At 73.0% G+C, this 109,399-nt stretch carries 125 protein-coding genes, 4 tRNA genes and 2 pseudogenes (2 of these 131 cut by a window edge); 91 read left to right on the top strand and 40 right to left on the bottom strand.

The window, feature by feature from the left end:
- Positions 1 to 849: the 3' portion of an amidase gene (locus ACVJO7_RS06510; protein ID WP_491672110.1), read on the top strand. Its footprint begins 636 nt before the window's first position; only the last 849 of its 1,485 coding nucleotides appear in the window; its start codon lies beyond the left edge, outside the window; the stop codon is at positions 847 to 849.
- On the opposite strand, the gene ACVJO7_RS06505 is transcribed toward ACVJO7_RS06510, so the two are convergent.
- The gene (locus ACVJO7_RS06505; protein WP_491672109.1) at positions 850 to 1,398 is read right to left on the bottom strand and encodes a TetR/AcrR family transcriptional regulator; all 549 of its coding nucleotides are present in this window, start codon (positions 1,396 to 1,398) and stop codon (positions 850 to 852) included.
- Positions 1,399 to 1,497: 99 nt separating this feature from the next.
- Between ACVJO7_RS06505 and ACVJO7_RS06500 the strand changes: the two genes are divergently transcribed.
- Complete coding sequence (locus tag ACVJO7_RS06500) at positions 1,498 to 2,241, top strand: CPBP family glutamic-type intramembrane protease (protein WP_491672108.1); 744 nt, start codon at positions 1,498 to 1,500, stop codon at positions 2,239 to 2,241.
- 42 nt (positions 2,242 to 2,283) lie between these two features.
- On the opposite strand, the gene ACVJO7_RS06495 is transcribed toward ACVJO7_RS06500, so the two are convergent.
- Positions 2,284 to 2,772 carry an OsmC family protein gene (locus tag ACVJO7_RS06495; RefSeq protein ID WP_491672107.1) on the bottom strand — a complete coding sequence of 163 codons (489 nt, stop codon included), beginning with the start codon at positions 2,770 to 2,772 and terminating at the stop codon, positions 2,284 to 2,286.
- A 117-nt stretch (positions 2,773 to 2,889) separates the two neighbouring features.
- Complete coding sequence (locus tag ACVJO7_RS06490) at positions 2,890 to 2,997, bottom strand: putative leader peptide (protein WP_491672106.1); 108 nt, start codon at positions 2,995 to 2,997, stop codon at positions 2,890 to 2,892.
- Positions 2,998 to 3,350: 353 nt separating this feature from the next.
- Between ACVJO7_RS06490 and ACVJO7_RS06485 the strand changes: the two genes are divergently transcribed.
- A complete protein-coding gene (locus ACVJO7_RS06485; RefSeq protein ID WP_491672105.1) occupies positions 3,351 to 4,277 on the top strand; it encodes a helix-turn-helix domain-containing protein in 927 nt (308 codons plus the stop codon).
- A 25-nt stretch (positions 4,278 to 4,302) separates the two neighbouring features.
- Here ACVJO7_RS06485 and ACVJO7_RS06480 read toward each other — a convergent pair whose 3' ends face one another.
- A complete protein-coding gene (locus ACVJO7_RS06480) occupies positions 4,303 to 4,794 on the bottom strand; it encodes a YajQ family cyclic di-GMP-binding protein (protein WP_491672104.1) in 492 nt (163 codons plus the stop codon).
- A 96-nt stretch (positions 4,795 to 4,890) separates the two neighbouring features.
- Here ACVJO7_RS06480 and ACVJO7_RS06475 point away from each other — a divergent pair.
- Positions 4,891 to 4,972: transfer RNA gene (locus ACVJO7_RS06475), tRNA-Tyr, on the top strand.
- Between the two features lie 99 nt (positions 4,973 to 5,071).
- Here ACVJO7_RS06475 and ACVJO7_RS06470 read toward each other — a convergent pair.
- From ACVJO7_RS06470 to ACVJO7_RS06450, 5 genes are all read right to left on the bottom strand, one after another.
- Positions 5,072 to 5,326: a hypothetical protein gene (locus tag ACVJO7_RS06470; RefSeq protein WP_491672103.1), complete on the bottom strand. Its 255-nt coding sequence runs from the start codon at positions 5,324 to 5,326 to the stop codon at positions 5,072 to 5,074.
- Between the two features lie 244 nt (positions 5,327 to 5,570).
- Positions 5,571 to 6,533 carry a helix-turn-helix domain-containing protein gene (locus ACVJO7_RS06465; protein WP_491672102.1) on the bottom strand — a complete coding sequence of 321 codons (963 nt, stop codon included), beginning with the start codon at positions 6,531 to 6,533 and terminating at the stop codon, positions 5,571 to 5,573.
- Between the two features lie 124 nt (positions 6,534 to 6,657).
- A complete protein-coding gene (locus ACVJO7_RS06460; protein WP_491672101.1) occupies positions 6,658 to 7,167 on the bottom strand; it encodes a phosphotransferase in 510 nt (169 codons plus the stop codon).
- Positions 7,168 to 7,213: 46 nt separating this feature from the next.
- On the bottom strand, positions 7,214 to 7,714 hold the full coding sequence (locus tag ACVJO7_RS06455) for a GNAT family N-acetyltransferase (protein ID WP_491672100.1): 501 nt from the start codon (positions 7,712 to 7,714) through the stop codon (positions 7,214 to 7,216).
- Between the two features lie 226 nt (positions 7,715 to 7,940).
- The gene (locus tag ACVJO7_RS06450; protein WP_491672099.1) at positions 7,941 to 8,714 is read right to left on the bottom strand and encodes an SDR family NAD(P)-dependent oxidoreductase; all 774 of its coding nucleotides are present in this window, start codon (positions 8,712 to 8,714) and stop codon (positions 7,941 to 7,943) included.
- A 245-nt stretch (positions 8,715 to 8,959) separates the two neighbouring features.
- Here ACVJO7_RS06450 and ACVJO7_RS06445 point away from each other — a divergent pair, with 245 nt between their 5' ends.
- Positions 8,960 to 10,528, top strand: coding sequence for a lyase family protein (locus ACVJO7_RS06445; RefSeq protein WP_491672098.1), 1,569 nt, complete (start codon positions 8,960 to 8,962; stop codon positions 10,526 to 10,528).
- A 42-nt stretch (positions 10,529 to 10,570) separates the two neighbouring features.
- A pseudogene (locus ACVJO7_RS06440) lies at positions 10,571 to 10,717 on the top strand (IS481 family transposase); the annotation flags it as partial.
- Positions 10,718 to 10,850: 133 nt separating this feature from the next.
- On the opposite strand, the gene ACVJO7_RS06435 reads toward ACVJO7_RS06440, so the two are convergent.
- The 6 genes from ACVJO7_RS06435 to ACVJO7_RS06410 form a co-directional block, all read right to left on the bottom strand.
- A complete protein-coding gene (locus ACVJO7_RS06435; protein ID WP_491672097.1) occupies positions 10,851 to 11,831 on the bottom strand; it encodes a methyltransferase domain-containing protein in 981 nt (326 codons plus the stop codon).
- A 191-nt stretch (positions 11,832 to 12,022) separates the two neighbouring features.
- Positions 12,023 to 12,781: an ASCH domain-containing protein gene (locus ACVJO7_RS06430; protein ID WP_491672096.1), complete on the bottom strand. Its 759-nt coding sequence runs from the start codon at positions 12,779 to 12,781 to the stop codon at positions 12,023 to 12,025.
- A gap of 152 nt (positions 12,782 to 12,933) precedes the next feature.
- The gene (locus ACVJO7_RS06425) at positions 12,934 to 13,332 is read right to left on the bottom strand and encodes a hypothetical protein (protein WP_491672095.1); all 399 of its coding nucleotides are present in this window, start codon (positions 13,330 to 13,332) and stop codon (positions 12,934 to 12,936) included.
- Positions 13,329 to 13,724 (bottom strand): AAA family ATPase, encoded by a 396-nt coding sequence (locus tag ACVJO7_RS06420; protein ID WP_491672094.1) that lies wholly within the window; start codon positions 13,722 to 13,724, stop codon positions 13,329 to 13,331. Before ACVJO7_RS06420 ends, ACVJO7_RS06425 begins: the two co-directional genes overlap by 4 nt.
- Positions 13,725 to 13,736: 12 nt before the next feature.
- On the bottom strand, positions 13,737 to 14,276 hold the full coding sequence (locus tag ACVJO7_RS06415; protein WP_491672093.1) for a putative immunity protein: 540 nt from the start codon (positions 14,274 to 14,276) through the stop codon (positions 13,737 to 13,739).
- A 19-nt stretch (positions 14,277 to 14,295) separates the two neighbouring features.
- Positions 14,296 to 15,825, bottom strand: a complete 1,530-nt coding sequence (locus ACVJO7_RS06410; RefSeq protein WP_491672092.1) for an AbgT family transporter — start codon at positions 15,823 to 15,825, stop codon at positions 14,296 to 14,298.
- Positions 15,826 to 15,875: 50 nt separating this feature from the next.
- Between ACVJO7_RS06410 and ACVJO7_RS06405 the strand changes: the two genes are divergently transcribed.
- Positions 15,876 to 16,568, top strand: coding sequence for a GyrI-like domain-containing protein (locus ACVJO7_RS06405; RefSeq protein ID WP_491672091.1), 693 nt, complete (start codon positions 15,876 to 15,878; stop codon positions 16,566 to 16,568).
- On the opposite strand, the gene eutC is transcribed toward ACVJO7_RS06405, so the two are convergent.
- The 3 genes from eutC to eat are packed head-to-tail and all read right to left on the bottom strand — an operon-like array spanning position 16,554 to position 20,043.
- On the bottom strand, positions 16,554 to 17,279 hold the full coding sequence (gene eutC / locus ACVJO7_RS06400; RefSeq protein WP_491672090.1) for an ethanolamine ammonia-lyase subunit EutC: 726 nt from the start codon (positions 17,277 to 17,279) through the stop codon (positions 16,554 to 16,556). The genes ACVJO7_RS06405 and eutC overlap by 15 nt on opposite strands.
- Positions 17,276 to 18,652 (bottom strand): ethanolamine ammonia-lyase subunit EutB, encoded by a 1,377-nt coding sequence (locus ACVJO7_RS06395; protein ID WP_491672089.1) that lies wholly within the window; start codon positions 18,650 to 18,652, stop codon positions 17,276 to 17,278. Before ACVJO7_RS06395 ends, eutC begins: the two co-directional genes overlap by 4 nt.
- The gene (eat, locus tag ACVJO7_RS06390) at positions 18,649 to 20,043 is read right to left on the bottom strand and encodes an ethanolamine permease (RefSeq protein WP_491672088.1); all 1,395 of its coding nucleotides are present in this window, start codon (positions 20,041 to 20,043) and stop codon (positions 18,649 to 18,651) included. Before eat ends, ACVJO7_RS06395 begins: the two co-directional genes overlap by 4 nt.
- Positions 20,044 to 20,480: 437 nt before the next feature.
- On the opposite strand from eat, the gene ACVJO7_RS06385 reads away from it, so the two are divergent.
- On the top strand, positions 20,481 to 20,846 hold the full coding sequence (locus ACVJO7_RS06385; RefSeq protein WP_344027926.1) for a hypothetical protein: 366 nt from the start codon (positions 20,481 to 20,483) through the stop codon (positions 20,844 to 20,846).
- A gap of 154 nt (positions 20,847 to 21,000) precedes the next feature.
- Here the strand turns inward: ACVJO7_RS06385 and ACVJO7_RS06380 are convergent, their stop codons facing one another.
- Positions 21,001 to 21,609, bottom strand: a complete 609-nt coding sequence (locus tag ACVJO7_RS06380; RefSeq protein ID WP_491672087.1) for a hypothetical protein — start codon at positions 21,607 to 21,609, stop codon at positions 21,001 to 21,003.
- 171 nt (positions 21,610 to 21,780) lie between these two features.
- On the opposite strand from ACVJO7_RS06380, the gene ACVJO7_RS06375 reads away from it, so the two are divergent.
- A complete protein-coding gene (locus tag ACVJO7_RS06375; protein WP_491672086.1) occupies positions 21,781 to 23,826 on the top strand; it encodes an ATP-binding protein in 2,046 nt (681 codons plus the stop codon).
- Here ACVJO7_RS06375 and ACVJO7_RS06370 read toward each other — a convergent pair.
- Together ACVJO7_RS06370 and ACVJO7_RS06365 are read right to left on the bottom strand one after the other, a co-directional pair.
- Complete coding sequence (locus ACVJO7_RS06370) at positions 23,802 to 24,473, bottom strand: response regulator transcription factor (RefSeq protein ID WP_344027934.1); 672 nt, start codon at positions 24,471 to 24,473, stop codon at positions 23,802 to 23,804. The genes ACVJO7_RS06375 and ACVJO7_RS06370 overlap by 25 nt on opposite strands.
- Positions 24,474 to 24,492: 19 nt before the next feature.
- A complete protein-coding gene (locus ACVJO7_RS06365; protein ID WP_344027936.1) occupies positions 24,493 to 26,148 on the bottom strand; it encodes a CocE/NonD family hydrolase in 1,656 nt (551 codons plus the stop codon).
- A gap of 375 nt (positions 26,149 to 26,523) precedes the next feature.
- Here ACVJO7_RS06365 and ACVJO7_RS06360 point away from each other — a divergent pair, with 375 nt between their 5' ends.
- The gene (locus ACVJO7_RS06360; protein WP_491672085.1) at positions 26,524 to 27,276 is read left to right on the top strand and encodes a GNAT family N-acetyltransferase; all 753 of its coding nucleotides are present in this window, start codon (positions 26,524 to 26,526) and stop codon (positions 27,274 to 27,276) included.
- 71 nt (positions 27,277 to 27,347) lie between these two features.
- Complete coding sequence (locus ACVJO7_RS06355) at positions 27,348 to 27,551, top strand: FDXHR family putative zinc-binding protein (RefSeq protein ID WP_344027942.1); 204 nt, start codon at positions 27,348 to 27,350, stop codon at positions 27,549 to 27,551.
- Between the two features lie 27 nt (positions 27,552 to 27,578).
- On the opposite strand, the gene ACVJO7_RS06350 is transcribed toward ACVJO7_RS06355, so the two are convergent.
- Together ACVJO7_RS06350 and ACVJO7_RS06345 are read right to left on the bottom strand one after the other, a co-directional pair.
- Positions 27,579 to 27,836 carry a hypothetical protein gene (locus ACVJO7_RS06350; protein ID WP_344027945.1) on the bottom strand — a complete coding sequence of 86 codons (258 nt, stop codon included), beginning with the start codon at positions 27,834 to 27,836 and terminating at the stop codon, positions 27,579 to 27,581.
- A gap of 75 nt (positions 27,837 to 27,911) precedes the next feature.
- Positions 27,912 to 28,886: a patatin-like phospholipase family protein gene (locus ACVJO7_RS06345; RefSeq protein ID WP_344027949.1), complete on the bottom strand. Its 975-nt coding sequence runs from the start codon at positions 28,884 to 28,886 to the stop codon at positions 27,912 to 27,914.
- A gap of 152 nt (positions 28,887 to 29,038) precedes the next feature.
- Between ACVJO7_RS06345 and ACVJO7_RS06340 the strand changes: the two genes are divergently transcribed.
- The 3 genes from ACVJO7_RS06340 (at position 29,039) to ACVJO7_RS06330 (ending at position 31,685) form a co-directional block, all read left to right on the top strand.
- The gene (locus tag ACVJO7_RS06340) at positions 29,039 to 29,842 is read left to right on the top strand and encodes a class I SAM-dependent methyltransferase (RefSeq protein ID WP_491672084.1); all 804 of its coding nucleotides are present in this window, start codon (positions 29,039 to 29,041) and stop codon (positions 29,840 to 29,842) included.
- 200 nt (positions 29,843 to 30,042) lie between these two features.
- Positions 30,043 to 31,281, top strand: a complete 1,239-nt coding sequence (locus tag ACVJO7_RS06335) for a serine hydrolase domain-containing protein (RefSeq protein WP_491672083.1) — start codon at positions 30,043 to 30,045, stop codon at positions 31,279 to 31,281.
- Positions 31,281 to 31,685, top strand: a complete 405-nt coding sequence (locus ACVJO7_RS06330) for a phage holin family protein (RefSeq protein WP_344027957.1) — start codon at positions 31,281 to 31,283, stop codon at positions 31,683 to 31,685. The genes ACVJO7_RS06335 and ACVJO7_RS06330 overlap by 1 nt, the downstream gene beginning before the upstream one ends.
- Before the next feature lie 41 nt (positions 31,686 to 31,726).
- Here the strand turns inward: ACVJO7_RS06330 and tenA are convergent, their stop codons facing one another.
- The gene (gene tenA, locus ACVJO7_RS06325; protein ID WP_344027961.1) at positions 31,727 to 32,395 is read right to left on the bottom strand and encodes a thiaminase II; all 669 of its coding nucleotides are present in this window, start codon (positions 32,393 to 32,395) and stop codon (positions 31,727 to 31,729) included.
- A gap of 249 nt (positions 32,396 to 32,644) precedes the next feature.
- Here tenA and ACVJO7_RS06320 point away from each other — a divergent pair, with 249 nt between their 5' ends.
- On the top strand, positions 32,645 to 32,866 hold the full coding sequence (locus tag ACVJO7_RS06320; protein WP_232021269.1) for a hypothetical protein: 222 nt from the start codon (positions 32,645 to 32,647) through the stop codon (positions 32,864 to 32,866).
- Between the two features lie 24 nt (positions 32,867 to 32,890).
- Here the strand turns inward: ACVJO7_RS06320 and ACVJO7_RS06315 are convergent, their stop codons facing one another.
- From ACVJO7_RS06315 to mrf, 4 genes are all read right to left on the bottom strand, one after another.
- A complete protein-coding gene (locus tag ACVJO7_RS06315) occupies positions 32,891 to 33,697 on the bottom strand; it encodes a hypothetical protein (RefSeq protein WP_491672082.1) in 807 nt (268 codons plus the stop codon).
- Positions 33,698 to 33,924: 227 nt separating this feature from the next.
- Entirely contained in the window at positions 33,925 to 34,614 is a 690-nt protein-coding gene (locus ACVJO7_RS06310) for an AAA family ATPase (protein ID WP_491672081.1), read from the bottom strand.
- Positions 34,615 to 34,946: 332 nt separating this feature from the next.
- Entirely contained in the window at positions 34,947 to 35,117 is a 171-nt protein-coding gene (gene rpmF, locus ACVJO7_RS06305) for a 50S ribosomal protein L32 (protein WP_344027975.1), read from the bottom strand.
- Positions 35,117 to 36,355: a ribosome hibernation factor-recruiting GTPase MRF gene (gene mrf, locus ACVJO7_RS06300; protein ID WP_491672080.1), complete on the bottom strand. Its 1,239-nt coding sequence runs from the start codon at positions 36,353 to 36,355 to the stop codon at positions 35,117 to 35,119. The genes rpmF and mrf overlap by 1 nt, the downstream gene beginning before the upstream one ends.
- An 82-nt stretch (positions 36,356 to 36,437) precedes the next feature.
- Here mrf and rpmG (ACVJO7_RS06295) point away from each other — a divergent pair, with 82 nt between their 5' ends.
- The 14 genes from rpmG (ACVJO7_RS06295) (at position 36,438) to rplA (ending at position 41,991) form a co-directional block, all read left to right on the top strand.
- Positions 36,438 to 36,605 carry a 50S ribosomal protein L33 gene (gene rpmG / locus ACVJO7_RS06295; protein ID WP_344027981.1) on the top strand — a complete coding sequence of 56 codons (168 nt, stop codon included), beginning with the start codon at positions 36,438 to 36,440 and terminating at the stop codon, positions 36,603 to 36,605.
- On the top strand, positions 36,606 to 36,878 hold the full coding sequence (rpsR, locus tag ACVJO7_RS06290) for a 30S ribosomal protein S18 (protein ID WP_425563673.1): 273 nt from the start codon (positions 36,606 to 36,608) through the stop codon (positions 36,876 to 36,878).
- A gap of 4 nt (positions 36,879 to 36,882) precedes the next feature.
- Entirely contained in the window at positions 36,883 to 37,119 is a 237-nt protein-coding gene (gene rpmB, locus ACVJO7_RS06285) for a 50S ribosomal protein L28 (protein WP_344027984.1), read from the top strand.
- Positions 37,119 to 37,424 (top strand): 30S ribosomal protein S14, encoded by a 306-nt coding sequence (gene rpsN / locus ACVJO7_RS06280; RefSeq protein ID WP_344027987.1) that lies wholly within the window; start codon positions 37,119 to 37,121, stop codon positions 37,422 to 37,424. The genes rpmB and rpsN overlap by 1 nt, the downstream gene beginning before the upstream one ends.
- Positions 37,425 to 37,548: 124 nt before the next feature.
- Positions 37,549 to 37,621 (top strand) — tRNA-Thr (locus ACVJO7_RS06275).
- A 41-nt stretch (positions 37,622 to 37,662) separates the two neighbouring features.
- Positions 37,663 to 37,735: transfer RNA gene (locus tag ACVJO7_RS06270), tRNA-Met, on the top strand.
- A 69-nt stretch (positions 37,736 to 37,804) separates the two neighbouring features.
- On the top strand, positions 37,805 to 37,972 hold the full coding sequence (rpmG, locus tag ACVJO7_RS06265) for a 50S ribosomal protein L33 (protein WP_020623293.1): 168 nt from the start codon (positions 37,805 to 37,807) through the stop codon (positions 37,970 to 37,972).
- A gap of 5 nt (positions 37,973 to 37,977) precedes the next feature.
- Positions 37,978 to 38,427 carry an FAS1-like dehydratase domain-containing protein gene (locus ACVJO7_RS06260; protein ID WP_491672079.1) on the top strand — a complete coding sequence of 150 codons (450 nt, stop codon included), beginning with the start codon at positions 37,978 to 37,980 and terminating at the stop codon, positions 38,425 to 38,427.
- Complete coding sequence (locus ACVJO7_RS06255; protein WP_491672078.1) at positions 38,424 to 38,870, top strand: MaoC/PaaZ C-terminal domain-containing protein; 447 nt, start codon at positions 38,424 to 38,426, stop codon at positions 38,868 to 38,870. Before ACVJO7_RS06260 ends, ACVJO7_RS06255 begins: the two co-directional genes overlap by 4 nt.
- A 112-nt stretch (positions 38,871 to 38,982) precedes the next feature.
- Positions 38,983 to 39,058: transfer RNA gene (locus tag ACVJO7_RS06250), tRNA-Trp, on the top strand.
- A 201-nt stretch (positions 39,059 to 39,259) separates the two neighbouring features.
- A complete protein-coding gene (secE, locus tag ACVJO7_RS06245) occupies positions 39,260 to 39,622 on the top strand; it encodes a preprotein translocase subunit SecE (RefSeq protein ID WP_491672077.1) in 363 nt (120 codons plus the stop codon).
- A gap of 60 nt (positions 39,623 to 39,682) precedes the next feature.
- Positions 39,683 to 40,639: a transcription termination/antitermination protein NusG gene (gene nusG / locus ACVJO7_RS06240; protein WP_491672076.1), complete on the top strand. Its 957-nt coding sequence runs from the start codon at positions 39,683 to 39,685 to the stop codon at positions 40,637 to 40,639.
- 71 nt (positions 40,640 to 40,710) lie between these two features.
- Entirely contained in the window at positions 40,711 to 41,145 is a 435-nt protein-coding gene (gene rplK / locus ACVJO7_RS06235) for a 50S ribosomal protein L11 (protein ID WP_344028001.1), read from the top strand.
- A 120-nt stretch (positions 41,146 to 41,265) separates the two neighbouring features.
- Positions 41,266 to 41,991, top strand: coding sequence for a 50S ribosomal protein L1 (gene rplA / locus ACVJO7_RS06230; protein WP_344028005.1), 726 nt, complete (start codon positions 41,266 to 41,268; stop codon positions 41,989 to 41,991).
- 71 nt (positions 41,992 to 42,062) lie between these two features.
- On the opposite strand, the gene ACVJO7_RS06225 is transcribed toward rplA, so the two are convergent.
- The 4 genes from ACVJO7_RS06225 to ACVJO7_RS06210 all read right to left on the bottom strand — a co-directional run bounded on the left by ACVJO7_RS06225 (position 42,063) and on the right by ACVJO7_RS06210 (position 44,831).
- Entirely contained in the window at positions 42,063 to 43,163 is a 1,101-nt protein-coding gene (locus ACVJO7_RS06225; RefSeq protein WP_491672075.1) for a CaiB/BaiF CoA transferase family protein, read from the bottom strand.
- 53 nt (positions 43,164 to 43,216) lie between these two features.
- Positions 43,217 to 43,507, bottom strand: a complete 291-nt coding sequence (locus tag ACVJO7_RS06220; protein ID WP_344028010.1) for a hypothetical protein — start codon at positions 43,505 to 43,507, stop codon at positions 43,217 to 43,219.
- Positions 43,508 to 43,641: 134 nt separating this feature from the next.
- The gene (locus ACVJO7_RS06215; RefSeq protein ID WP_344028013.1) at positions 43,642 to 44,052 is read right to left on the bottom strand and encodes a sterol carrier protein; all 411 of its coding nucleotides are present in this window, start codon (positions 44,050 to 44,052) and stop codon (positions 43,642 to 43,644) included.
- A gap of 131 nt (positions 44,053 to 44,183) precedes the next feature.
- The gene (locus tag ACVJO7_RS06210; protein ID WP_491672074.1) at positions 44,184 to 44,831 is read right to left on the bottom strand and encodes a response regulator; all 648 of its coding nucleotides are present in this window, start codon (positions 44,829 to 44,831) and stop codon (positions 44,184 to 44,186) included.
- A gap of 83 nt (positions 44,832 to 44,914) precedes the next feature.
- Here ACVJO7_RS06210 and ACVJO7_RS06205 point away from each other — a divergent pair, with 83 nt between their 5' ends.
- From ACVJO7_RS06205 to ACVJO7_RS06115, 19 genes and pseudogenes are all read left to right on the top strand, one after another.
- Positions 44,915 to 46,228, top strand: a complete 1,314-nt coding sequence (locus ACVJO7_RS06205) for a sensor histidine kinase (protein WP_491672073.1) — start codon at positions 44,915 to 44,917, stop codon at positions 46,226 to 46,228.
- Between the two features lie 80 nt (positions 46,229 to 46,308).
- Positions 46,309 to 47,418, top strand: coding sequence for an NDMA-dependent alcohol dehydrogenase (locus ACVJO7_RS06200; RefSeq protein ID WP_344028022.1), 1,110 nt, complete (start codon positions 46,309 to 46,311; stop codon positions 47,416 to 47,418).
- Between the two features lie 43 nt (positions 47,419 to 47,461).
- Positions 47,462 to 48,394 carry an oxygenase MpaB family protein gene (locus tag ACVJO7_RS06195; RefSeq protein WP_491672072.1) on the top strand — a complete coding sequence of 311 codons (933 nt, stop codon included), beginning with the start codon at positions 47,462 to 47,464 and terminating at the stop codon, positions 48,392 to 48,394.
- Positions 48,395 to 48,553: 159 nt separating this feature from the next.
- Entirely contained in the window at positions 48,554 to 49,144 is a 591-nt protein-coding gene (locus ACVJO7_RS06190) for a TetR/AcrR family transcriptional regulator (protein WP_344028029.1), read from the top strand.
- A 318-nt stretch (positions 49,145 to 49,462) separates the two neighbouring features.
- Positions 49,463 to 50,584, top strand: coding sequence for an ABC transporter ATP-binding protein (locus tag ACVJO7_RS06185; protein WP_491672071.1), 1,122 nt, complete (start codon positions 49,463 to 49,465; stop codon positions 50,582 to 50,584).
- Positions 50,581 to 51,360 (top strand): MlaE family ABC transporter permease, encoded by a 780-nt coding sequence (locus ACVJO7_RS06180; RefSeq protein WP_344028035.1) that lies wholly within the window; start codon positions 50,581 to 50,583, stop codon positions 51,358 to 51,360. The genes ACVJO7_RS06185 and ACVJO7_RS06180 overlap by 4 nt, the downstream gene beginning before the upstream one ends.
- Positions 51,361 to 51,363: 3 nt before the next feature.
- On the top strand, positions 51,364 to 52,209 hold the full coding sequence (locus ACVJO7_RS06175) for an MlaE family ABC transporter permease (RefSeq protein WP_344028038.1): 846 nt from the start codon (positions 51,364 to 51,366) through the stop codon (positions 52,207 to 52,209).
- Entirely contained in the window at positions 52,206 to 53,642 is a 1,437-nt protein-coding gene (locus tag ACVJO7_RS06170; protein WP_491672070.1) for an MCE family protein, read from the top strand. Before ACVJO7_RS06175 ends, ACVJO7_RS06170 begins: the two co-directional genes overlap by 4 nt.
- Positions 53,639 to 54,619 (top strand): annotated as a pseudogene (locus tag ACVJO7_RS06165) (MCE family protein); the annotation flags it as partial. The gene ACVJO7_RS06170 and the pseudogene ACVJO7_RS06165, both read left to right, overlap by 4 nt.
- 284 nt (positions 54,620 to 54,903) lie before the next feature.
- Positions 54,904 to 55,869: an MCE family protein gene (locus tag ACVJO7_RS06160; protein WP_358484897.1), complete on the top strand. Its 966-nt coding sequence runs from the start codon at positions 54,904 to 54,906 to the stop codon at positions 55,867 to 55,869.
- On the top strand, positions 55,869 to 57,266 hold the full coding sequence (locus ACVJO7_RS06155; protein ID WP_491672069.1) for an MCE family protein: 1,398 nt from the start codon (positions 55,869 to 55,871) through the stop codon (positions 57,264 to 57,266). The genes ACVJO7_RS06160 and ACVJO7_RS06155 overlap by 1 nt, the downstream gene beginning before the upstream one ends.
- Positions 57,266 to 58,573 (top strand): MCE family protein, encoded by a 1,308-nt coding sequence (locus ACVJO7_RS06150; protein ID WP_491672068.1) that lies wholly within the window; start codon positions 57,266 to 57,268, stop codon positions 58,571 to 58,573. The genes ACVJO7_RS06155 and ACVJO7_RS06150 overlap by 1 nt, the downstream gene beginning before the upstream one ends.
- Positions 58,570 to 59,865 (top strand): MCE family protein, encoded by a 1,296-nt coding sequence (locus tag ACVJO7_RS06145; RefSeq protein ID WP_344028054.1) that lies wholly within the window; start codon positions 58,570 to 58,572, stop codon positions 59,863 to 59,865. Before ACVJO7_RS06150 ends, ACVJO7_RS06145 begins: the two co-directional genes overlap by 4 nt.
- A 190-nt stretch (positions 59,866 to 60,055) precedes the next feature.
- The gene (locus ACVJO7_RS06140) at positions 60,056 to 60,652 is read left to right on the top strand and encodes an Rv1363c family protein (RefSeq protein WP_491672067.1); all 597 of its coding nucleotides are present in this window, start codon (positions 60,056 to 60,058) and stop codon (positions 60,650 to 60,652) included.
- 84 nt (positions 60,653 to 60,736) lie between these two features.
- Positions 60,737 to 61,648, top strand: a complete 912-nt coding sequence (locus tag ACVJO7_RS06135; protein ID WP_491672066.1) for a hypothetical protein — start codon at positions 60,737 to 60,739, stop codon at positions 61,646 to 61,648.
- A gap of 292 nt (positions 61,649 to 61,940) precedes the next feature.
- Positions 61,941 to 62,501: a 50S ribosomal protein L10 gene (gene rplJ / locus ACVJO7_RS06130; protein ID WP_358484908.1), complete on the top strand. Its 561-nt coding sequence runs from the start codon at positions 61,941 to 61,943 to the stop codon at positions 62,499 to 62,501.
- A gap of 41 nt (positions 62,502 to 62,542) precedes the next feature.
- Entirely contained in the window at positions 62,543 to 62,935 is a 393-nt protein-coding gene (gene rplL / locus ACVJO7_RS06125; protein ID WP_491672065.1) for a 50S ribosomal protein L7/L12, read from the top strand.
- 574 nt (positions 62,936 to 63,509) lie between these two features.
- Entirely contained in the window at positions 63,510 to 67,007 is a 3,498-nt protein-coding gene (gene rpoB / locus ACVJO7_RS06120) for a DNA-directed RNA polymerase subunit beta (RefSeq protein ID WP_491672064.1), read from the top strand.
- A 49-nt stretch (positions 67,008 to 67,056) separates the two neighbouring features.
- Entirely contained in the window at positions 67,057 to 70,968 is a 3,912-nt protein-coding gene (locus ACVJO7_RS06115) for a DNA-directed RNA polymerase subunit beta' (RefSeq protein WP_344028823.1), read from the top strand.
- A 181-nt stretch (positions 70,969 to 71,149) separates the two neighbouring features.
- On the opposite strand, the gene ACVJO7_RS06110 is transcribed toward ACVJO7_RS06115, so the two are convergent.
- The gene (locus tag ACVJO7_RS06110) at positions 71,150 to 72,046 is read right to left on the bottom strand and encodes an alpha/beta hydrolase (protein ID WP_344028826.1); all 897 of its coding nucleotides are present in this window, start codon (positions 72,044 to 72,046) and stop codon (positions 71,150 to 71,152) included.
- 622 nt (positions 72,047 to 72,668) lie between these two features.
- Between ACVJO7_RS06110 and rpsL the strand changes: the two genes are divergently transcribed.
- The 41 genes from rpsL to ACVJO7_RS05905 all read left to right on the top strand — a co-directional run bounded on the left by rpsL (position 72,669) and on the right by ACVJO7_RS05905 (position 99,155).
- A complete protein-coding gene (rpsL, locus tag ACVJO7_RS06105) occupies positions 72,669 to 73,043 on the top strand; it encodes a 30S ribosomal protein S12 (RefSeq protein ID WP_020622943.1) in 375 nt (124 codons plus the stop codon).
- Entirely contained in the window at positions 73,043 to 73,513 is a 471-nt protein-coding gene (gene rpsG, locus ACVJO7_RS06100) for a 30S ribosomal protein S7 (RefSeq protein WP_344028829.1), read from the top strand. Before rpsL ends, rpsG begins: the two co-directional genes overlap by 1 nt.
- A 47-nt stretch (positions 73,514 to 73,560) precedes the next feature.
- Complete coding sequence (gene fusA, locus ACVJO7_RS06095; protein ID WP_344028833.1) at positions 73,561 to 75,663, top strand: elongation factor G; 2,103 nt, start codon at positions 73,561 to 73,563, stop codon at positions 75,661 to 75,663.
- A 179-nt stretch (positions 75,664 to 75,842) separates the two neighbouring features.
- Positions 75,843 to 77,036 carry an elongation factor Tu gene (gene tuf / locus ACVJO7_RS06090; protein ID WP_344028836.1) on the top strand — a complete coding sequence of 398 codons (1,194 nt, stop codon included), beginning with the start codon at positions 75,843 to 75,845 and terminating at the stop codon, positions 77,034 to 77,036.
- A gap of 481 nt (positions 77,037 to 77,517) precedes the next feature.
- Complete coding sequence (gene rpsJ / locus ACVJO7_RS06085; protein WP_003938093.1) at positions 77,518 to 77,823, top strand: 30S ribosomal protein S10; 306 nt, start codon at positions 77,518 to 77,520, stop codon at positions 77,821 to 77,823.
- A gap of 17 nt (positions 77,824 to 77,840) precedes the next feature.
- Entirely contained in the window at positions 77,841 to 78,512 is a 672-nt protein-coding gene (gene rplC / locus ACVJO7_RS06080; protein WP_344028838.1) for a 50S ribosomal protein L3, read from the top strand.
- Positions 78,509 to 79,201: a 50S ribosomal protein L4 gene (gene rplD / locus ACVJO7_RS06075; protein ID WP_344028840.1), complete on the top strand. Its 693-nt coding sequence runs from the start codon at positions 78,509 to 78,511 to the stop codon at positions 79,199 to 79,201. Before rplC ends, rplD begins: the two co-directional genes overlap by 4 nt.
- Positions 79,198 to 79,497, top strand: a complete 300-nt coding sequence (gene rplW / locus ACVJO7_RS06070) for a 50S ribosomal protein L23 (RefSeq protein WP_344028843.1) — start codon at positions 79,198 to 79,200, stop codon at positions 79,495 to 79,497. Before rplD ends, rplW begins: the two co-directional genes overlap by 4 nt.
- A gap of 16 nt (positions 79,498 to 79,513) precedes the next feature.
- Positions 79,514 to 80,347 (top strand): 50S ribosomal protein L2, encoded by an 834-nt coding sequence (rplB, locus tag ACVJO7_RS06065; RefSeq protein ID WP_344028846.1) that lies wholly within the window; start codon positions 79,514 to 79,516, stop codon positions 80,345 to 80,347.
- A 14-nt stretch (positions 80,348 to 80,361) separates the two neighbouring features.
- Positions 80,362 to 80,643, top strand: coding sequence for a 30S ribosomal protein S19 (rpsS, locus tag ACVJO7_RS06060; RefSeq protein ID WP_020622935.1), 282 nt, complete (start codon positions 80,362 to 80,364; stop codon positions 80,641 to 80,643).
- A gap of 38 nt (positions 80,644 to 80,681) precedes the next feature.
- Positions 80,682 to 81,119: a 50S ribosomal protein L22 gene (gene rplV / locus ACVJO7_RS06055; protein WP_344028849.1), complete on the top strand. Its 438-nt coding sequence runs from the start codon at positions 80,682 to 80,684 to the stop codon at positions 81,117 to 81,119.
- Positions 81,119 to 81,955: a 30S ribosomal protein S3 gene (gene rpsC / locus ACVJO7_RS06050; protein WP_344028852.1), complete on the top strand. Its 837-nt coding sequence runs from the start codon at positions 81,119 to 81,121 to the stop codon at positions 81,953 to 81,955. The genes rplV and rpsC overlap by 1 nt, the downstream gene beginning before the upstream one ends.
- 2 nt (positions 81,956 to 81,957) lie before the next feature.
- Entirely contained in the window at positions 81,958 to 82,377 is a 420-nt protein-coding gene (rplP, locus tag ACVJO7_RS06045) for a 50S ribosomal protein L16 (protein ID WP_344028856.1), read from the top strand.
- Positions 82,377 to 82,622, top strand: coding sequence for a 50S ribosomal protein L29 (gene rpmC / locus ACVJO7_RS06040; RefSeq protein WP_020622931.1), 246 nt, complete (start codon positions 82,377 to 82,379; stop codon positions 82,620 to 82,622). The genes rplP and rpmC overlap by 1 nt, the downstream gene beginning before the upstream one ends.
- Positions 82,619 to 82,903 carry a 30S ribosomal protein S17 gene (gene rpsQ, locus ACVJO7_RS06035; RefSeq protein WP_491672063.1) on the top strand — a complete coding sequence of 95 codons (285 nt, stop codon included), beginning with the start codon at positions 82,619 to 82,621 and terminating at the stop codon, positions 82,901 to 82,903. The genes rpmC and rpsQ overlap by 4 nt, the downstream gene beginning before the upstream one ends.
- Positions 82,904 to 82,911: 8 nt before the next feature.
- Complete coding sequence (gene rplN / locus ACVJO7_RS06030; RefSeq protein WP_068797776.1) at positions 82,912 to 83,280, top strand: 50S ribosomal protein L14; 369 nt, start codon at positions 82,912 to 82,914, stop codon at positions 83,278 to 83,280.
- Between the two features lie 15 nt (positions 83,281 to 83,295).
- Positions 83,296 to 83,622, top strand: a complete 327-nt coding sequence (gene rplX / locus ACVJO7_RS06025) for a 50S ribosomal protein L24 (protein ID WP_344029796.1) — start codon at positions 83,296 to 83,298, stop codon at positions 83,620 to 83,622.
- Between the two features lies 1 nt (position 83,623).
- The gene (gene rplE, locus ACVJO7_RS06020; RefSeq protein ID WP_344028865.1) at positions 83,624 to 84,187 is read left to right on the top strand and encodes a 50S ribosomal protein L5; all 564 of its coding nucleotides are present in this window, start codon (positions 83,624 to 83,626) and stop codon (positions 84,185 to 84,187) included.
- 4 nt (positions 84,188 to 84,191) lie between these two features.
- Complete coding sequence (locus ACVJO7_RS06015; protein WP_068797778.1) at positions 84,192 to 84,377, top strand: type Z 30S ribosomal protein S14; 186 nt, start codon at positions 84,192 to 84,194, stop codon at positions 84,375 to 84,377.
- 124 nt (positions 84,378 to 84,501) lie between these two features.
- Positions 84,502 to 84,900, top strand: coding sequence for a 30S ribosomal protein S8 (gene rpsH / locus ACVJO7_RS06010; protein ID WP_491672062.1), 399 nt, complete (start codon positions 84,502 to 84,504; stop codon positions 84,898 to 84,900).
- 17 nt (positions 84,901 to 84,917) lie between these two features.
- Positions 84,918 to 85,457 (top strand): 50S ribosomal protein L6, encoded by a 540-nt coding sequence (gene rplF / locus ACVJO7_RS06005; protein ID WP_344028871.1) that lies wholly within the window; start codon positions 84,918 to 84,920, stop codon positions 85,455 to 85,457.
- A 41-nt stretch (positions 85,458 to 85,498) separates the two neighbouring features.
- Complete coding sequence (gene rplR / locus ACVJO7_RS06000) at positions 85,499 to 85,867, top strand: 50S ribosomal protein L18 (protein ID WP_425563691.1); 369 nt, start codon at positions 85,499 to 85,501, stop codon at positions 85,865 to 85,867.
- Positions 85,868 to 85,901: 34 nt separating this feature from the next.
- Positions 85,902 to 86,534: a 30S ribosomal protein S5 gene (gene rpsE / locus ACVJO7_RS05995; protein ID WP_085912602.1), complete on the top strand. Its 633-nt coding sequence runs from the start codon at positions 85,902 to 85,904 to the stop codon at positions 86,532 to 86,534.
- A gap of 5 nt (positions 86,535 to 86,539) precedes the next feature.
- Positions 86,540 to 86,725 (top strand): 50S ribosomal protein L30, encoded by a 186-nt coding sequence (rpmD, locus tag ACVJO7_RS05990; protein WP_344028880.1) that lies wholly within the window; start codon positions 86,540 to 86,542, stop codon positions 86,723 to 86,725.
- Positions 86,726 to 86,754: 29 nt separating this feature from the next.
- Entirely contained in the window at positions 86,755 to 87,195 is a 441-nt protein-coding gene (rplO, locus tag ACVJO7_RS05985) for a 50S ribosomal protein L15 (protein ID WP_358485069.1), read from the top strand.
- Positions 87,196 to 87,490: 295 nt separating this feature from the next.
- Positions 87,491 to 88,801, top strand: a complete 1,311-nt coding sequence (gene secY, locus ACVJO7_RS05980; RefSeq protein WP_491672061.1) for a preprotein translocase subunit SecY — start codon at positions 87,491 to 87,493, stop codon at positions 88,799 to 88,801.
- 128 nt (positions 88,802 to 88,929) lie between these two features.
- Positions 88,930 to 89,484: an adenylate kinase gene (locus ACVJO7_RS05975; protein WP_491672060.1), complete on the top strand. Its 555-nt coding sequence runs from the start codon at positions 88,930 to 88,932 to the stop codon at positions 89,482 to 89,484.
- Positions 89,485 to 89,532: 48 nt separating this feature from the next.
- Positions 89,533 to 90,378 (top strand): type I methionyl aminopeptidase, encoded by an 846-nt coding sequence (map, locus tag ACVJO7_RS05970; protein ID WP_491672059.1) that lies wholly within the window; start codon positions 89,533 to 89,535, stop codon positions 90,376 to 90,378.
- Positions 90,379 to 90,499: 121 nt separating this feature from the next.
- Positions 90,500 to 91,618 (top strand): Re/Si-specific NAD(P)(+) transhydrogenase subunit alpha, encoded by a 1,119-nt coding sequence (locus ACVJO7_RS05965; RefSeq protein WP_344028890.1) that lies wholly within the window; start codon positions 90,500 to 90,502, stop codon positions 91,616 to 91,618.
- Positions 91,618 to 91,950, top strand: a complete 333-nt coding sequence (locus tag ACVJO7_RS05960) for an NAD(P) transhydrogenase subunit alpha part 2 (RefSeq protein WP_344028893.1) — start codon at positions 91,618 to 91,620, stop codon at positions 91,948 to 91,950. The genes ACVJO7_RS05965 and ACVJO7_RS05960 overlap by 1 nt, the downstream gene beginning before the upstream one ends.
- Before the next feature lie 50 nt (positions 91,951 to 92,000).
- Positions 92,001 to 93,380: an NAD(P)(+) transhydrogenase (Re/Si-specific) subunit beta gene (locus tag ACVJO7_RS05955; protein WP_491672216.1), complete on the top strand. Its 1,380-nt coding sequence runs from the start codon at positions 92,001 to 92,003 to the stop codon at positions 93,378 to 93,380.
- 244 nt (positions 93,381 to 93,624) lie between these two features.
- Positions 93,625 to 93,846 (top strand): translation initiation factor IF-1, encoded by a 222-nt coding sequence (gene infA / locus ACVJO7_RS05950; protein WP_010228514.1) that lies wholly within the window; start codon positions 93,625 to 93,627, stop codon positions 93,844 to 93,846.
- Positions 93,847 to 93,907: 61 nt separating this feature from the next.
- Positions 93,908 to 94,021 carry a 50S ribosomal protein L36 gene (gene rpmJ / locus ACVJO7_RS05945; RefSeq protein ID WP_010228516.1) on the top strand — a complete coding sequence of 38 codons (114 nt, stop codon included), beginning with the start codon at positions 93,908 to 93,910 and terminating at the stop codon, positions 94,019 to 94,021.
- A 197-nt stretch (positions 94,022 to 94,218) separates the two neighbouring features.
- Complete coding sequence (rpsM, locus tag ACVJO7_RS05940) at positions 94,219 to 94,599, top strand: 30S ribosomal protein S13 (RefSeq protein WP_344028896.1); 381 nt, start codon at positions 94,219 to 94,221, stop codon at positions 94,597 to 94,599.
- The gene (rpsK, locus tag ACVJO7_RS05935) at positions 94,599 to 95,006 is read left to right on the top strand and encodes a 30S ribosomal protein S11 (RefSeq protein ID WP_344028899.1); all 408 of its coding nucleotides are present in this window, start codon (positions 94,599 to 94,601) and stop codon (positions 95,004 to 95,006) included. Before rpsM ends, rpsK begins: the two co-directional genes overlap by 1 nt.
- 17 nt (positions 95,007 to 95,023) lie before the next feature.
- Positions 95,024 to 95,629, top strand: coding sequence for a 30S ribosomal protein S4 (rpsD, locus tag ACVJO7_RS05930; protein WP_344028902.1), 606 nt, complete (start codon positions 95,024 to 95,026; stop codon positions 95,627 to 95,629).
- Positions 95,630 to 95,720: 91 nt separating this feature from the next.
- Entirely contained in the window at positions 95,721 to 96,773 is a 1,053-nt protein-coding gene (locus tag ACVJO7_RS05925) for a DNA-directed RNA polymerase subunit alpha (RefSeq protein ID WP_344028904.1), read from the top strand.
- A 2-nt stretch (positions 96,774 to 96,775) separates the two neighbouring features.
- Positions 96,776 to 97,492, top strand: coding sequence for a 50S ribosomal protein L17, sunset domain variant (rplQ, locus tag ACVJO7_RS05920; protein WP_491672058.1), 717 nt, complete (start codon positions 96,776 to 96,778; stop codon positions 97,490 to 97,492).
- Between the two features lie 74 nt (positions 97,493 to 97,566).
- Entirely contained in the window at positions 97,567 to 98,370 is an 804-nt protein-coding gene (gene truA, locus ACVJO7_RS05915) for a tRNA pseudouridine(38-40) synthase TruA (RefSeq protein WP_344028906.1), read from the top strand.
- Between the two features lie 26 nt (positions 98,371 to 98,396).
- A complete protein-coding gene (locus tag ACVJO7_RS05910; protein ID WP_344028909.1) occupies positions 98,397 to 98,843 on the top strand; it encodes a nucleoside deaminase in 447 nt (148 codons plus the stop codon).
- Positions 98,844 to 98,858: 15 nt separating this feature from the next.
- Entirely contained in the window at positions 98,859 to 99,155 is a 297-nt protein-coding gene (locus ACVJO7_RS05905) for a YciI family protein (protein ID WP_344028912.1), read from the top strand.
- Positions 99,156 to 99,157: 2 nt separating this feature from the next.
- On the opposite strand, the gene ACVJO7_RS05900 is transcribed toward ACVJO7_RS05905, so the two are convergent.
- Genes ACVJO7_RS05900 through ACVJO7_RS05880 form a run of 5 tightly spaced genes read right to left on the bottom strand, consistent with a single transcriptional unit; the run spans position 99,158 to position 104,285 of the window.
- On the bottom strand, positions 99,158 to 99,811 hold the full coding sequence (locus ACVJO7_RS05900; RefSeq protein WP_491672057.1) for an ABC transporter ATP-binding protein: 654 nt from the start codon (positions 99,809 to 99,811) through the stop codon (positions 99,158 to 99,160).
- Positions 99,808 to 100,764, bottom strand: coding sequence for an ABC transporter ATP-binding protein (locus ACVJO7_RS05895; RefSeq protein WP_491672056.1), 957 nt, complete (start codon positions 100,762 to 100,764; stop codon positions 99,808 to 99,810). Before ACVJO7_RS05895 ends, ACVJO7_RS05900 begins: the two co-directional genes overlap by 4 nt.
- The gene (locus ACVJO7_RS05890; RefSeq protein WP_491672055.1) at positions 100,761 to 101,690 is read right to left on the bottom strand and encodes an ABC transporter permease; all 930 of its coding nucleotides are present in this window, start codon (positions 101,688 to 101,690) and stop codon (positions 100,761 to 100,763) included. The genes ACVJO7_RS05895 and ACVJO7_RS05890 overlap by 4 nt, the downstream gene beginning before the upstream one ends.
- Positions 101,683 to 102,693, bottom strand: coding sequence for an ABC transporter permease (locus ACVJO7_RS05885; protein WP_491672054.1), 1,011 nt, complete (start codon positions 102,691 to 102,693; stop codon positions 101,683 to 101,685). Before ACVJO7_RS05885 ends, ACVJO7_RS05890 begins: the two co-directional genes overlap by 8 nt.
- Positions 102,690 to 104,285, bottom strand: a complete 1,596-nt coding sequence (locus tag ACVJO7_RS05880) for an ABC transporter substrate-binding protein (protein WP_491672053.1) — start codon at positions 104,283 to 104,285, stop codon at positions 102,690 to 102,692. Before ACVJO7_RS05880 ends, ACVJO7_RS05885 begins: the two co-directional genes overlap by 4 nt.
- Before the next feature lie 127 nt (positions 104,286 to 104,412).
- Here ACVJO7_RS05880 and eccB point away from each other — a divergent pair, with 127 nt between their 5' ends.
- Entirely contained in the window at positions 104,413 to 105,828 is a 1,416-nt protein-coding gene (gene eccB, locus ACVJO7_RS05875) for a type VII secretion protein EccB (protein WP_491672052.1), read from the top strand.
- On the opposite strand, the gene mycP is transcribed toward eccB, so the two are convergent.
- The gene (gene mycP / locus ACVJO7_RS05870) at positions 105,763 to 107,121 is read right to left on the bottom strand and encodes a type VII secretion-associated serine protease mycosin (RefSeq protein ID WP_491672051.1); all 1,359 of its coding nucleotides are present in this window, start codon (positions 107,119 to 107,121) and stop codon (positions 105,763 to 105,765) included. The genes eccB and mycP overlap by 66 nt on opposite strands.
- Positions 107,118 to 108,494: a type VII secretion integral membrane protein EccD gene (gene eccD / locus ACVJO7_RS05865; protein ID WP_491672050.1), complete on the bottom strand. Its 1,377-nt coding sequence runs from the start codon at positions 108,492 to 108,494 to the stop codon at positions 107,118 to 107,120. The genes mycP and eccD overlap by 4 nt, the downstream gene beginning before the upstream one ends.
- Before the next feature lie 121 nt (positions 108,495 to 108,615).
- On the opposite strand from eccD, the gene eccCa reads away from it, so the two are divergent.
- On the top strand, positions 108,616 to 109,399 hold the 5' end (the start) of the coding sequence (eccCa, locus tag ACVJO7_RS05860; protein WP_491672049.1) for a type VII secretion protein EccCa. 3,095 nt of this gene lie beyond the right edge of the window; the window shows 784 of its 3,879 coding nt (coding positions 1–784); it begins with the start codon at positions 108,616 to 108,618; its stop codon lies off the right edge, out of view.

Below are 109,399 nucleotides of genomic sequence, written 5' to 3'. Positions count from 1 at the left end.
GGCGTCGTGTCCCGGACCGTGCGCGACTCGGCGGCGATGCTCGACGTGCTGGCCGGACCCGCCCCGGACGGGCCGTACCGGGTGCAGCCACCGGAGCGCCGCTACGCCGACGCGGTGCGCGACGATCCGGCCCCGCTGCGGATCGGGCTGAGCACCGCGTCCCCGCTGGGCGGCCCGGTGGACCCGGAGGCGGTGGCCGCCGCGACCGGCGCGGCGGAGCTGCTCGGCTCGCTCGGGCACGTCGTCGAGGAGTCCGCCCCGGCCGTCGACGGCCGCAGGCTGGCGACCGACTTCCTCACCACCTGGTTCGGGATGATCGCCTCCCAGGTGGACGGGGCGCGGGCGCTCACCGGCTGCGGCGACGACGCGTTCGAGACCGAGACCCGGGTGATGGCCGCGATCGGGCGGGCCACCACGGCGCCGGAGTACCTCGCCGCGCAGGCCCGCTGGCAGCAGCACACCCGCGCGCTCGCGACCTTCCACGAGCGCTACGACCTGCTGCTCACCCCGACCCTGGCGCGCCCGCCGTGGCCGATCGGCGAGCTGGACCTGGCCGGTCCGGTGAAGCTGGTCGCGCGCGGCCTGCTGACGCTGCGCGTGGGCGGCCTGCTGGGCCGGATGAACCTGGTCGAGGGCCTGGTCGACGCCAACTTCGCCCCGGTGCCCTACACCCAGCTCGCGAACCTCACCGGCCGCCCGGCCGCGACGGTGCCGCTGCACACCACCGCCGGCGGTCTGCCGCTGGGCGTGCAGTTCGTCGGCCGCCCGGGTGCCGAGCCGCAGCTGCTGGCGCTGGCCGCGCAGCTGGAGCGGGCCCGCCCCTGGGCGGACCGGATGCCGATCCTGTAGTCAGTCCGCGACCAGCCGGAGCAGGTCCCGGATCCGGGCGCGCTGCCGCGCCGGATCGGCCGGGGCGTGGTGCAGCAGCCCGTCCACCGCGTGCACGACGGTGCGGGCGCGCTCCTGCGCGTCCGCCGCCGGGCCGGGCCCGCTGCCGGCGGGCAGCCGGGCGAGGTGGAACGCGACCTCGGCCACGCAGTCCGCGCGCAGCCGGTCCACCGCGGCGACCCCGGCGGCGGTCCGGGTCGCGAAGCCGGCGAACAGCGCGTGCAGGTGCGGATGGTCGGCGTGCAGGGCCACCGCTGTGTCGGCGATCCGGAGCACCGCCGCCACCGGCTCCGGCGGGTCGGCGCGCAGCGCGGCGAACTCGGCGTCCAGCGTGCACCGGGCGTGCGCGACGTGCCGGGCGACGAGCGCGTCGAGCAGCGCCTGCTTGTGCGGGAAGTACTGGTACAGCGAGCCGATCGAGACGCCGGCGCGCTCGGCGATCCGGTTCGTCGTCGCCGCGATGCCCTCGCGCCGGAAAACCTGAGCAGCCGCCGTCAAGATGATCTCCACGGTCTCCCGGGACCGGGTCTGACGTGGTGTTCTGCGCACGGCGCCACCCCCGTGTGGACGCGAGTTGTCGGCACCCATCCGACCACGAAGGCTGATCGTGTGACCAGCGTCCTGTTCGTCGACTACCCGCTCCGGCTGCTGCCCGGGCTGATCGTGCTCGCCGCGCTGTTCCTGGCGCTGGGCCGGTCGGCGCCGCTGCTGCGGATCGTCGTGCTGATCCTCGGGTTCGTCCTGGTGCGGGACGCGATGACGCCGCTGGGCATCTGGTCGATCGGCACCACCGGCGGCGCAACCTGGCTGCGGTTCCCGGCCGAGCCGCTGGTGCTGGTGACGCTCGGCGCGATCGGGGTGGGCGGCGCGCTCGCGATCGCGTACGGGCCACCGGACCTGCGTGGGCTCGTCGTGTGGGGTGACCTCGGGCCGCGGGCGCTGCTGACCGCGCTCGGCGCGGCCGCGGTGCTGCTCGTCCCGCTGACGGCGCTGCTGTGGACGGTGCCGCTGGAGCAGCGCGGCGGCGCGGTGGCGGTGACCCTGCTTCCCGCGCTGGCGGTGCTCGCGTTCGGCGGGAACCTGCTGGAGGAGGTGCTGTTCCGCGGCCTGCTGCAGGGCTACCTGGGCGGGCCGCTCGGTTACCCGCCGGCGCGCACGATCCTGCTGTCCGGGCTGTTCTTCGCCGCCGGGCACGTCTTCCTGGCGAGCACGGTCACCGGGCTCGGATGGCCGGTGCTCGTGTTCACCCTGGCCGAGGGGCTGCTGTGCGCCTGGGTGCGGCACCGGCACGGGGTGCTCGCCGCGACGGTGACGCACGGGACGGTGATCCTGGTGCTGGCGTCGGGCTGGTGAGGTGCCGGGCGAACCCGGCCGGAGGGGTCCGCCCGGCGACGCTCAGGAACGCACCAGCGCCTTGTTCGTCCAGTCGGCGGTGACGTCGACCCCGGACCGCACGAACAGCTGGGTCAGCGGGCAGCGGCGGTTGACCTCGGCGACGAAGCGCTCGAAGGCGGCGTCGTCGAGGGCGGTCTCGACCTCGACGGTCAGCTTCAGCGAGGAGAAGTTCGGGTTGCCCTCGGCGCCGAAGACGAGCACCGAGTTGTCGAGCTCCGCCTCGACCCGGCCGTGGAACTCGCCGATCTCGATCTCGATCTCGATCTCCTCGCCGAGCGCGACGATCCGCGCGGTGACCTGGTTGCAGGACACGACGGCGGCCAGCGCGTAGTCCAGCGGGCTGGGGGCGCTGTCCGTCCCGCCGAACGCGGGATGCCCCTCGGCGCGCACGGTGTGCTCGCTGCCGGCGATGGACACCTCCTGCAGGACGCCCCGGCCCTCGCCCTTCAGGTCGAACTCGAGGACGGATCCTCTGTCGTGCAACGGCATGTCTGTCCCCTTGAGGTTGGGGTGTGCAGAGGACGCCGTCGCCGCGCCGGGGATCCCCGGTCGGCGCGCGCCCGCTGTCGCGGAGCCGGCCCCGGGGAGCGTCCGCGTGGCGGGTCGCTAGACGGTGCGACGAGAGCCGGGGACGACGACGGCGGGGGAGCCGGCACAGTGCGCACCCGCGATGCGCTGCAGGTCGATGTGCAGGCGCCGGACAGCGACGAACATCGGCGATGCCACCTCCCTCCCGTCGGTCGAGCCGACGGCACGTCCGGCCGTGACGACCGTCGAGACGGTGAATCAGCAGGTGGGACGGGGTGTCGTCCGGTCCGGACAGGTCGGCTCGTGGGCCAGCGGGATTCCTGCCGGTCGGATGCGTCGCCGGCGTCGCGCAGCTCCGGCTGCGGCACGCCGAGGGCGGACGGCGCGCCCGCCGGGACGAGGCTCCTACGGCCAGGCCGTCCAGCAGCGATTGTGGACCGTCCCGAGGAGCTCACCGGGTGCGGTTCCCGGTCGCGATCACGGCCGGGTTGCGCAAGATTCGTCAACGCCGGGGGCGGGAGTGGTCGTAGGCTCGCGCCGTGCCGCTCTCCGCCGACCTGCTGCGGCTGCTGACCACGGTCAACGGCCGGACGAGGGAGGACGTGTCCCTCGCCGCCGTCGCCGCGCTCGCCCACCGCTCCCGGTTCGACCTGCACCGCCGGTTCCGCGCCGCCGTGGGCGAGACGCCCAGGACGTACACGTCCCGGGTGCGGCTCAGCCGGGCCGCAGCCGAGCTGCTCGGCGGCCGGCAGCCGATCGCCGCGCTGGCGCGGGCGCACGGCTTCGCGGCGCACGAGACGTTCACCCGCGCCTTCACCCGCAGGTTCGGACTCGCACCCCGGCACTACCGGGCCCGCGGGCTGCACCCCGGTGGGCACGCCGTCGCTGCGGTCCATGCAGAGGCGGTGACGCGATCCGCGCCCTGCATCGGGCTGTACCGCGCGACGACCTTTTCGACCGAGCCCCACGACGAGGAGCACCGTCACATGAACAGCACCGTCTCCGTGCGTGAGGAGCAGGCGGTACACGCACTCGTCGTCCGGCGGCGGGTCACCCGGGACGCCATCCCCGCCGCCCTCGCCGAGATCCTGCCGCGGGTGTTCGAGCACGCCCTCGGCAACGGACTGGCGATGAGCGGGCCGCCGTTCACCCGCTACGTCGAGATCGGCATGGGCACGGTCCTCATCGAGGGTGGTGTGCCGCTCGCGGCGCCGCCCACCGGTGACCTGCCGGAGGGCGTCACCGCGGTCACCCTTCCGGCGGGGCCTGCTGCGGTCGCGGTGCACGTGGGCCCCTACGAGACGCTGACCGAGACCTACGGCGTACTCGAGTCGTGGCTGGCCGCGGAGGGGCGCGTGGCGAGCGGGCCGCCGTGGGAGACCTACCTCACCGACCCCGGCGAGAACCCCGATCCGGCGACGTGGCGGACCGAGGTCGTCCAGCCCGTCGGGCCGCCCGCCGGGTGACGCGCGCACGGCCCGGGGCGGTCGGTCAGCGGTAGTTGGTGAACTGCAGGGCGATCCCGAAGTCCTTGGACTTCAGCAGCGCGATGACGCCCTGCAGGTCGTCCTTCTTCTTGCCCGAGACGCGCAGCTGGTCGCCCTGGATCTGCGCCTGCACGCCCTTGAGCTTCTCGTCCCGGATGGCCTTGCTGATCTCCTTGGCCTTGTCCTGCGCGATGCCCTGCAGGATCTTCCCGGAGGCCCGGTACACCTTGCCGGAGATCGCGGGCTCGTCCGCCTCGAACGCCTTCAGCGAGATGCTCCGCTTGATCAGCTTCTCCTTGAAGACCTCGATGCCGGCCCGCAGCCGCTCCTCGGTGTCGGACTCGAACACCACCGACTCCTCGCCCGACCAGGCGACCGTGGTGTTCGTACCACGGAAGTCGAACCGCTGCGACAGCTCCTTCGCGGTCTGGTTCAGGGCGTTGTCGACCTCCTGGCGGTCGACCTTGCTCACGACGTCGAACGACGGGTCGGCCATCTCTGGGTTCCTCCTCGGGGTGGGGCCCCCTCGACGGGGCTCCTCGCGTGGTGTCGTATCCTCGTTCACGCACTGAGAGAGATCGACGTGCACCCCGGCTGGTTGCCCGAGCGGCCAAAGGGAGCGGACTGTAAATCCGTCGGCGTAGCCTTCCCAGGTTCGAATCCTGGACCAGCCACAGCAGGTGAAAGAGACCCCCGACCAGCGGAAACGCTGGAACCGGGAGTCTCTTTCGTTGTCCGGGTGTGTCCGGCTCCGGACGGCTCGTGACGGGTGTTCACGGACCATGCACGGACTGATCTTGGTCGCGGAGGGCGTCCTCCACGCGACGGCGAACCGCGTCGTCCTGACCGGCGATGCACTTGGCGTAGACCCGCAGCAGGACATCCACGCTGTGTCCGGCCCAGGACGCGACCTGCGGGGCGGGGACACCGTCGTTGAGCCAGGTGGACACCGCGGCCTCGCCGGTGTCCCTCGTGTCGAACGCGTGCCGCGTCACCAGGGGCTTCGCGTGCTCGCCGAACCGGTCCATGTCGAGGCCTCACTGTCGAAGCGTCTCGCCAGGCGGGCGACCGTCGAGTTCCGGCGTGTGACGGAGAACCGGCGCGGCACCGGACCTGTGTCACGTCAGGTGGGCCACAGATCGGCCGCGAAACGAAGGGTCTGCGCACGAAACGCAGGAGAGCCGCTGTTCCGGGGTACGTGCCGTGGCCCGTTCGGCGGAGGTGATCAGCCCGGTGGCGGGTATCGGGGGCGTCGTCGCCGATGGCCGCCCGTCACCGGCGCAGGGTCTCCCCGGGGGTGCGGCCGTAGACCTGCCGGTACTGCACGGCGAAGCGCCCGGGATGGGTGAACCCCCAGCGGGCCGCGATCGCCGCGACCGTGTCACCGCGGGTCGGGTCGGCGGCCTGCAGATCGACGTGTGCACGGTCCAGCCGCACCAGCCGCAGGTGCTCCATCGGGGTGCTGTCCCGGTGGCGGCGGAACAGCAGCTGCAGGCCCCGCACACTGACCCGGGCCGCAGCGGCGATCTCCTCGACGCCGATGTCCTCGCCGGCGTGCTCGTCGACATGGGCCAGCGCGCGTCGCAGCGCGGCCGGTTCCACCCGGCCCGGGGACCCGCTCCGGTCCCACCGGGTCAGCCCGGTGTTCGGGAACGTCACCAGCGCGGCCGTCGCCACCGACCGGAGCGCCTCGGCCAGGACCAGCGGCGAACCGGCGATCTCGGCGTGTGACAGCACGTCCTGCCGGACGTGCGTCGTCACGGCGTGCCAGTAGCGGGCCGCCGAGCTCGAGACCGGCGTCATCGAGGTGAACGACAGCTCGTCCGGCCCGATCTCGAACACCGCGGCGGCGGCACGGGCGAGGACCACCGGATCCACCGCGACGGTCTCGATCGTCAGGTCCTCCATCACGCAGGACCAGTCGGCGTCCTGCAGGGTGGTCAGGACCGGCTGCCCGATCTCCGGACGCACCACGTCGCGGCCGGACACGAAGTCGATCGGCCCGCTCCGGCGGGTGGCCACCATGAACAGGTCCGGGTTCGCCTCGACAGTGGACCGGACCCCCATGCTGTAGCGGAGCTCGGCGAACGCGACGCCCGGAGCCACCATGCCGGTCTGCCGGAAAGCGAAGTCCTCGGCGTTCCCGAACACGTCGACGGTGAAGTCGGCATAGGTCTCCCGCAGCGCCTCGTGCGCCAGATCCGGGTCCGTGGTCCTGAGCTCGACCCGTGACACCGGAGGTGCCGGCTCCGTCATCGCCTGCCTCCCGCCCCCGACGACAGCGATCCCGACGAAATTCGTGAGCGTAGCCAGCCGGGCGGGTGCTGTCCTGTCCCGCCGCCGGCCCCCGCGGTCCGGGCTAGCCGCGTGGGCGACCGCGGTGCTCGTCGATCACCGCCGAGAGCCGTCCGGCGTCGGTGAGCAGGTTCCCGGCCGCGACGTCCCCGTGGAACCAGACCGGCTCCCCGGCCCACCGCGATCCGCGGGCGGCCTCCCACACGGCGACCGCGTCGGCCGGGATCCGGTCGCCGAGCAGATCGATCGAGTGGCGGGTCTGCTCGTCGTAGACGGCGAGGTCGGATCCGCGGTGGAAGCTCTGCGGCCCGGCGGCCGGCCCGTCGGCGGCGTCGATGCGCTGCAACGCCACGAGGAACCGGGCGAGATCCCCGGCGAACCGAGGATCGGTGCCCACCGCAGCCGCGTACGCCTCGGCGCTGGGGAGGCGGACGCTCAGCTCGGTGCCCAGCCGGAACGTGCGGTTGTCCCAGCCGCTCTCGGCCACCTCGGTCACCGGCAGCTGCGCCCACCGCGGGAACTGCTCCGCGACCAGGCGGGCGGCCAGGGAGGCGTCGATGTCGGCACGCTGCATCCGGCCCACCCTGCCCGTTCCGGGCGTGGCCGACGACCGTGTTCCGCTACCGGTCCGGGATCAGCTCGCGCTCGAACCAGGTGCCCGGCTCGCCGTCGAGGACGGACGGGTCGGCCGGGCCCACCGGGACGAACCCGGCCTTGACCAGCACCCTCCGGGACGCGATGTTCGCGCTGGAGGTGGCCGCCCTCAGCAGCCGCAGCCGGTGGTGGTTCGCCGCGAGCCGGCACAGCTCCCGCGTGGCCGACGTCGCCACACCGCGGCCGGCCACGTTCCGCGCGACCCGGTAGCCCAGGTCCGCTGCGCCGTTCCGGAGGTCGTACAGGTTGAACCTGCCGACGACCGAGCCGTCATCGGCGACGAGCAGGTAGAAGGCGCAGATCCCGGCGTCCTGCTCCGCGAGCAAGGCGGCGTACCGGGTGCTGAACCGGGCGAAGTAGTCGTCACCGCGGTCGGGGACCGTGGCGGCGAAGTAGCCGCGGTTCGCGAGCTCGAACGCCAGGACCGCCTCGGCGTCACCGGTGTGCAGCAGCCTCAGCTCCGGCATGTCCGCCGCTGACTGTCGAGGCTGGAGGAGGCCGGCATCCGACGATGCTAACGCCGCCCCCCGGGGGGCGTGACCCCCGCCGACGCGGTGCAGCCGTGACCCGGCCCGCCGCATCGAGCGCGACATCGGCACGGCCTCCTCGGCGATCGGTCCTGATCCCGCCGGTCCGACGTGCTCACGTCAGGGCGGACCGGGCCACCGCGCCGGACTCATCGGCGCCGGGCCGTCACCGCGACTCGGGATCCTGGCCGCGCGCGGCCCGGCCGCCGTCCACCGGCAGCACCACCCCGGTGACGAAACCGGCCGCGTCGGACAGCAGGTACGCGATCGTGGCCGCCACCTCCTCCGGCCGCCCGACCCGGCCCAGCGGGTGGATCTCGGCCATCTCCCGCCTGGTCCTGGCCGCGGCCTCGGCGCCCTGGTCGTCGAGGAACGCCTGGTAGCGATCGGTGGTGACCGAGCCCAGCGCGACCGCGTTGACCCGGATGCCGTCCGGGCCGTGGTCCACCGCGGCGGCCCGGGTCAGGCCCTCGACCGCCGCCTTGGCGGTCGCGTACGGGAGCGCGCCGCGGACGGCGCGTCCGGCCTGGTGGCTGGACACGTTCACGATCGAGCCGGGCGTGCCCTGGGCGCGGAAGCGACGCACCGCGACGGCCGTGCCGACGACGGCCGGGGCGAGGTTCGCGGTGATCAGCGCGACGATCTCGGCCGCGGGTGCGCTGTGCAGCGCGGCGTCGCGGAAGACGGCGGCGTTGTTCACCCAGCCCGCCAGCGGCCCCATGTCCTGGGCGAGATCGGCGGCGCGCCCGGCGACGGCCGGATCGTCGGCGGCCCCGGTGACGGCGGCGATCCGGGATCCGGCGGGATGGCTGCCGACCCACCCGAGCGCAGCCGGGTCGCGTTCCAGCACGACGACGGCGTCACCGCCGGCGAGCAGCTTCTCGGCGACGGCGCGCCCGATCCCGCGCCCGGCACCGGTGACGACGTGCGAACAGGCCATGCACGCCCCAATCCCAAGCGAGTCCCAAGAATTCCGCCGTCCGATGGAGCGAACCACCGGCCACCGGGATTCTCCCAGAGCGGGTCGTGACTCGGGGGGAACGAATCATGGGCACTGGACCGACGGGACCGGCGTATCGCGTTCCGCGGAACGCGTGCCGGACCTCCCCCTCCGCCGATCGCGCCCGGCGCCGGTAATCGGCCCCGTCTCCGCCGACACGACGAGAGGGATCTTCAGTGACGAGGATGTCCACCAGTTCCGCATGGGTCCGAACGCGATCGTTCGTCGTACCCGCGGCAGCGAGCCTGATTCTGTTCTCCACCGCTGCCGCCTCCGCGCCGGACCACGATCACCGCCCCGTCGGGCTGGTCGCCCAGCAGGAACAGGACGAGCCGGTCCGGGACGAGTTCTTCTGGCTCGCCGAGATCAACAAGGCGACCACGGTCGTCAACAGCGAGGAGGGGCTGCTGGACCCGGCGATGGTGCCGGGCATCGCCGCCGCCCTGCAGAAGGTGATCGACGACGGCGCCGCGCCGGGTGCCGAGCGCCCGTCGTCCGTCGTCGCCTTCGAGCCGCTGCTCATCGAGGCCGGGTCCACCGACGTGACGCTGCTGCACGCCGGCCGGTCCAGTCAGGACATGCACGCGACCTACCGCGCGGCGATCCTGCGGGAGAAGCTGCTCGAGCTCGCCGAGCAGCTGAACACGACGTCCCGGACGCTGGTGGAGCTCGCCGCGAACCACACCGCGACGATCGTGCCGAACTACACCAACGGTGTCGCCGCCCAGCCGAACAGCTACGCGCACCAGCTACTCGGTCACGCCGCCGGTTTCGACCGGGACGCCCAGCGGATCCGCGAGGCCTACGCCCGCGTCGACCGCTCCGCGATGGGGACGACGGTCCTCAACGGCACCGGCTGGCCGCTGGACCGGCAGCGGATGGCCGACTATCTCGGGTTCGGCGCGCTCGTCGACAACGCCTACGACGCCTCGCAGATCTCGTCGATGGAACACCCGGTGGAGGTCGGCTCGATCGTCACCGCGGTGGCGCTGCACAGCGGGAACTTCGTCGAGGACGTCCTCACCCAGTACGCGCAGACCCGGCCGTGGATCCTGCTCGAGGAGGGCGAGGGGAACACGTTCGTCTCCTCGGCGATGCCGCAGAAGCGCAATCCCGGCCTGCTGAACGACACCCGCAGCGACGCCTCGCAGGCCGTCGCGCTCGCCCAGGGGCCGGTCTTCCAGACCCACAACATCACGCCCGGCATGCCCGACCCGAAGGAGGTAGACAACAACACCGAGGTGGTCGACGCCGGCATCGCGGCACTCGCCGGTCTCGACGAGGTCCTGAAGGCACTCGTCGTCAACCCCGAGCGGGCCGTCGAAGAGATCAACAGCGACTGGACGGCGTCCCAGGAGATCGCCGACATCCTCATGCGCGACCACGGGCTGCCGTTCCGCGAGGGGCACCACGTCGCGTCGGAGATCGTCACCTTCGCGCGGTCCAAGAACATCGGCCCGCTGGAGTTCCCCTACGTCGACGCCCAGCGCATCTACGCCGAGGCGGTCGCCGGGACGGACAACCCGCCGGAGCTCCCGCTGACCGAGGCCGAGTTCCGGGCGGCGCTCGATCCGGTCGCGATCGTGAACAACCGGACGACGTCCGGCGGGTCGCAGCCTGCCGAGGTGGAGCGGATGATCGGCGAGGCGCGGGAGCGGCTGACCGCGCAGGACGAGTGGATCACCCAGCGCCGCGAGCACGTCGCCGCCGCGCTCGCCGAGCTCGACGAGGACTTCGCCGAGCTCCGTGGCTGACGGGGCGACTCGCCGTTGTCGTCCAGACTGGTCACGACTGGGCTGGCGCCACGCGCTGATGCCTCCTTGACCCCGCGTGCGCGTCGACGGCTCGACCGGCTAGTCGTCGATCACGGCCCGACCTACGCCGCGGCCGCCACGATGGTCATCGTCTCCCCGCACACCGCCAAGAAGTGGGCCGACCGCTATGGGGATCGGTTCCCGACCTCGCACTGGTCCGGACGGCACGAACTGACCGGCGGCGCATCCGGCCTGCGACACCGACAACCGAGGGCCCGGGGCGGACTCCCGCACGGAGGTCTCATAGGCCGGATGCGTCACCTCACCGGAGCGATCCCACTTCCGGGCTGTGGCGTCGCTTCGTTCGTGGCTGGAAGGCGTCGGGCAGGGCCGTCGAGGGGGTGTCGATCCAGTACTCGTGCTGCCCCTCGGCCGAGACCGTGACCCCGTACCGGTCGGTGTCGGGTGAGCCGAGCTGCTGCCAGATGCCGGCCAGTGTCTCGACGCGGTCCCACAACCGGCGGGGCCCGCCCTGGGTGACGGTGGCATCCGAGGCGTCCAGCGTCGCCCACGAGCCGTCACCAGCGTGCAGGGACCGGGCCCCGGCGGCCGGGATCTCCACGTCGGGCATGTCGATCCCCAGCAGGGTCCGCAGGCCGGGCCGACCCAGATCGTCCGCACCGAAAGTAACCCTGCGGACGGTGCTCTGCCCGCCGCGGGCCGGTGTCCGTTGCCGTGTGTCCGGTTCGAGCGCGGAATGCCGGGGATCGGGGCGCATCCACATGAAGTGGCCCGGGTGACCGACGAACCTCCCCGACACGTGCTCGGGGTCGGCCAGCCGGTCCCGGGCCGCTGCAGCGCCCCCCGGATGCGGCTCGACGGTCGTCACCTGCTGCGCGCCGACCCGCTGCGAGAGCAGGGCGGCGTTGTAGCCGGTGCCGGTACCGGTCTCCAGCACACGATGCCCGTCGCCGAGGTCGAGCAGTTCCAGCATCCGTGCCATGAGTGACGGCATCGTCGACGACGAGATCGGGATCGGGTAGCCGTCGAGGACGTCCGGCGTCGACAGCAACTCGGTGGCCAGGCTGCGATCCGAGTAGATCGCTTCCGCCCACCGCTCAGGAGCGGTCTGCTCGGAGACGATCTCCCACCCGCTCTGATCCGGGCTCTGCTCGTAGAACCGTGGGACGAACGCGTGCCGCGGGACGGCCTGCAGGACGTCGGCCCAGTGTCGATCGGTCAGCGTCCCGCCGTCGGTCAGGACCTCGACCAGCCGGGCCGCTCGCTGTTCCCGGTCGATCATCCGATGGGACTTCTCTCCGGTCCATGGGCCAACTCCTGCGCCAGGGCGTCGGCGATCGGGAGCCCGGTCTCGTGCTCGATCCATCCGTACCGGCCACACGTGTTGGCCTCGGGTTTTCCGATCGTCGCCGCGTCCGCAATGCCTCTGATCTGCGGTTTCACGTCGCGTGCATGCGCGTGGCGTAAGAGATGTCAGACGGTTCCGAAGCTGGGCCGAGAGGCAGGCGGGTCGACGAGTTCGATGCCGATCGCGACGACACCGAGAGCTTCGCGCTCGGGTGGGTAGATCTGTCGGATGTTCGCGAGCTGCTCTTCGCGGGTGGCGGTGGGGTTGACGCTGGTCGGGGATTCGTGGTCGAACATGGTGTCGAAGTCGGGGTAGCGGTTCAGGCGGGTGACGCGGGTGAGGACTTCGTCGTCGCGGCAGCGGAACCGGATGAGGCTGCCGACGGTGAGCTTGGCGCGGCTGGAGTCGTTGACGCGGATCTCGGTGGTCTTGGTGCCGGCGGCGATGAGGTCGTAGTAGCGCTTGTAGATGCCCATGTCGTGGGCGCGGGGGCGGTCGGCGAGGTCTGCGGGGCGGGCGGTCATGAGGCGGCCGAGTTCCTTGACGGTGAAGGAGCGGAAGAAGTGCTTGGGGTCGGCGAGCAGTTCTCCGACGAGCCAGAGCAGCGCGTCGACGCCTTCCATCATCACGTGCAGCGTGGTGGTGTCGCGGCCCAGCGCGCGTCCTTTGACCAGGTTCCGATAGAGCGTGGCCAGGTCGAGGTAGGGGTCCGGGGCGGCGGGATCGACGTGGACGGCGTAGCGACCGTGGTCGAGGCAGACCGCGGTGAAGGTGGCGCCGTCCTCGTCGAGGGAGACCAGCCGGGTGCGGTCACCGCGTTTCTCGGCCCAGCCGCAGTCGGGGCAGGGCAGTCGGATGTGGACGACGCCGTGGGAGGGCGCCATCCACCAGCGGATCTCCTCGAGCCGTTCCAGGCTGCGCAGGAACTCCGCGCGGAACCCGGGGCCGGCCTGTTGCGTGGTGTAGGTCTCGACGAGGTAGTCGGTGCCGGTGGCTTCGGACAGCGAGTCGAAGAACGCCCGGTAGTAGCGCTGGATCAGCGCGGTGATCCCGTCGGCGCCCAGCGCGTGGTAGTAGGTCTGCTGGTAGGCGGTGTGGGTCTCGGGTCGAGCACGACCTCGTGCGGGGCGTTGTCCAGGGCGCCGAACCGGACGCGGGTGTCGATGGAGAACTCGCGGCGGGCGATCTTGGCCAGCAGGAACGCTGCGGTCTGGACCAGGTTGGTGCCCAGGTGCGGGGCGCCGTTGATCTGGGTGCCGACGACGAACTCGATCCGCTCGGGGCGAGCAGCGTGGATCCGCGGGCGCAGCACGTCGATCGAGCGCAGCAGCGCGTTGGCCAGCACGCTGTTCGGTGAGGTCAGCAAGGCCGGCGCGGCCCCCGAGGACGTGGCGGCCGTGGACGCGTCGCTGCTGACCCGTGTGGTGGCGGTCATCGTCGCTCCCGGCTGGGTTTGGGCAGGCGGAGGTTGGCGCAGATGAAGTCGAGCCGGCCGGCGGCCGCGTCGGGGGCGACGAATACCGGTTCGTAGCCGGCGTCGTAGTAGCCCTGCACGATCAGCTCGTGGACTCGGCGGATCTCGCGGTCCTTGGCCCAGACGATGTCGTCGGGATCTTCGAAGGTGTCCAGCGGGTCGAGCACGAAGATCGCGTCGTAGCGGAACAGCCGCGACGCCTCCTCCAGCTGCGGGGTCGGGCCGAGGCCGAAGAAGCTGTCCCAGCCGTAGCCGTCGGGGATGCCGCGGTTGTAGAACCTGATCCCGGTCTTGTGTGCGGTGAATTCGGAGATGAACGCCTGCAGGACCTCCAGCGAGCCGGCGGGAGGCACGCGCCGCGGGTCTCAGCCGGCTCGCAATCCGTCGTCCAGCACCGTCATCAGCCGCGCGACCCGGCTCCGCCCGGCCGGGGCGGGCGGGTAGCGCCGCAGCACGTCGACGAGCGCCGCGGGCGCCCGCCGCCGGGCCCGCTCGACCTGCCGGTCACCCACCGCCGGATCGTCGCCCGCGGCGAGCTCCACCGCCCGGGCGGCGTGCGCGGCCGCCCGCAGGATGTGCCCGACCTGGGTCGCCCGGGCGATCGGGTGCAGGTAGGCGGCGGCGGTCGCGTCCCCCGCGGCGTGCGCGGCGTGCCGGGCGGGCCCGGGGCCGGCGTCCTTCGCGGCGCGGTGCGCGTCCAGCGCGGTGACCCGCTGCAGCCGGGACCGCTCGGCGCCGCCGACGAAGACCCGGGCCGCCTCGACGGCGGCGCGCGGGCGCGGATCGCCGGGCTCGGCGTCCTCGAACAGCGGGAGCACCTCCTCGGCGCTCCCCAGGGCGTAGCGGGCGACCACCCGCAGCTCGTCCATGGACAGCGCGACGTCACCCGGCCCGATCCGTGCCACCGGCCGAGTATCCGCCGGTTCACCGCACCGGGGCGCCGGGACCCAGCGGGATCCCCAGGCCCCACCACACGAAGAACAGCGCGGTCCACGCCGTCGTCATGGCGAAGGCCAGCGGCAGCGTGAACGACACCAGCGTGCCGATCCCGGCGTCGGCCCGGTAGCGCTGCAGGAAACCCAGCGCCAGCAGGAAGTACGGGCTCATCGGGCTGATCGAGGTGGACCCGGAGTCGGCGATCCGGAACACCGCCTGGGCGGTCTCCGGCGGCACGTCGAGCAGCATCAGCATCGGGACGACGACCGGTGCGGTGATCGCCCACATCGCCGCCCCGCTGGTGATCACCACGTTCAGCACCAGCAGGAACGCGAGCACGGTCAGCAGCACCAGCCAGGTCGGCGCGCCGATCCCGCGCAGCAGGTCCGAGGTGCCCACCGAGATCAGCGTGCCGACGTTCGTCCAGCTGAAGTAGGCCAGGAACTGGGAGATCGCGAAGAAGAACACCAGCACCGGGGCCACCGTGACGATGCCCTTCGCCATGATCGCGGGCACGTCGTCGAAGGTCCGGATCGCGCCGGTCCGGACGCCGTACGCGATGCCGCCGATCCCGAACACGAGGGCGATCAGGAACGCCACCCCGGCCAGCAACGGTGACCCGGCGGGCCCGCCGTCCCCGCGCAGCGGCGCCCCGGCCGGCGCGGTCAGCAGCAGCGTGACGGTCAGCAGGGTGAGCACCGCGAGGAACGCCCGGCGCAGGCCGGACCGCTCGGCGGCGGACAGTGCCAGGCCCGGGTCGTCGCCGCCGGTGCCCCGGTCCGGTTCGAGCCCGTCGCGCCGGGTCAGCAACAGCTCGGTGACCAGCGTGATCACCCCGGCGAGCAGCAGCGCCGAGGCGATGTTGAAGTACCAGTTGCCCAGCGGGGTCAGGACGGCGCCGGGATCGACGATCCGCGCCGCCGCGGTGGTGATGCCGGCGAAGACCACGTCGTTGGGCGCCGGGACCGGGTTGGCGTCGTAGCCGGACGCGATGGCGGTGTAGGCGACGACCACGCCCAGGATCGGCGAGCGCCCGACCGCCCGGAACGCGATCCCGCCGAGCGGGACGAGGATGACGTAGGCGGCCGCCGACGCCACCGTCGACACCGTCCCCAGGAAGGCCAGCACGAACACGACCAGCGACGCCGGCACGTTCGCGATCGACGCGCGCAGCGCCGCCGCGAGCAGCCCGGTCCGCTCGGCCAGCGCCACCCCCATGATCACCACCATGATCGTGACCAGCGGCGGGAAGCTGCGGTAGGAGTCGAGCGCCGCGCTCACCGCGAGCGCCAGGCCGTCGCCGCTGAGCAGGTTCCGGACCGGCACCCAGCCGTCGCCGCCCGGATCGACGGCCCCGGCCCCGGCCGCCGCCAGTCCCAGGCTCAGCACCCCGAGCAGCGCCGACAGCACCCAGAACAGCCAGAACGGGTGCGGCAACCGGTTGCCGAGCCGCTCGACCACGTCGAGCGCGCGGACCACGGCGGGCAGCCGCCCACCGGTCCCCGGTGCTGCGGGCATCGGCGCTCCCCCCGGAAATCCGTACTCGCTCCGGCGTGGATCCTGGCACGATGCCGGGCACTGCCGGGCACTGCCGGGCCGCATCGGGGGAGGCGGGTGTCGTGGCCGCGAAGGTCGACCTGAAGCGGGAGCTGCCCTGCTACACCGCCGAGCGCGACACCCCGCGCCTGATCGACGTCCCCGACCTGCGGTACCTGATGATCGACGGGCACGGCGACCCGAACACCGATGTGTACGCCGAGGCGGTCGGCACGCTCTACCCGCTCGCGTACGCGCTGAAGTTCGCCGGCCGGGCGCAGCTGGGGCGCGATCACGTGGTGATGCCGCTGGAGGCGCTCTGGTGGGCCGACGACATGGCGTCGTTCACCTCGGCCCGGGACAAGAGCCGGTGGAGCTGGACCCTGATGATCCTGGTCCCGGACTGGATCGGCGACGACCTGTTCGCGGCGGCGGTCGACAAGGTCCGCGTCCGCTCGGCTCCCGCCCGGCTCGGCGACGTCCGGTTCGCGACGCTGTCCGAGGGCCGCTGCGTGCAGGCCCTGCACATCGGCTCCTACGACGACGAGGCCGGGCTGCTGCGCCGGATGCACGAGGAGTTCATCCCCGGCCACGGCCTGACGATGACCGGCCGGCACCACGAGATCTACCTGAGCGACCCGCGGCGGGTCGCCCCGGAGAAGCTGCGGACCATCCTGCGGCAGCCGGTCGCGCCCGCCGGTCCCGGTCCGTCAGCCGGCCGGTAGCGCCGGGTCCGCCTTCAGCCCGACCCCGGACAGCTTCAGCCGCTTCGCCTCGCTCATCAGCATCGCCAGCGTCGTCGCCGCGGCCGCGTACCCGGTGCCGTGCGGCGGCCGGATGTTCGACAGGCAGTTGCGTTCGGAGTCCCGCCGGCCGCGCCGGGCGTCGTAGGTGAAGTAGACGCCGAGCGAGTCGACCGAGCTCATCCCGGGCCGCTCGCCGATCAGCACCACCGTGCTGCGCGCGCCGACCGCGGCCGCGATCTCGTCGCCCAGCGCCACCCGGGCCTGGGTGGCGACGACCACCGGCGCGACCCGCCAGCCGTCCAGCCGGTTTAGGATCTCGGCGAGCATCCCGGGCGCGTGCTCCTGCACCGCACGCGGCGAGAGCCCGTCGGCGACGACCAGCACGACGTCGTGCTCACCGGCCGGCAGCTCGGTGCCCGCGGCGAGCAGCCGGCCGAGATCGGGCCGGGTCAGGTACTCGGCGCGGTCCCGCGGGGCGCCCGCCGCGCGCAGCGTGTCCACCCCGAGCGCGGCGACGGCGCCGACCAGCGCGTCCACGTCCAGCGGCGAGTGCACCGCGTCCCGGGCGGCGGCGTGCGCGGCCCGCAGCTCCAGCAACCGGGCGGTGGGCAGCGCGTCCCCGGCCCGGCCGAGCGCGACCCGGGCCCGGGTGGAGGCGCGCAGCACGTCCAGCGGATCGGTGCCGGTCACCGGACGCCCGCGGTCAACGTGCGGATGGCCGAGCCGGGCAGCTCCCGCACCCGGCCGTCCGGGGCGAGCATGTCCATCGTGGTCAGCCATTCCTCGAACTCCGGCGCCGGGCGCAGCCCGAGCACCTGGCGGGCGTAGAGCGCGTCGTGGAACGACAGCGACTGGTAGTGCAGCATCACGTCGTCGCCGCCGGGCACGCAGATCACGAACGAGCAGCCGGCGGCGCCGAGCAGGGTGAGCAGCGCGTCGGTGTCGTCGGCGTCGGCCTCGGCGTGGTTGGTGTAGCAGACGTCGACGCCCATCGGGACGCCCAGCAGCTTCCCGCAGACGTGGTCCTCCAGCCCGGCCCGGGTGATCTGCTTGCCGTCCCGCAGGTACTCCGGCCCGATGAACCCGACGACGGTGTTCACCAGCAGCGGATCGAACGCCCGCGCGACCGCGTAGGCGCGGGTCTCCAGGGTCTGCTGGTCGACGCCGTGATGGGCGTCCGCGGACAGCGCGCTGCCCTGGCCGGTCTCGAAGTACATGCAGTTCGTGCCGACGGCGCCGCGGTTCAGCGACAGCGCCGCCTGGTGCGCCTCCGTCAGCAGGTCCAGGGTGACGCCGAACCCCTCGTTGGCGGCCTGCGTCCCGGCGATCGACTGGAACACCAGGTCCACCGGGGCGCCGCGCTCCATGATCTCGATCGACGTCGTGACGTGCGCGAGCACGCAGGACTGGGTCGGGATCGCGTAGCGGCTGCGGACGTCGTCGATCAGGTGCAGCAGCTCGGTGGTGCGCTGCGGCGAGTCGGTGGCCGGGTTGATCCCGATCACCGCGTCGCCGCAGCCGAGCAGCAGGCCGTCGACGATGGAGGCGGTCACCCCGGCCGGGTCGTCGGTGGGGTGGTTGGGCTGCAGCCGGGTCGCCATCGTCCCCGGGCGGCCGACGGTGGACCGGAACGCGGTCACCACCGGGGTGCGGCGGCCGACCGCGATCAGGTCCTGCAGCCGCATCAGCTTCGCGGTGGCCGCGACCATCTCCGGGGTCAGGCCCGGCGCCAGCGGCGTGATGTCGGTCGACGGCGCGAGCAGGTGCTCCCGGAACCCGCCGACGGTCATCGACGAGACCGGCGCGAACGCCTCCGCCGAGTGGGTGTCGACGATCAGCCGGGTGACGTCGTCGTCCTCGTAGGGGACGACGTGCTCGGTCAGGAAGGTCGACAGCGGCAGGTCGGCGAGGACGCCCTGGGCGGCGACCCGCTCCTGCTCCGACGACGCCGCGACGCCGGCGAGCACGTCCCCGGACCGTTCCGGTGTCGCCGCGGCGAGCAGGGCCGCCAGGTCCCCGAACTCGTAGGTGTGTCCGCCGAGCGTGGCCCTGCGCCGCGTCATGTCAGTTCTTCCTCCGCCTTCGCCAGCGCCGCGAACTCCTCGTCCGGTGCGGCCGCCACCAGGTGGTGCCGCGAGTAGAGGCCGAAGTACAGCATGAACAGGGCGAAGGCGCCCAGGGTCGCGCCGGCCGCGACCGGATCGACCAGGAACGTCGCGATCACCGCCAGCACCGCGATGACCAGCGCGAACCCGGTGGTGACGGTGCCGCCCGGGGTCCGGTACGGCCGCGGCATGCCCGGCTCGCGGCGGCGCAGCACGATGTGGCTGACCATCATCAGCACGTACGACAGCGCGGCCCCGAACACCGCCATGTTCAGCAGCACCTCGCCCTGCCCGGTCAGCGACAGGCAGAACCCGACCGCGCCGGGCACCACCAGCGCGAGCACCGGGGCCCGCCGCGAGTTGGTCACCGACAGGACCCGCGGCAGGTACCCGGCGCGGGACAGCGCGAAGGTCTGCCGGGAGTAGGCGTAGATGATCGAGAAGAAGCTGGCGACCAGCCCGGCGAGGCCGACGTAGTTGACGACGACGCCCGCCGTGGAGCCGCCGAGCGCCTCGACCAGCGGGTTGCCCGACGCCGACAGCGCCTCGGCGCCGATCGCGCCGGTCGCCAGGACCAGCACCGCGGCACCGGTCACCAGCAGCACCAGCATCGCCGCGACGATCCCGCGCGGCACGTTCCGGGCCGGGTCGCGGGCCTCCTCGGCGGCCAGCGGGACGCCCTCCACGGCCAGGAAGAACCAGATCGCGAACGGCACCGCGGCCCAGATGCCCAGCCAGCCGTGCGGCAGGAACGGCGAGGCGCCCGCGGCGTCGGTGGGGGCGATGTCCACCAGGTTCGCCGGGTCGAACAGCGGGATCGCGGCGACCGCGAACACCACCAGCCCGGCGAGCGCGATCGCGGTGATCACGAACATCGCCTTGAGCGCCTCGCCGACGCCCGCGATGTGGATGCCCACGAAGATCAGGTACGCGGCCAGGTAGACCCACCAGCCGTCGGTGATGCCGAACAGGCCCAGCGACTCGACGTAGGCGCCGATGAAGGTGGCGATCGCGGCCGGCGCGATGGCGTACTCGATGAGGATCGCCGTCCCGGTGGCGAAGCCGCCCCACGGGCCCAGCGCGCGGCGGGCGAACGTGTAGCCGCCGCCGGCCGCGGGCAGCGCCGACGACAGCTCCGCCATGCCCAGCACCATCGCCAGGTACATGGCGGCGATCACGATCCCGGCGATCAGCAGGCCGCCGAACCCGCCCTCGGCCAGGCCGAAGTTCCAGCCCGAGTAGTCGCCGGAGATGACGTAGCTGACGCCCAGCCCGGCCAGCAGGACCCAGCCGGCGGCACCGGTGCGCAGACGCCGTCGTTCCAGGTAGTTCTCGGTCGACCCGGTCATGGACACGTCTCCGCTCCTCGAGGTGAGCGGATCGTAGGTGTGACCCCCGGTCGTGCGGGATACGCCGATGTGACGATCTGTTGCGTCCCGCAGCGGCGCCGGCAGGGCCCGGTGTCGACGCGACGGGGTGACCCGGCGACCCGGTCGTGCCGGGCCCCGATCACGGTGCGTGTTCCGGGAAAAGGGTACGCGTCCGTTCGGGTCCCGGCCGGTGACGGTCCGTCGCGGAATGCCGCCGGAAGCGACGGAACCGCGAGCGGCGGGCTGCCGGAAGAGAGCAGTATCCTCGCGGAAAGTAATGCCTGTCGTCCGATAGTGGTAAGGAATTCGTTGGAACGAGGGTCGACCGGATAGCGTTCTGTGCATCGGCGGGGCTCCCGAACCCACGCCGAACACGCCGGTCCGAAACGGACCCCGTACACAACGGAGAACTAACTGTGCTGAAGAAGGCTGGAATCGTCACCGCCGGCGTCACCGCTGGGCTGCTCGCCGTCTCGCCGCTGGCGTTCGCCGGCGACGGTGGTTGGGACCACGGCCACAAGCACGGCGACAAGACCGTCGTCAACGCCGACCAGGTGAACAACATCGACCAGAACCGCAACTCCGCGCAGCGCGGCCTGGTCAACGTCGGCGACGTGAACGCCCTGAACAACGCCAACGTGCTGTCCTGCTCGCTGAACAGCGCCGACATCGCCGCCAGCGTCCTGGGCATCCTCGGTGGCCAGGCCACCAACGGTGCCGACGCGCCGAGCATCTCCGAGTGCTCCCCGGGCTCGACCTCGCAGACCAACATCCAGGACTGATCTGCGCCTGAGGTCCGAACCGTCCACGCCGATTCCGCGGGCCGTCTCCCGCGGAACCGGGGTGGCCCGGCCGGTCGTCCGAATTCCCCGCTCCTGCGAACCGGAGCGGGGAATTCGGCATTTCTGCGGTCACCCGGTCGGAAGCGACCACGAATTACGGTCGCCGGATCGGGGGCCGGCCGGTCGCGAGTCCGGCCCCGAGCGGCAGCAGTGCCGCGATCAGCGCCACGTCCGAGGCGAGCACGAGCGGGCCGATCGTGCCCGGGCGCCCGATCACGAACAGGATCCCGGCGGCGACGAGCAGCCCACCCGGCAGCCGGGCGCCGGCCCGCAGCAGCAGCCATCCGGTGAGCGCCAGGCCGAGCGGGGCGAACCAGCCCCAGGGCAGGAACGCCAGCAGCGCGAGTAGCGGCACGCCGTCGCCGACCCGGTCCAGCAGGACGATCCCGGTCGCCGCGCCGTACATCGCCTGGATGTTGAACGCCGCCCCGGCGACGAACCCGATCGTGGCGACCAGTGCCACCCGGGGGGCGGCCCGCGGTGCCACCGGCTCCAGCGCGCGCAGCACGCCGGGCACCGCGACCGCCAGCGCGAAGCAGGACCACATCCCGACGGTGCCGCCGAGCACGCCGTCGTTGATGCCGTTCTCCACGAACAGGAACAGCAGGCTGCTGGCCACCAGCAGCAGCGGGCCCAGCACGGCGGCCGTGCCGGCGATCCGGTCCGCCGTCGTCGGGACGGTGTGCGTGGTCGTGTCGGTCACGACGGGTCTCCTCCCTCCCGGGGCACCCGCCCCGGGACCGCCGTCCACACTCGACCTGTCCGGGACGCCGGCCCAGCGTGCGGCCCGACCGGCAGGGGTGCGGACGGCCGCACCGCGGCCGGCCGGTCCACCCCCTGTCCGCGCGCGGCCGGGCGTGGCGATACTCGGCCGATGACCCCGCACCGGCGGCTGCCGACCGTGCTCGCGGTCACCGGGACGGTCGTGGTGCTCGTCGCCCTCGCCACGCTGCTGGCCCGGGGCCGTGGCGCCGAGGTGCTCTACGGACTGTTCTTCTGGCACAACGGCCCGTCCGCGGTCGTGCTGCTCTGGACCGGCCGGTTCGTGCTGAGCAGGCGCCCCGGGCACGGCTCCGGCGTGGTGCTGATGACGATCGGGTGGATCCACGCGGTGCACACGGTGCTCGCCGCGGTCGCGGACGCCGCGCTGGTCCGGGCCGGGCTGAGCGAGCCGCTGACCGTGGCCCTGACCGACGGCATCCTGGCGGTGACCCTGCCGCTGTCCGCCACCGTGCCGCTGAACGCGATGAACTGGTTCTGGGTGCCCGCCGCGGTGCTCACCGCGGTCGCGCTGCCGGCGCTGTTCCCGGACGGCAGGCTCGCCGGCCGGACCGGCCGGGTGGCCGCGGTGGCCGGGACGCTCGGTGCCGGGCTGCTGGTCGCCGCGTCCGCCTGGGACGCCTGGCCCACCGCGACCTGGGCGGTGGCGGACCGGCCCGCCGGGATCGGCCTGCTCCTGGCGCTCGGCGGCGCCGCGGTGCTGGTCGGTGCCGCCGCGGCGCTGGCCGGGCTGGCCGGGCGGTGGCGGCGGGCGGATCCGGTGCAGCGCGGCCCGTACCGGGTGATCGGCGTCGTGCTGGTGCTGTTCGCGCTGGTGGGGGTCCTGACCCATCCGTGGCGGGCACTGTGGATCCCGGCGATGCTGGTGCTGATCAACCTGCTGGTCGTCTGCTACGGGGTGGCCGCGGCCCGCTACCGGCTGCACGAGATGGAGCCGGTGCTCGGCCGCACCGCCGTCGCGGTGGCGCTGTCCGCGCTGGTCGCGGTGGTCTACCTGGCCGTCGTGGTCGGGGGCGGCGGGCTGCTCGTCCGGCTCGGCGGCGCCGCGCCGGACGGGGCGCTGCCGGTGCTGGCCGGGGCGGCGCTGGTCGCCCTGCTGGTCGAGCCGGTCCGCCGGTACACCCGCCGGGTGACCGACCGGCTGCTGTACCGGCGCGACACCGACCGGCTCGGCGTGATGTCCCGGCTGGCGGCCCGGGCGTCCGGGACGGCGAGCCTGCCGGAGGTGCTGCACGACGTCGCGAACCTGCTGGTGCGCAGCACCGGGGCCGCCCGCGCGGAGGTGTGGCTGGACGGCGCGCGGGTCGCCGGATCGGGCACCGCACCGGCCCGGCCCGCCGAGCTGCGGGTGCCGATCGAGGCCGGTCACGAGCTGCTGGGCGAGCTGCGGCTGCTCGCCGTCGCCCGCGCCGACCTGGTGCGCGACGCCCCGTCGCTGCTCGACGACGTCGCCCGCGCACTCGGCCCGGTGGTGCGCACCGCGCGGCTGGCCGACGAGCTGCAGGAACGGCTCACCGAGCTCGCCGAGTCGCGCCGGCGCCTGGTGGAGGCGCACGACGCGGCCCGCCGCGGGATCGAGCGCGACCTGCACGACGGCGCGCAGGCCCGGCTGGTCGCACTGCGGATGCGGATCGGTGCGCTGCACGCCGGGACCGGCGATCCGCGGCTGGCCGAGCTGGGATCGGAGGTCGACGCGGTGGTGCGCAGCCTGCGTGATCTCGCCCGCGGCCTGCACCCGCCGCTGCTCGACGAGCTCGGCGTCGCCGCCGCGCTGCGCGCCGCGACCCGGACCCTGCCGGTGCCGGTCACCGTCGGCGGCACCGGCTTCGGCCGCCGGGCCCGGGCGGTGGAGACGGCGGTCTACTTCAGCTGCCTGGAGGCCGTGCACAACGCGGTGCGGCACGGGTCGCCGTCGCGGATCGGGATCGAGCTGACCGGCTTGCCGGACGGGCCCGCCTTCACCGTCACCGACGACGGCGGCGGGTTCGGCCCCGGCCCGGCCGGCCCGGGGACCGGGCTGACCAACATCGCCGACCGGGTCGCCGCGCTCGGCGGCCGGGTCCGGATCGACGGCGGCGCCGGCGCGGGCACCCGGGTCGAGGGCACCCTGCCCGATCAGCCGGAGGTCGCGGAGAGGTAGACCAGCACGGCCCGCACCCGGCGGTGCACGGCGTCGTCGTCGGGATCGAGGCCGAGCTTGGTGAACACGCTGGTGATGTGCTTCTCCACGGCGCGGTCGCCGAGCCGCAGCCGGTCGGCGACCGCGCCGTTCGACAGTCCCTCCGCGACCAGCCCCAGCACCTCCCGTTCCCGCCCGGTCAGCCCGGCCAGCGGCGACGCGGCCCGCCCGGACCGGGCCGCAACCAACGCCTCCACCACCTGCGGGTCCAGCACGGTGCCGCCCGCGGCGACCGTGCCGATCGCGTGCCGCAGCGTGTCCAGGTCACCGATCCGTTCCTTCAGCAGGTACGCCCGCCCGGCGGCGCCCGGGGTGAACAGCCGCAGCGCCCAGTCCGGCTCCACGTACTGGGAGAGCACGACCACCCCGGTCGACGGGTGCCCGGCGGCGAGCTCCTCGGCCGCCCGGATGCCCTCGTCGCGCAGCCCCGGCGGCATCCGGACGTCGGTCACCACCACGTCCGGCCGGTGCTCGGCGACCGCCCGTTGCAGCTCGGGCAGCGTCGGGACGCGGGCCACCAGGTCGAGATCGGGATCGGCGTGCAGCAGCGCGGCCAGCCCCTCCCGGATGAGGTAGCTGTCCTCGGCGGCGACCACCCGCAGGACCATGCCCGGAACCTAGCGGGGATCAGGGATGGTGCGGGAGCACCACGTGCGACGGGTGGTCCGGGCCGTGCAGCACCTCGTAGCGGATCCGGCGGCCGGTCACCGCGGTCGCCATCCGCTCGCCGGTGCCGTGGTTGCGGGCGAACCGCGGGAACGCGGCCCCGGCGATCTGCACCCGGATCCGGTGCCCGGCCCGCACCCGGTACCCGGTCGGGCTCAGCGCCAGCCGGACGACCGTGGTGCCGTCCGGCGCCGTCGCCTCCCGGCCGGGGACGAGCCGGTGCATCGCGTCGGTGACGTTCAGCGACGTCCCGTCCGGGGCGACGTCGCAGACCCGCACGAACACGTCGCCCTCGGCCGAGTCGGTGCCCTCGGCCGCGGTCCGCACGTACACCACCGCCGACACCTGGCCGAGCAGGTCGAGATCGGTCTCCTGCGGCGGTCCGGTGTAGACGAGCACGTCGTCGCGGGCCTCGACGTCGCGGTTGTCGTGCTGCTTGGACGGGGGCTGCAGCATCGGCCCGCCGACCGTCGGCGTCGGGTCCGCCGGGTCGTAGACGAACGAGTCGGCCGCCGCCCCGGCCGACGGCGACTCGGGCAGCAGGCGCCCGCCCGGCGCCAGGTACCACTCGCTGGGCTGGGCGTCCGGCGGCGGCCAGCACGGCAGGTCGGTCCACCGGTCGGCGTGCTGGACGTAGGCACGCACCGGGGCCCGGCCGTCGTGCGGCCCGCCGTGCAGGTGCACGCCGAGCCAGTGCACCGACTCGTGCGCGATCGTCGACACCGACCCGGCGTCGCCGTGGTTCCACGGGCCGATCGTGATCCGGGCGGTCGCGCCACCCCGCTGCAGCGCGGTGAAGTCGACCAGCTGCCGGTCGACGAACAGGTCCCACCAGCCGGTGACCATGCAGACCGGGGGCATCGCGGCGGCGTCGAAGCCGTCGTGCTCGGCCGGTGCCCAGAACTCGCGCGGCCGCTCGGCGTGCTCGACGAAGTCCCGCCAGAACATCACCGGGGCGCCGGTGAGTGCGACGTCGGCGGCCTGCAGCGGCAGCGAGCGGACGGCGCGGCGCTTGCGCCTGCTGAACACCGGCGTCGCCAGGACGCCGGTGACGGCGCCGATCCGCTCCTGGCGGCCGATCTGGTTCACCCAGCCGGCCAGGTTCAGCAGCCCGGGGGCACCGCCCGGGTAGAACGTGCTGGTGAACTCGGACGCCGTGATGTCGGCGTTCATCGAGCACAGGCCCGGATCGGCGTAGGGGGCGACCGCCCACTGGGTGTGCCCGACGTAGCTGGGGCCGACCATCGACACCCGGCCGTCGCACCACGGCTGCGCGCGGACCCAGTCCAGTGTGTCCAGCCCGTCCGCGCTCTCGTGCAGGAACGGCCGGAACTGGCCGCCGGAGCCGAAGGTGCCGCGGGTGCTCTGCACCAGCACCTGGAACCCGCGGCGGGCCAGCAGCGAACCCATCAGCGAGCCGAGGCCGTCGCGGCCGTAGGGAGTGCGCACCAGTACCGTCGGGCGCGGCTCGACCGGGCCGGGACGGCGGAAGTGGTCGGCGAGCAGCACGACCCCGTCGGACAGCGGGACGCGCAGGTCCCGCTCCCGTACGTAGGGCACTGGCGGGCCGGTGAAGCCCAGTCGCCGGTCGATCAGACGCTCCGCGAGCGCGGCCATCGCCACCTCCCCCCTCGGGCCCGCGTGGCTGCGGGGCCCCGGCCGATCGTAGGAGAACCCGGTTGCCCGCTCAGGTCGGCGGCCGGTATCCACGGCGGATGGCAGTTCCGCAGACCGTCCCGCCGGTGCTCACCGACGGCGTGGTGACCCTGCGCGGCTTCGTCGAGTCCGATGTGGCCGAGATCGCCGCGATCTACCGGGACCCCGAGGTCCGGCGCCGCACCACGCTCGGGGCGCACCTCGGCACCGCCGACGCCCGGGCCCGGGCGGAGCTGGTCGCGGCGAACTGGGCGACCGGCGACGGCTCCGGCTGGGCGATCGAGGCGGCCGGGCCGGACGGCCGCCGGCTGGGGGTTCACCGGGGCCGGGTTCGAGGTGCTGCACTGGGCGTGCCGGGCCGGGCACGTCGCGTCCTGGCGGGTGGCGCACGCCTGCGGGTTCGCCTTCGACGGCGTCCGCACCCGCGCGCTGCCCGGCCCCGGCGGGCTGGTCGACGCCTGGACGGCCGTGCTGCTGCCGGACCCGGCGGTCCCGCCGGCGTCCCGGGAGCCGCGCACCACCTGGTGGCCGGTCCCGGTCCTGGGGTGCGGCCGGATCCGGCTGCGCCCGCCGTCGGGATCCGATGTGGACCGGCACCTGGCGACCTGCAACGACCCGGAGAGCCGCTGGTGGGACGGCACCCGCTCGCACGAGGCCGACGCCCACCGGTGGCTGCTGCACGACACCGAGCTGGCCCGGTCCCTCGGCGCGGCGGTGACCTGGGTGATCGCCGACCGTGACGACGACCGCTACCTCGGCACGATCACCGTGTCCGGGATGGACCGGCCCTACGCCCCGGCCGGCGGCGAGATCGGCTACCGCGCCCATCCGGACGCCCGCGGCCGCGGCCACGTCGCGGCGGCGCTGCGGCGGGTCACCCGGCACGCCTTCACCCCGGTCGCCGACGGCGGGCTCGGCCGGAACCGGCTGGCGCTGGGCACCGCCGCCGGGAACGGCGCGAGCCGGCGGGTGGCCGAGCGGGCCGGTTTCCGGCAGGCCGCGGCGTTCCGCGCGGACGGCGTGTGCGGCCTCGACGGCGGGATCGTCTCCGACGGCGTCTGGTACGAGCTCCTCGCGGCCGACCGGTGATCGACACGTCCCCGGCGGGCCCGGGACCGTCGGTGGTCCCGCGTAGCCTCCGCCGGGTGCAGGTGCTGCGGATGACGTGTTGTGACCGGGAGTGGGTCGGGGCGGACCGGGCCCACTGCTGCGGCCGTTTCGGCGGCTGCGGTGCCGTGTTCGACGACGCGGAGCTGTGGGACACCCACCGCCCGCGCGGCGCCTGCGTCGCCGATCCCGGCGAGCTCGGGCTGATCGCCACCCGCAACGGGATCTGGCTGCGGCCGCTCGACGCGGCCGGCTGAGCGGGATCCGGCCGGGGCGGCCCCGGCTCAGCCGGTCGCGCGGGTGATCCCGCGGAACACCGCGTCCTGCTCGCCGGGATTGCACACCAGCACCAGGTCCAGGCCGGTGAACCAGAGCACCGATCCGGCGCCGAACCGCCTGCTGCCGCCCGCCGCGCAGCGCAGCTCGATCACCCCGGCGTCCACCACGACCAGGGCGCCCCGCCACTCGTCCTCGTGGTGCGGGCGGGAGCCACCCGGCGGCAGCCGCACGGTCCGGGTGCGGAACGACGGCGAACCCGGCATGGCCCAGCCCCTTCCGCCGTCGGCACCAACGGGGGAGACCGGCCGGACCGCCGGAAGTCATCGGTCCGGCCGTGCTCAGGCCGCGATCGGGGGCGCCAGCACCTCGCTCACCGTCCGGTAGCCGACCCGGGCGGCGGCGGTGACCTTCGCCCGGTCGGTGGTCAGCCCGCGGACCCCGGTCGAGCGGTGCGGGGTCAGCGTCAGCAGGTGCGCGCCGCGCCGGTCCGGATGTGCCGCGTCGGTCAGCAGCGACAGGCACTCGCCGTGCCGGGCGGAGTCCTGCGCCATCCGGCCGAGCCCGGGGGCGAGCCGGTCCAGCGACCGGGCCCACAGCGGGACGCGGGCGTCGGCGGGTGGTGCGGTCAGCTCGTCGGCGGTGCGGGTCATCAGGGCGAGCACGTGGGTGGCGCCGCCGCGCAGCGCCCTGGCCACCGGCAGCGGATCGCCGACCGAGCCGTCGATCCACTCGTCGTCGCCGATCCGGACGGGCGGCCCGGCGAGCAGCGGGATCGTCGCGGTGGCCCGCATCGCGGCCTTCCAGCCGGCGCCGTCGGGCAGGTCGGTGAGCACGTGCGGGGTCAGGTCGCCGGCCCGGGTGACCAGCACCCGCAACGGCACCGGGCTGGTCACCAGCGACGACCAGTCGGTGGGCCGGGACTCCACCAGGATGTGGTCGAGCAGGTGGTCCAGCGACACCATCGGCCGCCGGGTGCCGAACCGGCGCGGGTCGATGAACTCCCGGCACGCCATGTCGTCGCCGAAGATCCGGGCGGCGTCGGCGCCGTGGCCGAGCACCAGCGCGGTCCCGACGAACGCACCGGCCGAGCTGCCCCACACCTCGTCGAACAGGCCGGCGGCGCCGAGATCGGCCAGCGCGTGCACCATGCCGCCCGCGTAGGCGCCGCGCATGCCGCCGCCGCCGACGACCAGGGCCAGCCGGTGCCCGTCGTCGTGCCGGCCGGGACCGCGCCCGGCCGCCAGGCGGGCCGCGAGCAGCCGCAGCACCTCGGTGTCGCCGTGGGCCCCGGGGGAGACGGGGGAGTGGCTCATGGCGGCCATCCTCGTCCCCGCCGCAGCGGCGGGTCGCCCGGGCCGGGCCGGGACCGTTCACGTGCCACCGGTCGCGGCCCGCCCACCGCCCACCGCCCCGTGGAGGGGCCGGGGCGGGGCCCTAGTAGGTTCGCGCGACCAGGGGGTACATCGTGACGCAACGACGCCAGCCGCAGTTGGGGGCGATCGAGTCGACGTCGCTTCCGGCTGCGCACGCCCGGGCCCGCGACGCCCGCCGGCGCCGTCCGGTGGCGGCCGACCCGGCGGCCGCCGGCCTGGCCGATGATCTCGACCTGGGGGCCGCGCCGGGCCGCGCCGACGCGCTGTGCACGCTGCTGCGCGCCGCCGTGCTCGACCACTGGGTCCGGGAGTTCGTGGGCCGGAACCCGGCGGGGACGGTGGTCGAGCTCGGCCCGGGCCTGGACTCGCGGGCCGGCCGGCTCGGCACCGCCGGTCCGGCGCACTGGGTCGACGTCGAGCTGCCCGAGGTCGCCGACCTGCGCCGCGAGCTGCTGCCCTCGCCCGCGCACCTGGTGGCCGGGTCGGCGCTCGACGAGGACTGGCTGGAGCTGGCCGGTGAGCTGCCCGGCCCGTACCTGGTGGTGTCCGACCAGGTGCTGTCGCTGCTCCCGGAGCAGGGCGTGCAGCGGATCGTGTTCACCGCGGCCCGGATGCTGCCCGGCGCGGAGCTGGTCACCGACGTGCTGTCCCGGGCCGCCGCCGGGCGGCTGGGCACCGGCCCGCTGCGCGCGCTGGAGGTCGACTGGACCTGCGAGGACCCGCGCGAGCTGGAGCCGTGGGGACTGCACCTGCTCGACGCCTGCGGGGTGGGTGACCCGCCCGCCGCCGTCGCCGGGCGGCTGCCGCGGACCGCCCGGGCGCTCGCCGCCGCGCTGCGCGCCACCCCGGCGCTGCGCGGGCACCGGCTCGCCCACTACCGGATCCGGCCGGGCTGACCGGATCGCCGGGGCCCGTCGTGGCCGGACCCGGCTCCCCAGTCGGACCGGCCACGACGTGACGGCGACCCCCGGGGCCGCCCACCCCGGCGCGCTGCGCCGGGCACGACCGGTACGACGAGCCGGAGCGCCTCCGGTGACGGCACGCGCGGCCGGATCATCAGAAGTGGGGAGCGGGCCCCGTGGGTAGGCTCGGCACCGTGACCGTTCCGAAGATCGAGGCGGATCCGGCGGAGGTCGGGCTCGACGCGGCCCGGCTCGGCCGGATCGACACGCACTTCCGCCGCTACGTCGACGAGGGCAAGCTCCCCGGCTGGACGATCGCGGTGGCCAGGGGCGACCGGCTGGTGCACCTGTCGCACCACGGCCGGCGCGACGTGGAGGCCGGGCTCCCGGTCACCGACGACACGATCTGGCGCATCTACTCGATGACCAAGCCGATCACCTCTGTCGCCGCCCTGATGCTCTGGGAGCGCGGGGCGCTCGAGCTGACCGATCCGGTGTCCCGCTACATCCCGGCGTTCGCCGAGCAGCGGGTCTACCGCGGCGGCTCCGCGCTGAACCCGGGCACCGACGCCGCCCTGGAGCCGGTCCGGGTGCACCACCTGCTGACCCACACCGCCGGGCTCACCTACGGCTTCCACCACGCGCACCCGGTGGACGAGATGTACCGGTCCAAGGGCTACGAGTTCGGCGCCCCCGAGGGCGTCGACCTGGCGACGGCGGCCGACCAGTTCGCGTCGTTCCCGCTGCTGTTCCAGCCCGGCACCGAATGGAACTACTCGGTCGCGACCGACGTGCTCGGCCGGGTCGTCGAGGTCGCCTCCGGGCAGCGGCTCGACGAGTTCCTGCGCACCGAGATCCTCGATCCGCTCGGGATGACCGAGACCACGTTCTCGGTCGCGCCCGGCTCGCCGGAGGCCGAGCGGCTGGCCACCCTCTACAACGCCCGGCCCGGCGGCGGGCTGGTCGTCAACAAGGTGCTCGCGCGCGCGGCCACCCGCGAACCGACCTACCTGTCCGGCGGCGGCGGGCTGCTGTCCACGGCGGGCGACTACCTGCGGTTCGCCCGGATGCTCGCCCGCGGCGGTGAGCTCGACGGCGTCCGGATCCTCGGCCCGCGGACGCTGGCCCGCGCCACCCGCAACCACCTGCCCGGCGGCGGCGACCTGGAGACGGTCGGGCGGCCGATCTTCTCCGAGTCGGCGTTCACCGGCGTCGGGTTCGGCCTCGGCTTCTCGGTCGTGATCGACGGCCCGGCCGGCAAGCAGCTCGCCAACGAGGGCACGTTCTCCTGGGGCGGGCTCGCCTCGACCGCGTTCTGGGTGGACCCGGTCGACGACGTCGTGGCGCTGTTCTTCACCCAGCTGGTCCCGTCCAGCACCTACCCGATCCGTTCCCAGCTCCAGACGCTGGTCCAGCAGGCGGTGATCGACTGATGAAGCCGGCTTCCCCCGCGCTCGCCTTCGCCATCCAGACGGTGGTCGTCGCGGCCTCGCTCTGGGTCGCGACCGTGCTGGTGAGCGGGATCGACCTGGCCACCGGGACGACCGGCGCCCGGATCGGGACGCTGCTCGGCGTCGCGCTGCTGTTCGGCGTGGTGAACGCCGTGGTCAAGCCGATCGTGGCGACGATCGGCTGCCCGCTCTACATCCTCACCCTGGGCCTGTTCGGCCTGGTCGTGAACGCACTGATGTTCATGCTGACCGGCTGGCTGTCCGGGGTGCTGAACCTGCCGTTCGTGGTCGACGGGTTCTGGGCGGCCTTCTGGGGCGCCATCATCGTCGCGATCGTGTCGTTCTTCCTGAACCTGGTGGTCCCGGACCGCTTCGACCGGAGCTGACCCGGCGGGGGCGGGCGCCGGCGCCCGCCCCCGGCCGCGGGTCAGACCGGCCAGGTCTCCTGGCGGTACGCGCCGTCCCAGAACATCCACTCGTAGCGCGACGTCGTGGTGAAGTGCGCCCGCATCCGGTCCAGCTCGGTGTCGGAGACGGTGCCGCCGATCCGGTCGGTCGCGTCCAGCACGGCGTCGACGACGGCACGGAACTCCTCGCCCGCGTACATGTCGATCCAGCGCTGGTAGAGCGGGTCCGGCGAGCCGGTGCCGACCAGGTGCTCGCCGACCTTCGCGTAGATCCAGTAGCAGGGCAGCACGGCCGCGACGCCCTCGGCGTACGAGCCGCCGTGCGCCGCCGCGAGGATGTAGCTGACGTAGGCGCTGGTGGCCGGCGCGACCGGGGTCGCCCTGGCCTCCTCGGAGGTGAGGCCGAGGCCGCCGAGCAGGTCGGTGTGCAGCTCGCGCTCGGCGGCGATCGCGCCGGCCGCGTGCTCGGCGAACATGACGGTGTCGTCGTCGTCCGGGGCCTTCGCCGCGCACACGGTCAGGGCCTTCGCGTAGCCGCGCAGGTAGTGCGCGTCCTGGATGATGTAGTGCCGGAACGCGTCGTGCGGCAGCGATCCGTCGGTCAGCCCGGTGACGAACGGGTGAGCCAGGATCTTCTCGTGGATGGGTTCGACGTCCGACCAGAGCAGGTCACGTGTGCGGTGCGCCATGACCGTCACCGTAGTGGCGGTGCGCGGCGGGCATCGGTGCCGGCGCGGTGCGGCGACCTGCACCGCGAGTGACCGTGACGGCCCCGTAATGCCTGGTCGACACGGTGTCAACCGGGCGGTGACACGACAGTGAGACGCTGAGCACTTAGCAGCGGAGATGGGCGGTGGGGCCGTCACCATGGGACGAGGCGGGCGGCTCAGCGCGGAGGGCGCGCCGATGTCAAGTCCCCCTATCGCGGAGGTGAGGGCATGAGCGCACCGGCGCCCATGGAGCACCACGAGAAGATGCGGATGCGGGCCGCCGCGTTCCGGGCCACCCGGGTCTACCCGGGCCCGGTCGGCGAGCTGATCTCCCGGGAGCTGCTGTCCTGGGAGGACTTCGGGTACCGCCTCGGCGGGAACCGCCTGGTGATGGACCTCGTCGACGACGTGCTGAAGTCCCAGCCCGCGTCGCGCTCCGACGCGGCCTGATCCCGCGGTCCCGGCGGCGCGCGCTCAGCGCAGCGTGCTGCCGGAGACCTCGGACGCCGGACCGGTCGGCGGGTCGCCGTCGGCCAGCCCGGCGACGGCCGCGGCCAGCACCACCATCGCGGCCAGCGTGGTCAGGCTCCCCAGCCGCGCGACGATCGTGAAGACCCGTGCCGCGGTACCGCCGCGCCGGGCGGCCTCCCGGGCCGGGATGCGGTCCCCGTTCGCCGGCGGGCCGGGCGCCGGCCTGCGCTGCTCCGGGGCGGCCGGCCGCAGTCCGGCCGGCCGCAGTCCGGCGGGCCGCAGTCCGGCGGGCCGCTGTGCGGTGGGTCGCTGCTCGGTGGGTCGCAGGCCGGCCGGCTGGGGGCCCGCGGGGCGCGGACCGGCAGCTCGCTGTGCGGCGGGCCGCTCCCCGCCCGGCCGCCCGCCGGTCGGGAACGGCGGCTCCGGGTGCGCCGCGGGCCTGCGGGTGGCGGACCGCTGCGCGGGCGGGCCCTGGGTGGGGCCCTGGGTGGGGTGCGGGGTGGGGTGCTGCTGCCCGGGCGCGCGGTGGGCGGCCGACCGCTGTGCGGGCGGGCCCTGGGTGCCGTAGCGCTGCCCGGGGGTCCCGTCGGTGCCCGGCCGCTGGACGCGCGGATCCCGGGGGGTGGGCTGCTGCGCCGCCGGGCCCTGCTCGGCCGCTCGGGGCGTGCCGGGCCGCGGGGCGGGGACGCCCGGCCGGTGCGTGAGGTCCAGGTGGCGGACGTCCCCCTCGGGCAGGACGCTCCTCGGCGCCTGCTCGGCGGCGCCGACGGGCCGGCGCGGGCTCGGGATGCGGATGACGGGCGCGGACATGACGATCACCACGATCTCGGGGGAGTCGATACGGGGTCTTCGGGATCCGGTGCGCGCCGCCGGTTCCTGCTTCTGCCCGTCTTGTCGTGTCAGGTGCTCACCCTGTTATCCGGTGACGGGTTAGGCCAATCGTCGGAGTGACTGCTCCACCCGACAGATGGAACAAAACACCCGTACGTCATCCGTAAGATCACGCAGGGTTGCTGGATGTCACTCCGTTGCGCGGGTCACCTGGTCCGGGCCGGGAGCGGGCCCAGCTTCAGCCGGCGCACCGCGGGCAGCCGGACCAGCTCGGCCAGGGTGCGCCGGAGCGGATGCCTGCGGTGCAGGTCGTCCGACCGGTAGGTGGCCAGCACCAGCAGCCGCTGCGAGCCGAGCCGGGCCAGCAGGTAGCCGAGCAGCTCGCGGCTGGACCGGTCGGCCCAGTGCAGGTCCTCCAGGACCACCAGCAGCGGCGCCTGCGCCGCGCCGGCCCGCAGCGCGCCGGCCACCCCGTCGAACACGGCCAGCCGGTCCAGCTCCCGGTCGGCTGCGGCCCGCTCGGGCGCCGGGGTGCCGCCGGGGAGCAGCCCGCGCAGCGCCGGACGTTCGGCGAGCAGCTCCCGGTCGGTGGCCTGAAACCCGGCCAGCACCTCGGAGAACGGCAGGTAGGGCAGCGGTGCCGAGCCGGTGTCCAGGCACCGGCCGACGACGACCCGCGCGCCGGCCGCGGCCGCGGCGGACGCCAGCTCTCCGGCCAGCCGGGACTTGCCGATCCCGGCGTCCCCGGACAGCAGCACCGCGCCGGCCCGGCCGCCGACCGCACCGGCGAGTGCGGCGCGCAGCGCGGCGAGCTCGGTCGCCCGGCCGAGCAGCACCGGCCCGGGGTCCGGCAGTGCGTCGCCGGGCCCCTGCGGGAGTGTCACCGGCCCGGCCACCGGGTCATCGTGGCACGCGGGTCCGACGATCCCGGCCGGATTCCGCGGCCGGCCGGGCCGGTGTCATCCGGAGCAGCCGGCGCAGCCGGAACCGGCGGCGGGCCGGACGGACGGACCGGGCCAGCCGGTCGGCGTCCGCCTAGGCCCGCAGCTGGTCCTGCTGCTGCCGGGCGAGCGCGGCGTGCAGGTCGGTGGGGTAGCGGGCGGTGCGGTCGTGGTCCGCGTGGGGACGGGGCATGGCCACGACACTCGGCCTGAGGCCCGGCCCGGCACATCGGGCGGTCACGCACCGCCGATGGCCGCCGGCGCGGCCGTCCGGGGGTAAGGGGCCCTCAGGACGGCGGCGCCAGCAGCCCGCGGCGGTAGGCCGCGACCAGGTGGTGCGGGACCAGGTGCCGCCTGCCCTCCAGGGTGACCGGCACCAGGTCCGGTGCCTGTGCCTTCCACTGCGATCGGCGGTGCCGGGTGTTCGCGCGCGACATCCGGCGCTTGGGGACTGCCATCAGCTCTCTCCTTCTCGTTCGGTCCCGACGGTCGGGTCGTTCCGGACGGGATCGGCGCACGGCTCGTCGTGTGCCCAGCCGAACGGGTCCGGCAGTCCGGCCCAGGCGGCCTCGCCCGCCGCGATCTCGGCGTCGGACAGCAGCGCACCGTGCAGCGCGGCGTCGATCCCGTCCGGATCCGCGTCGTGGCAGAGCACGACGAGATCCTGTGCGCGGTCCCCCCAGCGTGGGTGCCAGGCCAGCGCGGCCATCGCCCGCCGCTGGTCGCCCGCCTCGGTCCAGGCCTGCTCGTCCGCGCCGTCCAGCCAGTCCCCGGCGTGCCCGATCCGCATCCCGCCGCCCGCGCTCTCCAGCCACAGCACGGCGTCCGGCCGGGTGGCGAGCCAGATCCGGCCGCGGGCGCGCACCACGCCGGCGAGCAGGGTGTCGATCGCGTCGTGCAGCCGGTCCGGGTGGAACGGCCGGCGGGCCGAGAACAGCAGCGTCCGGACGCCGTCGGCGGCGTCCAGCGGCGGCGTGCCGCGCAGCAGCGGATCGTGCACCCCGCCGGGAACTCCGCGGCGGGACTCCTCGGGGACGCCGTCGCAGAACAGCCGGTGGTCGCCGCGGGAGGGGAGCAGCCGCGGGGCGGTCGGGGCGAGCCGGTCGAGCACGGCCGCGGTGCGCCGGTCGGCGGGATCGTCGCCCTGCAGCGCCCGGCTGGTCACGATCACGTCCGCGAACTCGGCCTGGCCGACGGCGAGCTGGGCGACGGTGCGCTCGTCGTCGGGCAGCGTGCTCAGGCCGCGCTCGGGCAGCGTCGCGTCGCCGGTGGCGTCGTCGAGCCAGCTGTCCGGATCGAGCACCGTGACCACACCGCGCAGGTCGACCAGATCGGTGACCAGGCGGGGTTCGGCGTCGCCGGACTCGTACAGCACCGAGCCGAGCGCCCAGCAGACCGGCTCCGGCTCGAGCCGCGGGTCCAGGTGCAGGACGACCCGGGACACCGTCCCGGCCAGCTGCACCAGGGTGGGCAGCACGTCCTCCCGGATGGTGCAGCTCACGCAGCCGTGCGCCAGCTCCAGCACGGTGTGCTCGTCGCGGCCGCCGGACCGGAACCGCCGGTGCACCCGGCCCTGGGCGAGGTGCCGCAGGTCGTGGTGCAGCACCACCAGTCCCGGGTCGAGCTCCCGCATCCGCGCGATCGTCCGCTCCGTCCCGTCGTGCGACGTGCCGCACAACACCACCAGCTCGGTCATGCCTTCCTCCCGGAGTCGACGTGGTCGCGGTCAGGTGTAGCCTAAACGAAAACGATTCCCATTGTTGGAGAGGAGGGTCCCGATGGCCAAGACGACGGACGTCCGGCCGATCGTCAAGCTGCGCTCGACGGCCGGCACCGGCACGACGTACGTCACGCGCAAGAACCGCCGCAACGACCCGGACCGGCTGGTGCTGCGCAAGTACGACCCGAAGATCCGCAGGCACGTCGAGTTCAAGGAGGAGCGCTGAGTGAAGCTCGCGAAACGACCGACCGCACCGGCGTCCGGTCGCGGCAAGCCGCTGCGCGCGGCGCGGCGCAAGCCCAATCCGCTGCACGCCCGCGGCATCGAGCACGTGGACTGGAAGGACGCGGCGCTGCTGCGCACGTTCATCTCCGACCGCGGCAAGATCCGGGCCCGCCGGGTCACCGGCCTGACCGGGCAGCAGCAGCGCCGGGTCGCCGTCGCGATCCGCAACGCGCGGGAGATGGCCCTGCTGCCCTACCCGCACGCGGGGCGGTGAGCGCGTGTCCCGTCGCTGTGACCTGACCGGGCGCGAGCCCGGCTTCGGCAAGAACGTCTCGCACTCGCACCGCCGCACCAGCCGGCGGTTCGATCCCAACGTGCAGCAGAAGCGCTACTGGTACCCGGCGGGCGGCCGCTGGGTCCGGCTGCGGCTCTCCGCGAAGGGGATCAAGACGGTCGACCGGATCGGCGTCGACGCCGCGGTCGACCGGATCCGGGCGAACGGGGTGCGTGTCTGATGGCCACCACCGGGCAGATCGCCAAGAACGAGCGGCGCAAGCGGATCGTCGCGCGCTACGCCGAGCGCCGGGCCGAGCTGAAGGCCGTCCTCGCGCGGCCGTCGTCGAGCGAGGAGGAGCGGGCCGCCGCCGCGGCCGAGCTCCGACGTCAGCCACGGGACGCCAGTGCGACCCGGGTGCGCAACCGTGACTCGGTCGACGGGCGTCCGCGCGGGCACCTGCGCAAGTTCGGGGTCTCGCGGGTCCGGCTGCGCGAGCTGGCGCACGACGGCTCGCTCCCCGGCGTCCGCAAGTCGAGCTGGTAGACCGGCTCCCACCTGCACGGATCCGGTTCCGGGGCCCCCGCTGCGGGGCTCCGGAACCGGTGTGTAAAGTTGGTCGCGCCGGTGAGCGGACGGCGCAGGATTGCTCCGCGGACCGGCGGTGTCGGCCCCCTTAGCTCAGTCGGCAGAGCGTCTCCATGGTAAGGAGAAGGTCTACGGTTCGATTCCGTAAGGGGGCTCTGGAAGTGGCCTCGCCGCACGGCGGCGGGGCTTCTTGCATGACGGTGTAGCTCAGTCGGTAGAGCAAGCGGCTCATAATCGCTGTGTCGCCGGTTCGAGTCCGGCCATCGTCACAGTATCGTCACAGTGCTGACGGAACACGTCCGCACACGACACGGAACACCTGCTGGGAGGCACCCGCGATGGCCAAGGCCACGGACGTGCGGCCGAAGATCACTCTGGCCTGCGAGGAGTGCAAGCACCGCAACTACATCACCAAGAAGAACCGGCGGAACGACCCCGACCGGCTCGAGATCAAGAAGTTCTGCCCGAACTGCGGCACCCACCGGGCACACCGCGAGACCCGCTAGTACCGGTGGTCGACCAGTCCTGGGTCGGGCGCACGCTCGACCCGGTCGGGCCGTACCAGGTCGGCCGGGAGAAGATCCGCGAGTTCGCCGTCGCCATCGGTGACGGCGATCCGCTGTTCCACGACGTCGATGCCGCCCGCGCGGCCGGTCATCCGGATCTGCTCGCCCCGCCGACGTTCCCGGTCTGCTTCACGATGCCGGTCATCGAGGCCTTCCTCAAGGACCCGGCCCTCGGCTGGGACTACACCCGCATGGTGCACGGCGACCAGCGCATCTCCTTCCACCGGCCGGTCCGCGCCGGTGACGAGCTGACCACGGTCGTGCACGTCGACGAGCTCCGCACCCGGGCCGGCAACCACATGCTGACCCTGCGGTGCGAGGTGTCCGACGGAACGGGCGAGCCGGTCGTGACCACGCACTCGATGCTGGTCAGCCCGGCCGGGGACGACGCGTGAGCGCCCCGCTGACGCCGGAGTCCGCCGCCGCGGTGGCGAAGGGCGACGCGCTGCCCACCTTCGAGGTGCGGCTGACCCGGGGCGATCTGGTCCGCTACGCCGGCGCCTCCGGCGACCTGAACCCGATCCACTGGAGCGACCGGGTGGCCACCGTCGCCGGGCTCCCCGGCGTGATCGCGCACGGGATGCTGTCGATGGCGCTGGCCGGCCGGGTGCTGACGGCCTGGATCGGCGACCCGGCGGCGGTACGCAGCTACGGCACCCGGTTCACCCGGCCGGTCGTGGTGCCCGACGACGACGAGGGCGCCACCGTCGAGCTCGGCGGCACGGTGGCCGAGGTGCGCGAGGAGGACGGCGTGCGGACCGCGGTGGTCGATCTCAAGGCGGTCTTCGACGGCCGGACCGTGCTCGGGCGGGCCCGGGCCGAGGTGGTCCTGCCGTAGTAGGACCCGGGGTGCGGGCCGCCTGCGGGGGGTGCCGTACACTTGTACCAGCCGGGCGCGCCGGATGATCGGTCGCGCCCGTCCCGCCGCCCTCAGGGGCGGTTCGGGGCATAGGGGTGTAGCTCAATTGGCAGAGCAGCGGTCTCCAAAACCGCAGGTTGCAGGTTCAAGTCCTGTCACCCCTGCCACGACGCCGCAGATCGCCGGACCGTCCGGTGGTGCGGTCGACGGCACGGACGACGAAGCAGAGCAGGTTCTCTCACACGGAGGACGTGACCGGCGGCGGGCGGGAGCCCACCGCGTGCGGAGGGCGAAGACGTGAGCGAGCTGGCGGGCGAACCTCTCGGCGCGGCGCGGACGCGACCGGCGAGCGTGGGCGAGGAGGGCTCGTGACCGACGAGAACGAGCCGGGCCGGCCCGAGCGGGAGCGCCCGAGCAACGCCGCCGACCGTCGTGGACGGCGGGCGTCCGGTGGCTCCGGGGCGGAGGACACCCCCGCCAAGGGGCGCGCCACCCCGTCCCGCGCCGCGGCCGCGGCGACCAAGGAGAAGAAGGTCTCGCCGATCGGCCGGGTCATCCGGTTCCTGCGCGAGGTCGTCGCCGAGCTCCGCAAGGTCATCTGGCCCAACCGCTCCCAGATGGTCAAGTACACCATCGCCGTTCTGATCTTCGTGTCGTTCATGGTGGCCCTGGTGTTCCTGCTCGACTCGGCGTTCGCCGAGGGCGTCGCATTCCTGTTCGGCAGGGACTGACACGAGCGGTGGACCGGGCCGACCGGTGACGACCGACATCGATAAGGAAGCGAGAAGGACGTGACCTCCGACAGCAACGTGCACGACGAGACGGCCGACGAGGCCGTGCTCGACGCGGTCGCCGAGCAGGCGGCCGACGAGACGCTGCCCGAGCAGTCCGTCCAGGACGCCGACACCGAGGCGGCGCACGGCGACGACGCGGTCTCCGGCGACTACACCGCCGCCGACGACGACTCGACCCCCGGTGCGGCCGCCGAGTCGATCGACGGCGAGTCGGGCGACGGCGAGCCGGCGGCCGAGGAGCCGGCGGCTGACGGCGCTGACAGTGCAGATGGTGCCGATGGCGCAGACGGTGCTGAGGGCGCCGCCGACGAGCCGGCCGAGGACGTCGACCCGGCCGAGGAGCTGCGCGCCGCGCTGCGCCGGGCCCCCGGCGACTGGTACGTCGTGCACTCCTACGCCGGCTACGAGAACAAGGTGAAGTCGAACCTCGAGACCCGGGCGCAGACCCTGGACGTCGAGGACTACATCTTCCAGGTCGAGGTGCCCACCGAGGAGGTCACCGAGATCAAGAACGGGCAGCGCAAGAAGGTCCAGCGCAAGGTGCTGCCCGGCTACATCCTGGTCCGGATGGAGCTCAACGACCAGTCCTGGGGCGCGGTGCGGAACACCCCGGGCGTGACCGGCTTCGTCGGTGCCACGTCCAAGCCGTCGCCGCTGTCCATCAACGAGGTCGTGAAGTTCCTGCTGCCCAAGACCGAGGCCCCGGAGAAGAAGACGGAGACCGGCAAGGCCGGCGCCGCCTCCGGTGGCTCGTCGTCGGGCGGCGGGACCGCGACCGTCGAGGTCGACTTCGAGGTCGGCGAGTCGGTCACCGTCATGGACGGGCCGTTCGCGACGCTCCCCGCGAGCATCAGCGAGGTCAACGTCGACGCCCAGAAGCTCAAGGTGCTCGTCTCGATCTTCGGCCGGGAGACCCCGGTCGAGCTCGGGTTCAACCAGGTCTCCAAGATCTGACCGGGTACCTGCGAGAGACGCCCGCGGCAAGGCAGGGCCGCGGCGTGTACATCGATCACTGAGGAACGGACATGCCCCCCAAGAAGCGGAAGCTCTCCGCGATCATCAAGCTCCAGATCCAGGCCGGCGCAGCGACGCCCGCCCCGCCGGTCGGCCCTGCACTGGGTCAGCACGGCGTCAACATCATGGAGTTCTGCAAGGCCTACAACGCGGCCACCGAGGCCCAGCGCGGCAACGTCGTGCCGGTCGAGATCTCGGTGTTCGAGGACCGCTCGTTCACCTTCGAGCTGAAGACCCCGCCGGCGGCCCGGCTGCTGCTGAAGGCGGCGGGCGTCGACAAGGGTTCCGGCGAGCCGCACAAGACGAAGGTCGCGACCGTCACCCGGGCCCAGGTCCGGGAGATCGCCGAGACCAAGTTCCAGGACCTGAACGCCAACGACCTGGACCAGGCGACGAAGATCATCGCCGGGACCGCGCGGTCGATGGGCATCACGGTCGAGGACTGAGCGAGGCTCGCCGAGCGAGCATCGGGACTGAGCGAGGCTCCGTCCACACACTTTCCGTACGCGTGGGAGAGCCGGGCGCGGCTCGGACCACGACCTGACCTCACAAGGAGCAGAGGACAGATGGCAAAGCGCAGCAAGGCCTACCGCGAGGCCGCCGCGAAGATCGACGCGGACCGCCTCTACTCGCCGCTCGCCGCGGCGACCCTGGCCCAGGAGACGTCCAGCAAGAACACCGACTCGACCGTCGAGGTCGCGCTGCGGCTGGGCGTCGACCCCCGCAAGGCCGACCAGATGGTCCGCGGGACCGTGAACCTGCCGCACGGTACCGGCAAGACCGCCCGGGTGATCGTGTTCGCCACCGGTGACAAGGCCGCCGAGGCCGAGGCCGCCGGTGCGGACGCGGTGGGCTCCGAGGACCTGATCGAGCGCATCCAGGGTGGGTGGCTCGACTTCGACGCCGCCATCGCCACCCCGGACCAGATGGCCAAGGTCGGCCGGATCGCCCGCATCCTGGGCCCGCGTGGCCTGATGCCGAACCCGAAGACCGGCACCGTGACCCCGGACGTCACCAAGGCGATCAACGAGATCAAGGGTGGCAAGGTCAACTTCCGGGTCGACAAGCAGGCCAACCTGCACCTGGTGATCGGCAAGGCGTCGTTCGAGACCGAGAAGCTGGTCGAGAACTACGGCGCCGCGCTGGACGAGATCCTGCGGCTGAAGCCGTCCGCCGCCAAGGGCCGTTACGTCAAGAAGATCACCGTCTCGACGACGACCGGCCCGGGCATCCCGGTGGACCCGAACCGCACCCGGAACCTGCTGGCTCCGGACACCGACGAGCAGGACTGACCTGCCCCGTCCGCACCACGCCGACGCCCCCGACCCCGGATCCGGAGCCGGGGGCGTCGGCGTGTGTGGGGTCAGGACCAGTCGGCGAGGACGGCGTCGACGTCCTCCGGGCCGGACCCGCGGGTCGCGGTCGCGGTGCCGGTCCGCGAGAAGCGCGGCGCCGGCGCGGCCTGGCGGACACCGTCGGCGGTGACGATGGTGCTGCGCGCCGCCAGGTGCGGGTTGTCGGCCGCCTCGGTGAACGACAGCACCGGTGTGGTGCAGGCGTCGGTGTGCTCGAACACGGCGGCCCACTCGTCGCGCGGCTTGGACGCGAACACCTCGGTGAACCGGGCCCGCATCGCGGGCCAGCCCGCCTCGTCGTACTGCGGGCCGAGCGCGTCGGCGTCGAGTCCGAGGCCGGCGATCAGCTGGGCGTAGAACTGCGGCTCCAGCGCACCGACGGCCATGTGGCCGCCGTCGGCGCACTCGTAGACGTCGTAGAAGGGCGCGTGCCCGTCGAGCAGATTGGCGCCGCGCTCGTCGGTCCAGGCGCCCTGGGCGAGGAAGCCCCGGAACATCTGGCTCAGCATGCTCACGCCGTCCACCATCGCGGCGTCGACGACCTGGCCCTCGCCGGAGGCGCGGGCCTCCCAGAGCGCGGCCAGCACGCCGATGACCAGCAGCATCGAGCCGCCGCCGAAGTCGCCGACCAGGTTCAGCGGCGGCACCGGGCGCTCCCCGGCCCGGCCGATCGCGTGCAGCGCGCCGGTCAGCGAGATGTAGTTGATGTCGTGCCCGGCGCGCGGCGCCATCGGGCCGTCCTGGCCCCAGCCGGTCATCCGGCCGTAGACCAGGCGGGGATTGCGGGCGTGGCACTCGGCGGGGCCGACGCCGAGCCGTTCGGTGACGCCCGGCCGGTAGCCCTCCAGGAGCACGTCGGCCTTCTCCACCAGCCGCAGCACGGTCTCCCGGCCCGCCGGGTCCTTCAGGTCGGCGGTGACCGTGCGGCGGCCGCGGACGGTGGGATCGGGCACCGAGTCCGAGCCGATCTGCAACCCGCCCGAGGGGCGGTCGATCCGCACCACGTCGGCGCCGAGATCGCCGAGGATCATCGCCGCGTGCGGTCCCGGCCCGATCCCGGCCAGCTCGATCACCTTCAGTCCGGCCAGCGGACCCCTGCCCCGTGTCACCGGCGGCCTCCCGTTGCTCTGCGTGTACCGGGACGATAACCGGCGCGGGTCCGTTACTCGTAGTCCCAGACGTCCTTGCCGAGGTCGCGGACCGGATGGTCGGTGCCGTCCCGTTCCTGGATCGTGTAGGTGTAGCGGCCGTGCTGCCAGCCGTCGCGCCGGGCGACCTCCAGCAGGCAGGCCTCGGCCCAGCCGTGCCACTCGTCGAACCCCTCGGGCAGCGGGTCCGGGACGTCGCACTCGATCTCGGTGATCGGGTGCAGGACGCCGCGCAGCGGCTGCCACATCTGGACGTCCAGCCAGAGGCTCGCCGGGCCGGTGCCGTCGTGGGTGGCACTGCTCATGGGGGACCTCCGGGACCGGGTTCCGGCCACGCCGGCGGTGTGGCCGCCGATCATGGTGACCGGACCGGCAGTATCGGAGAGCGCGTCCCGAATAGCTCGTCAGGAGGTACGACGACCACCTGATCGGGTGATCGTCAGGCCTTCAGGAGGTCGTCCCGGCCGGCCGTCTCGAGCTTCTGGCGGTACGGGCCGAACAGCCGCTTCGCGGTGGGCAGCAGCTTGAGCAGCTTCGACACCGGTCCCTTCGCGCGGACCTCGCCCTTGGCCATCGCGACCGGGAGCACCACCTTGCCCAGCCAGAACCGGTTGCCGGTGTCGGCGGACATGAACAGCTCGATGTTCGGTGCCGGGCCGTTGCCCGCCCCGGTGTGGATCTCGGAGTTGGGCATGTCGACGGTGAGCACGGCGTCCGGGTCGGTGTAGGTGATGCGCAGGACGATCCCGGTCGGCGCCAGCTTGGCGACCAGGTCCGGGTCCTCGAGGCCGAGCCGGAAGACCCCGCCCAGGTACTCGTAGACCTCGGCCTCGTCGGCGAACACGGCCATCAGCGCCTCCTCGCGAGATGTTCGGCGGTCGGACCGCCGTACGGCGCGGGCGAGTCTGCCCGGTGATCGACCGGGCCCGCACCCCGCGACCGGGCCAGCGCTGGCCCACGCGGGCCGGTTCGCCGGTGCCGTCAGTCGAGCAGACCGCAGCGGCCGGCCAGCGCGGCCGCCTCGATCCGGTTCGACGCCCCCAGCTTGTGCAGCAGCGAGGCGATCATCCGCTTCGCGGTCCGCTCGCTGACCAGCAGCGGCCGCGCGATGTCGGCGGTCTCCAGGCCGCGGGCGAGCAGCGTCCACAGCTCGATGTCCCGCTCGCCGAGCCGGTCGAGCAGGCCGTCGCCGGTCCGGTCGGCGGCGGTGAGCAGTGCGTCGAGCAGTTCGGCGCGGAGCACCCGGACCCCGGCGGCGATCGCCAGCAGCGGCGCCACCAGCACCTCCGGATCGGCCGACTTGCCGAGGTAGCCCTCCGCCCCGGCGCGCATCGCGGCCGCCGCGAGATCGAGGTCCTCGGTGCCGGACAGCGCCAGCACCCGGGTCGCCGGGTAGGCGGCCTTGATCCGCCGGATCGTCTCCACCCCGCCCAGCGGGGGCAGGGCCAGGTCGACGATCGCGATCCCGGCGCCGTGCCGGCCGACCAGTGCGACGGCGTCCTCGCCCGCGGTGGTGGAGCCGGCCACCCGGAAGGTGCCACCGGCCCGGGACTCGAGCAGGAGCGCGAGCCCCTGGGAGAACAGGGCGTGGTCGTCCACGATGACGACGACGTGCGGCTCGGCGGGCACGGCGGCGAGCCTAGTGTGGGCGCCGCCGACCATCCCGGGTGGCGCCGGGGGACGACGTCTGCGGTAGGGAGCGGGCCGACCCGATGATCAGCCGAACCTCGCCGGACGGTCCGCCGGGGGACCTCGCCGCGGAGCTCCCGGAACGGACCGCGGAGGAGCGCACCGCCGTCGTGCTGCGGCTGTGCGTGGTGGTCGCCGCGGTGGCCCTGCTCGTCGTCCGGCCGGAGCTCGCCCGGGGCGGGACCGCGCTCGCCGCCGGCCTGATCGGGCTCGCCGCGGTGTACGCGCTCGCGCTCGCCGCCGCCGCGGTCCGGCGCGGCACGCTGCCGGTCCGGCCGGCCGTCCTGACCGGTGTGGACGGTGCACTCGCGGTGGTCGCCCTGGGGCTGACCGGCGGTGTGCAGAGCCCGATGGTCGCCGCGCTGCCGCTGGTGGTCATCGCGATCGCGCTGCGCGGCGGCCCCCGGGTCGGCCGGGTCGCGGCGCTGGTGCTCGGGCTCGCCGCCGGGCTGGCCGGGCTGCTCGGCTCGGACCCGGCGGTGCCGGTCACCGAACGGGTCTTCGACGGCCTGTGGTGGACCGGCTTCCTGTTCGCGACCGCGGTGCTGGTCGGCGTCCTGGTCCGGCTGCTGGAGCGCCAGGTCGCCGACATCGCGACCACCCGGGCCCGCGCGGAGAGCGAGCACGAGCGCTACCTGTCCGAGCGGGCGCTGCGCGACCGGCTGGTGTCGCAGAGCCGGGCCCGGCTGGACGGCGCCCGGGTGGTGCTGCACGAGTTCCGCACGCCGGTGGCGTCGCTGTCCGCGCTGTCCGCCGATCTGGCCGCCGAGCGCCTCACCGGCGACGCCCGCCGGACCGCGGCGCGGCTGCTCGCCGATCACGCGGTGCACCTGCAGGACATGCTGGACGGGCTGGCTGATCTCGCCGTCGCCGACGGCAGCCCGCTCGGCCGGGACCGGCCCCGGCGGGTCGCGCTGGCCGAGCTGGCCGACGGGGTGCTGGACGCGGCGGGGATCGCCGCGCACCGGCGCAGGCCGATCGTCGAGGCGCCCGGTGCCGCCGTGCACTGCGATCCGCAGCGGCTGCGCCGGCTGCTCACCAACCTGGCCGAGAACGCGGCCCGGCACAGCGGCGACGAGCCGGTCGAGCTGTACCTGGCGCACGACGGCGCCACCCTGACCGCCGAGGTCCGCGACCGCGGTCCCGGCCTGCCGGCCGGCCAGGAGGGGGTGGTGACGGCGAAGGGGGTGGCGCTGGGGGAGCGGCGCGGCACCGCGGGCCTGGGGCTGTGGATCGCCGAGGCGCTCGCGTCGGCGATGGACGGCGAGCTGAGCCTGTTCCCGCGCGAGGGCGGCGGCCTGACCGCCCGGCTCACCCTGCCGCTGCCGGCCGCCTGACCCGGTGTGGCACCCGGGGGCCACGGCTGGCGCGGACGGCGGGTGTGCCGGTGGGCCGGGGGCGGCCAGGATCGTCCGCCATGCGGACGACGGCAGCGGTGCTGTGGGAACCGGGCGGCAAGTGGGAGATCGAGGAGCTCGATCTGGACCCGCCGAACGCCGGTGAGGTGATGGTCGAGCTCACGGCGTCGGGCCTGTGCCACTCCGACGAGCACCTGGTGACCGGGGACCTGCCGGCCGTGCTGCCGATGGTCGGCGGCCACGAGGGTGCCGGCCGGGTGATCGAGGTCGGCCCCGGGGTCACCGAGGTCGCGGTCGGCGATCCGGTGGTGATGACCTTCCTGCCGTCCTGCGGCCGCTGCCCGTACTGCGCCAGGGGCCTGCCGAACCTGTGCAACGACGGCGCCGGCGCCACGCTCGGCCCGCAGCTGGACGGCAGCTACCGGTTCCGCAGCGCGGACGGCACCGAGATCGGCCAGATGTGCCTGCTCGGCACGTTCGCCCGGCACACCGTGGTCCCGGTGAAGTCCGTGGTGACGATCGACGAGGGATTCCCGCTGGACCTGGCGGCGCTGGTCGGCTGCGGGGTCACCACCGGCTTCGGCTCCGCGGTGCGCACCGCCGAGCTGCGGGCCGGCGACACGGCGGTGGTCGTCGGCGTCGGCGGGATCGGGGCGAACGCGGTGCAGGGCGCCCGGATCGCCGGCTGCCGGTACGTCGTCGCCGTCGACCCGGTCGGGTACAAGCGCGAGCGGGCACTGGAGCTCGGCGCCACGCACGTCGCGGCGAGCATCGACGAGGCGTGGGAGACGGTCAGCGAGCTGACCCGCGGGCAGCTCGCGGACGCCGCGATCCTCTGCACCGGGGTGGCGGCGGGCGCCGACCTGCAGCCCGCGCTGCAGCTGGTCGGCAAGCGCGGCCGGGTCGTCGTCACCGCGCTGGCGAACGCCGACGAGGAGACCGCCACGCTGTCCCTGCTCGACCTGACGCTCTACGAGAAGCAGATCCGCGGCGCGCTGTTCGGCAGCTCCGCCGCCCAGCACGACGTGCCGCGGCTGCTGGAGATGCACAACCTGGGCCAGCTCAAGCTGCGCGAGCTGATCACCCGCGAGTACTCCCTCGACCAGGTCAACGAGGGTTACGAGGACATGCGGGCAGGGCGCAACATCAGGGGTCTCATCCGGTACTGACCCGGTACCGGCAGCACCGCTCCGACGGCGAGGGGGCCGCACGTTGAGCATCACCAGCACACCGATCACCCGGATCCGCCCGGACCGCTACCACCGGCGCGACGCGCTGGCCGCGCTGGACCCGGCCACCGACCACGTCGAGATCTACCGGGCGCTGTCCGGGCTGGAGTTCCCGTGGGACATCCAGCAGGCACTGTCGCTGGCGCTGTTCCGCACCTACGCGGTCCCCTCGATCGGCCGGTTGCTGGCCGCGACCGGGGAGTTCACCGAGCGCACCCAGAAGCGCTACGACGACACCGGACTGATCCTGGAGACGGTGCTGGCGAACGGCTTCGAGCACCCCGAGGGGCGCGCGGCGGTCCGCCGGATGAACCAGATGCACCGCTCCTACGACATCTCCGACGACGACCTGCGCTACGTGCTGTGCACCTTCGTCGTGGTGCCGCTGCGCTGGGTGCAGCGCTGGGGCTGGCGCCGGCACACCGAGGTGGAGAAGGTCGCCACCGCGAACTACTACCGCGAGCTCGGCAGGCACATGGGCATCCGCGACATCCCGGCGACCTGGCAGGAGTTCGAGTCGCTGCTCGACGCCTACGAGGCCGAGCACTTCGGCTACGACCCGGGCGGGCGCGCCGTCGCGGACGCGACCCTGGACCTGGCGACGACCTTCCCGCCGAACGACCGGGTGCCGGCGGCACTGAGCCGGACGTTCCTGCTGGCACTGATGGACGAGCCGCTGCTCGACGCGCTCGGCTACCCGTTCCCGCCGCGACCGGTGCGGATCGCGGCCGACGCGGCGCTGCGCGCCCGGGCCGCGGTGGTGCGCCGGATGGCGGTCCGGACCGAGCCGTTCTCGCTGCAGCAGTCGCCGAGCATCCGCAGCTACCCGGACGGCTTCGACGTCCGTGAGCTGGGGACCTTCCCGGCCACCTGCCCGGTTCCGCACGACGCGCGCCGGGCCGGCCCGGCCGCCTGACATCCCGCCCGATCGGGCGTCGCGACACCACCGTTTCGACCTGTACATGACATAAGTTATGTTATGGTCGACGGATGGGGCTGACCCGACGGACAGGGTGCCGGATCCGCCTGCGTGGCACCCTTGTCCGCGCACGGCGGACGAGGGGGGCGGAGTCGGGTGGCCAGACGAGTCGGCGGCCAGGTCGCCGCCGAGCAGTACTACGAGGCCGCCATGTCGATCCTCGCCCGGGACGGCGCGGCCGGGCTCAAGATCGGCCCCCTGTGCCGCTCGCTCGGCGTGACCAGCGGCTCCTTCTACCACCACTTCGGGGGCTGGGCCGGCTTCGTGCGCGGGCTGCTGCAGCACTGGGAGGCCGAGCAGACCGGCCGGGTGGTCGAGCTGGCCCGCGCGCACGCCGATCCGGTCGAGCGGATGACGGTCGTCAAGCGGCTCACCGTGGAGCTGCGGCACGACGCCGAGGCGGCGATCCGGGCCTGGGCGCAGATCGACGGCGAGGTCGGCCGGGCCCAGGCCAGGGTGGACCTGCAGCGCCGGATCGCGCTGGAGCAGGTCGTCGCCGACGTGGTCGCCGACCGGGCCGACGCGCACCGGCTCGCGGTGTTCGGCATCTCGCTGATGGCCGGCTTCCAGCAGACCTGCGACCCGCGCGACCGCGACCTGCTCCGGGACCTGTTCGACGACTTCCAGCGGCTGATCCTCACGCACGCGCCCGAGTCGATGCGGGCCGTCACGCCGCCGATCGGGTGATCATGCGACCGGATGGCGCCCGTCCGGTCTCGATCCGGGAACGGTCACCGTCCGGCCGTTCGGCCCAGCGGACTGCCCGCTCGGGAGTAACTGTTACCCACGGTCCGCAACATTCCGGCCCGAACGTCGACGCTGGGTGACCATAACGTAGTTCATGGTACGGAACTGGTGCCGGACCGGCCCCATACCTCGAGTAACCCCTGCCCTCCCGCCTCGTTGTGCCGTTCAGCACCGTCGAGTGGCCCGTGCTCCCCGCGCTCCCCGCGCCTCCTGGGTCCCCGGTGTCACCGAACGGTCGATTGCGCAAGGAGGCGGCACGTGACCGGTGTCGAGGTGAAGGTCGAGGGACTGACGAAGTCCTTCGGTCGGGCCAACATCTGGTCGGACGTGTCGCTGACGCTGCCGCCGGGCGAGGTGTCCGTGCTGCTCGGTCCCTCGGGCACCGGGAAGTCGGTGTTCCTGAAGACCCTGATCGGGCTGCTGAAGCCCGAGCAGGGGTCGATCGTGATCAACGGTGTGGACCTGGTCCGGTGCTCGGAGTCCGAGCTCTACGAGATCCGCAAGCTGTTCGGCGTGCTGTTCCAGGACGGTGCGCTGTTCGGGTCGATGAACCTGGTCGACAACATCGCGTTCCCGCTGCGCGAGCACACGCGCAAGTCCGAGGCGCAGATCCGCGACATCGTCGCGGAGAAGATGGAGATGGTCGGGCTGCAGGGCGCCGAGGGCAAGCTGCCCGGCGAGATCTCCGGCGGTATGCGCAAGCGGGCCGGGCTGGCCAGGGCGCTGGTGCTGGACCCGGCGATCGTGCTGTTCGACGAGCCGGACTCCGGCCTGGACCCGGTGCGCACGGCGTACCTGAACCAGCTGATCATCGACCTCAACGCGCAGACCGACGCCACGTTCCTGATCGTCACCCACGACATCAACTCGGCGCAGACGGTGCCCGACAACATCGGCCTGCTGTACCGCAAGCACCTGGCGATGTTCGGTCCGCGGGAGGTGCTGCTGACCTCCGACGAGCCGGTGGTGGCGCAGTTCCTCAACGGCCGCCGCGAGGGCCCGATCGGGATGTCGGAGGAGAAGGACGCGGCGCAGGCCGCGCGGGAGATGGAGGAGGCCGGCGAGCTGCAGGGCCTGCCGCCGATGAAGCCGCAGCTGGAGGCGTCCACCGGGATGCCCGACCGGGCCGCGGTGCACCGCCGCCGGGAGCGGGTCGACGCGATGCTGCACGAGCTCCCGCCGGCCGCCCGGCAGGCGATCCTGGAGGCCCGCGGCGAGAACCCCACCGCGCAGTGGGCGCCGGCCGGCGACGGCAGCACCCGCGAGTACGCCCGGGACGCCGCCGACACCGACGACCGGCCCACCGACATCCACCCGCGGATCACCGACGACACCCCGCCACCGGCCGGCCGGCACCAGCTCTCGGAGGGCGACCGGTGACCGCGCCCAGCCCGGTCGTCCGGGCGCTCACCCCGGTCGGGAAGTTCATCGGCCTGGGCATCGAGATCGGCAGGCAGTCGCTGCGCAGGCCGTTCCAGTGGCGCGAGCTGATCGAGCAGATCTGGTTCGTCACCAAGGTCTCGGCGCTGCCGACCGCGCTGTTCACCATCCCGTTCGGCGCGACGATCGCACTGCTGCTCGGTGAGCTGACCCGGCAGTTCGGCGCCCAGTCCCAGACCGGCGCCGGCGCGGTGCTCGCGATCGTCCAGCAGGCCGCCCCGATCGTCACCGCGCTGCTCATCTCCGGCGCGGGTGGGAGCGCCGTCTGTGCCGATCTCGGCGCGCGGACCATCCGCGAGGAGATCGCCGCGATGGAGGTGCTCGGCATCTCGCCGATCCAGCGCCTGGTCGTGCCGCGAGTGCTCGCGATGGGCATCTGCGCGGTCGTGCTGAACGGGCTGGCCACCGTCGTCGGGGTGTCCGGCGGCTACTTCTTCAACGTGATCATCCAGGGCGGCTCGCCCGGCGCCTACATCTCCAGCTTCTCGGCGATCGCCCAGGTCTCCGACATCGTCGTCTCGGAGGTCAAGGCCTTCCTCTTCGGCATCGTCGCCGGCGTCGTCGCCGCCTACCGCGGCCTCAATCCGCCGCCCGGTGCCAAGGGCGTCGGCGACGCCGTGAACCAGGCCGTCGTCATCTCCTTCGTCCTGGTCTTCCTGATCAACCTGGTCCTCACCGCCCTGTACCTCGAGCTCGTCCCGCCGAAGGGCTTCTGACACATGGCCACCACCCCACTCGGCGCCCGGGCCCGCAGGGCCGCGCAGGCCCCGCTGAACCAGCTCGAGGAGCTGGGCGAGCAGCTCTCGCTCTACATCCGGTCCATCCTCTGGATCCCGAAGACCGTCACCCGGTACAAGAAGGAGATCGGCCGGCTGCTGGCCGAGGTCTCGTTCGGCTCCGGCGCCCTGATCGTCATCCTCGGCACCGTCGGCGTGATGGCGTCGCTCTCGCTGTTCGTCGGGTCGCTGGTCGGGCTGCAGGGCTTCCGGGCCCTGGACGCGCTCGGCGTCGAGGCGATGACCGGCTTCATCACCGCCTACTTCAACACCCGCTCGATCGCCCCGCTGGTCGCCGCCGCGGCCCTCACCGCGACGCTCGGCGCCGGCTTCACCGCCCAGCTCGGCGCGATGCGGATCTCCGAGGAGATCGACGCGCTGGAGGTCATGGCGGTGCCGTCGGTGCCCTACCTGGTGACCACCCGGGTGATCGCCGGGATCATCGCGATCGTCCCGATCTACACCCTGGGCCTGCTCGCCAGCTACGCGGCGGCCCGGCTGAACGTCACGCTGATCAACGGGTTGCCGGGCGGCACCTACGACCACTACTTCAACCTGTTCCTGCCGGTCAGCGACGTGCTGCTGTCGTACCTCAAAGTGATCATCTTCGCCACGGTGATCATCCTGATCCACTGCCACTACGGCTACTCGGCCAAGGGCGGACCGGCCGGCGTCGGCGTCGCGGTCGGCCGGGCGGTGCGGCTGTCGATCGTCAGCACCGCGATCATGGACTTCTTCCTGACGCTGGTGATGTTCGGTACCTCGACCTCGGTGCGGGTGGCCGGATGAGGTCCACGAAGAGAGTCCTGCAGGGCCTGGCGTTCGTCACCGTGATCGTGGTGCTGATCGGCCTGGCGATCGGCCAGTACGCCGGCCTGTTCTCGGCCGGCGTGCCGGTCACGCTGAACATCTCCCGGGTCGGCACCCAGATGCAGGAGCGCGCCGACGTCAAGGTGCGCGGGCTGATCGTCGGCCAGGTCGACGAGGTCACCACCGACGGCGAGACCACCAGCATCCGGATGTCGATGAACCCGGACATGATCGACCTGATCCCGGAGAACGTCGAGGCGCAGCTGCTGCCCAAGACGCTGTTCGGCGAGAAGTTCGTGTCGCTGGTCCCGCCCGCCGCGCCGTCCACCGCCCGGCTGGCCGCCGGCGCGACCGTCCCGGAGGACCGCAGCCAGGCGGCGATCGAGGTCGAGCGGGTGCTCGACGAGCTGCTGCCGCTGCTGCAGGCGGTGCGCCCGCAGGACCTGGCGACCACGCTCGGCTCGCTGTCCCAGGCGCTGCAGGGCCGCGGCGACCAGCTCGGCGAGACGCTGGTCGCGCTGAACACGCTGACCGAGGGGCTCAATCCGGCCGTCCCCGACCTGCAGGAGGACATCCGGCAGCTCGCGACGTTCGCCGACAACCTCGACGCCGCCGCACCCGACCTGCTCGACGCGGTGGACGACCTGGCCGTCACCAGCGCGACGATCGTCGAGAAGCGAGAGGGGCTGCGCAACCTCTACCGGTCGATCACCGGCGCCTCCGACGACCTGCGCGCCTTCCTCGACGCCAACGGCGAGAACCTGATCGGCGTCGCGTCCGCCAGCCGGCCGACGCTGGAGACGCTGGCCCGGTACTCGCCGGAGTTCCCGTGCCTGACCAGCCAGCTCGTCGATCTGGTCCCGAAGATCAACGACGCGATCCGGCCGGGCACCGACCGGGTCGGCGTCAACATCACGCTGGAGATCGTCGCGAACAAGGGCAAGTACCTGCCGAACCAGGACGAGCCCGAGTACGCCGACGACCGCGGCCCGCGCTGCTACCCGATCCCGACCCCGGACGGCACACAGTACCCGCCGGACGGCCCGTTCCGGGACGGCTCGGTGCCCGGCCCGCCGCCCGCCGGGCAGCCGATGGGCAATCCGGAGGACTTCGGCGTCGAGACGTTCGGGACCTACGACGGGACGAACAGCTGGGACCTGGTGCAGGACCAGAGCGCGGAGAACTCGGCGGGCCTGCTGCCGCCGCTGACCGGCGCGCTCGGGCAGCTCGGCATCGAGCCGGCGTCGCACCAGGGATCGGTGGACATGGGCGTCGCGAACTCGGCCGGTGAGCAGGAGGTCGTGGCGCAACTGCTGGCCGCCCAGCAGGGCGGCTCGCCGCAGGCCGTCCCGGCGTGGAGCAGCACGATGGTCGGACCGCTGCTGCGCGGTGCGGAGGTGACGCTGACATGAGCCGCTCCCCGCTCTCCCCGCTGATCAAGTTCCTGGTGTTCGCGGTGGTCACCGCGCTCGGCACGACCGTGCTCGGCCTGACGATCGCGAACGCCCGCGGCGGCGACACGGTCGAGTACACGGCCCGGTTCACCGACGCGAGCGGCCTGCTGCGCGGCGACGACGTGCGGATCGCCGGCGTCGTCGTCGGCTCGATCACCGACGTGCGGGTGGTCGACCAGCGGATCGCCGAGGTCGCGTTCAACGTGGACTCGACCACCCCGCTGCCCGCCTCGGTGGGCGCCGGGCTCAAGTACAAGAACCTGATCGGGCAGCGCTACCTGGCGCTGGAGCAGGGCCCGGGCCCGACCGGCGAGACGCTGCCGGCCGGCGGCCAGATCCCGCTCGACCGGACCCGGCCGGCGCTGAACCTGACCGTGCTGTTCAACGGCTTCCAGCCGCTGTTCCAGGGCCTCGACCCGGAGCAGATCAACCGGCTCTCGATGGAGATCGTGCAGGTGCTGCAGGGCGAGGGCGGCACCGTGCAGAGCCTGCTCGCGTCGACCTCGTCGCTGACCAACTCGATCGCCGACCGGGACCAGGTGATCGGCCAGGTGATCGACAACCTGAACGCCGTGCTGGCGACGGTGAACGAGAACGACGAGGGCCTCAACGAGCTGATCAGCTCGCTGCAGGCGCTGGTCTCCGGGCTGGCCCAGGACCGGGAGCCGATCGGCGAGGCGATCGAGTCGATCGGGACGCTGACCCAGGTCACCGGCTCGTTCCTGGAGGACGCGCGGCCGCCGCTGCGCGACGACATCCGCAACCTGGGCGACCTGGCCGCCGAGCTCGACGAGGGCCGCCCGACGATCGAGCGGTTCCTGGAGTACGCGCCGTTCAAGCTGAACCGGATCGCCCGGGTCGGCTCGCACGGCAGCTGGTTCAACTTCTACCTCTGCGGGCTGGACGGCCAGGTCGGGCTCTCCCCGATCATCCCGCCGACCTCGCTGGAGGACCTCGGCCTCGACGGGCTCGCGCAGAACCCGGAGCGCCGCTGCGGCCCGGACCCGTCCGGCATCGGCGCGGGCAACACCGTCCCGACCGACGGCTCGGCGCCCGGCGGCGAGCACGGCGACAACCGCGCCCAGCCGGAGTCGAACCCGCTGATGCGCGACCCGGGTACCGAGTCGGTCGGCACGCTCCTGGAGCCCGCCGCGCCGACCGGGCCGGGCGGCGTCGGCGACGGCGACCCGACCGCGCTGCTGGCGCCGGGAGGAAACTGATGGCACAGGCAGGGCAGAAGCGGCCCGTCCTGGTCGCCACGATCGGGCTGGTGACCGTCGTGGCGCTCACGCTGGCCGCGTTCAACTTCGAGACGCTGTTCTCCGGCGCGACCCGCTACACCGCGCAGTTCCCGGAGGCGGCCGGCCTGCAGGCGCAGGACCGGGTGACGATCGCCGGCGTCGAGGCGGGCCGGGTGCAGAGCGTCGAGCTGGCCGGCGATCACGTGCTCGTCGCGTTCACCGTCGACGACGCCTGGGTCGGCAACCGCACGACCGCCTCGATCGAGATCGCCACGCTGCTCGGCTCGAAGTTCCTCGCGCTGGACCCGCGCGGGGACGCCGAGCAGGACCCGGGCGAGCCGATCGGCCGGGACCGCACGAAGTCCCCGTTCGACGTCGTGGACGCCTTCAACGAGCTGTCCGGCACCATCGACCAGCTCGACACCGACCAGCTGGCGGCCAGCCTGGACACGCTCTCGGACACCTTCCGGGACACCCCGCCGGAGATCCGCGGGGCGCTGGACGGCCTGTCCCGGCTGTCCACCACGATCTCCAGTCGGGACGCCGAGCTCAAGCAACTGCTGGCCAACACCCGGCAGCTCTCGACGACGCTGGCCGACCGCCGCGGCGACGTCGTGAAGCTGGTCGAGGACGGCAACCTGCTGCTCGCCGAGCTGCAGCGCCGCAAGGACGCGATCTCCGCCCTGCTCGACGGCGTCCGGACGCTGTCGGTGCAGCTGCGCGGCCTGGTCGCGGACAACTCCGAGCAGCTGCGGCCGGCCCTGGAGACGCTGGACCGGGTGCTCGCCGTGCTGGAGGAGAACCGGGACAACCTCGGCGAGATCCTCGACAAGGAAGCGGTGTTCATCCGGGTGTTCGGCAACGCGCTCGGCAACGGCCGCTGGTTCGACAACTACCTGTGCGGGCTGCTCCCGCCGGCGATCCCGCTCGGGGGTGACTGCTGATGGCCTCCTGGGCCAACGACCGCCGCGCGATCCAGCTCGGCGCGCTGGTCGCCGTGGTCGCCGTGCTCGCGGCGACCGGCGTCTGGATGATCACCTCCGGCGGCGGCCGCCCGGTCACCGCCTACTTCACCAACGCCGCCGCGCTGTTCGAGGACAACGACGTCCGGGTGCTCGGCGTGCCGGTCGGCAAGATCGACCGGATCACCCCGGAGGGCGACCGGGTGCGGGTCGACATGACCATCACCGACGACGAAGTCCGGCTCCCCGCCGACGTCCGGGCCGCGGTGATCTCGCCGAGCCTGGTCACCGGCCGCTACGTGCAGCTGACCCCGGTCTGGACCGGCGGCCCGGAGTGGGACGGCTCGCCGATCCCGCTGGAGCGGACCGCGTTCCCGCTCGGGGTGGACGACCTGACCCGGACCGCGACCGAGCTGTCCCGCGCGCTGGGGCCGCAGGGCGCCAACGCCGACGGCTCGCTGAACGACGTGCTCGACGTCGCCGCGGAGAACCTGGACGGCAACGGGCGCGCCCTGAACGACACGATCCGCAACCTCGGCGGGCTCTCGGCGACGCTGAGCGGCTCCAGCGAGGACCTGTTCGGCACCATCACCGAGCTGCAGAAGTTCGTCGCCACCCTGCGCGAGAACGATCCCGGGGTGCGCGAGCTGAACGAGCGGCTCGCCGACGTCACCGGCTTCCTCGCGAGCCAGCGGGGCGAGCTGGGCGGGGCGCTGCACGAGCTGTCGTTCGCGCTCGGCGAGGTCTCCGACTTCGTCGAGGACAACCGCGGCACGCTGCGCTCCAACGTGGACAAGCTCGCCAACGTGACCCAGGAGGTCGTCGACCACCAGCGCGCGCTGGCCGAGATCGCCGACTCCGCGCCCGCCGCGCTGGGCAACCTGGCGAACATCTACAACGGCTCGTCGGAGACCCTGGACACCCGGGCGAACATCAACGAGCTGGCCTACCCGGCACCGGTGATCGTCTGCGAGCTGCTGCGGCGGACCGGCGCGACGATCCCCGGTGACCTGCTCGAGCCGGTCACCGGACTGTGCGGCGATCTCGCGCCGATCCTGGACGGGATCGTGCCGCTGCCCTCGCCGCAGGAGATCATCACCCAGCTCCAGCAGGGCGGCCCGGCGGCGAACCCGGCGGTGCCGCAGCTGATGCCCGGCTCGCCGCTGTCGCTGACCGATCCCGGCTCGCAGCTGCGCGACCCGGGCACCGCGCCGCCGCCGGCCCCCGGCCCGGCGCCGGCGGAGGCCCCGTCCGGGACCGCGCCCGCGAGCCCGACCCCGGCGCCGTCGTCGTCCCGGCAGGCGACGCCGACTCCGGTGCCCGAGCCGCAGGAGCGCAGCGGCGGCCTGTTCGGCGGCCTGTTCGGAGGTGGATCGTGATGGCCCGGACCGGCCGGACCGGCCGGGTGGCCGCACTGCTCACCGCGGTCGCGGTCACCGCGAGCGGCTGCGGCGTGATCAACGGCGGGCTCCGCGGGGTGCCGCTGCCCGGTGGTGCGAACCTCGGCGACGACCCCTATCCGGTGCGCATCGAGTTCCCGGACGTCGTCGATCTCGTGCCGCAGTCGATCGTGCGGGTCGGCGACGTGCCGGTCGGCGCGGTCGAGTCGGTGTCGGTCGAGCCGGAGCGCTGGAACGCCGTCGTCACCGTGCTGGTGAACGGCGACGTGCAGCTGCCCGCGAACGCCACCGCCCGGGTGCGCACCACCTCGCTGCTCGGCGAGAAGTTCGTCGAGCTCGCCTCGCCGGACGGCCCCGGGCAGGGCGATCTCGCCGAGAGCGGGCAGATCGCGCTGGCCGGCACCAGCCGGGCCGCCGAGGTGGAGGAGGTGCTCGGCGCGCTGTCGATGCTGCTCAACGGCGGCGGCGTCGCGCAGATCCGGACCATCGCCACCGAGCTGAACAACGCGCTGTCCGGCCGGGAGCCGGAGGTCCGCGCGCTGCTGGGCAACCTGGACCAGCTGGTCGGCTCGCTCGACGACAGCAAGGACGACATCAACCGCGCGCTGGACAGCGTGAACCGGCTGTCCGCGACGCTGGCCGAGCGCCGCGGCCAGATCCGCACCGCGCTCAACGACATCAGCCCGGGCCTGCGCGAGCTGGAGGCCCAGCGCGCCCAGCTGGTCGGCATGCTGCAGGCGCTCGACCGGCTCTCCGGTGTCGCGACCGACGTGGTCAACCGCTCCCGCGACGACCTGATCGCCGACCTGGAGGCGCTGCGGCCGATCCTGCGCAACCTGGCCGACTCCGGGCAGGACCTGCCGGACTCGCTGGAGCTGCTGCTCACCATCCCGTTCACCGACGCGGCGACCGACGCCGTGGCCGGTGACTACGCGAACCTCTACGTGACGCTCGATCTCGACCTGGGGTCGGTGCTGCGGAACATCCTGAACACCCGTCAGTCCGGCCTCCCGCTGGACCCGGGCCGGCTCGCCGAGCTCCCGCCGACCGCGCAGCTGCTCACCCCGCTGCTCGGCGGCGGGGCGCCGGCCGCGCCGCCCGTGCCGGGCGTCCCGCAGCTGCCGCTGCTCGGACCGGAGCAGCAGACGCCGGAGCCCGCCCCGGAGGGCGGCGCCGCGACGCCCGCGCCGCCCGGTTCGACCCCGCCGCCGACCCCGGCCCCGACCCCGGCTCCCGAGCCGGGACGCGGCGGCCTGCTCGGCGGACTCTTCGGAGGTGGATCGTGATCACCAGGACCGTCCGCTGGCAGCTGATCGCGCTGGCGATCGTCACGGTCGTCGGGGTCGGCTACGCCGGCTTCCGCTACGCCGGGCTGGACCGGATCTTCGGCGCGACGACCTACCCGGTCACCGTGCAGCTCGCCGAGTCCGGCGGGATCTTCACCGGCGCGAACGTGACCTACCGGGGCGTGACGGTCGGCCGGGTCGGCCCGCTGACGCTCTCCGACGCCGGCGTCGACGTCCAGCTGGACATCGACAACGGCGCGCCGGAGATCCCGGCCGACGCGACCGCCGTCGTCGGGAACCTGTCGCCGATCGGCGAGCAGTTCGTCGACCTGCAGCCGGTCGCCGACGGCGGCGAGACGCTCGCCGCGGGCACCGTCATCCCGCAGGAGCGCACCCGCACCCCGATCGAGATCAACACCTTCCTCACCGAGCTGGACCAGCTCGTGTCCACGGTGCCGCAGGACTCGCTGCGCACCGTCGTCGCCGAGCTCGGACAGGGCTTCCAGGACACCGCCCAGCCGCTGCAGCAGCTGCTCGACACCTCCGGCGAGTTCACCCGGGCCGCCACCGAGGCGCTGCCCCAGACGACCGCGCTGATCCGGGACGCCCGCCCGGTGCTGACCACCCAGAACGAGGTCGCGCCGCAGTTCCGCGAGTTCGCCGGCGGACTGCGCGAGATCGCCGAGCAGCTGCGCGAGTCCGATCCGGACATCCGCCGGATCATCGACGACGGCCCGCGCACCGGCGAGCAGGTCAGCGCGCTGCTCCGGGAGAGCGGGCCGGGCCTCGGCGAGTCCGTCGCGAACCTGCGCACGGTCGCCGAGCTGCTCGAGCCCCGGCAGGCCGGGCTCCGCCAGATCCTGGTCACCTACCCGGGGCTGGTCGCCATCGCGCCGAAGGTGGTGCCCGGCGACGGGACCGCGCACCTCGGCCTGGTGGTGAACCTGTTCGATCCGCCGGTGTGCACCCGCGGCTACGAGGGCACCGCCAACCGGGGCGCGCTCGACGTGAGCGAGACGCCGGTCAACGAGGAGGCCCGCTGCGCCGAGCCGCCCGGCAGCCCGACGTCGGTCCGCGGGATGCAGAACGCGCCCCGGCCGGAGCCGCTGGAGGTGCCGGACTACTCCGGGAACTCCGGGCACCCGAGCTTCGGCGGCGGACCGGTGGACCGGCCCCGTGACTTCGGGCCCGCGCCGCGGCCGAACGCCGGCTCGCTCGGCGACGACGCGGTCCGCCGGACGAGCGGGCCGGACCTGGTCACCGACGCCGCACAGATCCTGCTGGGCGGGTGAGCGCGGTGCGCACCGCACGCCGCCCCGCCCGCACCGCGGTCGCGTCCCGCACGGGACGCGGCAGCCAGCACGACCGCGGGAACCGCGGCCGTCCACCCGGACGGCCCGCCCCCCGGCCGGTCCACCGGTCGCCCTCCGGCGCGACCACCGAGCGGCTGTGCCCCCGCAGCCGGGAGGAGGAACGCTCCCCATGAACACCGAACTCGACGAACGCCCGGCCTCCGGTGCCGACTCCGGTGCCGACTCCGGTGCCGATCCCGGTGCCGGGGCGGCCGCGCCCGGCCGCTGGGCGCGCGCGCTGCCGCTCGCGGCGGTGGCCGCGGCCGTGGCGGCGCTGCTGCTCGGCGCGCTGTGGCTGTTCGCGCTGAACAGCGACGCGGTGCAGGTCGCGCAGGCCCGCGACGAGGCGCTGCGCGACGCCCGGCAGGCCGTGGTCAACCTCAACACGCTCGACCACGCCGACCCGCAGCGCGGGCTGGACCTGTGGATCCAGTCGTCGGCGGGATCGGTGCGCGACGAGTTCGTGCAGAACCGCGACGCCTACGCGCAGCTCGTCAGCGAGCAGGGCCGCACCACCTCGGCCGAGGTCACCGACGCCGCCGTCACCGAGGTCGATCCGCGGGCCGGTACCGCGCGGGTGCTCGCCGGCGTCGACGTGACCGTCACCGCGGAGGGCGGCGAGCCCGCCGTGACCCGCCAGCGCATCGAGCTCGGCATGTTCCGGACCGACGACGGCTGGAAGGTCGACGCCCTGGAACCGCTCGTCACGCCCGGCGCAGGCGGCTGACACCGCGCGCCCCCGGGCGTCCACCCACCGGCGGCCCGACCGGCCGCCCCCGCTCCCAGGTCGACCACCCCAGGAGGTCACCGCATGTCCACCCCCCGTCGCCGCCCCGCGGGTGGCATCCGCCGGCCGCAGGTCGCCGGGCGGCCGCGCACGGCCCGCCCCGGATCCGAGCACGACGAGCACGGCGAGCCCGGCGAGCACGGCGGTCTCGCCCTCGACGACCGCGCCGCCGATACCGCCCCGGCCGGCCCCGGCGCCGCCCCCACTGCGCCGGCCCGCCCCGCCGACACCGGCACCGGACCCGGCGGCCCCGGTGGCCGCGCCGCCGAGGGCAGCAGCGCCGCCGGGGACAGCAGCGCCGCCGGGGGCAGCAGCACCACCGGGGGCCCTGCCGGACCGGGCAGCACCGGCCCGGCCGACACCGCGGACGACCCGCCGGCCTCCCGGGCGCGCGGCCGGGCCGCCGCCCTGCTCACCGCCCCGGCGACCACCCGGGGCGCCGCGGCGCTGCTCGCGGTCACCGTGCTGCTGACCGCGGCGGCGGTGTTCTTCGGCGTCTCCTGGTACCGCACCGCCTTCACCGGCTCGGCCGGGAACACCGCACTCACCGACGTCGGTGCCACCGCCCAGGTCAGCGAGCAGGTCACCGAGGCCGTCACCAAGGTCTACTCGTTCGACCACGCCCGGCTCCAGCAGGCCGAGGACGACGCCCGCGCCGTCATCACGCCGGAGTTCCAGCCCGAGTTCGACCGGATCTTCGGCAGCGTCCGGGAGCTCGCGCCGCAGCAGAACGCCGTCGTCACCGCGACGATCCCGAAGTCAGCGGTCGCCCGCATCGACGGCGACGACGCGTCGGTCTACGTGTTCGTCAACCAGGTCATCCGCCGCGAGGACGACGCCGGCGTGCCCCAGGAGGGCGCCGCGGCCGCCCGGCTGCGGGTCGACGCCCAGTTCGTCGACGGCCGCTGGAAGATCTCCGCCATGAACCCGGCCTGAACCCGGCCCGGGCCCGTCCCACACCCCCGGTGCACGGGGGTGCGGGACGCAGGCGTACCGTTGTCGTCGATCCACCGAAGACCGCAGGTCTGCCCCCCGGACTCGTCCGGAGGCACGAAGGTCCCGGAGCACCGGGCGACCCGCGCAGGAGGACGAGGCGATGCAGGGCGCTCGGCGCCCGCACGATCTTCACGCCCCGTGCCCTGCGCACGGGGCGTTCGTCGTCTCTCGGGGTCCGGGCGGTGGCACACCGCAAGAGCACGAGGACCAACCACCCGAGAGGAGGGCAGCGATGGCACGACCCGACAAGGTCGCGGCGGTCGACGAGATCGCCAACCGGTTCCGCGAGTCATCCGCGTCGGTCGTCACCGAGTACCGCGGGCTCAGCGTCGCCAAGCTGACCCAGCTGCGCCGGGACCTGGGTGCGACCGCGAACTTCCGCGTCGCGAAGAACACCCTGGTCAAGCGTGCGGCAGCGGACGCCGGGGTGCAGGGTCTGGACGACCTGCTCGCCGGCCCGACCGCGATCGCGTTCATCCAGGGCGAGCCCGTCGACGCGGCGAAGGCGATCAAGACCTTCGCCAAGGAGAACCCGGGCCTGTCCATCAAGGGCGGGTACATGGACGGGCGCGCCCTGTCCACCGCCGAGGTGGAGCAGCTCGCGGACCTCGAGTCCCGCGAGGTGCTGCTCGGCAAGCTCGCCGGCGCGATGAAGGCCAACCTGTCGAAGGCGGCGACGCTGTTCAGCCAGCCGGCCTCGCAGGTCGCCCGGCTCGCCCAGGCGCTGGCCGACAAGAAGGCCGACGGCGAGCCCGCCCCGGCCGCGGCCGACGGCGACTCCGCCGAGAGCTGATCTCCACCACCCCCAGTCTGCTGTAGAGAAAGGACGCCATCATGGCGAAGCTGTCCACCGACGAGCTGCTCGACGCCTTCAAGGAGCTCACCCTGATCGAGCTCTCGGACTTCGTGAAGAAGTTCGAGGAGACCTTCGACGTCACCGCCGCCGCCCCGGTCGCCGTCGCGGCCGCCGGCCCGGCCGCCGGTGGCGCCGCTGCTCCCGTCGAGGAGGAGAAGGACGAGTTCGACGTCGTCCTCGAGAGCGCCGGCGACAAGAAGATCCAGGTCATCAAGGTCGTCCGCGAGGTCGTCTCCGGGCTGGGCCTCAAGGAGGCCAAGGACCTCGTCGAGTCCGCCCCGAAGGCGCTCCTGGAGGCCGTGGGCAAGGACGCCGCCGAGGCCGCCAAGACCAAGCTCGAGGAGGCCGGCGCGAAGGTCTCCCTCAAGTGACCTCACGCTGAGCCGGGCGTGCCGCGCACGCCCACTCGCCCGGAGGGGCGGGACCCGCACCGGGTCCCGCCCCTCCGTCGTTGCCGGGCCGTCCGCCCGGTCGGCGCCCGGCCGGTGGCGACGATCATGAAAATCGCCCGGAACGGGCGGGGGGCTACCGGTCGTCCCGGGCATTCGACCGCTCATCGACGGATCGGGGCTTGACTCGGTGCGCCGCGCAGGTCACTCTTGGACAACGATGGTTGCCTGAGTGCTGGAATCGGCGACCTGTCTCGACAGCTGCGTCCTGAGCAGCTATAGTCATTCTTTGCGCTGCCTGCGGCCAGGCTCTGCGCGCTTGCTACCGGGAAGTATCCGGGCCGGGACTGGTTCTGCCAGGCCGACCGCCGGAGAGGGTCCGGCGGAGCGCGTGTGGGGCCCGACCGCGTTCAGCAGTGCCTGACAACAGACGGCGTGCGACGTGGGCCCGCTATCGACCGTCGGTCCGGGGGAGACCCGATCGGACCGAGGGAGACGGTAGCGCTCGCCACCGGCGTACGCCAGACGAGAAGCGCAGTTCTCGGAAGGACGCATCTTGGCTGTCTCCCGCGCCGCCGCGACCACCTCGACCCTCTCCGCTTCGGCGAACCCGAACTACCCCGGCGCACCCACCCGGGTCAGCTTCGCGAAGATCGCCGAGCCGCTGGAGGTCCCGGACCTGCTCGACCTGCAGATCCAGTCCTACGAATGGCTGGTGGGCAGCGAGGCCTGGTTCCAGCGCCGGATCGAGGCCGGCGACGACCTTCCGGTCAGCGGTCTGGAGGAGATCCTCACCGAGATCTCCCCGATCGAGGACTTCTCCGGGTCGATGTCGCTGTCCTTCTCCGATCCCCGCTTCGACGAGGTCAAGGCCTCCGTCGAGGAGTGCCGGGACAAGGACATGACCTACGGGGCCCCGCTGTTCGTCACGGCGGAGTTCACCAACAACACCACCGGCGAGATCAAGTCCCAGACGGTCTTCATGGGCGAGTTCCCGGTGATGACCGGCAAGGGCACCTTCATCATCAACGGCACCGAGCGTGTCGTGGTGTCCCAGCTCGTCCGGTCGCCCGGCGTCTACTTCGACCACGCGATCGACAAGACGACCGAGAAGGACGTCTACTCCGTCAAGATCATCCCGAGCCGGGGTGCCTGGCTGGAGTTCGACGTCGACAAGCGCGACACCGTCGGCGTCCGGATCGACCGCAAGCGCCGGCAGCCGGTCACCGTGCTGCTCAAGGCCCTCGGCTGGACCGCCGAGCAGATCGGCGAGCGCTTCGGCTTCTCCGAGACGATCATGACCACGCTGGAGAAGGACAACACCGCGGGTCAGGACGAGGCGCTGCTCGACATCTACCGCAAGCTGCGCCCCGGCGAGCCGCCGACGCGGGAGAGCGCCCAGGCCCTCCTGGAGAACCTGTTCTTCAAGGACAAGCGCTACGACATGGCCAAGGTCGGGCGCTACAAGGCCAACAAGAAGCTCGGTCTGGACATCGACAACTCGGTCGGCACGCTGACCGAGGAGGACGTCGCGACGACCATCGAGTACCTCGTCCGGCTGCACGCCGGCGAGACCACGATGACCGTCGGGGAGAACGAGATCCCGGTCGAGACCGACGACATCGACCACTTCGGCAACCGGCGCCTGCGCACCGTCGGCGAGCTGATCCAGAACCAGGTGCGGGTCGGCCTGTCCCGGACCGAGCGGGTGGTCCGTGAGCGGATGACCACGCAGGACGTCGAGGCCATCACGCCGCAGACCCTGATCAACACCCGGCCCATCACGGCCGCGATCCGGGAGTTCTTCGGCACCTCGCAGCTGTCCCAGTTCATGGACCAGCACAACCCGCTCGCGGGCCTGACCCACAAGCGCCGGCTCTCGGCGCTCGGCCCGGGCGGTCTGTCCCGGGAGCGGGCCGGCATGGAGGTCCGCGACGTCCACCCGTCGCACTACGGCCGGATGTGCCCGATCGAGACCCCGGAGGGCCCGAACATCGGCCTGATCGGGTCGCTGTCGTCGTTCGCCAGGGTCAACCCGTTCGGCTTCATCGAGACGCCGTACCGCAAGGTCGTCGACGGCGTGGTCACCTCGCAGATCGACTACCTGACGGCCGACGAGGAGGACCGCTTCGTCGTCGCCCAGGCCAACGCCCGGCTCAACGACGACGGCTCCTTCGCCGAGGACCGGGTGCTCGTCCGCCGCAAGGGCGGCGAGGTCGACCTGATCTCGCCCTCGGGCGTCGACTACATCGACGTCTCGCCGCGCCAGATGGTGTCGGTCGCGACGGCGATGATCCCGTTCCTCGAGCACGACGACGCGAACCGCGCGCTGATGGGCGCGAACATGCAGCGCCAGTCCGTGCCGCTGCTCCGCTCCGAGTCGCCGCTGGTCGGCACCGGCATGGAGCTGCGCGCCGCGGTCGACGCCGGCGACGTCGTGGTGGCCGAGCAGGCCGGTGTGGTCGAGGAGCTGTGCGCCGACTACATCACCGTCATGGACGACGAGGGGCAGCGTCAGACCTACCGTCTGAACAAGTTCCGCCGCTCGAACCAGGGCACCTGCAACAACCAGAAGCCGATCGTCGACGAGGGCGCGCGGGTCGAGGTGGGCCAGGTGCTCGCCGACGGTCCGTGCACCGAGAACGGCGAGATGGCGCTGGGCAAGAACCTGCTCGTGGCGATCATGCCGTGGGAGGGCCACAACTACGAGGACGCGATCATCCTGTCGCAGCGCCTCGTGCAGGACGACGTCCTCACCTCGATCCACATCGAGGAGCACGAGGTCGACGCCCGGGACACCAAGCTGGGTGCCGAGGAGATCACGCGGGACATCCCGAACGTCTCCGAGGACGTGCTCGCCGATCTCGACGAGCGCGGCATCATCCGGATCGGTGCCGAGGTCCAGCCCGGCGACATCCTGGTCGGCAAGGTCACCCCGAAGGGCGAGACCGAGCTGACCCCGGAGGAGCGGCTGCTGCGCGCGATCTTCGGTGAGAAGGCGCGCGAGGTGCGCGACACCTCGCTGAAGGTGCCGCACGGCGAGAACGGCAAGGTCATCGGCATCCGGGTCTTCTCCCGCGACGACGACGACGAGCTGGCTCCCGGCGTCAACGAGCTGGTCCGCGTGTACGTGGCCCAGAAGCGCAAGATCTCCGACGGCGACAAGCTCGCCGGCCGGCACGGCAACAAGGGCGTCATCGGCAAGATCCTCCCGGTGGAGGACATGCCGTTCCTCGCGGACGGCACGCCGGTCGACATCATCCTGAACACCCACGGTGTGCCGCGCCGGATGAACATCGGCCAGATCCTGGAGACCCACCTCGGGTGGATCGCCAAGACCGGCTGGGAGATCGAGGGCACGCCCGAGTGGGCCTCCCGGATGCCCGAGGAGCTGTACTCGGTGCCCGCCGACACGAAGACCGCGACCCCGGTCTTCGACGGCGCCCGCGAGCACGAGATCACCGGCCTGCTGGGCAGCACGCTGCCCAACCGGGACGGCGAGCGGATGGTCGGGTCGGACGGCAAGGCGAACCTGCTGGACGGCCGCTCCGGCGAGCCGTACCCGTTCCCGGTCGCGGTCGGCTACATGTACATCCTGAAGCTGGCCCACCTGGTGGACGACAAGATCCACGCCCGGTCCACCGGCCCGTACTCGATGATCACCCAGCAGCCGCTGGGCGGTAAGGCGCAGTTCGGTGGCCAGCGCTTCGGTGAGATGGAGTGCTGGGCGATGCAGGCGTACGGCGCGGCGTACACCCTGCAGGAGCTGCTGACGATCAAGTCCGACGACGTCGTGGGCCGGGTCAAGGTCTACGAGGCGATCGTCAAGGGCGAGAACATCCCGGAGCCGGGGATCCCCGAGTCGTTCAAGGTGCTGCTGAAGGAGCTTCAGTCGCTCTGCCTGAACGTCGAGGTGCTCTCCAGCGACGGTGCGGCGATCGAGATGCGGGACGCCGACGACGAGGACCTCGAGCGCGCCGCGGCGAACCTGGGCATCAACCTGTCCAGCCGCCCCGGCTCGGAGTCGATGACCGTCGACGACGTCGTCAACTGACCCTGCCGTTCGACTAGCCGACCTTAAAACGAAGAAACAGAGGACTTACGTGCTCGACGTCAACTTCTTCGACGAACTGCGCATCGGCCTGGCCACCGCCGAAGGCATCCGCCAGTGGTCGCACGGTGAGGTCAAGAAGCCCGAGACCATCAACTACCGCACCCTGAAGCCGGAGAAGGACGGGCTCTTCTGCGAGAAGATCTTCGGTCCGACCCGGGACTGGGAGTGCTACTGCGGCAAGTACAAGCGCGTCCGGTTCAAGGGCATCATCTGCGAGCGCTGCGGCGTCGAGGTCACCCGCGCCAAGGTGCGGCGTGAGCGGATGGGCCACATCGAGCTGGCCGCGCCGGTCACCCACATCTGGTACTTCAAGGGCGTCCCGAGCCGGCTGGGCTACCTGCTCGACCTGGCTCCCAAGGACCTCGAGAAGATCATCTACTTCGCGGCGTACGTGATCACCTCGGTGAACACGGAGCTGCGGCACAACGACATGTCCACGCTCGAGAACGAGATGAGCGTGGAGCGCCGGCGGATCGAGCAGACCCGCGACGCCGACCTGGAGGCCCGGGCCCAGAAGCTCGAGGCCGACATCGCCGAGCTCGAGGCCGAGGGTGCCAAGGGCGACGTCCGGCGCAAGGTCAAGGACGGCGGCGAGCGGGAGATGCGCCAGCTCCGCGACCGGGCCCAGCGCGAGCTGGACCGGCTCGACGAGATCTGGACCACCTTCACCAAGCTGGACGTCCAGCAGCTGATCGCGGACGAGTCGATCTACCGCGAGCTGTACGACCGCTACGGCGACTACTTCACCGGTGCCATGGGTGCCGAGGCGATCCAGAAGCTGCTGGAGAACTTCGACATCGAGGCCGAGGCCGAGAAGCTGCGCGAGATCATCCGGTCCGGCAAGGGCCAGAAGAAGCTGCGCGCGCTCAAGCGGCTGAAGGTCGTCGCGGCGTTCCAGTCCACCGGCAACTCGCCGATGGGCATGGTGCTCGACTGCGTCCCGGTCATCCCGCCGGACCTGCGCCCGATGGTGCAGCTCGACGGTGGCCGCTTCGCGACGTCGGACCTGAACGACCTGTACCGCCGGGTCATCAACCGGAACAACCGCCTCAAGCGACTGATCGACCTCGGCGCGCCCGAGATCATCGTCAACAACGAGAAGCGGATGCTGCAGGAGGCCGTCGACGCGCTGTTCGACAACGGCCGCCGCGGCCGGCCGGTGACCGGGCCGGGCAACCGCCCGCTCAAGTCGCTGTCCGACCTGCTCAAGGGCAAGCAGGGCCGGTTCCGGCAGAACCTGCTCGGCAAGCGCGTCGACTACTCCGGCCGTTCGGTCATCGTCGTCGGCCCGCAGCTGAAGCTGCACCAGTGCGGCCTGCCCAAGCAGATGGCGCTGGAGCTGTTCAAGCCGTTCGTGATGAAGCGCCTGGTGGACCTCAACCACGCGCAGAACATCAAGTCGGCCAAGCGGATGGTCGAGCGCGGCCGCTCGCAGGTGTGGGACGTGCTGGAGGAGGTCATCTCCGAGCACCCGGTGCTGTTGAACCGGGCGCCCACGCTGCACCGCCTGGGCATCCAGGCCTTCGAGCCGCAGCTGGTGGAGGGCAAGGCCATCCAGCTGCACCCGCTGGTCTGCGAGGCGTTCAACGCGGACTTCGACGGTGACCAGATGGCGGTGCACCTGCCGCTGTCGGCCGAGGCGCAGTCCGAGGCCCGGGTGCTGATGTTGTCGTCGAACAACATCCTGTCCCCGGCGTCCGGCCGCCCGCTGGCGATGCCGCGCCTGGACATGGTGACGGGTCTGTTCCACCTGACCCGCCAGCGCGACGAGGCCGAGGGCGCCGGCAATCACTACGGCTCGTCGGCCGAGGCGATCATGGCCTACGACCGGAAGGTGCTGCACCTCCAGGCGCCGATCAAGATCCGGCTCCCGCAGGTCGTGCCCACCCCGGGTGCCGCTGCCGAGTCGGTCACCGAGGAGGGCGTCTGGACGGCGGAGACGACCCTGGGCCGGGTCCTGTTCAACGAGCTCCTGCCCGCGGACTACCCGTACGTCAACGAGCCGCTGCCCAAGAAGCGCCAGGCCGCGATCATCAACGACCTGGCCGAGCGCTACTCGATGACCGAGGTCGCGCAGGTCCTGGACCGGCTCAAGGACGCGGGCTTCTACTGGGCGACCCGCTCCGGCGTCACCCTCGCCATCGACGACGTCGTGGTCCCCCCGCGCAAGCAGGAGATCCTCGACTCGTACGAGGCGAAGGCCGACCAGATCAACAAGCGCTACCAGCGTGGTGCCCTGTCGCACCAGGAGCGCAACGACGAGATGGTCAAGATCTGGTCGCAGGCCTCCGAGGAGGTCGCGCGGGCGATGGAGGAGAACTTCCCCCAGGACAACCCGATCCCGACGATCGTGCAGTCCGGTGCCGCGGGCAACATGGCCCAGGTCCGCCAGCTGGCGGGCATGAAGGGCCTGGTGGCGAACCCCAAGGGCGAGTACATCCCGCGGCCGATCAAGTCGAACTTCCGCGAGGGCCTGTCCGTGCTGGAGTACTTCATCTCCACGCACGGCACCCGGAAGGGTCTGGCGGACACCGCGCTGCGGACCGCCGACTCGGGTTACCTGACCCGGCGGCTGGTCGACGTGTCGCAGGACGTCATCGTCCGCGAGGTCGACTGCGGCACCGAGCGCGCCATCCCGATGGCGGTCACCGAGGAGACCAGCGACGGGCGGCTCATCCCGCACCGTTACCTGCGCACCTCGGTCTACGCCCGGACCTCCGGCGAGGAGGTCACCGCGCCCGACGGCACGGTCATCGTCCGCAAGGGCGACGACCTCGGTGACCCCGCACTGGACGCGCTGGTCGAGGCCGGCGTGAAGACGATCCGGGTGCGGTCCGCGCTGACCTGCGCGTCGGCCACCGGCATCTGCGGCATGTGCTACGGCCGCTCGATGGCGACCGGCAAGCTGGTCGACGTCGGCGAGGCCGTCGGCATCGTCGCCGCCCAGTCGATCGGTGAGCCGGGCACGCAGCTGACGATGCGTACCTTCCACATCGGCGGCGTGGCCGGCGACGACATCACGACCGGTCTGCCGCGTGTCACCGAGCTCTTCGAGGCCCGGGTCCCGCGCGGCAAGGCGCCGATCGCCGACGTCGACGGCCGCATCCGCATCGAGGACGGCGACCGCTTCTGGAAGATCACGCTGATCCCGGACGACGGCGGCGAGGAGATCGTCTACGAGAAGCTGTCCAAGCGGCAGTGGCTCGGGATGACCTCGGTCGACGGCGTCGAGCGGCCGCTGGCCGACGGCGACCACGTGACGGTCGGCCAGCTGCTCCTCGAGGGCACGGCGGACCCGCACGAGGTGCTGCGCGTCATGGGCCCGCGCGAGGTGCAGCTGCACCTGGTGCGTGAGGTGCAGAAGGTGTACCGCACGCAGAGCGTGGACATCCACGACAAGCACATCGAGGTCATCGTCCGGCAGATGCTGCGCCGGGTCACGATCATCGACTCCGGTGCGACCGAGTTCCTGCCCGGCGCGCTCGCCGAGCGGGGCGAGTTCGAGTCGGAGAACCGGCGCGTGGTGGCCGAGGGCAACGAGCCGGCCTCCGGCCGTCCGGTCCTCATGGGCATCACCAAGGCCTCGCTGGCGACGGAGTCGTGGCTGTCCGCGGCCTCGTTCCAGGAGACCACCCGGATCCTCACCGATGCCGCGATCAACGGAAAGCGCGACAAGCTCGTCGGGCTCAAGGAGAACGTGATCATCGGCAAGCTGATCCCGGCCGGCACCGGCATCAACCGGTACCGCAACATCCAGGTCCAGCCGACCGAGGAGGCCCGCGCGGCCGCCTACGCGCTGCCGAGCTACGACGACGGCTTCTACAGCCCCGACGTGTTCGGCACGGGCACCGGTGCCGCGGTGCCGCTGGACGACTACGACTTCGGCCGCGACTACCGCTAGGTGGTCGCACGCCCCGGGCCCGCGACGGCGGGCCCGGGGCGCCGGAGAGGTCCCGGAGGGGGCCGGACACCGCTCTCCCGTGGTGGTGTCCGGCCCCGTTCGTGCGTCCGGGCCCCGGTGCATCCCGCCCGCGGCGCACCCCGGCACCAGGCGTGCGGCGCGGCGACGGGTGGGCGGCGGATCAGCGGGTGCAGTCGGCGCGCAGGGCGAGGCCGAGCGTGCGGAGCGCGTCGTCGGCCTCGGCGAGGAGGCCGGCGAGGACCGGGAAGGCGTGCCACATCCCGGCCACCCGGGAGTACGTCACAGGCGTGCCGGCGGCGCGGGCCCGCTCCACCAGCGCGTCCGCGTCGTCGACGAGCACCTCCTCGGCGCCGGCCACCACGTGCAGCGGCGGGAGCCCGGCGAGATCGGCGTCGAGCGGGCTGAGCTCGGGCGCCCCGGCGCGGCTGCCGGTGTAGTCGGCGACCGCCGACGCCAGCCACGACGGGTCCAGCATCGCGTCGCTGGACGCGTTGCGGGACAGCGCATCCGCGGTCAGGGTGAGGTCCAGCCACGGCGAGATGAGCCCGACCGCGCCGGGCAGCTCCTCGCCCTCGGCGCGCAGCCGCAGCAGCAGCGACACGGCCAGCCCGCCCCCCGCGGAATCACCGGCCACCGCGATGCGTTGTGCAGGGTGTCCGGCGGCACGCAGCGCGTGCCAGGCGGCCAGCGCGTCGTCCAGGGCGGCCGGGAACGGGTGCTCGGGCGCCAGCCGGTACGCGGGCACGTGCACCGGCGTCCCGGTGGCCCGGGCCAGGCCGGCCACCAGCGGCCGGTGCGAGGCGGGCGAGCCGACCAGATAGCCGCCGCCGTGCAGGTAGATCACCCGGTGCGGGCCGAACGGCCCGGCCGGCGCGATCACCTCGGTGCGGACACCACCGAGCTCGCCGTGCGCGCGGCGGGTGCCGCGGGGGAGGGGGAGCGAGGCGCCGACGAGGTCGAGTCCGGCACGCCGGACGGCTACCGGTAGGGTCGGCGACAGGAGCGGCGCGACGAGCGCACGCGTGGCGAATCGGTTGACGGCCGTCGGCAGATGCATACCGGACGGTAACCGGAGTCGCGGGCGGCCGAGAGGCGGCCCGCATCCGGTGCGGCACACCGATCGCCCATCTCCGGCCCGGACGCGCCGAGCGGCCGACGATCTGCGACGAGCGGGTGAGTCCGCTTGCCAGGGACCGTCGTGTACGGCAGGGTCCGGGTCAGCAGGTCTCCTCCGGAGCTCATCTCCGGTGGATCAGAGGTCTTCCGAAGCCCCCGGAGGACCCGGAGCGGTGTCCGTGAGGGACCCGCTTTGACCGCCTTCAAGAGGGCCGAGTATCCTCGTGTCTTGCGCTCGACTCCGGTCGGGCGAGTCCGCGTGCCCCGTGGCGTACAGGTCCGAGCCGGTTGTCCCGGCCGGGCCGGCACTGCGTCCCGGTGACGGGCACGGTGGACGTCCCGACAGCCTCCGCGGGGCCCTTCCGGCTCCGAGCGTGCCCGGGGCGACACGCCCGACCTCGGGGATCGGAGCGACGGGCGGCCCGCGAGCAGCGACTCGCCGGAGCCGCTCCGGCGCCCGCCCCCCGGGGCACCGGCAGGGCCGGCAGTGCGAACACAGATGCGAACACAGAACAGCGACGAGCGAGACAGTCGAGCCACCGACGGGAAGAAGCAGACGGTTCATGCCCACGATCCAGCAGCTGGTCCGAAAGGGCCGTGAGGACAAGGTCTCGAAGACCAAGACGGCCGCGCTGAAGGGGAGCCCCCAGCGCCGCGGCGTCTGCACGCGCGTCTACACGACCACTCCGAAGAAGCCGAACTCCGCGCTGCGCAAGGTCGCCCGCGTGCGCCTGTCGAGCGGCATCGAGGTCACCGCCTACATCCCCGGTGAGGGCCACAACCTGCAGGAGCACTCGATCGTGCTGGTGCGCGGCGGGCGAGTGAAGGACCTCCCGGGTGTGCGGTACAAGGTGATCCGCGGATCGCTGGACACCCAGGGCGTCAAGAACCGCAAGCAGTCCCGCAGCCGCTACGGCGCGAAGAAGGAGAAGAGCTGATGCCCCGCAAGGGCCCCGCCCCGAAGCGTCCGCTGGTCTCGGACCCGGTCTACGGCTCGCCGCTGGTCACCCAGCTGGTGAACAAGGTGCTCAAGGACGGCAAGCGTTCGCTGGCCGAGCGGATCGTCTACGCCGCCCTGGAGGGCACCCGCGACAAGACCGGCACCGACCCGGTCGTCACGCTCAAGCGCGCGCTGGACAACGTGAAGCCGGCCCTCGAGGTGCGCAGCCGCCGCGTCGGTGGCGCCACCTACCAGGTGCCGGTGGAGGTGCGCGCCTCCCGGCAGACCACCCTGGGTCTGCGCTGGCTGGTGACCTACTCGGCCCAGCGCCGCGAGAAGACCATGATCGAGCGGCTGATGAACGAGCTGCTCGATGCGAGCAACGGCCTCGGCGCCAGCGTCAAGCGGCGCGAGGACATGCACAAGATGGCGGAGTCGAACCGCGCCTTCGCCCACTACCGCTGGTGACCGGCCGACCGTCGGGCGCCAACTCGCGATCGAGGGAGAGCTGAGCAGTGGCAGCACAGGATGTGCTGACGGACCTCACGAAGGTCCGCAACATCGGCATCATGGCCCACATCGACGCCGGTAAGACCACCACCACCGAGCGGATCCTGTACTACACCGGGATCAACTACAAGCTCGGTGAGGTGCACGACGGCGCCGCCACCATGGACTGGATGGAGGAGGAGCAGAAGCGCGGCATCACGATCACGTCCGCCGCGACGACCTGCTTCTGGAAAGACCACCAGATCAACATCATCGACACCCCCGGGCACGTCGACTTCACCGTCGAGGTGGAGCGGTCCCTGCGGGTGCTCGACGGCGCCGTCGCGGTCTTCGACGGCAAGGAGGGCGTCGAGCCCCAGTCCGAGCAGGTCTGGCGCCAGGCGACCAAGTACGACGTCCCGCGGATCTGCTTCGTCAACAAGATGGACAAGCTGGGCGCGGACTTCTACTTCACCGTCCGCACCATCAAGGACCGGCTGAACGCGACCCCGCTGCCGCTGCAGATCCCGATCGGCTCGGAGAACGACTTCATCGGTGTCGTCGACCTGGTCCAGATGCGCGCGCTGACCTGGCGCGGCGAGGTGGCCAAGGGCGAGGACTACGCGGTCGAGGAGATCCCGGCCGACCTGCAGGAGCGGGCCGAGGAGTACCGCACCATGCTGGTCGAGGCGGTCGCCGAGACCGACGACGAGCTCATGGAGCTCTACCTCGGCGGCGAGGAGCTGACCACCGAGCAGATCAAGACCGGTATCCGGGCACTGGTGACCAACCGTGCCGCGTACCCGGTCCTGTGCGGCTCGGCGTTCAAGAACAAGGGCGTCCAGCCGATGCTGGACGCGGTCATCGACTACCTGCCGTCGCCGTACGACGTGCCGCCGGTCGAGGGCTTCCTGACCGACGGCGAGACCGCGGCGAGCCGCAAGCCGTCGAAGGACGAGCCGTTCTCGGCGCTCGCGTTCAAGATCGCCGCGCACCCGTTCTTCGGCAAGCTGACCTACGTCCGGGTGTACTCGGGCCGGGTCGCCGCCGGCGCGCAGATCATCAACTCGACCAAGGACCGCAAGGAGCGCATCGGGAAGCTCTTCCAGATGCACTCCAACAAGGAGAACCCGGTCGACGAGGCCATCGCGGGCCACATCTACGCGGTGATCGGCCTGAAGGACACGACCACCGGGGACACGCTCTGCGACCCGCAGAACCCGATCGTCCTCGAGTCGATGACCTTCCCGGACCCGGTCATCCAGGTGGCCGTCGAGCCGAAGTCGAAGGCGGACCAGGAGAAGCTCTCCCTGGCGATCCAGAAGCTGGCCGAGGAGGACCCGACGTTCCAGGTCTCCCTGGACGACGAGACCGGCCAGACGATCATCGCCGGCATGGGTGAGCTGCACCTCGAGGTGCTGGTCAACCGGATGAAGTCCGACTTCAAGGTCGAGGCGAACATCGGCAAGCCGCAGGTCGCCTACCGGGAGACCATCCGGCAGCCGGTCACCAAGTACGAGTACACGCACAAGAAGCAGACCGGTGGCTCGGGCCAGTTCGCCCGCGTCATCATCAGCCTCGAGCCGCTCACCGGCGGCGACGGTGCGCTGTACGAGTTCGAGAACAAGGTCACCGGTGGTCGCATCCCGCGGGAGTACATCCCGTCGGTCGACCAGGGTGTCCAGGACGCCATGCAGTACGGCATCCAGGCCGGCTACCCGGTGGTCGGCGTGAAGCTGACGCTGCTGGACGGGCAGTACCACGAGGTCGACTCCTCGGAGATGGCCTTCAAGGTCGCCGGTTCGATGGCGTTCAAGGAGGCGGCCCGCAAGGCGAGCCCCGCCATCCTCGAGCCGATGATGGCCGTCGAGGTCATGACGCCCGAGGACTACATGGGCGACGTCATCGGCGACCTCAACTCCCGCCGCGGCCAGGTCCAGGCCATGGAGGAGCGGGCAGGCGCCCGCGTCGTCAAGGCGCTCGTGCCGCTGTCCGAGATGTTCGGCTACGTCGGCGACCTGCGGTCGCGGACCCAGGGCCGGGCGAACTACACGATGGTCTTCGACTCCTACGCGGAGGTGCCGCAGAACGTGGCCAAGGAGATCATCGCGAAGGCGACGGGCGAGTAAGCATCGCAGCGAGCGCCAGCGAGCGAGGAACGCAGTAACGAGTTCCCCCGGGGCGGGCTCCGGCCCGACCTGCTCGGAGGGTGCGGTCCGCGGATCGGTAAGGTCCGCGGCCCGCACCTCACACCACCAGACCTGCCGTCAGCTCGGCGGAGAACAAGACAGTCCAGGAGGACCCAGCAGTGGCGAAGGCGAAGTTCGAGCGGACCAAGCCGCACGTCAACATCGGCACCATCGGTCACATCGACCACGGCAAGACCACGCTGACGGCGGCCATCACCAAGGTTCTGCACGACAAGTTCCCGAACCTCAACGAGGCTTCGGCGTTCGACATGATCGACAAGGCGCCCGAGGAGCGCCAGCGCGGTATCACGATCTCCATCGCGCACGTCGAGTACCAGACCGAGAAGCGGCACTACGCCCACGTGGACTGCCCCGGTCACGCCGACTACGTCAAGAACATGATCACCGGTGCCGCCCAGATGGACGGCGCGATCCTGGTGGTCGCGGCGACCGACGGCCCGATGCCGCAGACCCGTGAGCACGTGCTCCTGGCCCGCCAGGTCGGCGTGCCCTACATCGTCGTCGCGCTGAACAAGGCCGACATGGTCGACGACGAGGAGATCATGGAGCTCGTCGAGATGGAGGTCCGTGAGCTGCTGTCGGCTCAGGACTACCCGGGCGACGACCTCCCGATCGTCCGCGTCTCGGCGCTGAAGGCGCTCGAGGGCGACGACACCTGGGCCGAGGCCATCGTCCAGCTGATGGACGCGGTCGACGAGGCCATCCCGGAGCCGGAGCGGGACATCGAGAAGCCGTTCCTCATGCCGGTCGAGGACGTCTTCACGATCACCGGTCGCGGCACGGTCGTCACCGGCCGCATCGAGCGGGGCATCGTCAAGGTCAACGAGTCGGTCGACATCGTCGGCATCCGGCCCAACAAGACCTCGACCACCGTCACCGGTGTCGAGATGTTCCGCAAGATCCTCGACGAGGGCCGGGCCGGCGAGAACGTCGGTCTGCTCCTGCGCGGCATCAAGCGTGAGGACGTGGAGCGCGGCCAGGTCGTCGTGAAGCCGGGTTCGATCACCCCGCACACCGAGTTCGAGGGCCAGGTGTACATCCTGGGCAAGGACGAGGGCGGCCGTCACACTCCGTTCTTCAACAACTACCGTCCGCAGTTCTACTTCCGGACGACCGACGTGACCGGCGTCGTGACCCTCCCGCAGGGCACCGAGATGGTCATGCCGGGTGACAACACCACCATGAGCGTTCAGCTGATCCAGCCGATCGCCATGGAGGAGGGCCTGCAGTTCGCCATCCGTGAGGGTGGCCGGACCGTGGGTGCCGGACAGGTCACCAAGATCAACTCCTGAGGTGGCGGGGGCGGCCGGCCGGACCCGATCCGGCCGGCCGCCCTCCGATCCACCCCCGGTCGAGGGCGCTGCACGAGCGTGTGGCATCCTTGACGGGTTGCACGATGAGCATGGCGCGCGGAAGCGCCGCCCCTGTTCCCGGACCTCCGGTAGTCCAGGTGTCGCGCCCCACGCGCCATGTTCCTTGTGACCCCCCGGCCGCGAGGCCGGGATAACCGAGCGACATGCCCGCCCCAAGGGGGTGGGACGCGGTGACCCGGGCACGACCATGGGAACCGGGCGCGACACGCCCGACCTCGTGGACCGGAGAGCCCCGGCAGGAGCGAGGTCCCGGAGCACCGGGACCACTCCGGGCCGACAGACCTGAACAGAGCACGGGCCGTAGCCGGCCGCAGACGGTGGAGAGCTCGCGCCGTGCTGTCTCGAACGGGGCCGACACCGCGCAACCCCCGCGGCAGGAAGAAGAGGACGACCGACGACCATGGCGGGACAGAAGATCCGCATCAGGCTCAAGGCCTATGACCACGAGGCAATCGACGCGTCTGCTCGCAAGATCGTGGAGACCGTGACGCGTACCGGTGCCCGGGTCGTCGGCCCCGTGCCGTTGCCGACCGAGAAGAACGTGTACTGCGTCATCCGCTCGCCGCACAAGTACAAGGACTCGCGCGAGCACTTCGAGATGCGCACGCACAAGCGGCTGATCGACATCCTCGACCCGACGCCGAAGACCGTCGACGCGCTCATGCGCATCGACCTCCCGGCGAGCGTCGACGTCAACATCCAGTAGGCGTGGGGGCGAAGACGATGAAGACGACTGCGACCAAGCAGACGAAGAAGGTCACCGGGATCCTGGGCACCAAGCTCGGGATGACCCAGGTGTTCGACGAGAACAACCGCGTCGTGCCGGTCACCGTGGTTCAGGCCGAGCCGAACGTCGTGACCCAGGTGCGCTCCGAGGAGACCGACGGCTACACCGCCGTCCAGCTCGCCTACGGCGCCATCGACCCGCGCAAGGTGAACAAGCCGGAGACCGGCCACTTCGCCAAGGCGGGCGTCACGCCGCGCCGGCACCTGCTGGAGCTGCGCACCTCCGACGCCGCCGACTACACGCCGGGCCAGGAGGTCACCGTCGAGGCGTTCGCCGAGGTGGCCGAGGTCGACGTGGTCGGCGTGACCAAGGGCAAGGGCTTCGCCGGTGTCATGAAGCGTCACGGCTTCCACGGCCTGGGCGCCTCGCACGGCACCCAGCGCAAGCACCGTTCGCCGGGCTCCATCGGCGGCTGCGCCACCCCGGGCCGCGTGTTCAAGGGTGTGCGGATGGCCGGCCGGATGGGCTCGAACCGCCAGACCACGCAGAACCTGAAGGTTCACCGGGTGGACGCCGAGCGCGGCCTGCTGCTCATCAAGGGCGCGGTCCCCGGTCCCCGCGGTGGGCTCGTCGTGGTGAAGACCCCCGCGAAGGGTGATGGCAAGTGAGCACCGTGCAGATCAAGACCCCCGAGGGCACCGCGAAGGGCAGCGTCGAGCTGCCGGAGCACGTCTTCGACACGACGGCGAACATCGCGCTGATGCACCAGGTGGTGACCGCGCAGCTGAACGCGGCCCGCCAGGGCACGCACGACACCAAGGGCCGCGGCGAGGTCCGCGGCGGTGGCCGCAAGCCGTACCGGCAGAAGGGCACCGGCCGCGCCCGTCAGGGCTCGGTCCGCGCGCCGCAGTTCGCCGGCGGTGGCATCGTGCACGGCCCGACGCCGCGCGACTACTCGCAGCGGACCCCGAAGAAGATGAAGGCCGCCGCCCTGCGTGGCGCCCTCTCCGACCGGGCCCGCGCCGGCCGCGTGCACGTCGTGACCGAGTTCCTGGCCGAGGGCACGCCCTCGACGAAGGCGGCCCGCAAGGTCCTCGAGACCGTGCTGCCCGAGGCCGGGACCAGCCGGGTGCTGGCCGTCGTCGAGCGCGGCGCCGAGACCACCCTGCTGAGCCTGCGCAACCTGCCGCAGGTGCACCTGATCGCGCCGGACCAGCTGAACACCCACGACGTGCTGATCAACGACGTCGTGCTGTTCACGCAGGTGGCACTGGACGAGTTCCTGGCGGGCCCGGTCGCGAAGCCGAAGGCCGCCGGCCGGCGTTCCGCCGGCACCGCTGAGGAGGCCGACAAGTGATCACGGACCCGCGGGACGTGTTGCTGCGTCCGGTCGTCTCGGAGAAGAGCTACGGGCTGCTCGACGAGCGCCAGTACACCTTCATCGTCGCGCCGGACGCGAACAAGACCCAGATCAAGATCGCCGTGGAGAAGGTGTTCGGGGTCAAGGTGACCAGCGTGAACACGCTGAACCGCCCGGGCAAGCGCAAGCGCTCCCGCACCGGCTACGGCAAGCGCAAGGACACCAAGCGCGCGGTCGTCACGCTCTCCCCGGAGAGCAAGACGATCGACGTCTTCGGTGGCCCGGCGAGCTGAGGGAGCGAGCAGACCGATGGCCATTCGTAAGTACAAGCCGACGACGTCGGGCCGCCGTGGCTCGAGCGTCTCGGACTTCGCCGAGATCACCCGGGACCACCCGGAGAAGTCGCTGCTGCGCCCGCTGCACAACCGTGGCGGCCGCAACGTGCACGGGCGGGTCACCGCCCGGCACCAGGGTGGCGGCCACAAGCGTGCCTACCGCCTGATCGACTTCCGTCGCAACGACAAGGACGGGATCCCGGCGAAGGTCGCGCACATCGAGTACGACCCGAACCGCACCTCGCGGATCGCACTGCTGCACTACGCCGACGGCGAGAAGCGCTACATCATCGCGCCGGCCCGGCTGAAGCAGGGCGACCCGATCGAGAACGGCCCCCGGGCCGACATCAAGGTGGGCAACAACCTGCCGCTGCGCAACATCCCGACGGGCACCGTGGTGCACGCGATCGAGCTCCGCCCCGGTGGCGGCGCCAAGATCGCGCGCTCGGCCGGTGCCGGCGTCCAGCTGGTCGCCAAGGACGGGCCCTACGCGCAGCTGCGGATGCCCTCCGGCGAGATCCGCAACGTCGACGTCCGCTGCCGCGCGACGATCGGCGCGGTCGGCAACTCGGAGCACGCCAACATCAACTGGGGCAAGGCAGGCCGGATGCGGTGGAAGGGCAAGCGCCCGACCGTCCGTGGTGTCGCCATGAACCCGGTGGACCACCCGCACGGTGGTGGTGAGGGCAAGACCTCCGGTGGCCGCCACCCGGTCAACCCGGCCGGTACCCCCGAGGGCCGCACCCGCAAGAACAAGCCCTCCGACAAGTTGATCGTCCGCCGGCGCCGTACCGGCAAGAAGCGCTGAGCAGGGAGGTAAAGATGCCGCGCAGCCTGAAGAAGGGCCCCTTCGTGGACGACCACCTGCTCAAGAAGGTGGACGCCCTCAACGAGTCCGGCAAGAAGACCGTCATCCGCACGTGGTCCCGTCGGTCCACGATCATCCCGGACATGATCGGTCACACCATCGCGGTGCACGACGGCCGCAAGCACGTGCCGGTGTTCGTGTCCGACTCGATGGTCGGGCACAAGCTGGGCGAGTTCGCCCCGACCCGGACCTTCCGGGGACACATCAAGGACGACCGCAAGGCGCGTCGGCGCTAGAAGCCGGCCCGAGTAGCGACTAGGAGAGGTGGAGAAAGATGGCTGATGCTGTGAAGACAGCAGCCGACACCACCGGCGCTGCGCTCGAGCCGACTCGTGCGCGCGCCGTGGCAAGGTTCGTCCGCAGTTCGCCGATGAAGACCCGTCGTGTCGTGGACCTGGTCCGCGGCCTGCCGGTCGACGAGGCGCTCGCGATCCTGCGGTTCTCGCCGCAGGCTGCGGCCGAGCCGGTGGCGAAGGTCGTGGCGAGCGCCGCGGCCAACGCCCAGAACAACCTGGACCTGAACCCGGACACCCTCGTGGTGGCCGTGGCGATGGTCGACGAGGGCCCGACGCTCAAGCGGATCCGGCCGCGCGCCCAGGGGCGCGCCTACCGGATCCGCAAGCGGACGAGCCACATCACCATCGAGGTCGAGTCGGTCCCGAAGCGGACCCAGCAGGCCGGCCGTCGTGGTGCGAAGGGGAGGGCCCGCTGATGGGGCAGAAGATCAACCCGCACGGCTTCCGCCTGGGCATCACCACGGACTGGAAGTCCCGCTGGTACGCGGACAAGCAGTACTCGGAGTACGTCAAGGAGGACGTCGAGATCCGCCGCATGCTCTCCAAGGGCATGGAGCGGGCCGGCATCTCCAAGGTCGAGATCGAGCGGACCCGGGACCGGGTGCGGGTGGACATCCACACCGCCCGTCCGGGCATCGTGATCGGCCGGCGTGGCGCCGAGGCCGACCGGATCCGGGGCAACCTCGAGAAGCTGACCCGCAAGCAGGTCCAGCTGAACATCCTCGAGGTCAAGAACTCGGAGTCGGACGCGCAGCTCGTCGCCCAGGGCGTCGCCGAGCAGCTGTCGAACCGGGTCGCCTTCCGGCGGGCCATGCGCAAGGCCATCCAGTCGGCCATGCGCAGCCCGCAGGTCAAGGGCATCCGGGTCCAGTGCTCGGGCCGCCTCGGCGGTGCCGAGATGTCGCGGTCGGAGTTCTACCGCGAGGGCCGGGTCCCGCTGCACACGCTGCGCGCGGACATCGACTACGGCCTGTTCGAGGCCCGGACCTCCTTCGGCCGGATCGGCGTGAAGGTCTGGATCTACAAGGGCGACGTCGTCGGTGGCCGCCGCGAGGGCGCGCCCGCCGCCGAGGCGCCGGGCCGTGGCCCGCGCCGCGAGCGTCCGGCCCGCCGCCGGTCGGGTGCCTCGGGCACCACCGCGACCAGCACCGAGGCCGGGCGTGCCGCGCAGAGCGGCCAGGGCGGCGCGGCCACCGCGACCGTCGAGGCCCCGGCGTCCACCGACAACCAGAGCAACGGTGGGGAGAGCTAGAGATGCTGATCCCACGCAAGGTCAAGCACCGCAAGCAGCACCGGCCGAAGCGTAAGGGCATGGCCAGCGGCGGCACGGCGGTCACCTTCGGCGACTGGGGCATCCAGGCGCTGGAGCCGGCCTACGTGACCAACCGGCAGATCGAGTCCGCGCGTATCGCGATCAACCGGCACATCCGTCGTGGCGGGAAGATCTGGATCAACGTCTTCCCGGACATCCCGATGACGAAGAAGCCGGCCGAGACCCGGATGGGTTCCGGCAAGGGCTCGCCGGAGAAGTGGGTCACGAACGTGAAGCCGGGCCGGGTCCTCTTCGAGATGACCTACCCGAACAAGGAGACCGCTCACGAGGCGCTCCGCCGGGCCATCCACAAGCTGCCCATGAAGTGCCGGATCGTGTCCCGTGAGGGTGGTGACATCTGATGGCGAGCAGTGGCAACACCAAGGCTGCCGAGCTGCGCGAGCTCTCCGACGAGGAGCTGGTCGTGCGCGTCCGGGAGGCCAAGGAGGAGCTGTTCAACCTCCGCTTCCAGATGGCCACCGGGCAGCTGGACAACAACCGGCGGCTGCGGGCCGTCCGCCACGACATCGCGCGTTGCTACACGGTGATGCGTGAGCGTGAGCTCGGCCTGTCCGCCGCCCCGACCGAGAGCGAGGGCGCGGCGTGACTGAGCAGGCCAGCACCGAGCAGAACACCCAGCGCGGGGAGCGCAAGGTCCGCGAGGGCCTGGTCGTGTCCGACAAGATGGAGAAGACGATCGTCGTCTCCCTCGAGGACCGCGTGAAGCACCCCCTGTACGGCAAGGTCATCCGCCGGACCAACAAGGTCAAGGCGCACGACGAGGGGAACACCGCCGGCGTCGGCGACCGTGTTCGCCTCATGGAGACCCGCCCGCTGTCGGCGACCAAGCGCTGGCGGCTGGTGGAGATCCTCGAGAAGGCCAAGTAGGAGTCACAGTGATCCAGCAGGAGTCGCGGCTGCGCGTCGCCGACAACACCGGTGCCAAGGAGATCCTGTGCATCCGGGTGCTGGGCGGCTCCGCGCGGCGCTACGCCGGGATCGGCGACGTCATCGTCGCCACGGTCAAGGAGGCCATCCCCGGCGCCGGCGTGAAGCGCGGTGACGTCGTCAAGGCGGTCATCGTGCGCACCAAGAAGGAGAAGCGCCGTCCCGACGGCAGCTACATCCGTTTCGACGAGAACGCCGCTGTCCTGATCAAGCCGGACAACGGACCTCGGGGGACCCGAATCTTCGGCCCGGTCGGGCGCGAGCTGCGCGACCGCAAGTTCATGAGGATCATCTCCCTCGCTCCGGAGGTGCTCTGATTCATGAAGGCGAAGATGAAGGTGAAGAAGGGCGACACCGTGCTGGTGATCGCCGGTAAGGACAAGGGCGCCAAGGGCAAGGTCATCGCGGCCTACCCGGAGCGTCAGCGCGTGCTGGTCGAGGGCGTGAACCGGATCAAGAAGCACACCCGGATCAGCCAGAACCAGCGTGGAGCCGAGAGCGGCGGGATCGTCACCCAGGAGGCGGCCATCCACGTCTCGAACGTGATGGTCGTCGACTCAGACGGCAAGCCGACCCGCGTCGGCCGGTCGACCGTCGAGGGCGAGGACGGCACGTCCCGCCGGGTCCGGATCTCCAAGCGCAACGGGAAGGAGATCTGAGATGACCACCGCAGAGAAGACCCTCCCGCGCCTCAAGCAGCGCTACCGCGACGAGATCCTCGACAAGCTCCGTGAGGACTTCGGCTACACCAACGTCATGCAGATCCCCGGCCTGACCAAGGTCGTGGTGAACATGGGTGTCGGTGACGCCGCCCGGGACTCGAAGCTGATCGACGGTGCCCTGCGCGACCTGGCCATCATCACCGGCCAGAAGCCGCAGCTGCGCCGCGCGACCAAGTCGATCGCGCAGTTCAAGCTGCGCGAGGGCATGCCGATCGGCGCCAAGGTGACCCTCCGGAACGACCGCATGTGGGAGTTCCTGGACCGGCTGCTGACGATCGCGCTGCCGCGTATCCGGGACTTCCGGGGTCTGTCCGGCGACCAGTTCGACGGGCGCGGCAACTACACGTTCGGCCTCACCGAGCAGTCGATGTTCCACGAGATCGACCCGGACACCATCGACCGCCCGCGGGGCATGGACATCACCGTGGTGACCACCGCGACCACGAACGCCGAGGGCCGGGCGCTGCTGCGTCACCTGGGCTTCCCGTTCAAGGAGAACTGAGCGAATGGCGAAGAAGGCGCTCATCAACAAGGCGAACGCGACGCCCAAGTTCGCGGTTCGCGGTTACACCCGCTGCCAGAAGTGCGGCCGGCCGCGTGCGGTCTTCCGCAAGTTCGGCCTCTGCCGCGTGTGCCTGCGCGACATGGCACACGCCGGCGAGCTGCCGGGTGTGAGCAAGTCCAGCTGGTGATCCGAGAGGTCCCGCGCCGCGGGGCCCGGGTCGACCCGATCGCCGAAGGCCCGCACCGGCACGGCGCCCCGAGCAGGGGCGCCGCGCCGGTACGCGGAACCACGGTGGGAAAGAGACAGACACCATGACGATGACCGATCCGATCGCAGACATGCTCACCCGTCTGCGGAACGCGAACTCGGCCTACCACGACCGCGTGGTGATGCCGCACTCCAAGCTGAAGGTCTCCATCGCGGAGATCCTGCAGAAGGAGGGCTACATCGCCGCCCACCACACCGAGGACGCCGAGGTCGGCAAGGCCCTGGTCGTCGAGCTGAAGTACGGCCGCAACCGGGAGCGGAGCATCGCCGGCCTGCGCCGCGTCTCCAAGCCCGGTCTGCGGGTCTACGCGAAGTCGACGAACCTGCCGCGGGTCCTCGGGGGCCTCGGCGTGGCGATCATCTCGACCTCGCGGGGTCTGATGACCGACCAGCAGGCCTACCGGAGCGGCGTGGGCGGGGAAGTCCTCGCCTACGTCTGGTGAGAGAGGGGTAACGAACGATGTCTCGCATCGGAAAGCTGCCCGTCACCGTCCCGTCCGGCGTGGAGATCACCATCGACGGCCGCACGGTCACCGCGAAGGGCCCCAAGGGCACCCTGTCGCACACCGTCGTCGAGCCGATCTCGGTCGAGCGCGACGACGACGGTGCGGTGCTGGTGAAGCGCCCGAACGAGGAGCGCGAGGTCCGGGCCTTCCACGGCCTGTCCCGCTCCCTCGTCAACAACATCGTGGTCGGCGTCAGCGCCGGGTACGAGAAGAAGCTGGAGATCCACGGCGTCGGTTACCGGGTCCAGCTCAAGGGCTCGAACCTGGAGTTCGCCCTGGGCTACTCGCACCCGGTCGTGATCGAGCCGCCGGAGGGGATCACCTTCGCGGTCGAGTCCCCGACCCGGTTCTCGGTCTCCGGTATCGACAAGCAGCTGGTCGGCGAGATCGCCGCGAACATCCGGAAGCTGCGCCGCCCGGACCCGTACAAGGGCAAGGGCGTGCGGTACGCCGGCGAGCAGGTCCGCCGCAAGGTCGGGAAGACGGGTAAGTGATGGCCGAGAACGACACCGTGTCGGGTGCCGCCCGGCGGCGGATGGCGTCGCAGGTGGCGCGTGCGCGCCGCGACTCGCGCCTCCGCCGGCACGCCCGGCTCCGCAAGAAGATCTCCGGGACGCCGGTGCGCCCGCGCCTGGCGGTCAACCGCTCGTCGCGGCACATCACCGTGCAGCTGATCGACGACCTGGCCGGGCACACCCTGGCGCACGCGTCGACGCTGGACACCGAGGTGCGCGGCGTGGACGGCGACAAGAAGGCCAAGGCGGCCAAGGTCGGCGAGCTCATCGCCGCCCGCGCCAAGGAGGCCGGCATCTCCGCGGTCGTGTTCGACCGCGGCGGGCTGCGCTACCACGGGCGGATCGCCGCCCTGGCCGACGCCGCCCGCGAGGGGGGCCTGGAGTTCTGATGAACCAGACCGAGAACACTGAAGGGATCGTCTGATGCCGGGACGTACGCGGCGTGACGGCGGAGGGCCCGGCGGCGGTAGCAATGACAACCGCAACAGCCGGGACCGCCGCGACGGTGGCCGTGGCGGGGCGGCCCAGGACAAGACCCCGTACATCGAGCGGCTGGTCACGATCAACCGCGTGGCCAAGGTCGTCAAGGGCGGCCGCCGGTTCAGCTTCACCGCGCTGATGATCGTCGGCGACGGTGACGGCCTGGTGGGCGTCGGCTACGGCAAGGCCAAGGAGGTGCCGGCCGCGATCGCCAAGGGCGTGGAGGAGGCGAAGAAGAACTTCTTCCGCGTCCCGCGCATCGGCGGCACGATCGTGCACCGCGTGCAGGGTGAGGCCGCCGCGGGCGTCGTCATGCTGCGCCCGGCCTCGCCGGGTACCGGTGTCATCGCCGGCGGCCCGGTCCGCGCGGTGCTGGAGTGCGCGGGGATCTCGGACATCCTGTCCAAGTCCCTCGGCTCCGACAACGCGATCAACATCGTGCACGCCACGGTGGCCGCGCTGAAGGCGGTGCAGCGTCCGGAGGAGGTCGCGGCCCGCCGCGGCCTGCCGCTCGAGGACGTCGCCCCGGCCAGCATGATGCGTCAGCGCGCCGAGGCCGACGCGGCGAGGGTGTGAGCGACATGGCCACGTTGAGGATCACCCAGGTGAAGAGCCGGATCGGGGCGAAGCAGAACCAGCGCGACACGCTGCGTTCGCTGGGCCTGCGCAAGATCCGGCAGACGGTGGAGCGCCCGGACACCCCGCAGAACCGCGGGTACGTCCACACGGTGCGCCACCTCGTGACCGTGGAGGAGGTGGCGCAGTGAGCACTGCGGACGAGAACTCCGGCAGCGGCGTGATCAAGCTGCACGACCTGCGTCCGGCCCCGGGCTCGAAGACCGCCAGGACCCGGGTGGGTCGCGGCGAGGGCTCGAAGGGCAAGACCGCGGGCCGCGGCACCAAGGGCACCAAGGCCCGCAAGACGGTGTCGCCGCGCTTCGAGGGCGGGCAGATGCCGCTGCACATGCGGCTGCCCAAGCTCAAGGGCTTCAAGAACCGGTTCAAGGTCGAGTACCAGGTCGTGAACGTCGGCGACCTCGCCACCCTGTTCCCGCAGGGCGGCGAGATCGGCCCGGCCGAGCTGGTCGAGGCCGGTGCGGTGCGCCGCAACCAGCTGGTGAAGGTGCTCGGCGAGGGTGAGCTCTCGGGCGTCGCCCTCACCGTGAAGGCACACAAGTTCTCCGCCTCCGCCCGGGAGAAGATCTCGGCGGCGGGCGGCTCGGTCACCGAGCTCTGACCCGGACCGAGCACAGAACACCGCCACGGCGCCGTCCATGTGCCCGTGACCCGCTCCGCCGGGTCGGGGCCCGTGGGCGGCGCCGAGGCGTTTCCGGGCCGCTGTTAGAGTCACGATCGGGCCTCGGGTCCACGTGCAGCGGGAGCGGCGCGGCCACGGCCGGGTCCCCCGCAGGGAGGGACCGTTCGGTCCCCACCCGGCCCGGGAGGCGCGGAACGCGCCCCCCATCCGGCCGACCCCGTCCGGGGCCGGCGCAGGCGGTGTCGGGCCGCCGACGTCGTAGGAGGATCACCGAGTGCTCAGCGCAGTCCGGTCGGCCCTGACCACGCCGGATCTCCGCAAGAAGATCCTCTTCACGCTGGCGATCGTGGCGGTGTACCGGCTCGGGGCGAACATCCCCTCGCCGGGGGTGTCCTACCCGAACATCCAGGAATGCGTCCGCCAGGTCGAGGGCGGCGACAATGCGAGCGTCTACTCGCTGATCAACCTGTTCTCCGGCGGGGCACTGCTCCAGCTGTCGATCTTCGCGCTGGGCATCATGCCCTACATCACCGCGAGCATCATCGTGCAGCTGCTGCAGGTCGTCATCCCGCGGTTCGAGCAGCTGAAGAAGGAAGGCCAGTCCGGCCAGGCGAAGCTGACGCAGTACACCCGGTACCTGACGATCGGCATCGCGATCCTGCAGGCGACCGGGTTCGTGGCGCTCGCCGAGCGCGGGCAGCTGTTCCAGGGCTGCGCGCTGCCGATCATCCCGGACTCGTCGGTCTTCACCCTGGTCGTCATCGTGACCACGATGGTCGCCGGCACCACGCTGGTGATGTGGCTGGGCGAGCAGGTCACCGAGCGCGGCGTCGGCAACGGCATGTCGCTGCTCATCTTCGCCTCGATCGCGCACCGGATCCCGGCCGAGGGCCGGCTCATCCTGGAGAACTCCGGCGGCCTGGTCTTCGCCGGTGTCTGCGTGTTCGGCCTCGCCATCATCGCGAGCGTCGTGTTCGTCGAGAACGGCCAGCGCCGGATCCCGGTCCAGTACGCCAAGCGGATGGTCGGGCGCCGGATGTACGGCGGCACCTCGACCTACCTCCCGCTGAAGGTCAACCAGGCCGGCGTCGTGCCGGTGATCTTCGGCAGCTCGCTGCTGTACCTGCCCGACCTGGTGGCCCGGCTCGCCGGGAACGAGGGCGGCTGGTTCCAGCAGTTCGTGCAGACCTATCTGGTCGATCAGTCCAGTCCTGTGCACATCGCCATGTACATGGCGCTGATCATCTTCTTTACGTACTTCTACGTCGGGATCACGTTCAACCCGGACGACCGCGCCGAGGACATGAAGAAGTACGGCGGCTTCATCCCGGGCATCCGGCCGGGCCGCCCGACCGCCGAGTACCTGAACTTCGTGCTCAGTCGCATCACCCTGCCGGGATCGCTCTACCTCGGCATCATCGCGGTGCTCCCGAACTTCTTCCTCGGCATCACCGGCACCGGGCAGAACCAGAACTTCCCGTTCGGCGGGACGGCGGTTCTGATCATGGTGACAGTGGGCCTCGACACCCTGAAGCAGATCGAGAGCCAGCTCATGCAGCGGAACTACGAGGGTTTCCTGCGTTAGGCTCGCCCGCAGCGTGGCCGTGCGGGAACCCCGGTCGGGGCCCCGGCCTCGGATCGGGTGCCGTGGCACCGTGGCGCCGGCGGCGATGCCGGTGCCGAGCAGATGAGACTTCAGGAGGTCGGGTTCGCGTGCGACTCGTTCTGGTGGGACCGCCCGGCGCGGGCAAGGGAACGCAGGCTGAGCAGATGGCGAAGCGGCTGGACGTCCCGCACATCTCGACGGGCGACCTGTTCCGCGCCAACCTCCGCGACGAGACCGAGCTCGGTCGCGAGGCGAAGCGGTACATGGACGCGGGGGACCTGGTCCCCGACGAGGTGACCGTGGGCATGGTCCGCGACCGCCTCGGCGACGCCGACACCGCGAAGGGCTTCATCCTCGACGGGTTCCCGCGCAACACCGCCCAGGCGGCGTCGCTCGGCGAGATCTTGGACGAGAAGGGCCTCCGGCTCGACGCGGTCGTGCAGTTCGACGTCGAGGACGAGGTCGTCGTGCAGCGGCTGCTCGGTCGCGGCCGCAGCGACGACAACGAGGACACCATCCGCAACCGGCAGCGCGTGTACCGCGAGGAGACCGCGCCGCTGCTGGACCACTACCGTGACCAGCTGGTCACCATCGACGCGGTCGGCGAGGTCGACGAGATCACCGACCGGGTGCTCGCGGCGCTGAAGAAGTACGGCGCCTGACACCCGGCCGCCGGCGTCGGCCGGCACCGCGAGGAACCGAGGGAACGCATGAACGGACGGGGCGGCCTCCGCGGCGCCATCGCCCGCTACCGGGGCCGGGACATCGAGCTCAAGACCCTGCGCCAGCTGGAGGCGATGCGGGAGGCGGGCGCGCTGGTCGCGGCCACCCTGGCCGCGGTCACCGAGCAGGCGAAGCCGGGCGTGAGCACGGCCGAGCTGGACGCGCTGGCCGAGCAGACCATCCGGGACGGCGGAGCCGTCCCGTCGTTCCTCGGCTACCACGGCTTCCCGGCGAGCATCTGCGCGTCGGTGAACGAGCAGATCGTGCACGGCATCCCGTCGTCGTCGCAGGTACTGGCCGAGGGTGACCTGCTGTCGGTGGACTGCGGCGCGATCCTGGACGGCTGGCACGGCGACTCGGCGGTCACGATCGCGGTCGGCGACGTGGCGCCCGCCGATCTCGCACTGTCCGCCGCCTGCCGGTCGGCGCTGGACGCCGGCATCCTCGCGGTGCAGCCCGGCGCCCGGCTCACCGACATCTCCTACGCCGTGCAGGAGGCCTGCCGGGCGGCGGCCGAGGCGGACGGCGCCGACTACGGGATCGTGGCCGAGTACGGCGGGCACGGCATCGGCACCTCCATGCACATGGACCCGTTCCTGCCCAACCACGGCGAGCCGGGCCGCGGCCCGCGGCTGCGGCCCGGGATGGCACTCGCGGTCGAGCCGATGCTCGTCGCGGGCGACCCGGAGACCCTGGAGCTGCCGGACGGCTGGACGGTCGTCACGGCCGCCGGCGGCCGCGCCGTGCACTGGGAGCACACCGTCGCCGTCACCGAGGACGGGCCCTGGCTGCTGACCGCGCCGGCCGGCGCGCCGGACCGGCCCCGAGCCTGAGCCCACCGCCGGATCGACGCCGTCCGGATCGATCCAGGCGATCGATCAAGCACTCACCGGGCGGGTAGTCCGCGTCACGTCGCGGGACCACGGACCGTTGCGGGTGGACTAGGTTCCCGGCATGGGCGAAGAGGCCGGGCGGGACGACCCGCAGAAGACGGTCACGGTCGGTGTGCCGACGGAGATCCGGGCGGGCGAGCGCCGGGTGGCGCTGGTACCGAAGGTGATCGGAAAGCTCGGCGGGCGTGGTGCGACCGTCGTGGTCGAGGCCGGGGCCGGCGCGGGTGCGCTGATCCCGGACGAGGAGTTCACGCAGGCGGGCGCCTCGATCGGCGATCCCTGGGCGTGCGACGTGGTCGCGGTGGTGAACCCGCCGACCACCGAGCAGATCGGGAAGCTCCGCCGGGACCAGGTCCTGGTCGGGTTCCTGTCGCCGCTCACCCACCCGGAGACCGTGCAGCAGCTGCGCGACGCCGGAGTCACCGCGTTCGCGATGGAGTCGATCCCGCGGATCTCCCGGGCGCAGGGCATGGACGCGCTGTCGTCGCAGGCGAACGTGGCGGGCTACAAGGCGGTGCTGGCCGCGGCCGAGCACTCCACCCGCTTCTTCCCGATGCTGACGACGGCGGCGGGCACCGTGAAGCCGGCCACCGCGCTGGTGCTCGGGGTCGGCGTCGCCGGACTGCAGGCGCTGGCCACCGCGAAGCGGCTCGGGGCCCGGACCACCGGCTACGACGTCCGGCCGGAGGTCGCCGACCAGGTGCGCTCGCTGGGCGCGCAGTGGCTCGACCTGGGCATCGACGCGGCCGGTGAGGGCGGCTACGCCCGCGAGCTCACCGACGAGGAGCGGGCCAAGCAGCAGCAGGCCCTGGAGGACGCGATCACCGGCTTCGACGTGGTGATCACTACCGCGCTGGTGCCGGGCCGGACCGCGCCGCGACTGGTCAGCGCCGCCGCGGTGGAGGGCATGCGGCCGGGCAGCGTGATCGTCGACCTGGCGGGCGAGGCGGGCGGCAACTGCGAGCTGACCGAGCCGGGGGAGACCGTCGTCCGGCACGACGTGACGATCGTGTCCCCGCTGAACCTCCCGGCCGCGATGCCCGAGCACGCGTCCGAGCTGTACGCCCGCAACGTCACCGCGCTGCTGGAGCTGCTGGTCACCGACGGTGAGCTGTCCCCGGACTTCTCCGACGAGGTACTGGCGAAGTCCTGCGTCACCCGTGAGGAGGAGGTGTCCTGATGGACTCCGGACTGCTGGCGAACATCGCCATCCTGGTGCTGGCCGGCTTCGTCGGCTTCGCGGTGATCTCGAAGGTCCCGAACACCCTGCACACCCCGCTGATGTCGGGCACCAACGCCATCCACGGCATCGTGCTGCTCGGCGCGATCGTGGTGCTCGGGCGTGAGGAGGTCGGCGTCGTGGACGCGATCATCCTGGTCGTCGCGATCGTGTTCGGCGTGATCAACGTGGTCGGCGGCTTCCTGGTCACCGACCGGATGCTCGGCATGTTCAAGGGCAAGCAGCCGGGCCGGGCCGGCACCGGCGCCGAGAAGAACGGGAGCGGCTCGTGAGCGGCCACACGGAGATCCTCGCCGCCACCGACACCCTGGTGACCGGTCCGCTGGCCGTGATCGTCCCGGTGCTCTACATCATCGCGTTCGCGCTGTTCATCTACGGCCTGTCGGGGCTGACCGGCCCGAAGACCGCGGTGCGCGGCAACTGGACCGCCGCGGTCGGCATGGCCATCGCGGTCGGCGCCACGCTGCTGCTGGTCCAGGCGAACTGGCTGCTGATCATCCTCGGCCTGGTGGTCGGCACGATCCTCGGCGTGCCGTCCGCGCGCAACGTGCGGATGACCCAGATGCCGCAGATGGTCGCGCTGTTCAACGGTGTCGGCGGTGGCGCCGTCGCGCTGATCGCCTGGGCCGAGTTCCGCAACACCGATGGCTTCGTCGACACCGCGCTCTACGTCGTCATCGCCACCATGTTCGCGGCGATCGTCGGGTCGATCTCGTTCTGGGGCTCGCTGATCGCGTTCGGCAAGCTGCAGGAGATCCTGCCCGGCCGCCCGATCGGCCTCGGCCGGGCACAGCAGCCGCTGAACCTGCTGCTGCTGGTGCTCGCGGTGGCCGCGGCCGTCGTCGCCGGGCTCGGCGGGGCGGGCGAGATCTGGGTGATCGCGGTGCTGCTGCTGGCCGCGGCGGTCGGCGTGCTCGTCGTGCTGCCGATCGGCGGCGCCGACATGCCGGTCGTCATCTCGCTGCTGAACGCCATGACCGGCCTGTCCGCCGCGGCCGCCGGGCTCGCGCTGAACAACACCGCGATGATCGTCGCCGGCATGATCGTCGGCGCCTCCGGCTCGATCCTGACCAACCAGATGGCCGTCGCGATGAACCGGACCATCCCGGCGATCGTCGCGGGCGGGTTCGGCGGGACGCAGGCCGCGGCGGCCGACGACGGGGTGGAGCGGACCGTCAAGTCCACCTCCGCGGCCGACGCGGCCATCCAGATGGCCTACGCGTCGCAGGTGATCGTCGTCCCCGGCTACGGGATGGCGGTGGCCCAGGCCCAGCACGCGGTCAAGGACATGGCCAAGCTGCTGGAGAGCAAGGGCGTCGAGGTCAAGTACGCGATCCACCCGGTGGCCGGCCGGATGCCCGGGCACATGAACGTGCTGCTCGCCGAGGCCGACGTCTCCTACGACGCGCTCAAGGAGATGGACGACATCAACGACGAGTTCTCCCGCACCGACGTGACGCTGGTGATCGGGGCGAACGACGTCACCAACCCGGCCGCCCGCAACGACCCGTCCAGCCCGATCCACGGGATGCCGATCCTGAACGTCGACGAGTCGCGCAACGTCATCGTGCTCAAGCGCTCGATGGGCTCCGGCTTCGCCGGCATCGACAATCCGCTGTTCTTCCAGGACAACACCTCGATGCTGTTCGGTGACGCGAAGAGCTCGGTGGAGAGCGTCAGCGAGGAGCTGAAGGCCCTCTAGCCGCCCGGGCCGCACACGCGCGAGGGAACCCACCGGTCCGGTACCGTCGACGGTGCCGACCCGTGGGTCACCCCGCGTGCACCCGCCCCGCCCGACCTCCGTACACTGGACAGCCGGTGCGCTCTGTGGCGCCGGTTCCGTCGTGTTCCCACACCCGGCCCGGGCCCGTTCGTGCGCATCCGCCGCCCCGCCGGTCAGGCCGGCAGGGTGGAGCAACCGACACCTGTCACGGATAGCGGAGGACATGGCCAAGAAGGACGGGGCGATCGAGGTCGAGGGCCGGGTCGTCGAACCCCTGCCGAACGCGATGTTCCGGGTGGAGCTGGAGAACGGCCACCGGGTTCTCGCGCACATCAGCGGGAAGATGCGCCAGCACTACATCCGGATCCTTCCGGAGGACCGGGTGGTGGTCGAGCTGTCGCCCTACGACCTCAGCCGCGGCCGCATCGTCTACCGCTACAAGTGACTGCCGTGCACGTCACGGTCGGTCGCATGCCCCAGAAGAACAACGGACAGAGGCAGACGACGTGAAGGTCAAGCCGAGCGTCAAGAAGATCTGCGACAAGTGCCAGGTGATCCGCCGCAACGGCCGGATCATCGTGATCTGCTCGAACCTGCGCCACAAGCAGCGCCAGGGCTGATCACCGCCGGACCCGGCGGGCAGCTGTCGTGATCGTCTGATCGCTTCAGAAATGCTTCAGAGAAGCCCCCGACGTACCCGTCGGGCCACGAGGGCCCGGAGGCACCCCCGGAACCAGGCCGGGGCCCGCATCGCAGCGGCGGAGCGGGACGGACGTCGGGAAGACCTGGCACGAGAACCGAACGGAGACAACGCCGCATGGCACGTGTTGCCGGCGTCGACCTCCCCCGCGACAAGCGGATGGAGATCGCGCTCACCTACATCTACGGGGTCGGACGAGCCCGGTCCAAGGAGATCCTCGAGGGCACGGCGATCAGCCCTGACCTGCGGTCGAAGGACCTGACCGACGAGGACGTCACCAAGCTCCGCGACTACATCGAGGAGCACCTGCGGGTCGAGGGTGACCTGCGCCGCGAGGTGCAGGCGGACATCCGCCGCAAGATCGAGATCGGCTCGTACCAGGGCATCCGCCACCGTCGCGGTCTCCCGGTCCGCGGCCAGCGCACGAAGACCAACGCGCGCGGCCGCAAGGGCCCGAAGAAGACCGTCGCCGGTAAGAAGAAGGCAGGTAAGAAGTAATGCCGCCCCGCGCACGCCAGGGCACCGGACCCAAGAAGGTCCGCCGTCGCGAGAAGAAGAACGTCGCGCACGGGCACGCCCACATCAAGAGCACGTTCAACAACACGATCGTGTCGATCACCGACCCGACCGGCGCCGTCATCGCCTGGGCCTCGTCCGGCAACGTCGGCCTCAAGGGCTCGCGCAAGTCGACGCCGTTCGCCGCGCAGCTGGCCGCCGAGAACGCGGCCCGCAAGGCCGCCGAGCACGGCATGAAGAAGGTCGACGTCTTCGTGAAGGGCCCGGGCTCGGGCCGCGAGACCGCGATCCGCTCGCTGCAGGCCGCCGGCCTCGAGGTCGGCACCATTTCCGACGTCACCCCGCAGCCGCACAACGGCTGCCGTCCGCCCAAGCGGCGCCGGGTCTAGGGGAAGGGGACTACACCATGGCTCGCTACACCGGCCCCATGACCCGCAAGTCGCGCCGACTGAAGACCGACCTCGTCGGCGGCGACCAGGCGTTCGAGCGTCGTCCCTACCCGCCCGGCCAGCACGGCCGGATCCGGATCAAGGAGACCGAGTACCTCCTGCAGCTGCAGGAGAAGCAGAAGGCGCGCTTCGGCTACGGGCTGCAGGAGAAGCAGCTCCGCAGCTACTACGAGGAGGCGCACCGCCGGGAGGGCAAGACCGGCGACGAGCTGCTGCAGATCCTCGAGTCGCGCCTGGACAACGTCGTGTACCGGGCGGGTCTCGCCCGTACCCGGCGGATGGCCCGCCAGCTGGTGAACCACGGCCACTTCCTGGTCAACGGGAAGCGCGTGGACATCCCCAGCTACCGGGTCTCCCGCTACGACATCATCGACGTCCGCGACAAGTCGCGGAACACCGATCCGTTCGTGATCGCCCGGGAGACCCAGGGCGAGCGTCCGGTTCCGGCGTGGCTGCAGGTCGTTCCGTCGACGCTGCGCATCCTGGTCCACCAGCTGCCCGAGCGCGCTCAGATCGACACCCAGGTCACCGAGCAGCTCATCGTCGAGTTCTACTCGAAGTAGCTCGACATCCCGCCGCCCCGCAGGGAGGGGCGGCGGTGCACTGCGGCGTCAAATAGCGGTCGTCGCAGGTGTCGTAAGGAGGCACACACCCATGCTGATCTCTCAGCGACCCGCCCTCACCGAGGACGTCGTCACCGAGACCCGGTCCCGGTTCGTCATCGAGCCGCTGGAGCCGGGCTTCGGCTACACGCTCGGCAACTCCCTGCGCCGGACGCTGCTGTCGTCCATCCCCGGCGCCGCCGTCACCTCCATCCGGATCGACGGCGTCCTGCACGAGTTCACCACCGTGCCGGGGGTCAAGGAGGACGTCACCGACATCATCCTGAACCTCAAGGAGCTCGTCGTGAGCTCCGAGGAGGACGAGCCGGTGACCATGTACCTGCGCAAGCAGGGCCCGGGCGCGGTCACCGCCGGCGACATCGTGCCGCCGGCCGGTGTCACCGTGCACAACCCGGACCTGCACATCGCCTCGCTGAACGACAAGGGCCGGCTCGAGGTCGAGCTCGTCGTCGAGCGCGGCCGCGGGTACGTCCCGGCGATGCAGAACAAGGCCACCGGTGCCGAGATCGGCCGGATCCCGGTCGACTCGATCTACTCCCCGGTGCTGAAGGTGACCTACAAGGTCGAGGCCACGCGAGTCGAGCAGCGCACCGACTTCGACAAGCTCGTCCTCGACGTCGAGTCGAAGCCGTCCATCACCCCGCGGGACGCGCTGGCCTCGGCCGGCAAGACCCTGGTCGAGCTGTTCGGCCTGGCCCGCGAGCTGAACGTGGACGCCGAGGGCATCGAGATCGGCCCCTCCCCGCAGGAGGCGGACACCATCGCGGCGTTCGCGATGCCGATCGAGGAGCTGGACCTCACGGTCCGGTCCTACAACTGCCTCAAGCGCGAGGGCATCCACACGGTCGGCGAGCTCGTCGGCCGCAGCGAGGCGGACCTGCTCGACATCCGCAACTTCGGCGCCAAGTCGATCGACGAGGTCAAGATGAAGCTCGTCGGTCTCGGCCTGGCCCTCAAGGACAGCCCGCCCGGGTTCGACCCGTCGGCGGCGGCGAGCGACTACGGCGCCGACGGTGACAGCGGGTTCGACCCCGGCACCTTCGGTGACGACGGTCAGGACTACGCAGAAACGGAGCAGTTGTAGCCATGCCCCAGCCCACCAAGGGGGCCCGCCTCGGCGGGTCACCCGCGCACCAGCGGCTGATCCTGGCCAACCTGGCGACCTCGCTGTTCGAGCACGGCCGGATCACCACCACCGAGGCCAAGGCCCGGCGGCTGCGTCCGTACGCGGAGCGGCTGATCACCAAGGCCAAGGCCGGCGACCTGCACAACCGTCGCCAGATCATGAAGGTGATCCGCGACAAGTCGGTCGTGCACCGCCTCGTCACCGAGATCGGCCCGTTCTTCGCGGACCGCAACGGTGGCTACACCCGGATCACCAAGACGATGCCGCGCAAGGGCGACAACGCCCCGATGGCGGTCATCGAGCTGGTCCAGCAGAAGACGGTCACCGACGAGGCGAACCGCGCCCGCCGCGCGGCCGCCGCGCAGGCCGCCGACTCCGCCCCGGCGGAGGAGGCCACCACCGAGGAGACCGTCACCGAGGAGAGCACCTCCGCGGAGACGGCCACCGAGGAGACCGCCGAGGCCCCGTACGGCGAGGGCAGCCACGCCCCGCTGGACGACCCGGCGCAGGCCCCCGAGGGCTTCGAGATCAAGGGCAACGCCGACTCGATGCTCTACCACGTCCCCGGTTCGTCGCACTACGACCGCACCGTGGCCGAGGTCTGGTTCGCCAGCGAGGAGGCCGCCGAGGCCGCCGGTTTCGCGAAGCCGGCGTCCCAGCAGGAGTCCGACTCCTGAGCCAGCCGCACCACCCCGCCGGGCCCGCCGTCGACTCCGACGGCGGGCCCGGCGGCGTTGCCGCCCCGTTCCGGGTGCGGCTCGACATCGCCTACGACGGCACCGGCTTCTCCGGCTGGGCCGCGCAGCCCGACCGGCGCACCGTGCAGGGCGTGCTGACCGACGCGCTGTCCACCGTGCTGCGGGTCCCGCTGCGGCTGACCGTCGCCGGGCGCACCGACGCCGGGGTGCACGCCTCCGGGCAGGTCGCCCACGTCGACCTGCCGGGCGAGCTCGACACCCGGGTCGACGGGCTGCTCCGGCGGCTCAACCGGCTGCTGCCCGCCGACGTGCGGGTCCGCGCCGTCGGCCGGGTGCCGGACACCTTCGACGCCCGGTTCTCGGCGCTGCGCAGGCACTACCGCTACCGGGTCAGCACCGCGCCGTACGGCGCCGAGCCGCTGCGCGCGCGGGACACCGTCGCCTGGCCGCACGACCTCGATCCGGAGCCGATGAACGCCGCCTCGGCGCTGCTGCTCGGGGAGCACGACTTCGCCGCGTTCTGCAAGCGCCGCGAGGGCGCCACGACCGTACGCGCGCTGCAGCGGCTGGACTGGGCGCCCGCCGACGGCGAGCCCGGGGTGCTGGTCGCCTCGGTGTCGGCGGACGCGTTCTGCCACTCGATGGTGCGCAGCCTGGTCGGCGCGCTGCTGGAGGTCGGGCGCGGGCACCGCGATCCCGGCTGGCCCGCTGCTCTGCTCACCCGGACCGCGCGGGCGTCGGAGGTGCTGGTGGCGCCGCCGCACGGGCTGTCGCTGACCGGCGTCGACTATCCGGCTGACGACGAGCTCGCCGCGCGCGCCGACACCACCCGCAGGCTGCGGGTCGCGGGCGGCTAGCGACCCGGGACGCTAGGTTCGCCGGCATGGACCCGAGCTGGCTGGACGTCGCGATCGCCGAGGCCCGGACCGGGCTGGCGTCCGGCGGGATCCCGATCGGCGCCGCCCTGGTCGGGCCGGACGGCGAGGTGCTGGGCCGCGGGCACAACCGCCGGGTGCAGGACGACGACCCGTCGGTGCACGCCGAGACCGCCGCCTTCCGGGACGCGGGCCGGCAACGCGACTACCGGGCGACGACGATGGTGACCACGCTGTCGCCCTGCTGGTACTGCTCGGGTCTGGTCCGCCAGTTCGGCATCGGCGCGGTGCTGGTCGGCGAGGCGCGCACCTTCCACGGCGGGCACGACTGGCTCGCCGGGCACGGCGTCCGGATCCGGGTGCTCGACGACGAGCGCTGCGTGGCGATGATGACCGCATTCGTCGCCGAGCGTCCCGAGCTGTGGAACGAGGACATCGGGGTCGCCCCGGGGTGATCTAGGCTGCCGCACGTGACGACCTTCGCCGTGCTCTATACCTACACCGACGACGACGACCGCCGGTTCGCCGCCCGTCCCGACCACCGCGCCTACCTGGAGGCGCAGCCCGGCCTGCTGGTCGCCGGGGCGTGGGCGCCGGACGAGCCCGCCGGCGGGCTGCTGGTGTTCCGGGCGGAGGACCGGGCCGCGGTGCAGGCCGTCGTCGACAGCGACCCGTACACCCTGGCCGGCGTGATCGCGGACGTGCAGATCCGCGAGTGGGCCCCGCCGCTCGGCCCGGTCGCCGCGGCGCTCACCGCCGACTCCTGAGCTCAGGCCCAGGGCCGCACCACCCGGCCCGCCCACGCCGCCAGCAGCGGCTCGTCGTGGCTGACCGCCAGCACGCCGAGCCCGCGACCGGACACCTCGCCGGCCACCACCGAGACCAGGGCCGCGGTGGTGGAGGCGTCCAGCATCGCGGTCATCTCGTCGCACAGCAGGTAGTCCGGCCGGGGCGCCAGCGCCCGGGCGAGGCAGGCGCGCTGCAGCTGCCCGTCGGATACCTCGTGCGGGCGGCGTGAGCGCAGCTCGGCGGTCAGGCCGACCTGCCGGGCGACCTCGGCGACCCGGGCGTCCACCGCGGGAGCGGGCACACCGGCCGCGTGCAGCGGCTCGGCGACGATCCGGTCCAGGGTGAGCCGCGGGTCGGCCGCGGCGCGCGGCGACTGGAAGACCACCCCGATCCGCCTGCGCAGCGCCGCGGGCGCGTCGAAGCGGAACCGGCGCACCGGCTCGCCGTCCACCGACACGATGCCCGACCACGGCGCGTGCAGCAGCGCCAGCACCCTGGTCAGGGTGGACTTCCCGCAGCCGGACGGCCCGGCCAGGCCGAGCACCGTCCCGGGCTCCACGGCCAGGTCGATCCGGTCGACGACCGGATGCCCGCGCCGCCAGCCCGCGGTCACCGCCTCCGCGCGCAGGCTCACGACGCCCGCCCCACCGGCCGGTGGCAGGACACCGTCCGGTCGCCGTGCCGGACCGGCGCGGGATCGCCGGAGCAGTCGTCGCGGGCCGGGCAGCGCGGCGCGAACGCGCAGCCCTCCGGCAGCGCCGAGAGCTCCGGCGGGTGGCCCGGCACCGGGGTGAACCCGGCGTCCGGCAGCGCACCCAGCAGGCCGGTCGTGTACGGGTGCCACGGGTCGGTGAACACGCCGTCCGCCGGGCCGCTCTCGACCAGCCGGGAGGCGTACATGACGGCGACGTCGTCGGCGACGTCGCGGGCCGCCCGCAGGTCGTGGGTGATCAGCAGGACGGCCCGGCCCTCCGCCGCCAGCCCGGCCAGCAGCCCGGTGACGTGCTCGACCAGCGGCCGGTCCAGCCCGGCGGTCGGCTCGTCGGCGAGCAGCACCGGCGGGTCCCCGGCCAGCGCCGAAGCGAGCCCGGCCCGCTGGGCCTGCCCGCCGGACAGCTCGTGCGGGTAGGACCCGAGCACGTGCCGGGGCAGGGCGACCCGCTCCAGCAGCTCGGCCGCCGGGGTGGGGGTGCCGAGCCGGGCGAGGGTCTCGCGCAGCTGCGCACCGACGGTCCGGGTGGGGGTGAGGTGGGTGGCGGCCGACTGCGGGACCAGGCCCAGCAGCCGTCCGCGGACCCGGTCGCGCAGCGCCGCCTCGGGGGCGCCGAGCAGCTCCAGCGGTCCGTCCGGGGTGGACAGGACGGCCCGGCCGCGGACCGAGGCGGTACCGGGCAGCAGCCCGGTCAGCGCCTCGGTGAGCACCGACTTGCCGCAGCCGGACTCGCCGACCAGCGCGGTCAGCCGTCCGGCGTGCAGGTCCAGGTCGGCGCCGGTGACCGCGCGCACCGTGCGGGCCCGGGCGCCGCGGCCCACCCGGAACACGACGTCCAGCCCGCGGACGGCGAGCACCGGCTCCGCGGCGCTCACAGCGCCTGCTCCGAACGCCGGCGGGGCAGCGAGCGGTCCCGCCACCAGGCGGCGATCCCGGCCACCGACAGCGTCGTCGCGGCCAGCAGGACGCTCGGGAACACCACGATCCACCAGGAGCCCAGCAGCACCGCCTGCCTGCCCTCGCCGAGGATCGTGCCCAGGCTGGCCAGGTGCGGCGGCAGCCCGAGGCCGAGGAAGCTCAGCGCGGTCTCGTGCCAGACCGCGTGCGGCAGGATCAGCACCGCGGACAGCACCGCCTGCGGCAGCACCGCCGGCAGCAGGTGCCTGCGCAGCACCCGCCACCGGGAGGCCCCGCCGGAGATCGCCGCGTCGACGAACGGGCGGCCGCGCAGCGAGAGGATCTCGGCGCGCACCACCCGGGCCACCGTCGTCCAGTGGGTCAGCCCGATCGAGGCGATCACGGCGAGCACGCTGCCCCGGTAGAGCGCGACGATCACGATGCCGAGTAGCAGGTGCGGGACGGCGTTCACCGCGTCCACCACCCGCATCAGCAGCCGGTCGTACCAGCCGCCGAGCAGCCCGGACAGCGCCCCGAACAGCGTCCCGATCACCGTCGAGAGCACCGAGCAGGCCGCGGCGACCTGCAGCGACACCCACAGCCCGGCGAACGAGCGGAGCAGTACGTCGCGGCCCACCGAGTCGGTGCCGAACGGGTGCTCCGGGGACGGCGGCAGGCGGATCGCGTCGTAGTCGACGGCGCCCTGGTCGAGCCCGCCCAGCCACGGGACGAGCAGCGCACCCAGCACCAGCAGGGTCAGCCCGGACGCCCCGGCGACCAGCCGGGCCCGCCCGGACCGGCGGCGCCCGCGCGGCGAGCCCGGGCGCGGCCGCCCGGCCGGCCGCCACTCGCCCGCCGGTGGCCGCTCCCGGGTACGCGGCGCGAGGCCGGTCCGCTCAGACATCGGCGTCCACCCGGGGATCGAGCAGCAGCACCGTCAGGTCCGCCACCAGCGAACCGGCCAGCACGGCCACCGCGGAGAGCAGGGTGAGGGCGGCGAGCAGCGGAAAGTCGACCGCCAGCGCGGCCGTGACGACGGCGGCGGCGATCCCCGGCCAGGAGAACACCGTCTCCACCAGCACGGCCCCGGTGACCAGCTCGGGTAGCCGGTTGCCGAGCACGGTCACGAACGGCAGCAGCGCGGTCGGCAGCGCGTGCCGCAGCACGACGACCGGCTCGGGCAGGCCACGGGCGCGGGCGCCGGTCACGTGGTCGTCGTCCAGCGAGGAGATCAGCGACGCCCGGACGTGCAGCACCAGCCACGGCGTCTGGGACACCCCGAGCACCAGCGCGGGCAGCACCAGGTGCCGGCTCACCTGGTCGACGGTGGGCGCCGCGCCGGCGTCGGTGAGCCCGGCGACCGGCAGCACCGGCCAGGCGACGGCGAACACCGCGATCGCCCCGAGCGCCAGCACGAACGGCGGCAGTCCCTCCAGGGTGTGCCCGACGGCGGTCACCGCCCGGTCGAACCAGCCGCCCTGCCGCCAGGCCGCGACGGTGCCCGCGACCAGCGCCAGCACCAGCGAGACCAGCAGCGCGCAGGTGACCAGCAGCAGCGTCCAGGGGAGCCGCTCGGCGATCACCTGGGCCACCGGCTGGCGCATCGACAGGCTCTGCCCGAGGTCCCCGGACAGCAGCCCGCCGAGCCAGCGGCCGAGCTGCACCCACACCCCGCCGTCCAGGCCGAGCGCGCGCTCGGCGGCCGCGATGTCGGCGTCGCTCGCCGAGAAGATCCCGACCCCGAAGTACTGGTAGACCGGCCGGAACGGCGACGCCGCGGCCAGCAGGAACACCCCGACCGCCACCACCAGCACGGTCGGCACGCCGAGCAGCACCCGGAGCCCGACGAGCCGGGCGACGGCCCGCCCGCGCCCGCGGTGCCCGGCCGCGGCCGCCGGTGCGGTCACTGCCGCGGTGTCCAGTCCTCGAGGTTCCACCACGGCCCCCAGGTGACGCCGTGCGTGTGCGGCTCGACGACCTCGACGTAGCCGTCCCAGTCGTCCCGGGACACGTAGCTGTGGCCGAGGAAGGCCAGGAACACCATCCCGGGATCGGCGACGTAGGCCCGCTGGAAGTCCTTGATCCGCTCGTTGCGGGTCGCCTCGTCGGGCGCCCGCAGCGCCGCGTCGAGCGCCGCGTCCACCTGCGGGTTGCGGTAGGAGCCGGGATTGTTGAAGCCGTCGGCGGCGTTCGCCGAGTGCAGCAGCTGCCACGCCTTGAAGCCCGGGTCGAACGGGTCCCCGCCGCCCAGGACGAGCGCGTCCTGGCCCATTCGCGGCTCGATCGCCTCCCAGCCGAGGCCCTCCAGCCGGACGTCGATGCCGGCCGCCCGCACGTCCGAGGCGAACGCCTGCGCGAGATCGCGCCGGACGGTGTCGGTGGCCGGGTACATCAGGGTGAAGCTCGCCGGCTGCCCGTCCCGGCTGCGCACCCCGTCCGGCCCGGCGGCCCAGCCGGCCTCGTCCAGGATCCGGGCGGCCGCGGCCGGGTCGTGCGGGAACGTCGCGGACGGCTCGACCTGCTCCGGGAGCACCCCGGGGATCGGGTGGTGGGCGGGCTCGCCCTGGCCCGCGAGCAGCGCCTCGATCATGCCCTCGCGGTCGACCGAGCGGTTCAGCGCGGCCCGGATCGCGGGATCGGCGGTGACCGGGTTCGCGAACGGCAGCGCGATGGTGCGGTAGTCCGCGGAGGCGTGCTCGCGCAGCGCGAGGCCGCTCTGCTCGGCGACCGGCCGGGCCAGCGCCGGCGGCAGCACGGTGCCGTCGAACTCGCCGGCGGCGGTGCGCTGGGCGCGGGTGTTGTCGTCGGTGGCGAACACGACCGTCACCCGCTGCACCGCCGGGGCGCCGCCCCAGTACCGCTCGTTCGCCTCCATGATCATCGTGTCCCCGCGGCGCCACTCGGCGAGCCGGTACGGCCCGGTCCCGAGCGCCTCGGTGTTCACCGCCAGGTCGGCGACCGGGCCGCCGTCGTCGAGCACCTCGGAGGGCAGGATCCCGGTGGTCAGGCGGTCCGGGAACGCGCCGTAGGGGTAGGCGAGGTCGAACCGGACGGCGTCCTCGCCGACGGCCTCGACGGCGTCGAGCATCGGGACGCCGGAGCGGATGGTCGCCGCCCGGTCCGGATCGAGCACGGCCTGGTAGGTGGCGACCACGTCCTCCGGGCCGAACGCCGAGCCGTCGTGGAAGGTGACGCCGGAGCGCAGCGGGACGGTCCAGGACCGCTGGTCGGCCGACGGGGTCGCGGGGCCGGCGGCCAGCGCCGGTTGCAGCGTCCGCTCGGCGTCCCGGGAGTACAGGCCGTCGTAGAACTTGCTCGCCCCCTCCGAGCCGTACCCGAGCAGCGGGTTGAGGTCGTCCGGCTCGTAGCCGTCGGCGAGCGTCATCGTGGAGCCGTCGCCCCCGGGACCGGCCTCGCCGGGCCCCGGCGTCGGCGCGGCGCAGCCCGCGACGAGCAGGCCCACCAGCAACGGGACCGCGATGTTCCGCAGCGTGATCACGCTGTGGCACATTATGGGCAACTACGTTGATCTGGCAACGAATCCGGACCGTACGGTCAGGGGGTAGTTCCACGCAGCGTGGCCCGAACCGCCACGACCGGGTGGCGGTGCCCCTACCGTCCGGGCGATGAGCCCCGATCCCGACCGCGGAGGCCCGGAGGCGCGCGTGCAGCGGGCCCCGGCGACCACCCGCGACCAGGTCGACGCCTACCGGTTCGGCCTGCGCCGGATGGAGGCCGCGCTGGTCCGCGCCGATCCGGTGCCGCTGCACGAGCAGCTCCGCGCGCAGCGCCGCGCGGTGTTCGCCGGTGTCCTGGTCGGACTGCTGGCGCTCGGCGTCACCGCGCTGCTGGCCAGGCACGATCCGGCGCCGGACTGGCGCCGGCTCGCGCTGGTCCGCGGGGAGCACTCCGGGGTGCTCTACGCGGTCACCCCGGAGCCGCCACGGCTGGTCCCGGTGCCGGACGCGCTGGGCGGGCGGCTGGTGCTCGCCGCGCTCGGGCGCACCGACGGGGCGGACGCGGTACCGGTCGCGGTGCCCGACGAGGCACTCGCCGGCGCACCCCGCACCCCGCCCGCTGCGGTGCCCGCGGCGTTCGGCGCGGCCCTGGACGGGACCGCGGTGCCGCCCGCCTGGGCGGTCTGCGACAGCCCGGCGGATCCCGCCGACGGCGGTGCGGCGAAGCCGCCCGGCCCGGTGGGCGGCACGTCGACGGTGCTCGCCGGGTCGCTCGGCGCGGACCCCGCCGGACCGCCGTCGGCGGTGCTGCTGGGCGTCGACGGCGGCGCGACCTACCTGGTGCACGACGGCCGCAGGCACCGGCTCGACCCGGCCGACCGTGCCGTGCTCGACGGGCTCGGCCTGCTCGACGCCGGGATCCGCCGGGTCGGTGAGGGCCTGCTGTCGGCGATCCCGGAGGGCCCGCCGCTGCGGCTGCCCGACGATCCCGGCGAGGTCGTGGTCGATCGCCCGCTCGGCGGGCCCGCCGGGTACCACCTGCGGACCGCCGACGGGCTGGCCCCGATCCCGGTCACCCTCGCCGACGCGGTGCTGTCGCGGACCGGGCAGGGCACCCCCGCGGAGCTCCCGCCCGGTGCGGTCGCGGCGGCGCCGGCGCGGACCCTGCCCGGCGCCACGGCGTGGCCGGCGGCCCGGGTCAGAGTGGCCGGTGCGCCGGTGCTGTGCCGGACCTGGCGGGACGGCCGGGGCGGGCTGTTCCTCGGCGACCGGCTCCCGGTCGCGGACGGCGCGGTGCCGGTGGCGCTGGCCGGTGCCGACGGGCCGGGCCCGCGGCTCGACGCGGTGGTGCTGCCCCGGACCGGACCCGGGCCGCTGCGGGCCGCCCCGGCCGGGGGCGCCGGCGGGACCCGGTGGCTGCTGGCGTCGTCCGGGGCGGCGTTCGGTGTCGCCGACGACCCGACGGCCGCGGCGCTCGGGATCGGTGAGCCGGGTGCCGCCCCGGCCGAGCTGGTGCGCCTACTGCCGCGGGCCGGAGCGCTGGACCTCGCGGCCGCGCGGGACACCACCGACGTGCCGGGGTGAGCCGCCGGCGCCGGGTGGGCCGCCGGGTGGGCCGCCGGGGTGGCCGGGGGAGCGGCCGCTGTCGCGGGCCGCGGGGCGGCGCCGCACCGCGGTCAGCGCCAGCGCCAGCGCACCCCCGGCCGCCGCGACGGCGCCCACCCCGGCCGCCGTGGGGAGCCCGGCCCGCGGCGCGGCCGGGACGGGCAGCGGGACCCGGCCGGTGCCGGCCGCCGCGCCGCCGCGGTGCCCCGGGACGAGCAGCAACGGCTCCGCGGTGAGGGCCGCCGCCGGATCGACGACACCGGTGCCGACCCGGTCGTCCCGACCGGCGGCCGGGCGGCGTGCGGTCGCCAGGATCCGGTCGGCGACCTGGCCCGCGGTGAGCATCGGGAACCGCTCGCGCAGCAGCGCCGCCGTGCCGGCGACCACCGGTGCCGCGTACGACGTGCCGCTGACCACGGCGCCCTCCGGCCCGGCCGGCGCGGGCAGGTCGACGCCCGGTGCGGCGACGTCGATCCACGGCCCGGCGATCGAGAACCCGGCCGGATGGTCGCGGGCGTCGACCGCGCCGACGGCCAGCACCTCGTCGTAGGCGGCGGGCAGCGGCCGCAGGTCCGGATCGCCGGTGCAGGTCCCCACCGGATCGACGTTGCCGGCCGCCGCCACCACGAGCACGTCCGCCGCCGCGGCGGCGGTGACGGCGGCGTGCAGGGCGGCACCGGCGTCGTCGGCCGCGGCGGCCGGCACGCACACCACCTGGGACACGTTGACCACCGACGCGCCGAGCGCGACGGCCCGCCGGATCGCCGAGGCGAGCGTCGCGATGTCACCGGCCGGGCGCTCGGACCCGTCGGGGTCGCCCACCACGAACCGGGTCGACGACTGGCGCAGCGACAGCACCCCGGCACCCGGCGCGATCCCGGCGCCGCCGCCGGTCACCGGATCGGCCGCGCCGGCGAGGACCAGTGCGACGCCGGTCCCGTGGCCGTCGCAGTCGGTCAGCCCGTCGCCGCCGGTGAGGTAGTCCCCGCCGCCCTGCAGCCTGCCGGCGAGCCGCGGCACCGGCGCCACCCCGGTGTCGATCACCGCGACCAGCCGGCCCGCGCCGGACGCCAGCCCGGGCGGGGGCGCCGACGGTGGCGGCGTGCTGCCCGGGCCGCCCGGGCCGGGCTCGGTGCAGCCGGTGGTCTGCCGGAGCCCGTCGGCCGGGCGCGGCGGCCCCGGGTCGGCGGCGGCGGGCCCCGCGGCGGCCAGCGCGGCGAGTACGGCGAGTGCGGCGGCGGCCAGCGCGGTGGCCGTCCGGAGGCCGCTCACAGCCCGCGGACCAGGGCGAACAGCCCCATCGCGGCGAGCGATGCCGGGATCGCGGCGGCGGTCAGCAGCAGCTCGGCGATGTCGAGCGCCCGGCGCGCGGGTGGGGACGGGGTCGCCCGGATCACCATCGCCCCGACCGCCGTCGCGACCAGCAGCCCGATCCCGGCGGCGAGCCGGGCCGGCGGGCCGAACGCCAGCGCGGCCGGGACGGCGGCCACTGCGACGGCCAGCACCGCGGTGCCCGCGAGCACCCGGGCCGGGACCGGTTCGGCGAGCGCCCTGGCCCGCATCAGCAGCACCGCCGCGGTGACCGCGAGCAGCACGCAGCCGGCCGGGCCGCCGGTCGCCGCGGCCACCACCGCGCCGCCCGCGGCCGGGACCGCGGTCCCGGCGAGCGCGCCGGAGTGCAGCCCGCGGGCCAGCCGCGCGCGGACGGCGAGCCGGTTGCCGGGCGGCATCCGCTCGGCCGCCGCGAGGTCGCCGGCGTCGGCCGGGACCGCCGGTGCCGGCATCCCGGCGAGTCGCAGCGCCAGCCGCGGCAGCAGCGGCCCCGCGGCGAGTGCCGGCGCGGCCAGTCCGGCGGCGACGGCTCCGGCGGGCGCGTCGAGCAGCAGCCGGGCGAGCGCGGCGAGCGCGGTACCGGTCCCGGCGACCGCGACCGCGAGCAGCACCGGGGACACCGCCCGGACCAGCACCTGGCCGGCGGCCGCGGCGACCACCGCACCGGCCGCCGCGAGCAGCACCGCCCCGGCCCCCGGCGGCCCGGGGACCGCCAGCAGGCCGGCGGTCGCCGCCGCCGGGACGGCGCAGAGCGCCGCGGCCGCCGCGGTGTCCGGTTCGGACCGGTTGCGGTGGTGGGTGACGGCGAGCGCCGCGAGTGCCGCGGCCGCCGCCACGCCGGCCGCCGCCGGGCGCAGCGGACCGGCCACGGTGGACAGCACCGCGCAGCCCGCGACGGTGCCGAGCAGCGCGGCGCCGAGCCCGGCCCGGTGCGTGCCGGTCGCCCGGTCGCGGGCCTCGCCGACGGCGTGCGCGAGGGCCTCCGCGGCGTCGTCGAACACCGGTGCGGCGGGTGCCGGCCGGGCGGGACCGAGATGGAGCAGCTCGCCGTCGCGGACCCGGAGCTCGTCGAGCGTCGCGTCCGGGGGCAGCGGGCCGCCGGCCGGGCCGGTGAACCGCCACGCCTCCGGCACCCCGGTGCGGACCGGGCCGCCGACGAGCTCGCGGACCATCGGCACCAGCTCGGCGACCGGCACGTCCGCCGGCAGGGCCAGGTCGGCCCGCCCGCGCGGGGTGAGCACGGACAGCCGCACCCAGCGGCCGGTCGGTTCGGCGGCGGCGCCCGCCGCCGGCGGGGGGAGGACGAGGGTCACGGGCGGGCTCCGGGGAGTTGTCGGAAACGGCCGCGGGGGCACCGGGCCGCTGCGAGTATTCGCCGGTCCCGGCGCCGGCCGCGGGCGTTCGGGAGAACTCGTGTCCACAGAGGAGGCACCGGTGGGCGGGACGATCGGGTTGCGGCGGCCACGCCGGACGGTGCCGGAGATGCCCGGCGGGGAGCTGGTGCCCGAGCCGCCGCCGGAGCCGGAGCGGCCGGTCCCCGGCGGGCTCGCGCAGCGGCTGCTGCCGCTGGCGATGGTCGGCGGCGCGGTGCTGTTCGTGGTGCTCGGCCGCGGCGACACCGGGACGTGGCTGTTCGGCGGGATGTTCGCGCTCTCGGCGTTGGGCATGCTGCTCACCGGCGGCGGGCGCGGGGCCGGCGCGCGCACCGCGACGATGGACGAGGACCGCCGCGACTACCTGCGCTACCTCGAGGTGCTCGGCGGCCGCGCGGCCGGGATCGCCGCCCGGCAGCGTCGCGCGCTGGAGACCGTGCACCCCGATCCCGGGGCCTGGCCGGACGTGCTCGCCGCGGGCCGGCTGTGGGAGCGCCGCCCCGCCGACGACGACTTCGGCCGGTTGCGGGCCGGTCGCGGCACCCAGCGGCTCGCCGCCCGGCTCAGCGCACCGCACACCGGCCCGCTGGAGAGCCTGGAGCCGCTGTCCGCGCTCGCACTGCGCCGCTTCCTGCGCCGGCACTCCACCGTGGACGACCTGCCGGTGGCGGTGGACGCGCGGGCGTCGGCGACGATCTGGGTGGAGCCGGACGGGAGCGCCGCCGCGGCCGCCGCGGTCGACCTGGCCCGCGCGCTCGTCGTCCAGTACGTGCTGTGGCACGGGCCGGACGACGCGCGGCTGGCCGTCGTCGCGCCCGGGACGGCCGCCGGCCGCTGGGACTGGG

It is taken from the genome of Pseudonocardia sp. DxW (assembly GCF_058448985.1).
This window is presented reverse-complemented; position numbering and strand designations above follow the sequence as displayed.

Excerpts from the sequence above, each read along its gene's own strand:
- ACVJO7_RS06495 (WP_491672107.1), bottom strand. The coding sequence starts at position 2,772 with ATGCCGTTGCACGACAGAGGATCCGTCCTCGAGTTCGACCTGAAGGGC.
- ACVJO7_RS06490 (WP_491672106.1), bottom strand. The coding sequence starts at position 2,997 with ATGTTCGTCGCTGTCCGGCGCCTGCACATCGACCTGCAGCGCATCGCG.
- ACVJO7_RS06480 (WP_491672104.1), bottom strand. The coding sequence starts at position 4,794 with ATGGCCGACCCGTCGTTCGACGTCGTGAGCAAGGTCGACCGCCAGGAG.
- ACVJO7_RS06470 (WP_491672103.1), bottom strand. The coding sequence starts at position 5,326 with ATGGACCGGTTCGGCGAGCACGCGAAGCCCCTGGTGACGCGGCACGCG.
- ACVJO7_RS06460 (WP_491672101.1), bottom strand. The coding sequence starts at position 7,167 with ATGCAGCGTGCCGACATCGACGCCTCCCTGGCCGCCCGCCTGGTCGCG.
- ACVJO7_RS06455 (WP_491672100.1), bottom strand. The coding sequence starts at position 7,714 with ATGCCGGAGCTGAGGCTGCTGCACACCGGTGACGCCGAGGCGGTCCTG.
- ACVJO7_RS06450 (WP_491672099.1), bottom strand. The coding sequence starts at position 8,714 with ATGGCCTGTTCGCACGTCGTCACCGGTGCCGGGCGCGGGATCGGGCGC.
- ACVJO7_RS06445 (WP_491672098.1), top strand. The coding sequence starts at position 8,960 with ATGTCCACCAGTTCCGCATGGGTCCGAACGCGATCGTTCGTCGTACCC.
- ACVJO7_RS06435 (WP_491672097.1), bottom strand. The coding sequence starts at position 11,831 with ATGATCGACCGGGAACAGCGAGCGGCCCGGCTGGTCGAGGTCCTGACC.
- ACVJO7_RS06430 (WP_491672096.1), bottom strand. The coding sequence starts at position 12,781 with ATGGCGCCCTCCCACGGCGTCGTCCACATCCGACTGCCCTGCCCCGAC.
- ACVJO7_RS06425 (WP_491672095.1), bottom strand. The coding sequence starts at position 13,332 with ATGACCGCCACCACACGGGTCAGCAGCGACGCGTCCACGGCCGCCACG.
- ACVJO7_RS06410 (WP_491672092.1), bottom strand. The coding sequence starts at position 15,825 with ATGCCCGCAGCACCGGGGACCGGTGGGCGGCTGCCCGCCGTGGTCCGC.
- ACVJO7_RS06405 (WP_491672091.1), top strand. The coding sequence starts at position 15,876 with ATGCCGGGCACTGCCGGGCACTGCCGGGCCGCATCGGGGGAGGCGGGT.
- ACVJO7_RS06395 (WP_491672089.1), bottom strand. The coding sequence starts at position 18,652 with ATGACGCGGCGCAGGGCCACGCTCGGCGGACACACCTACGAGTTCGGG.
- eat (WP_491672088.1), bottom strand. The coding sequence starts at position 20,043 with ATGACCGGGTCGACCGAGAACTACCTGGAACGACGGCGTCTGCGCACC.
- ACVJO7_RS06375 (WP_491672086.1), top strand. The coding sequence starts at position 21,781 with ATGACCCCGCACCGGCGGCTGCCGACCGTGCTCGCGGTCACCGGGACG.
- ACVJO7_RS06370 (WP_344027934.1), bottom strand. The coding sequence starts at position 24,473 with ATGGTCCTGCGGGTGGTCGCCGCCGAGGACAGCTACCTCATCCGGGAG.
- ACVJO7_RS06365 (WP_344027936.1), bottom strand. The coding sequence starts at position 26,148 with ATGGCCGCGCTCGCGGAGCGTCTGATCGACCGGCGACTGGGCTTCACC.
- ACVJO7_RS06355 (WP_344027942.1), top strand. The coding sequence starts at position 27,348 with ATGACGTGTTGTGACCGGGAGTGGGTCGGGGCGGACCGGGCCCACTGC.
- ACVJO7_RS06350 (WP_344027945.1), bottom strand. The coding sequence starts at position 27,836 with ATGCCGGGTTCGCCGTCGTTCCGCACCCGGACCGTGCGGCTGCCGCCG.
- ACVJO7_RS06345 (WP_344027949.1), bottom strand. The coding sequence starts at position 28,886 with ATGAGCCACTCCCCCGTCTCCCCCGGGGCCCACGGCGACACCGAGGTG.
- ACVJO7_RS06330 (WP_344027957.1), top strand. The coding sequence starts at position 31,281 with ATGAAGCCGGCTTCCCCCGCGCTCGCCTTCGCCATCCAGACGGTGGTC.
- tenA (WP_344027961.1), bottom strand. The coding sequence starts at position 32,395 with ATGGCGCACCGCACACGTGACCTGCTCTGGTCGGACGTCGAACCCATC.
- ACVJO7_RS06320 (WP_232021269.1), top strand. The coding sequence starts at position 32,645 with ATGAGCGCACCGGCGCCCATGGAGCACCACGAGAAGATGCGGATGCGG.
- ACVJO7_RS06315 (WP_491672082.1), bottom strand. The coding sequence starts at position 33,697 with ATGTCCGCGCCCGTCATCCGCATCCCGAGCCCGCGCCGGCCCGTCGGC.
- rpmF (WP_344027975.1), bottom strand. The coding sequence starts at position 35,117 with ATGGCAGTCCCCAAGCGCCGGATGTCGCGCGCGAACACCCGGCACCGC.
- mrf (WP_491672080.1), bottom strand. The coding sequence starts at position 36,355 with ATGACCGAGCTGGTGGTGTTGTGCGGCACGTCGCACGACGGGACGGAG.
- rpmG (WP_344027981.1), top strand. The coding sequence starts at position 36,438 with ATGGCCAAGACGACGGACGTCCGGCCGATCGTCAAGCTGCGCTCGACG.
- rpsN (WP_344027987.1), top strand. The coding sequence starts at position 37,119 with ATGGCCACCACCGGGCAGATCGCCAAGAACGAGCGGCGCAAGCGGATC.
- rpmG (WP_020623293.1), top strand. The coding sequence starts at position 37,805 with ATGGCCAAGGCCACGGACGTGCGGCCGAAGATCACTCTGGCCTGCGAG.
- rplK (WP_344028001.1), top strand. The coding sequence starts at position 40,711 with ATGCCCCCCAAGAAGCGGAAGCTCTCCGCGATCATCAAGCTCCAGATC.
- rplA (WP_344028005.1), top strand. The coding sequence starts at position 41,266 with ATGGCAAAGCGCAGCAAGGCCTACCGCGAGGCCGCCGCGAAGATCGAC.
- ACVJO7_RS06220 (WP_344028010.1), bottom strand. The coding sequence starts at position 43,507 with ATGAGCAGTGCCACCCACGACGGCACCGGCCCGGCGAGCCTCTGGCTG.
- ACVJO7_RS06215 (WP_344028013.1), bottom strand. The coding sequence starts at position 44,052 with ATGGCCGTGTTCGCCGACGAGGCCGAGGTCTACGAGTACCTGGGCGGG.
- ACVJO7_RS06205 (WP_491672073.1), top strand. The coding sequence starts at position 44,915 with ATGATCAGCCGAACCTCGCCGGACGGTCCGCCGGGGGACCTCGCCGCG.
- ACVJO7_RS06200 (WP_344028022.1), top strand. The coding sequence starts at position 46,309 with ATGCGGACGACGGCAGCGGTGCTGTGGGAACCGGGCGGCAAGTGGGAG.
- ACVJO7_RS06175 (WP_344028038.1), top strand. The coding sequence starts at position 51,364 with ATGGCCACCACCCCACTCGGCGCCCGGGCCCGCAGGGCCGCGCAGGCC.
- ACVJO7_RS06170 (WP_491672070.1), top strand. The coding sequence starts at position 52,206 with ATGAGGTCCACGAAGAGAGTCCTGCAGGGCCTGGCGTTCGTCACCGTG.
- ACVJO7_RS06160 (WP_358484897.1), top strand. The coding sequence starts at position 54,904 with ATGGCACAGGCAGGGCAGAAGCGGCCCGTCCTGGTCGCCACGATCGGG.
- ACVJO7_RS06155 (WP_491672069.1), top strand. The coding sequence starts at position 55,869 with ATGGCCTCCTGGGCCAACGACCGCCGCGCGATCCAGCTCGGCGCGCTG.
- ACVJO7_RS06150 (WP_491672068.1), top strand. The coding sequence starts at position 57,266 with ATGGCCCGGACCGGCCGGACCGGCCGGGTGGCCGCACTGCTCACCGCG.
- ACVJO7_RS06140 (WP_491672067.1), top strand. The coding sequence starts at position 60,056 with ATGAACACCGAACTCGACGAACGCCCGGCCTCCGGTGCCGACTCCGGT.
- ACVJO7_RS06135 (WP_491672066.1), top strand. The coding sequence starts at position 60,737 with ATGTCCACCCCCCGTCGCCGCCCCGCGGGTGGCATCCGCCGGCCGCAG.
- rplJ (WP_358484908.1), top strand. The coding sequence starts at position 61,941 with ATGGCACGACCCGACAAGGTCGCGGCGGTCGACGAGATCGCCAACCGG.
- rplL (WP_491672065.1), top strand. The coding sequence starts at position 62,543 with ATGGCGAAGCTGTCCACCGACGAGCTGCTCGACGCCTTCAAGGAGCTC.
- ACVJO7_RS06110 (WP_344028826.1), bottom strand. The coding sequence starts at position 72,046 with ATGCATCTGCCGACGGCCGTCAACCGATTCGCCACGCGTGCGCTCGTC.
- rpsL (WP_020622943.1), top strand. The coding sequence starts at position 72,669 with ATGCCCACGATCCAGCAGCTGGTCCGAAAGGGCCGTGAGGACAAGGTC.
- rpsG (WP_344028829.1), top strand. The coding sequence starts at position 73,043 with ATGCCCCGCAAGGGCCCCGCCCCGAAGCGTCCGCTGGTCTCGGACCCG.
- rpsJ (WP_003938093.1), top strand. The coding sequence starts at position 77,518 with ATGGCGGGACAGAAGATCCGCATCAGGCTCAAGGCCTATGACCACGAG.
- rplC (WP_344028838.1), top strand. The coding sequence starts at position 77,841 with ATGAAGACGACTGCGACCAAGCAGACGAAGAAGGTCACCGGGATCCTG.
- rplB (WP_344028846.1), top strand. The coding sequence starts at position 79,514 with ATGGCCATTCGTAAGTACAAGCCGACGACGTCGGGCCGCCGTGGCTCG.
- rpsS (WP_020622935.1), top strand. The coding sequence starts at position 80,362 with ATGCCGCGCAGCCTGAAGAAGGGCCCCTTCGTGGACGACCACCTGCTC.
- rplV (WP_344028849.1), top strand. The coding sequence starts at position 80,682 with ATGGCTGATGCTGTGAAGACAGCAGCCGACACCACCGGCGCTGCGCTC.
- rpsC (WP_344028852.1), top strand. The coding sequence starts at position 81,119 with ATGGGGCAGAAGATCAACCCGCACGGCTTCCGCCTGGGCATCACCACG.
- rplP (WP_344028856.1), top strand. The coding sequence starts at position 81,958 with ATGCTGATCCCACGCAAGGTCAAGCACCGCAAGCAGCACCGGCCGAAG.
- rpmC (WP_020622931.1), top strand. The coding sequence starts at position 82,377 with ATGGCGAGCAGTGGCAACACCAAGGCTGCCGAGCTGCGCGAGCTCTCC.
- rplX (WP_344029796.1), top strand. The coding sequence starts at position 83,296 with ATGAAGGTGAAGAAGGGCGACACCGTGCTGGTGATCGCCGGTAAGGAC.
- rplE (WP_344028865.1), top strand. The coding sequence starts at position 83,624 with ATGACCACCGCAGAGAAGACCCTCCCGCGCCTCAAGCAGCGCTACCGC.
- ACVJO7_RS06015 (WP_068797778.1), top strand. The coding sequence starts at position 84,192 with ATGGCGAAGAAGGCGCTCATCAACAAGGCGAACGCGACGCCCAAGTTC.
- rpsH (WP_491672062.1), top strand. The coding sequence starts at position 84,502 with ATGACGATGACCGATCCGATCGCAGACATGCTCACCCGTCTGCGGAAC.
- rplF (WP_344028871.1), top strand. The coding sequence starts at position 84,918 with ATGTCTCGCATCGGAAAGCTGCCCGTCACCGTCCCGTCCGGCGTGGAG.
- rplR (WP_425563691.1), top strand. The coding sequence starts at position 85,499 with ATGGCGTCGCAGGTGGCGCGTGCGCGCCGCGACTCGCGCCTCCGCCGG.
- rpsE (WP_085912602.1), top strand. The coding sequence starts at position 85,902 with ATGCCGGGACGTACGCGGCGTGACGGCGGAGGGCCCGGCGGCGGTAGC.
- rpmD (WP_344028880.1), top strand. The coding sequence starts at position 86,540 with ATGGCCACGTTGAGGATCACCCAGGTGAAGAGCCGGATCGGGGCGAAG.
- map (WP_491672059.1), top strand. The coding sequence starts at position 89,533 with ATGAACGGACGGGGCGGCCTCCGCGGCGCCATCGCCCGCTACCGGGGC.
- ACVJO7_RS05965 (WP_344028890.1), top strand. The coding sequence starts at position 90,500 with ATGGGCGAAGAGGCCGGGCGGGACGACCCGCAGAAGACGGTCACGGTC.
- ACVJO7_RS05960 (WP_344028893.1), top strand. The coding sequence starts at position 91,618 with ATGGACTCCGGACTGCTGGCGAACATCGCCATCCTGGTGCTGGCCGGC.
- infA (WP_010228514.1), top strand. The coding sequence starts at position 93,625 with ATGGCCAAGAAGGACGGGGCGATCGAGGTCGAGGGCCGGGTCGTCGAA.
- rpsM (WP_344028896.1), top strand. The coding sequence starts at position 94,219 with ATGGCACGTGTTGCCGGCGTCGACCTCCCCCGCGACAAGCGGATGGAG.
- rpsK (WP_344028899.1), top strand. The coding sequence starts at position 94,599 with ATGCCGCCCCGCGCACGCCAGGGCACCGGACCCAAGAAGGTCCGCCGT.
- rpsD (WP_344028902.1), top strand. The coding sequence starts at position 95,024 with ATGGCTCGCTACACCGGCCCCATGACCCGCAAGTCGCGCCGACTGAAG.
- ACVJO7_RS05925 (WP_344028904.1), top strand. The coding sequence starts at position 95,721 with ATGCTGATCTCTCAGCGACCCGCCCTCACCGAGGACGTCGTCACCGAG.
- rplQ (WP_491672058.1), top strand. The coding sequence starts at position 96,776 with ATGCCCCAGCCCACCAAGGGGGCCCGCCTCGGCGGGTCACCCGCGCAC.
- ACVJO7_RS05910 (WP_344028909.1), top strand. The coding sequence starts at position 98,397 with ATGGACCCGAGCTGGCTGGACGTCGCGATCGCCGAGGCCCGGACCGGG.
- ACVJO7_RS05890 (WP_491672055.1), bottom strand. The coding sequence starts at position 101,690 with ATGTCTGAGCGGACCGGCCTCGCGCCGCGTACCCGGGAGCGGCCACCG.
- eccB (WP_491672052.1), top strand. The coding sequence starts at position 104,413 with ATGAGCCCCGATCCCGACCGCGGAGGCCCGGAGGCGCGCGTGCAGCGG.